The organism is Eubacterium sp. OM08-24 (genome assembly GCF_003438075.1).
GTDB lineage: Bacteria > Bacillota > Clostridia > Oscillospirales > Acutalibacteraceae > Ruminococcoides.
On sequence record NZ_QSTA01000004.1, the window covers coordinates 1 to 115,343 of the forward strand.

Consider the following 115,343-nt stretch of genomic DNA (forward strand, 5'->3'; position numbering starts at 1 on the left):
GGAATTGTAATTGATGGTGAAGGTTCAAAGGTTATTTGCAAAGACTAATTTGAAAATTCAAGTTTGCCAACTTGCCCTTTGAGAGAGAAAAAATCCTTTTCTCAAAGGGCTTTTTCTATTTATTGTCTTGAAAATAAAGGATATATTATCTGGAAATTAGATGAAAAAAGAAAGAACATACCTTGTTTTGACGAACAAGGCAATTGAATTAAGTAATTGTCAGAAAGAAAAAATGATAGAAGCTTATGAAAAAATAAAATAGTGATTAATACAACGGAGTAAGAAAAGCTCCTTCATATATTAGAATAAAAATAAATTTTGTTGAGGTTAAATTGAGATTGACTTTGTATTGTATAAGTATGAAATAAAAAGGAATCAGGTGATGTACAATGAAAAAGTATAAAATATGTAAAATCCTTCTTGTTATACTGGCAATTTTTTATGTGTGGCTTTTTATGAATTGCTCGGAATCTGCGTTGCATATAAAAAGCAGCCGGAAGTGTCCAATACAACCCAAAAAGAAACAAAAAATGGGTCATGGAACGAATGTAGTGAAAATACAGAACGGGCAGTAATCATAGAAAAGAATCCAGAAGCGCTTTTACAAAGAGTGCGTTTGATCAAGAATGCAAAAAAGGAAATTATTCTTTCTACTTTTGCATTTCAATCCGATGAAAGTGGAAAATTGATTTTAAGAGCACTGCATGATGCGGCAGACAGAGGTGTACATATTCGTCTGTTAGTAGATGGAATGAAGAGTTAAATTGATATGGAAGAGTGTCCCGACAGGTATTGGAAGATGGAACCTATCGTGATCCGTATCATGTAGAGCCAATTTAATTGACAAAGAAGCGTCAGAGAAACGTACTTTTGGTACAGCATCTGCTTGGATGGGCAAGATATCTGTTTTGATAAAGGAGGAAGAAGATCGTGTTTCAAATATTAATTGTAGAAGATGATAAAGAATTAAGCCAGCTATTCCAAAATGTGCTTGAGAAGAATGGATATCAGGTCAAAAGTGCATCGGATGGAGCACTGGCATTAGAAATATTGGATAAAGAGTATATTGATCTGATCATTTCCGATATTATGATGCCGGTTATGGATGGTTATGAACTGGTGTCGGAACTCCGTTCAGCAGGATATCAGATACCGGTACTTATGATCACTGCGAAAGGTTCCTTTGATGATATGCGCCAGGGATTTCTTTCGGGAAGTGACGATTATATGGTAAAACCGGTAAATGTGAATGAAATGGTTTTAAGAGTCGGAGCACTGCTTCGCCGTGCACAGATACTGAATGAACACAAAATTGTGATCGGTTCAACAGAGTTTGATTATGATGCAATGACGGTTACAACTGATACGGAAAGTCTTGTTTTGCCTAAAAAAGAATTCCTGCTTTTATATAAGCTTGCAGCTTCGCCAGGCAGAACATTTACAAAACAACAGTTGATGGATGAAGTATGGGGATACGAGACGGAGGCAGACCCACATACGATAGAGGTACATATAGGAAGAATCAGAGAGCGTTTTAAAGATAACCCTGATTTTGAAATCGTAACAATGCGTGGAATTGGATACAAGGTGGTGAAAAAATAATGGAACAAAAGAAAGAAAAAGGATTGCGGATCCGATCCTGTCTGACTGGTGCAATCTGGTTGGCACTTGTATTTTCAACAGTCATATCTGCTTTATTATTTGCTTTTTTGAATCATTTTTTTAATCTGCCGGGCAGCATACCTGTGCTTGGCTGGCTTTTGATTTTCAATACATTGATTGCAGGGCTGATCACTTCCTTTATTAATGCAAAGTTACTGGAACCAATTACCAGACTTAGTAAAGCAATGAAGGAAGTTTCTCAGGGAGATTTTGAACAGCATTTGGAAACGAACAGCCGTATAACAGAAGTTGGAGAATCTTATCAAAGTTTTAACGTTATGACAAAAGAACTTCGTGCAACAGAGGTGCTGCAGATGAATTTTGTATCTGATGTTTCTCATGAGTTTAAGACTCCGATTAATGCCATTGAAGGATATACAATGCTGCTTCAGGGAGAAGAACTGTCTCCGGATCAAGAGAAATATGTAGAAAAAATCTTATTTAACACTCAAAGACTTTCCGGATTGGTTGGTAATATTTTGCTGTTATCCAAGTTAGAGAATCAGAATATACCAATGAAAAAAACAGAATATCGTCTGGATGAACAGATCCGCCAGGCATTTCTTTCATTGGAAACAAAATGGACAGAAAAAGAAATTGGTTTTCAGGTAGAATTGGAGGAAATTAAATATACTGGGAATGAAGGACTTTTTATGCATATCTGGATAAATCTTTTGGATAATGCGATTAAGTTCAGTCCTTCAAAGGGGACAATTACGATGTTTCTGAAACAAGAACAGGATTCTGTTAAGTTCATTCTGGAAGATGAAGGACCAGGAATAGCGGATGATGTAAAATCCAGAATATTTGACAAGTTCTATCAGGTAGATGGATCTCATAAAGCAGAAGGAAATGGCCTAGGTCTTGCACTTGTAAAACGGATTGTAGATAGTGCCGGAGGAACAATCAAAGCAGAAAACCGTGAATATGGTGGATGCAGATTTGTTATAGAGCTGCCAAAGCAGAAAGATGAGATTATATAGTTTTAAGATAAATTAGAAGATTGGAGGATTTATATGACATTTTATCAGGAGTTGCAGTTAAATCAGGCAGGTTCTAAAAACCTGTTAAAAAAGAGTGAAACACTAAAAGAAAAATTATATCATATGTGGGTATATCTGGTGAAGATAGCTGTTACAATGGCATTTTGTTTTTTCTTTGTTAGTATTTTCAGCATCCTATTTGGAAATGAGAACAGCATTGTAGGTGTAGTAGTCTTATTATGTCTCATGGTGTTTAGAAATGCGGATCTGGGGATCCACACCGGACAATCTACGATGCTTTTGGCTTTGTTCTTTGTAATTATGACTGTATGTCCGCATTTAGCAAATCAGTTTTCACCGGTATTGGGAATGCTGTTAAATATTGCGGCACTGGCTGTGTTGATTCTGTTCGGATGCCATAATCCATTCATGTTTAATCAATCTACATTGGTTCTTGGGTATCTGCTGCTATATGGTTATGATGTTACGGGAAAAAGCTATCAGATGCGATTAGTCGGAATGGCTTTAGGTGCAGCACTTACCTGCTTCGTATTTTATCGAAATCATAAAAACAGAACTTATAAAAGAAATCTGAAGGATCTGATACAAGAATTTGATATCACTTCTTCCAGAACAAAATGGCAGATATGTCAGATTTTATGCGTACCGATTGTCCTTTGCATTGCAGAACTTTGTAATATGCCACGTGCAATGTGGGCTGGTATTGCGGCCATGTCCGTGATTTTGCCGTCTATGGAAGATATGCACTACAGAGTCCGTAAAAGGATTGTCGGAAATATTGCAGGTGTTATATGTTTTACAGTATTATATTTTCTGCTTCCTTCGTCAATCTATGCATATATAGGAATTCTTGGTGGAATCGGTGTAGGATTTTCAGCACAATATGGCTGGCAGGCAGTATTTAACACATTTGGTGCTTTAGCCATTGCTGCAGAGACTTATGGACTACAAGGAGCAGTTAGTCTTAGAGTGATTCAAAATGTTTTTGGTGTTGTGTTTGCTTTAGCATTTTGTGTTATATTTTATTGGTTTATGTCTAAAAAAAAGGAAAGTGATGTGACCGTACATACAGAGTGAAGTGAATCAGGAAGAAAATTTGAATAGAATTATTACGGTTCCTAGATAAGGTTTTTTATGATGAAAACAGTATATCATATGCGGTCATGCATTGAAAATACTGTTCAGTTAAGAAATGCTGTATTTTTTAGGTGCACTAATGCGTAGAAAGCAGGTGTATGATGAGTTCAAATCATTTTTTGTGTATGACAAAAAGACAGATTGCATACGGTGTGTGCTTTCTTTACTTTATGACGAAAAAGTGGTAGAATGAAGCACAGGACTGATAGCAATGCTATCAAACCCAAAACTAAATATGGCTATACACCATTTACACCAATTTTTACACCAAACCTTATTTTTACCTTCATGAAACAGATGGGAATGGTGTAAAGAGGTTGAATACAAGCCCATTTATAGGCGATAAAATTTATAAAATGGTTTTAAGTCGTGAGTGGACGATTTCGTCCCGACGATGAAATCTTTAGACAGCGACAATAAAAAGTCTGCTGAAAAAGCACCCGAGGTTAAGGAAGAAGTAAAAGAAGAGGTTATCGACTTCTCTAAGGTTGAAATCGAGCCTATGTTCAAAGACTTTGTAGATTTTGACTCATTCAGCAAGTGTGATTTCCGTGCGGTAAAGGTAAAGGCTTGCGAGGCTGTTAAAAAGTCAAAGAAACTCTTACAGTTTACTCTTGACGACGGAACAGGTACAGACAGAACCATTTTAAGCGGTATTCACGCTTATTATGAGCCTGAAGAGCTTGTTGGCAAGACACTTATCGCTATTACAAACCTCCCACCAAGAGCAATGATGGGCATTGATTCATGCGGCATGCTCCTTTCTGCCGTTCATACTGAAGAGGGCGAGGAAAAACTCCACCTATTAATGGTAGATAACCATATCCCGGCAGGTGCAAAGCTCTATTAAGAAGTACCGTTTTACCCTACAAAACAGGATATACTTCATTTGTGAAAAAGCTCTGAAAATACACAAATACACCAAATTTACACCAAATGGTGCTTGAAACGGTGCAGAGCCTAAAAAATCGCATAATTTTTAAGATGAATGGGCAGTTCCATTGTGGAATTGCCCATTTTCAGAAAGAAAAAGATAAATCGGAATTTGAAGGAGGAAAGTATAATGAGTATAGTTGTTAATATATATTATTCCGGCGAAAATGGTTCTGCGCGAAAATTTGCAAAGGAGATGATTTCAAGCGGTACTGTTGATGCAATTAGAAATGAAGCGGGAAACATTAGATATGATTATTTTTTCCCTCTGGGAGATGAAGAAACTGTGCTACTAATTGACAGCTGGGAAAATCAAGAGAGCATTGATTTTCACCATCAAACACCCATGATGAATAAGATTGCAGAGTTAAGAGATAAATATAATCTTCACATGAAAGTGGAGCGATATCAATCAGAAGATGCGATTCCTGACAAAGATCAAAAATATATAAGAAATTGACAACTTCCAGTTTGCCAAACCCTTTGAGAGAGGAGAAATCCTTTTCTCAAAGGCTTTTTATTTGAATTGACTTTAACATATCAAATGTTATAATATAAAAAACACTAAATTAAATAAGTGTATTGATATGAAGATATATGAAGCGGTTGAAAGAGGAAAAGGTATTGGCAAGCAACTTTTGAAATACGGTATTGAAAAATTCGGTATAAAAGAAGTTACCGCCAATGAACAAAATCCGCAGGCGGTAGGATTTTATAAACATATGGAATTTGTAACATATAAAAGAACCGATTATGATGAAGAGGGAAATCCGTATCCTCTTTTATATATGAAAATAGTTTAATAAATTCAAATTATATGAATGGGGATATGGAAATGAGTACATATTGTATGAAAAACAAAAAATATCGGAAACCGGTTTTGATTTTAACGGTTTTGTTTTGCGTAAGTCTTACGGGCTGTACAAAGATATATAACGGAACAGATGAGCTTACAGAAAAAGCCCGAAAGGAAATGCCTGTTTCGGATTTTGAAACAACGGATATACAATATGCTGGAATGAGTGTTGCCGATAATAAGGCTTTGGCTTGGTTTATTTCAGGCAATGAATATCAGGCACATTATTATCTCCCGATGGAAGTAGAAGTAAAAGGCGACGATAAATATTCGTTTGTCAGAACTTATAAACCTATGAATGGCGAAACGGATAATATCGCAATCCTTAATTGGAACGGCGGATATTCATTTGTAGTAAATAATTCCGATTGTGCGTCGGTTAAAATTACAGGGGAAAACGGTATTTATGAAGAAAAAGTAAAAGAAGTTCCTTATGTGTTTTATTATCCGTCAATTCCGTCACAGTATGTTTTTCTTGATTCCGACGGAAATGAATTAAGTTAATAATTTTACTAAAAACAGCTTTTTGAGATATGTATTATGTATTTCTCAAGAAGCTGTTTGTATTTGAAAGAAAATTTTTGCACAGTACTGTTTTTTGTATACCTTATATGTTATTATTAAAACATATAAATTACGAACGGCAGGTGACTTTTGATGTATTTAGATACTTTTACATTACCGATTGATTTTGAAGAACCGATGATTCAAAAACAATGTGAACGCAACGGCGGCATTTACGGTTATATAGATAACACATACCCGTGCAGAATGTTCGGAAATCGTGAACTTTATGAGATTTCGTTTAAAAATGTAACAATTTTTTACGGCGGCAACGGTTCTGGAAAAAGCACACTTTTAAATCTTATTGCTCAAAAAATTGAGCTAAACCGCATCGCTCCGTTTAATTCAAGCGAATTATTTGATGAATATGTAAAAAATTGTGAGTATTCTCTCGGCTACGATGATGAGGGGTTCAAGCACAAAATACCTGACGGCAGTCGTATTATAACAAGCGATGATATTTTTGATTATATGCTCACTATTCGTACAAATAATGACGAAATTTCCGAGAAAAAGGACATTGCCCGTGATGAGTACGGTGCTTTAAAGTATGGCAAAAGTATAAGGTTCAGCGGAATGGACGATTACGAGCAGTTTAAAATGCAGGTTATGTCACGCAGGAAATCGGTGTCACGCAGAAAGTTTATTGAAAAAACTGCGGGCAAGGAAACCGAACTTTTCAGCAACGGAGAAACTGCTCTGAAATACTTTAAAACAAAGCTGAAAAACGACAAGTTGTATTGTCTTGACGAACCCGAAAACAGTATGTCGGCAAAAATGCAGTTAAAACTTGTAAAAATGCTTGAAGAACTGACCCGATATTGCGGCTGTCAATTGATAATTGCCACACACTCGCCGTTTTTGCTTGCTATGGACAATGCAAAAATTTATGACCTCGACTCAAACCCGGTTGAAGTAAAAGATTGGTGGGAACTTGAAAATACAAAGATTTACTATGAATTTTTCAAAGAGCACAGAAATCTTTTTGAAAATGATATATAAATAAACAAATATAATCTTTTGTATATTCGTTTTCTAAATAATAAAAATTTTCCCATAAACCTCTTGATTTTTGCGGTCAAGAGGTTTATACTATGTAAAATTTATCTATGCGGAAAGGAATTTGTAAATGAGAATTGAAAAAATAAAATCTCCGTTTGACAATTTAATGCTCGAAGTTGCTGTTTCAGAAACGAAAACACAGCCAAAGGCTATAGTTCAGTTTTCACATGGAATGTGCGAGCATAAAGAACGATATTTTGAATTTATGAATTACCTTAATGATAACGGCTATGTATGCGTTATTCACGACCACAGAGGTCACGGCGCAAGTGTGATAAACGAGGGAGAATTCGGCAATTTTTATACAGAGGATATCAGTGCCGTTATAGATGATATGCACGCTGTAACCGAATATATAAAGAAAAATTATCCGAATCTGCCGTTATATATTTTCAGCCACAGTATGGGCACACTTGTTGCACGAAATTATATGAAAAAGTATGAAAAGGAAATTGACAAAATTGTTCTTTGCGGCCCGCCTACCCATAACGGCAATGCAAGTTTCGGGCTTTTTCTTTCAAAAATTTTAAAACCTTTTTACAAAGAGCAGGCGCCCAATAAATTGCTGAACAACGGAACTTTTATCGGATACAACGAAAAGAATGCCGAACCTAATTCTTGGATAACGGAAAATAAAGACAATGTCAGAGCGTATAACGAGGACGAGCTTTGCGGTTTTGTGTTTACCACAAACGGTTTTATAAATCTGTTTAAACTGCAATTAAGTGCATTTGATTCGGATGATTGGGAAGTTTATAATAAAAGATTACCGATTTTTGTAATAGCAGGTGAAAATGACCCTGTTATTCAGTCAAAAAAGAAATTTAACGCACTTATAGTTTTCTTAAAAGAACTCGGCTATGCAAACATCAGCCAAAAACTGTATAAAAACAATCGTCACGAAATTCTTAACGAGAAAAATAAATCGGATATTTACAAAGATATTTTGAATTTTTACGAAAAATGAAAAAATGTATTGACATATTATTTTTGCAATGTTAATATACTGATAATATTTAGACAAAAGCATTGATAAGGAGGAGTACTTACTTTTTGACTCTGCAGAGAGGGAATGGTCGGTGAAAATTCTCGTGACAAAAGTAAGGAAGGTAGCCTTTGAGCTTTGAACCGAACAAAGTTATTTTCAGTAGGCTTCAACGGCAGTTCCCACCGTTATAAGGGAGGCAATATCGGATATTTTATCCCGCATTGTTTGAGTGCAGAAATTTTATTTCTGAATTTAGGTGGTACCACGAATTTTATTCGCCCTAAGCGTTTTGCTTGGGGCATTTTCTTTTGTCTGAATGTTTAATATACTTTTGGAGGGAAAAAAGATATGCAGACAAAACTATGGTTAAGACCATACAAAAAATGTGACGCTAAATTTATTGTGAATTGGTGTAAGGACGAAATCAGTTTTAGAAAATGGTGTTCTGACAGGTGGCAATCATATCCAATCACTGCCGAAGATATGAACAGAAAATACTTTGCAGACAATGGTGATTGCGGCGATGAAGATAATTTTTATCCTATGACATTTATGGAGAATAACGATGTTGTAGGTCATCTTATATTAAGATTTACAGACGAAAAGCGAACAGCATTAAGGTTTGGCTTTGTGATTGTGGATGATACAAAACGAGGCTTAGGTTATGGAAAGAAAATGCTAAATCTTGCATTGAAGTATTCTTTTGAAATATTGAAAGCTGACAAGGTTACTCTTGGCGTTTTTGAAAATAATGCCTCTGCTTATAATTGCTATAACTCAGTAGGATTTAAAAATATTGAAAGTCAAAGTAAAAGTCAATTTAGTTTTTACGGTGAAGTATGGAATATTTTTGAATTAGAAATGACTGAAAAAGACTACCGCATTAAAAAGTAAATTTTATTGCATACCAATGAAAAAAGTAGTATAATTAATTTATATTTTATTGCCAAAATATTGATTTTTCGGAGGGAAAATTGTGAATATAAGAAGGGCAGAGGAAAAGGATATTGTGCAGATTGAAAACCTGCTTTATCAGGTGCATAAGGTACACTCTGACAAAAGACCTGATTTATTTATTCCCGGTGCAAAAAATATACGACCGAGGAACTAAAAGAGATTTTGGCAGATGATGAAAAGCCTGTTTATGTTGCCGATGATGACGGAGTTATTTTAGGTTATGCTTTTTGCGTTTATCAAAGACATTGCACAAAGTCGAGCAATTATGTGAGCTTTTATATTGATGATTTATGCGTTTCTGAAAAATCAAGGGGCCGGAAAGTCGGCACTAAGCTATATGATTTTGTGCTTGATGTTGCCAAGCATAACGGCTGTCATAACCTTACGCTGAATGTTTGGGAGTGCAACGAGTCGGCTAAAAAGTTCTATGATAAATGCGGTTTGAAAATTCAGAAATACGGTATGGAACAGGTTTTGGATTGAGGAATATTCTAAAATTTAATTAAACGGATTTATTTTTTATTAAAAGACTTGTATATAAATATAAACATACTGATATAAAATACAGGAAATATTACTTACTAACTTGATTTTATGCACCTATTGTGCTAAGATTATAGTTACTAAACAGTTTTCACACCTGTTGTTTAGAATAAAGTTTATAGAGGTAAATCGGTGCATTTGCATCGGTTTATTAACAATTATAAAGTGAGGATAATAAAATGAAAAGTGATGTAATTAAGGTTGGCGTTAATGCCGCACCGCAGCGCTCACTTCTGAACGCACTCGGTCTTACTGAAGAAGAAATGAAAAAACCTCTTATCGGTATTGTCAGCTCAAAGAACGATATCGTTCCGGGTCATATGAATATAGACAAGATTGTTGACGCTGTAAAGCAGGGTGTTGCTATTGCAGGCGGTGTTCCTATTGTTTTCCCTGCAATTGCTGTTTGTGACGGTATTGCTATGGGTCACGAGGGTATGAAGTATTCACTTGTTACTCGTGAGCTTATCGCAGACTCAACAGAGGCTATGGCTAAGGCTCATGCTTTTGACGCTCTTGTTATGGTTCCTAACTGCGACAAGAATGTTCCTGGCCTTTTAATGGCTGCCGCAAGAATTAATGTTCCTACTGTATTTGTCAGCGGCGGTCCAATGCTCGCAGGTCATGTTAAGGGCAAAAAAACAAGCCTTTCAAGTATGTTTGAGGCTGTTGGTGCTTACACTGCAAACAAGATTTCTGCCGAAGAGCTTTGCGAGTTTGAAAACAAGGCTTGTCCGTCTTGCGGTTCTTGCTCAGGTATGTATACAGCTAACAGTATGAACTGCCTTACTGAGGCTATCGGTATGGGTTTACAGGGCAATGGTACAATTCCTGCCGTATATTCAGAGAGAATCAAACTTGCTAAGCACGCAGGTATGAAAGTTATGGAGCTTCTCGAAAAGAATATTCGCCCACTCGACATTATGACAGAAAAGGCATTTATGAATGCTCTTACAGTTGATATGGCTCTCGGTTGTTCAACAAACACAATGCTTCACCTTCCTGCTATCGCTAAAGAGGCAGGAGTTAAGCTTAATCTTGATATTGCAAATGAAATCAGTGCAAAGACACCTAACCTTTGTCACCTTGCTCCTGCAGGTCATACATATATGGAAGACCTCAACGAGGCAGGCGGTGTTTATGCCGTAATGAACGAGCTTACAAAGCTCAATCTTCTTAATACAGACCTTATTACTGCAACAGGCAAGACAGTTGCCGAGAACATCGAGGGCTGCGAGATTAAGGATACAGATATTATTCGTCCAATCACAAATCCATACAGCACAACAGGCGGTATCGCTGTTCTTAAGGGTAATCTTGCTCCCGACGGCTGCGTAGTTAAGAGAAGTGCAGTTGCTCCCGAAATGTTACAGCACAAGGGCAATGCAAGAGTATTTGACTGTGAAGAGGACGCTATCGAGGCAATTCACGCAGGCAAGATTAACCCCGGCGATGTTGTTGTTATTCGTTACGAAGGCCCTAAGGGTGGCCCGGGTATGAGAGAAATGCTCAATCCTACCTCTGCTATCATGGGCAGCGGTCTTGGTCATTGCGTTGCACTTATTACAGACGGTCGTTTTTCTGGCGCTACAAGAGGCGCTGCTATCGGTCATATTTCACCTGAGGCAGCAGTAGGCGGCCCTATCGCACTTGTTGAAGAGGGCGATACAATTGAAATCGACATCAACGCAAATACTATCAATTTACTTATTTCTGACGAAGAAATGGCAAAGCGTAAGGCTGAGTGGAAACCTCGTCAGCCTAAGATTACAACAGGCTACCTTGCTCGTTACGCAAAGCTCGTAACTTCAGGCGCTCAGGGTGCTGTTCTTGAGTAATTAACGCTTGGTGTAATTGCACAAAAAACCTTTTGGAATTTTATATTTTAAACACTGAGATTTAATAAAATAAGCAATTTGCACAATTAACTCCTTGTCTTATTAGGCAAGGAGTTAATTTTTTGACTTATCGTCAAATTTCTATTGTAAGCTTTATATAAATATGCTATAATTGACAAGTAAGTTGATTACTAATTGTCGAAAACGCTTAAGATTTGAATATATATCCCGAAAGGAGTGTTTCTTTTGAAACAGTACAATGCTAAAAAAATATTAAACATTGCCCTTGCAGGTCACGGCGGATGCGGTAAAACATCTGTTGCCGAGAGTATGATATATCTTGCAAAGGCATCTGAAAGACTTGGTAATATTGCAGACGGTAATACCGTTCTTGATTATGACAGTGAGGAAATCAAGCGCCAGACTTCAATTTTAACCTCGGTTGCTCCTATTGAATGGAAAAATACCAAGATAAATATTATAGACACTCCGGGTCTGTTCGACTTTGAGGGCGGTGTAGCAGAGGGTATGCGTGCCGCTGATTCGGCTCTTATTGTTGTATCGGGCAAAGACGGTGTAAATGTCGGCACTGAAAAGGCTGTTAAGGCCGCCACCAAGGCAGGACTTACAAAGATTTTCTTTGTAAACGGTCTTTGTGACGAAAGTGCCAGATTCTACCGTGTATTCGAGAGTTTAAAGGCTACATTCGGCCCTACCGTTTGTCCTGTTGTTGTACCGTACATTGTAGACGGTCAGGCAAATACATATGTAAACCTTTTTGATTATAAGGCTTACAAGTATGATACAGACGGTTCTGTGGTTCAGACTCCGCTCCCTGATATGGGCGACAGACTTGAGGGCTTGCGTGAGGCTATTAAAGAGGCTGTTGCAGAAACAAGCGAGGAGCTGCTCGACAAATTTATTATGGGCGAGGAGTTTACTCCTGAAGAAATTATCCTCGGCGTAAGCAAGGGTGTTAAAGACGGTACAATTTGCCCTGTATTCTGCGGTGATGCGCACAATACCTTTGCTTTTGATCAGCTTTTGAACAGCCTTGTATGGCTTGCTCCTACTGCTGCCGATAAGGGCGAAGAAATTGCAGTTGATGTTGACGGAGAGCCTGTTGAAATCAGCGTTAATGAAAATGCAGCGGCAGCCGCTGTTGTATTTAAGACAGTTGTTGATCCGTTTGTAGGTAAGCTGTCATATGTAAAGGTGGTATCGGGCAAGGTAAGTGCAGATACTCCGCTTGTAAATATGAGAACAGGCACTCAGGAGAGAATCGGCAAGGTTCTTACAGTAAAAGGCAAAAAACAGGTTGAAACCGATTATATAGGCGCAGGCGACATTGGCGCTATTCCGAAGCTTGCGTCAGTAAAAACAGGCGACACACTTTGCTCGCCGCTCAGAAAGGTAGTGCTTGACGGCATTGACTATCCTGTATCTTCATACACAATGGCTATTTATCCTGCCACAAAGGGTGATGAAGACAAGGTTGCGCAGGGACTGGCAAAGCTCAGCGAGGAAGACCCTACTATTAAGTATGTAACAAATCACGAAACACATGAAATGCTTATTTCGGGACTTGGCGAACAGCACCTTGATGTTGTGATTTCAAAGTTGAAGTCAAAATTCAATGTAGACGCAGTTCTCAAAAAGCAGAAAATCGCATATCGTGAAACTATCAGGAAAAAGGTATCGGCTCAGGGCAGATATAAAAAGCAGTCGGGCGGTCATGGTCAGTTTGGCGATGTATGGATTGAGTTTGAGCCTTGCGAGAGCGAGGGGCTTGAATTTGCCGAGAGAGTAGTAGGCGGCGCTGTTCCTAAAAACTTCTTCCCGGCAGTAGAAAAAGGCTTGCGTGACTCAATTAAAAAGGGTGTGCTTGCAGGCTATCCAATGGTTGGTATCAGAGCAACTCTTTATGACGGCTCATATCACCCTGTTGATTCATCTGAAATGTCGTTTAAAACTGCCGCAAGTATGGCATATAAAAACGGTATTCCAAACGCATCTCCTACACTTCTTGAGCCTATCGGTTCGCTTAAGGTTACATTGCCGGATTCAAATATGGGTGATGTAATGGGTGAAGTAAACAAGCGCAGAGGCAGAGTTCTCGGTATGACACCTGCAGAGGACAGCGGTATGCAGATTGTAGAGGGCGAAGTTCCAATGGCAGAGATGGACGATTTTGCTACCTATCTTCGCCAGGTAACTCAGGGCAGAGGCAGTTACGAATTTGCATTTGCAAGATACGAGGACGCACCTGCCAATGTTGCTCAGAAAATAATAGAAAAAGCTAAGCCAGACGCTGAATAAATAAAAAATCTTAATCCCATTGCAGATTTTTCCTGCGATGGGATTTGTTTCTCTTGACTAACTTTGATGTGCTGTGCTAAATTATTGTTAATGCCAATTTGTGGTGTATTTTATTTGTTAAGTGGTGTTTTTATTTGTTGGATTTAGTGCTTTCAAAGTTTATAAAAAATTATGATGACATAAAAAATCCGCAGGTTCGTACGGCTTGCGGTAATTTTTCGGGTGTTGTCGGAATAATTTTTAACCTTGTTCTGTTTGGCGCAAAGCTTTTGTCGGGAATACTCACCGCCTCAATTTCGGTAACGGCAGACGCATTCAATAACTTGTCTGATGCAGGCAGTTCGGTTGTAACATTCTTGGGATTTAAACTTGCCAACAGACCTGCCGATGAAGAACATCCCTACGGTCACGGCAGATATGAATATGTGGCGGGTTTGGGAATATCGTGTGCAATTATCCTTGTGGGTGCAGAGCTTTTAAAATCCTCGATTAAAAAGATATTCACTCCTGATGAAACTACCGCTATAACCCTGCTGTCAATCTGTATTCTAATTGGCTCAATATGTGTAAAATTATGGATGTTTTTCTTTAACAGGGCAATGTCAAAGAAGATTTCATCAGCCACTCTGAAAGCTACGGCAATGGATTCACTCACCGACTGCATTGCAACCTCGGTTGTCCTCATCGGCTTGGGAATTTCTGCCGTAACAGGTGTGAATATTGACGGCTGGCTCGGCTGTGCCGTTGCAGGCTTTATTTTATATACAGGCATAAGCACCTTTAAAGAGAGCCTTTCACCGTTGCTCGGCAATACTCCCGATCCCGAATTTATTGATGAAATAAGAGAAACCGTACTTTCTACCGAGCTTATTACAGGTATTCACGATTTGCTTATTCACGATTACGGCCCCGGCAGATGTATAGTTTCGTTTCACGCAGAAGTTCCGTATGATGTGGATATTATGAAAGCTCACGATGTAATCGACAGGCTTGAAAGAAAAATTCAGTCAAAGTATAATTGCGTGGTAACAATTCATATGGACCCGATTGCCGTATCGGACGAATATACGATTGAATTAAAAGAAAAAATCAGCGAGTCGCTGGCAGATATTGACGGCGCACTAAGTCTGCACGATTTTAGAATTGTAAAAGGCGAGGAATATCAGCGAGTACTGTTTGACCTTGTAGTTCCGCCCGAGTGCAAGCTCAAAGAGGCTGAGGCACTGAGTGCGGTAAAGGAAAAAATAGCGCAGATTGATGCAAAAATTATCCCTATAATACATATAGATAAAATCTGCCTTGAGGGTGGCGGAAGTTTTAAGCTGTAAGCCATAGGGCGATTATAATTATTATTAAAGCAATCAAGTGAGTTTTGAAAATCGCTTGATTGCTTTTTATTTGGATTGATTGTCAGTATTTGATAACTAAGACAATATACAATATATTGTGGTGGCAACAGCAAACCGTCACATATTATAGAAAATTTTTGTAATATTCTAATTTGCAATTATTCCCGAAAAATTGCTCAAATTAAACAAATAATAAAATCTGTTTTTGTCAGTTTGACGGTTGAATTAAATGCCTGTTTATGATAGAATAAGACTTGTGTTCGGTAACACACATACCACAACATATAGTAAAACTTTTTAAATTAATACTAAATATAGTTAAATATATGAATGATGAATACGGGAGGAACAAAAATGATAACTACAATTATTAAGCGTGACGGACGAGAAGCGAATTTTGACACAGAAAAAATAACACAAGCCATTTATAAGGCTGCACAGGCAATCGGCGGCAATGATTATGACGCCGCAAAGGCTCTTTCGTTACAGGTAGCCGATTTACTTGAGAAAAAATGTGGAGATAAAGCTCCTACTGTTGAGCAGGTTCAGGACGCAGTAGAAAAGGTACTTATTGAAAACGGACACGCAAGAACAGCCAAGGAATATATCCTTTATCGTGCCGAGCGTACAAGAGTTCGTGAAATGAACACAAAGCTGATGAAGATTTATGAGGACCTTACTTTTAAATCAGCAAAAGATAACGATGTAAAGAGAGAGAATGCAAACATTGACGGCGACACCGCAATGGGCACAATGCTCAAATACGGCTCAGAGGGTGCTAAGCAGTTTAACGAGATGTATATTCTTGACCCTAAGTATTCTAAGGCTCATCGTGACGGCGACATTCATATTCATGACCTTGATTTCTTTACACTTACCACAACTTGTTGCCAGATTGACCTTGTAAGCCTTTTTAAGGGCGGTTTTTCAACAGGTCATGGCTATTTAAGAGAGCCTAATGACATTGCATCATATTCGGCACTTGCCTGCATTGCAATTCAGTCTAACCAGAATGACCAGCACGGCGGTCAGAGTGTGCCTAACTTTGATTACTCAATGGCTCCGGGCGTTAAGAAAACATACAGAAAGCGTTACAGAATCAATCTTGAAAGAGCAATTGAACTTTTGACAGATGCCGAAGATCCTGACGCTGTAGTAAAAGAAATCTGCGAAAAGGCAGAGGAGGCAAGCGGCGAATGGCCGACACTCGAAAATCAGACTCCTAATTATAAAAAGGAGGAGCTTGCACTTCTTAAAGAAAAGTTTGAAGACAGAGTTGCCGAGAAAATTCAGCGTTTTGCGTTTAAACATGCCGAGGCTGAAACAGATAAGGCTACTTTCCAGGCTATGGAGGCACTTATCCATAACCTTAACACAATGCATTCAAGAGCAGGCGCACAGATTCCGTTCAGCTCGCTTAACTACGGTACAGACACATCTCCTGAGGGCAGACTTGTTATGAAGAATCTTCTTTATGCTACCGAAAGAGGTCTTGGCAACGGTGAAACACCTATTTTCCCAATTCAGATTTTCAAGGTAAAAGAGGGTATAAACTACAATCCGGAGGATAAGAACTACGATTTGTACAAGCTCTCAATGAGAGTTTCTGCAAAAAGACTTTTCCCGAACTTCTCATTCATTGATGCACCTTACAATCTCCAGTACTATAAGCCGGGTCATCCTGAAACAGAGGTTGCATATATGGGCTGCCGTACAAGAGTTATGGGCAATGTTTACGATCCTGACAGAGAGATTACATACGGCAGAGGAAACCTTAGCTTTACTTCAATTAACCTTCCAAGACTTGCAATTCTTTCAAATAAAAATATTGACTTCTTCTTTGAACAGCTTGACAGAATGTGCGATCTCGTTGTCGGTCAGCTCCTTGAGCGTTTTGAAATTCAGTGTCAGAAGTTGGTAAGAAACTATCCTTTCCTTATGGGTCAGGGTATTTGGCTTGACAGCGACAAGCTTACTCCTAACGATTCTGTAAGAGATGTTTTAAAGCACGGCTCACTCACAATCGGATTTATCGGACTTGCCGAGTGTCTTGTGGTTCTTACAGGCAAACATCACGGCGAGAGCGAAACTTCACAAAAGCTCGGCCTTGAAATTGTCGGCTATATGAGAAAGAAGATGAACGAGGCTACCGAGAAGTACAAACTTAACTTCGGTGTTATCGGTACTCCTGCAGAGGGCTTGTCGGGCAGATTTGTAAGAATTGATAAAGAGCGTTTTGGAATTATTCCGGGTGTTACAGACAGAGAGTATTATACAAACTCATTCCATGTGCCTGTATATTACAATATTTCTGCTTTTGATAAGATTAAGATTGAGGCTCCGTACCACAACCTTACAAACGGCGGTCACATTTCATACATTGAGCTTGACGGTGACCCGTCACAGAACATTGACGCATTCGAGGCTGTTATCCGTTGTATGAAAGAGAGCGGAATCGGCTACGGTGCAATCAACCACCCCGTTGACCGTGACCCTGTTTGCGGACATACAGGTATTATCGGTGATTATTGCCCACAGTGCGGCAGAAAAGAAACTAAGAACGGTCAGGGATTTGAGCGTATCCGCAGAATTACAGGCTACCTTGTAGGTACAACAGAGCGTTTTAACAATGCAAAGGCAGCCGAGGTAAGAGATAGGGTAAAGCACTCTGTTTCTGAATGTTGCGGTATGGAAGATTTTTCAGATGATATTACAGCATAATTATGAGTAAAGATATTATAAGACTTTCAGGCGTTATAAAAAACAGCATAGTTGACGGCCCGGGCTTCAGACTTACAGTCTTTTGTCAGGGCTGCCCGCATCACTGCGAGGGTTGTCACAACGAAAAAACGTGGGACTTTGACGGCGGATTTGATGGCAAGGTTGAGAAGATAATCAATGTCGCAAAGTCACTTCCGCTCTTGCAGGGACTTACTTTTTCGGGCGGCGAACCGTTTTGTCAGGCAGAGGCATTTGCTGAGCTTGGCAGGCTTGCACACGAAAACGGATATAATGTGGTTACATATACAGGTTATACATACGAAAAATTGCTTGAGGGAGCAGATAAACACCCTGAGTGGCTTGATTTGCTCAAGCAGACAGATTACCTTATAGACGGCAGATTTATACTTGAAGAAAAGAGCCTGATGCTTAAGTTCAGAGGGAGCAGAAATCAGCGTATTATTGATGTGAAAAAGAGCCTTGAAAGTAATCAAATAGTTGAAAATTACGATATATAAACAAAACCTGCGTTGTTGAGTATAACGCAGGTTTTGTGTTTTGCTGATTTTTTCAAAAGTTAGAGCAGCAAAGTATTTTATAATTATTTGCTTTAAACTGTGCACTAAACCGTAATAAACAAAATACGGACTGCACATAAAATGCAGTCCGTAAATATTTGAATTATGTGATTTGATTATTTAATAGCCTCAAATGCTTCCTGTAAATCGAAGAGAATATCATCAATATGCTCAGTACCGATTGAAAGACGAATTGTATTTGGCTTAATGCCCTGCTCTGCAAGCTCCTGCTCGTTAAGCTGTGAGTGTGTTGTTGATGCAGGATGAATAGCAAGTGACTTAACATCTGCTACATTTGCAAGAAGTGAGAATACCTGAAGATTATCAATGAACTTCTTAGCGTCTTCTTCTGTACCCTTGATTTCAAAAGTAAAGATTGAACCGCCGCCGTTAGGGAAGTACTTATCATAAAGTGCCTTATACGGTGAGTTTGGAAGTGATGGGTGGTTTACGCTCTCAACCTGTGGGTGATTTACAAGGAAGTCAAGAACTTTCTTTGTGTTCTCAACATGGCGCTCAACACGAAGTGAAAGTGTTTCAAGACCCTGCAAGAAGATGAATGCGTGGAATGGAGAGATTGTAGCACCTGTGTCACGAAGAAGAATTGCTCTGATGTATGTTACAAATGCAGCGCCCGGAGCAGCCTGTGTGAATACAGCACCGTGGTATGATGGGTTTGGCTCAGCAAACTGTGGGAACTTGCCTGATGCAGCCCAGTCAAACTTACCGCTCTCAATAATTACACCGCCGATTGCCGTACCGTGACCGCCGATGAACTTTGTAGCTGAATGAACAACGATGTCTGCACCGTACTCAAATGGTCTTACAAGGTAAGGTGTAGCAAATGTGCTGTCAACAACAAGCGGAATATTGTGTGCGTGTGCAATCTTTGCGAGAGCCTCAATATCAATGAGGTTAGCGTTTGGATTGCCGAGTGTTTCAATGTAGAGAGCCTTTGTATTCTCGTCAATAGCGTTTTCAAAAGCGCCTTCCTCGTCTGGGTCTACAAATGTTGTTGTAATGCCGTAAGCAGGAAGTGTGTGCTCAAGAAGATTGTATGTGCCGCCGTAAATTGTCTTGGCTGCTACAATGTTTTCGCCTGCTTTAGCAAGAGCCTGAATTGTATATGCAATTGCTGCTGCACCTGATGCTACTGCAAGAGCGGCTGTACCACCCTCAAGAGCTGCAATTCTCTGCTCAAAAATATCTTCTGTTGGGTTTGTAAGTCTGCCGTAAATGTTGCCTGCATCTTTAAGTGCAAAACGATCGGCAGCGTGCTGGCTGTTGTGGAATACATAAGATGTTGTTGCGTAAATCGGAACAGCTCTTGCGTCTGTTACCGGGTCTGCTGATTCCTGTCCTACATGAAGCTGAAGTGTTTCAAAGTGTAATTTTCTATCTTTTAATGTGCTCATTTTAGTTACCTCTTTCAATAATTAATTTAGTTTGTTATAATGTTATAGTAAAAGTTAAAGTAGTAGTAATTGTTGCATCAGCAACAACATTCTGAGGTACTGCACATTCGTCCGTATCGGTAATTCTGTCTTAAAAGGTTTACAAATAATATAAGCATTAGAGTTCTCCTTTACTAAAACTTACTAATTACATAGGTTTAATGTGATTGTATATTATCATATAATTTTACTCTTGTCAATAGTATTTTTTAAATTTCTAAAAATATATTTGTTTAGTAGGTTTTAAGAGCAAAATTTATCAAATTCAAAGCATAAAATTTGCAAAAAATCTTATATGAAATATAAAATAGAAGAAATCGGATAAAAAACACCTTGAAAACCTACTAAATATATGTTATTATTGTGTTATAGATAAATGCTATAATTTTGCAAATACTTAGTAAAAGGTGGTGTTAATTTGAAAATTTCTACTAAGGGAAGATATGCACTGCGAATGCTTATAGATCTGGCTATGCACCAGAATGACGGCTACATTGCATTAAAGGATATTGCCGCTCGTCAGAATATTTCTAAAAAGTATCTTGAGCAGATTATGCCGATTTTAAATAAAGCTGATATTTTGCTTACTAATCGTGGCTTTCAGGGTGGATACCGCCTTGCAAGAAATCCTAACCAATATACGGTAGGTGAGATTCTCCGCATTACAGAGGGCAGCCTTGCTCCTGTTGCTTGTCTTGACCACACTCCGAATACTTGCCCTATGAGCGAGGAATGCATTACTTTACCTGTATGGCAGGGACTTAATGATGTTATTACAAAGTATCTTGACGGCATCACTATTCAAGACATTATTGACCGTCAGACTGAGAGCATCGGCAATGACTATGTAATATAATAGTATATAAGTTTATAGAAAAAATTATAAAGCCATCTTTGATTTTATCAGTCAAAGATGGCTTTGTTTGTTAATTAGTTTTTTATTGTTTAGGCAAATAATGTTTTAACACACAAAGTTTAGTTTTGAAAATTTAGCTTTTGCGTTACTTTGTTGCCCGAACGATAATCAGCTAAAGCATAAATTTCTCCCAAAACTTTTGATAAAAGCCCAAAATAACAGACCACAAAGCCGAAGTAAAATTCCGTCTTTGTGGTCTGTTAAAAAATTCCTAAATAATTTATTACAGGGGATAGATGTTAAATTATTTATCTGAGAACATCGGAGTTGAGAGGTAACGGTCGCCTGTATCAGGAAGAAGTGCTACAATTACCTTGCCCTTATTTTCAGGACGCTTAGCAAGCTCGGTTGCCGCATATACTGCCGCACCCGAAGAAATACCTACAAGCACACCCTCGGCACGAGCGATTGCCTTGCCTGTTGCAAATGCGTCATCGTTTTCTACTGCGAAAATTTCGTCATATACATTAGTATCAAGTGTTTCAGGAACAAAGCCTGCGCCGATACCCTGAATTTTGTGAGGACCTGCAACACCCTTTGAAAGAACAGGTGAGGTAGCCGGCTCAACAGCAACAATCTTTACATTAGGATTTTTTGATTTGAGGTATTTGCCAACGCCTGTTACAGTACCGCCTGTGCCAACCCCTGCAACAAAAATGTCTACCTTGCCGTCTGTATCTTCCCAAATCTCAGGGCCTGTTGTAGCAAAGTGAGCGGCAGGGTTTGCCTGATTTACAAACTGTCCGGGAATAAAGCTGTGCGGAATTTCCTTGGCAAGTTCGTCAGCCTTTGCAATAGCGCCTTTCATACCCTTTGCACCATCTGTAAGAACAAGCTCAGCACCGTAAGCCTTGAGGAGATTTCTGCGTTCAACGCTCATGGTTTCAGGCATTGTAAGGATAATTCTGTATCCTCTTGCGGCAGCAACAGCTGCAAGACCGATACCTGTGTTACCACTTGTAGGCTCAATAATTACAGAGTCAGAAGTAAGTAACCCTTTTTTCTCTGCGTCATCAATCATAGCCTTTGCTACTCTGTCCTTAACACTTCCTGCCGGATTAAAATATTCAAGCTTTGCAAGTACAGGTGTGTCAAGTCCCTGTGCAGCAGAGTAATTATTGAGTTTCATAATAGGTGTTCTGCCAATGAGGTCAGTGATTTTCTCATAAACTTTCATGGTGGTATCTCCTTTGTAATGTATTTATTTTATAGTGATTTTAGTAATTTTCGTAATTAAAATTTAATTCTTATTAAACCTACATAAATTATAGGTATTATTATAGCACCGCTATATACCGTTGTCAACACCCAAAATTAAAATAAATAAAAAATTGTAATAATGAATAATATACTGCTTATATGCAATATGTATAGAAATATATAAACATTTTCTATAATGAAAAATGTAAATGCAATTGCAATTTTTTACAATATATGTTAAAATTACTGCAAAAATAAGCAAATAACTTTGCTCACAATTCAGAAGAGGGTGTATAACTTTGAAAAAATGTTTTTCGATTGTGCTGACTGTTCTTATGGCAGTAATCGTGTTTACGGCTGTTCCTGCGGCTAATGCGGCGGTTATTGAAAACAGTCAGTCGGTACATACTAATCAATCGGCGGACTTAGGAATACCTCCGCTTGACTTTGGTGATTCTAACGATTATGACAGCGGCGGCGGTTCTGATTGGGGCGGCGGTTCTGATTGGGGCGGCAGCTCTGACTGGGGCGGCAGTTCCGATTGGGACAGTTCAGACAACAGCAGTTCCGAAAGCAGTGGAGAAGGTCTTGGATTTGGCGGAACGTTAGTTGTTTTCCTTGTAGTTATCGGTATAGTTGTTTACAGCATGATAAGGGGCAAAAAGGACAGCAAAAGAACAACTACTACTGTTGGCAGATCACAGACAATTCAGCAGTCGGCAGGCAGAAATGTTACACTTCCTGACCGTACGGCGGAGATTTCAGACCTTATCAAGCAGAAAGACCCGAACTTCTCGGCAGAGGATTTCCTTTCATTCTCAAGATATGTATATGTTACAATTCAGGATGCGTGGAGCAATCGTGATCTTTCGCCTGTTAGAATTTATCTTCACGATAACCTTTACAATCAGACCCAAAAGCAGATTGAGCGCAAGATTGCAAACGGTGTAATCAACAAGATAGAGAATGTAGCGGTAAGCACAGCCTATCTTACAGCATATCGCAGGGATAAGGAATTTGAGTATGTTACAGTTTACCTCAATGCCCGTCTTACAGACTACGAGATAAACGAAAAGACAGGTCAGGTTCTTCGTGGCGATCCAAATGCAAGATACGAACTTAGATATGCACTTCGTTTTGCCCGTAATTCAGGCATTAAGACCACAAGTGCAAATACTCAGACACTCAAGTCGCACAGCTGTCCAAACTGCGGTGCGCCGCTTGAAATGTCAAGCTCAGGCAAGTGTGAATACTGCGGAAGTACAATTACAACAGGTCAGTATTCATGGGTACTCAGCGAGTATTCTTCTATTCGTAATGATACTGTTGACCAGGGCATTTACATTGAAAAAGATAATAATGCTCAAAACAACACAAATAATAATCAGTAATTTTCTTATTGCTGTTCGGGACCGGGATTTTTCCCGGTCCCGATTTTTGCATTTAATCTGTAAATATTTTTTATATGATAGCAAAATAAAGCCATAAACAAAGTTGTTTTTTACATAATGTATCAAATACTTGCATTTTTAACGCTTGTGTGTTATATTGTAACTGATTTGTTAATCAATATTTCTAAAGTACAAGGTGATATTATGGAATACAAAATTATTGCACTTGACATTGACGGTACTCTGACAAATTCTCAAAAAGAGATTACACCACGCACACGATTTGCGATTATTGACGCTCAGAAAATGGGCAAAAAAGTTGTAATTGCCTCGGGCAGACATCCTATGGGTATTCAGAGCATTGCAAAGGATTTATTGCTTGACCGGTATGAGGGCTACATTATGGCTTTCAATGGCGGAAAAATTCTTGACTGCACAACAGGACAAACTATTGTAAGCAAAGATTTCCCTAGGGAATATCTTTCTGATATTCTCGGTGTGCTGAAGGAGTCAAATCTTTCTGTTCATACCTATGATGATAAAAAAATTATAACAGGCGGCACTCTCAACGATTACTCCAATGTTGAAAGAGATATTCTTAAAATGGATATGGTTGTTGTTGAAGATTTTGCGACAAATATTCCTGAAAAAATCAATAAACTTTTACTTTCGGGCGAACCTGCCGAGATTGATAAGTACAACGAAATTCTTGCAAAACGCTATGACGGCTTGCTTGATGTGTATAAGAGCGCACCGTACTTCCTCGAGATTATGCCTTTCGGTGTAACAAAGGGTTCTATGCTGCCTATGCTACTTGAAAAACTCGATTTTACAAACGAAGAGATGATTGCTTTTGGCGACAATTACAATGATATAACTATGATTGGTTATGCAGGTCTTGGCGTTGCTATGGGCAATGCAGAGGAAGATGTAAAAAAGATTGCAAATTATGTCTGCGAGTCAAACGATGATGACGGAGTTGCAAAAACACTTGAAAAATATGTTTTGAAAAATAATATATAATTTGTAGTTGTGATATATAAAAACTCTCTGAATTTAATCGGAGAGTTTTTTGTTTTGTCGAAAAATCTGTTTGCTTTTTAAAAAACGGCACTTTGTTCACTTTTTTGTATAAATTACATAAAACAAGGATTAAATGTTTGGAAGCACAGATTTCGAATAATTCTAAATCAGAAAAAAAATCATTGATAACTACTTTATAATTATATATAGATGTTAAATTTTGGTTTTAACGGAAAATGGAGGAAAAGCTATGACAAAGGTAAAAAAACTCATTGCTTTAATGCTCGTTGTCTGCATTGCGGCAACAGTGGGAATTGTGTCGGTTTCGGCTGCTACTGTTGACGATGCTGAGTCAGTTCAGGCTAAATACGACGGTATTAAAGTGCATGTGTATTCTGAGGACGGCGCACCTAACATCTACTATTGGAACAGCCTTCCGCAGAATATCGCAACAGACTACCCGGGTCCTAAAATGACCTCTGAGGGTAACAACAGCTACGGCTACACATTTGACAATGTAACAAAAATCAATATGATGTTTGTTACAAACGGCACTCAGTCTGCTGAAACAACAAGAAACAGCGGCGAGTGGTGGTACAAAAACGGAAGATGGTCTTCTAAGTCTTGGGACGATTTTGACGATTGGAAGAGAACGGATCTTCGTGAAGATTCAATTTACTTTGTAATCACAACTCGTTTCTATGATGGTGACACAGGCAACAATGTTCATTGTTGGGACGACCAGCAGGCTAACAACCCTGATTCAGACCCGGCTTGGAGAGGCGACTTTAAGGGCCTTATCGACAAGCTTGATTACATCAAGGCTTTAGGCTTCAGTGCAATTTGGATTACTCCTGTTGTATCTAATGCGTCAGGTTATGACTACCATGGCTATCACGCATTTGATTTCTCAACTGTTGATGTTCGTTATGAGAGTGACGATGTTAAGTATCAGGACCTTATCGATGCTGCACATGAAAAAGGTATGAAGATTGTTCAGGACATAGTTATCAATCATACAGGTAACTTTGGTGAGGCTACTCTCGCTCCTATGTTTACAAAAGAGTATAATACACTTAAGGATCTTGAATCTGTTAATTGTATGGTTCCGATTCCTGATTCGGATTTTGCAAAAACATTCCCTGACTATGACAGTCTTGCTCCGGGTTATCAGTATCAGGCAAGACTTAATATAATGAAGGATACTAAGGCTCTTGATTCAGGCTCACATGACACAGAAAATAACTATCATCATTATAAAGACCTTAGCTGGGAAAGCCCAACTGTACAGACAGGACAGATTGCCGGTGACTGCGTTGATGTAAACACAGAAAATCCAAAGGTTGCAGAGTATCTTAACACTGTTTACGGCGATTATATCAATATGGGTGTTGACGCATTCAGAATGGATACCGAAAAGCATATATCAAGACTTACTCTTAACCAGTTCTATTTCCCATCATGGCTTAAGACAGGCGGAGAGAATTTCTATGTATTCGGCGAGGTTTGTACTCGTGTAAGCGAGTTCTGGAACCATAATATCCCTGCAATTTCTGCTCCTTTCTATACTTGGGCAGAAACAGACAGCAAGTATATCAATGCTCTCGGCGATGATCAGCTTGAAAATGTAAACCTTACAAACGAACACTATGCAAGCAATTCAACTACAAGTGGTCAGCCAACTTCTGATAATGTTTATCTTGATGGTCTTACATATCATACTCCTGATTACAGTAAGGGCAATGGCACAGGCGTTATTGACTTCCCAATGCATTGGAACTTCTCTACTGCTAGCAACGCATTTACCCGTGCTCTTGAAGAGGATCCGTATTACAATGATTCAACATGGAATGTAACTTATGTTGACTCTCATGACTACGGTCCGGATATGGATACTCGTTATGATGGCGGTACTCAGGCTTGGGCAGAAAACCTTTCACTTCTCTTTACATTCCGTGGAATTCCTTGCTTGTACTATGGTTCAGAGGTTGAATTCCAAAAGGGCTTAAGCATAGATGTTGGTCCAAATGCTCCTCTTTCAACTGTAGGTCGTGCATATTTCGGTGATTACCTTGAGGGTGATGTTTCAGCTACTGATTTTGGTGAATATAGCGCATCGGGAACAGTTGCCGAAACTCTTAATTCTCCGCTTGCTGTTCACCTTAAGCAGCTGAATATGATTCGTAGAGCAGTACCTGCTCTCCAGAAGGGTCAGTATACAAAGGACAGCAGCTATGTAACTGGTAATATGGCATTTATCCGCCGTTATACAAATTCAAGCGAAGGCGTAGACAGCCTTGCACTTGTGACTATTTCAGGCGGTGCTACATTCAAGAACATTCCTAACGGCAAGTATATTGATGCTGTTACAGGTGATGTTAAGACTGTTACAAACGGCACACTTACAGTAGGCAGTATCGGTAAAGCCAACATGAGATGCTATGTAGCTTGCGGTTCAGGCTTCACAGGCATTGACGGTAAGATTGGTACAAACGGTACATATCTTAAGTAATTAAATAATTATAATTACAACTAAGAGGATGAAGTAAAATTCATCCTCTTTTTGTATATATTTGCAGATAAATGAATATTATTGCTAAAATGTATATAAATATGACATAATCGTAATTATAAATAAGACAGTTTAAAGCATTTTGTATCTTTTCTTTTGCTTTAAAATGTGATATAATGTTTTTTGATGGTAATTATAAATTTACTAATATTTATTGTAGGAAGTGATTTTGATGGGCAGTTATTCAGATAACACACCGGCTATCCACGATTTGGCACAAAAGATGATCTCAAATTCGATGATCGATACAAGTCTTTATTCAAAGTATAATGTTAAGAGAGGTCTTCGTGACCTTGATGGTAAGGGTGTATTAACAGGCCTTACAGATATTTCCACAATTCTTCAGAATAAAGAAGTTGACGGCAAGCTTGTTCCTTGTGACGGTGAGCTGTATTATCGTGGATACAACATAAACGATATTATCGGCGGTATTCTTGAGGATGACCGTTTTGGCTTTGAAGAGGTTGTTTATCTTCTCCTTTTTGGCGAAATGCCAAATGCCGCACAGCTTAAAGATTTTAAGGAATTGCTTGTAAAATACAGAACTTTACCGCAGAACTTTGTTCGTGATGTTATTCTTAAAGCACCGAGTGAAGATATGATGAACTCTATTGCCCGCAGTGTACTTACATTGTTCTGTTATGACGATAACCCTAACGATACATCTGTTGATAATGTACTTCGTCAGTGCATTCAGCTTATCTCTGTATTCCCAATGCTTTCCGTTTACGGTTATCATGCATATAACCATTATCTCCGTGACAAAAGCCTTTATATTCACCGTGCAGAGCCTACTATGTCAACAGCTGAGGTCATTTTGTCATTACTTCGTCCTGACAGAAAGTACACTCCGCTTGAGGCTAAGGTTCTTGATATGGCGCTTATTCTCCATATGGAGCATGGCGGCGGTAACAACTCAACATTTACAACTCATGTAGTAACATCTTCAGGTACAGACACCTATTCGGCAACTGCCGCCGCTTTGGCATCTCTTAAAGGCCCTAAGCACGGTGGTGCAAATGTTAAGGTATTCTATATGTTTGAAGATATTAAAGAGCATATAAAAGACTGGAAAGATGACGAGGAGATTGCAGATTATCTCGAAAAAATCCTCGAAAAGCAGACATTCGACAGAATGGGTCTTATTTACGGTATGGGACACGCAGTTTATACAATTTCTGACCCTCGTCAGATAATTCTTAAAGGTGCTGTTCAGAAACTCGCTAAGGCAGAGGGTTACGATGAGGACTTTGAGCTTTACGAGAGAGTCGAAAGACTCGCTCCGCAGGTAATCGGCAAAAAGCGTAAGATTTACAAGGGTGTTGCATCCAATGTCGATTTTTACAGCGGTTTGCTTTACAGTATGCTTGACATTCCTTGTGAGCTTTATACACCTATGTTTGCAACAGCCAGAATTGCAGGTTGGAGCGCACATAGACTTGAGGAAATCGTAAATGGCGGTAAGATTATCCGTCCTGCTTATATGAGTATTTCAACTATGAAAGACTATACTCCACTCGAAAAAAGATAAATTATAAAAATATAGCGGGTATCCTGTGTGGATATCCGCTTTTTGTATAGGCTATTGGATATTATGCTTTAGATTGCAAAGTTTAGTTAAATAAACATAAAATTTGCACAACCCTTTTTAAAGGGTTGTGGATTTGGCCTTGAAAAGCGGCAAATTAGTAGTTACAGTAGCGTGTTTTTTTCCTTTGTTGCTATCAAAAATTTGCGATAGCTTGAAGTTTTTTGTGGGCGTAGCCCACACCCAGAACCTTAGAAAAGTTTGACTAAACTTTTTTGACTTTTGAGTAGAAATTTTTGCTTTTATTTTTCCTTGCCACTCGACTGAAACAAAGTAAAAATAAAATTGATTACCAAAACTAAAAAACTCCTGCATTGCAGGAGTTTTTAACATTTTATTTATAAGATGTTGAAAGTGTTACGGTGCCGTCTGATTTTCCGTTGCCATCAATGTGAAGAACAATGTTGTTTTTATCATCAAGTGTACTTGCTGACTGCCATAACCAATCAACCTTTGATGAACCGTCGCTTGTAGCCTCAAAAGTAACTACAACAAGCTCGCCGCCCTTTGTGTAATCGTAGCCCGTGCTTATATCAGAGCCGTTGAAGTTGATTTGTCCGGCTATTTTTGCATTGATAATACCATTTGTTGTAGCTGGTTTCTGGAGCTGAGCGGATTTAACTTTTAATTTTGATGAATCATATGTGATTTGTGCCTGATAATTTGTGAGAACAACTGTACTTTTAACAGAGTAGGTTACGGTTACTGTCTGACCTTTCTTTAAGTCAAGAGTTACATCTTCGTTAGATTTTTCATCGGAGTTGTTTTTGTCAGATGAATTGTTATTTGATTTGTTGCCCGAATTATTGCCAGAATTATTGTTTGAATTGTTGTTTGCAGCCTTGCTTGATGAATTATTGTTAGAGTTGCTGTTTGCTTTTGATGAATCGGAAGAGCCGCTTGATTCTGACTTTTCAGAGCTTTGAGCAGACTCGGACTTTGATTCAGAACCCGAACTTTGTGAATTGCTGCTTTCAGAAGTTACTTCGCTTTCTGATTTGTCATTGGCAACTGTTGTGTTTTTGGCATTAGCGGCAGAGGTATCGGCTACTGTTGCAGATGCTGCCGAGCTTTCATTTTTACTGCCACAACCGGTCATTACACTTGCAAAAGATGTGGAAACCGCAAGTAAAGCCACTAAAAGAGCAACAGAAAATTTCTTTGCTTTGTGGTTTGAATTATTCATAAAATCATTCCTTATCTAATGTTATTGTTTCTATTATAGCAAAATATATTATAAAAATAAAGCGTAAATATTAAATAATAATTTGCAAAATTTGACATTGTAATTTGATTTTTACTATGATACAATTAATATGTGAAAACTGAATGAATTTTTAGGAGTGTTTGAAATGAAATTAGCAAAAATTATTGCAGTAGGACTTTCTGCTGTTATGCTTACAACAGGATTTTCACTTTCCGCATTTGCAGCTCAGACAAACGATTCTTCTGTATCTGCTCCGCAATTTAAGACATATGACGCTTTGTACGCTCACGCTGTTTTAAATTCAGAGGATACACAGGCTTGGCAGAGCTGGCAAAGTGAACATGACGAAGATTTTAACGAGAAAAACAGTGACAAAAAATACTTTTTCCTTCCGTCATCGGCAGACAGTGAAAAGGTAGATATTTACAATGCTTACTCATCGGCAATTACTGTCAACGGCGTTAAGATTGAGCCAAACAGCACTGCATCTGTTCATTACAAAACAAATGAGGAATATTCGGTAAGAGCAGGCGGTAAGAATTTTAAATTAGTTTTTATGAAGTCAACCGCAGAGTCAGCCGTATATATTAATAATGATAATGCAGACGGCAACGGCACAGAGCTTATGACTTACCTCAACAGCGATAAGAGCAATTCGGCAAGCGCAACAGCCGCAATTATCGATGCAGACGGCACAATTGAAACAGCCGATGTAAAGAAAATCAAGGGCAGAGGCAACTCAACATGGGGCAAGGCTAAAAAGCCTTACAACATTACTTTCAAGGATAATGTAACAATCGGTTCGATGGATAAGTGCAAGAAATTTTCTATGCTTGCAAACTATCAGGACGATTCTCTTTCAAGAAACAGATTTTTATATGACCTTTCTGATGCGGTAGATATGCCGTATGCCTCAGATTCCCGTTATGTTGATTTTTATTCAGACGGCTATTATTGGGGTTCATATCAGATGTGCCAGAAGATTGATACAGGTAAGACAAATCTTTTAAGCGACATTGATGATAAAGGATACCTTAACAAGGACGGCTCAATCAATGAAAACTTCCAATTTGTATGCGAGGTTGACGCAAGCGCAAACGATGACGATTACCACTTTAATTCATCAAGCGGTAATCCGATTACAATAAAAACTCCTGAGCTTGCACCAGGAGATACAGGCTACAATGAAGTTAAGAATTATGTAAAAGAAAAGTTTGACGCTTTTTATAACGCAATCAAAAGCTCAAGTGCAAATCTTGCCGATTATGCCGATGTTGATTCCGTAACAAAAATTTACCTTATAAACGAGCTCGGCAAAAACTGGGATTCCGGTGTTTCAAGCCTTTACTTTACATATAAGCAGGACGAAAACGGCGATTGGAAATTCTTTGGTTCACCTGTATGGGACTACGATAACTCACTTGGCAACGCAAAGGGCGTTGAGTGGGAACTCGGCAATATAGGTGTAAATGATTACGAACAGTACAGTGGCTGGTGGTGCAAGTATAAGGGAAAAGACAAAAACAGCCGAAACACTAATAATGTTATGAACCTTATTTCAAGAAATAAGGCTGTTCTTGCGGCAGCTCCGCAGGTTTGGTTTGAGGATTTTGTGCCTGCTATGCAGACATTTATGTCAAGCGGCGTAAGCGAGGGCGAGATTTACTCATCGGATGTTTATTACAGCTATATTAAGGGCAGTGCCGAGATGAACTATAAGAGCGGCTGGCTGCTTAATACAGGCAGTTGGATTGCAAACCATAGCAAACTCAATGTAGCTACCTTTGACTATTCCACAGGCAAATATACAGTAAGCAATACTGTTACAAAGTACAGCAACGATTTTGACGGAATGTACAATTATTGTGCCGATTGGCTTACAAGCCGTGCGGCTTGGCTTAGCAGTCAGATGTATGACGAGTACGAGCCGACAAATCCAAGACTTGAAAATGACCTTAACAATGACGGAATTGTAGATGTTCGTGATGCAACCGCACTTCAGCTTTACATTGCCAACAGCGGTACACTTGACGCTGAGGGAGTGAAAATGGCTGATAATAACAAAGACGGCATTATTGATGTAAGAGATGTCACAGCTTTACAGCTGATAATTGCACAATAAAATTTAAATTTTTATACCGCTTGATTTCGGAAGATTTCAAGCGGTATTTTGCTTTTTAAAAGTCATATTTCTATTATTTAATTATAAATTTACACAAAATTTATTGAAAAACTTACGGTAATGGTATATAATGTATTTGTGGAAATTTTGGGTATTATTGAGGATAGTATTTGATTTTATTATGGAGGTTATTATGAGAAAGACTAAAATTGTTTGTACCATTGGTCCTGCCTGCAACAATAAAGAAACCTTGCTTGAGATGATCAACGCAGGTATGAATGTTGCTCGTATCAATATGTCACACGGAGCATATGACGATTTGGAAAACACTTTTAATGTTCTCAAAGAAGCTATTGCCGAAAGCGGAAAAATTGTGTCAATTCTTCTTGATACAAAAGGTCCGGAAGTAAGAGTATGCACATTTGAAAACGGCAGTATAGAACTTGATGAAGGTCAGCTTTTCAGCCTTTGCAAGAATAAAGAAGTCGGTGACGAAACAGGCGTGGCAATTTCTTTCCCTAAGCTTGTTGATTTGTTCAATGCCGACGGCAAAGCGGCAATAGGCAGAGAATTATTATTAGATGACGGTCTTATCTCAATAGTTGTTGACAGTATGACTCCTAACGAAATCATTTGCAAAGTAGTTAAGGGCGGCACACTTAAAAACAGAAAGAGCATTAATATTCCGGGCTACCATATCAATATGCCTTATGTAAGCGCTCAGGACAGAAAAGACATTGAATTTGGTCTTTCTCACGGCGCAAATGTAGTTGCTGCATCGTTTGTGCGTACACACGAAGATGTTAAAACATTAAGAGATTTTATCGACAGCCTTGGATTTGAATATGTTGAAATCATCGCAAAGATTGAAAATCAGAGCGGTGTTGACGATATGGACGCCATTATAGATTGCGCTGACGGCATTATGGTTGCCAGAGGTGATATGGGCGTTGAAATTCCGTTTATTAAACTTCCTGAAATTCAGAAAACACTTATCAGAAAGTGCGTTGCAAGAGGTAAATATGTAATTACAGCAACTCAAATGCTTGAGAGTATGACTTCTTCACCTCGTCCTACAAGAGCTGAAATCAGCGATGTTGCCAATGCTGTATATGACGGTACAAGCGCAGTTATGCTTTCGGGTGAGTCTGCCGCAGGTAAGTACCCTGTTGAAAGTGTTGAGGCTCTTGACGCTATATGCTTTGAGGCAGAGCAGAACGGTGAGTTTACAGCTCTTAAAGACTATATCGAACATCACAGTATTCAGGACAGCAACCCAATCAGAGGCAGTATTTGCCGTGCGGCAAGAGATATTGCTCATCAGGTTGGTGCAAGAGCTATTATTGTTGAGAGTGCAACAGGTAAGGTTGCAAGAGCAATGGTACATTTCCGTCCGGATGTTCCGATAATTGCGGTTGTTACTTCTTCACTTGTATGTAAAAAGCTTTGCCTTAACTGGGGCATTACAGCGCTTATCGGCGAGGAGAAGAAAACCTCGGATGCGATTACAAAGCAGGCGATGGAAAAGGCACTCAGTACAGGTTACTTTAAGAAGGGCGATATTGTTGTTGTAATTTCATCAAACAGAACTGCACCGACTTCAAGCACAGACTCTCTCAATGTAAGGATTTTATAATATGAATAACAATAACATTATACTTATAGGAATGCCAGGTTCGGGTAAGAGTACGCTTGGTGTTCTGCTTGCAAAATACAGCGGATATTCTTTTGTGGATTTGGACTTGATTATTACTAAGAAAACAGGCAAAAAACTGCAAAAGATACTTGATCAGGACGGCTATAATGCTTTCTTGAAAATTGAAAATCAAGTAGGCAAAGAGCTTGACTGCGAGAAAACAGTTGTGGCAACAGGCGGCTCAATGGTACTTAGCGCAGAAGGTATGGAACATTTGAAGAAAATCGGTACGGTTGTGTATATTAATGTGCCGATTGATGAAATCATACGCAGGGTTACAAATGTAGCGACAAGGGGAATTGCTTTTAAAGACGGCGAAACTCTTAACGATGTTTTTAAAGAGAGAACACCTCTTTATGAAAAATATGCAGATGTAACAGTTGATTTTGAGAATGCGGCAAACCTTGAAGAAACCGTTGATAAAATTATGGAAAAATTAAATTTACATAAGTAAAAGCAAAAGCACCGAAAATCGGTGCTTTTGTTTTGTGATTATGAATAAATTGCGGTTTTACGCAAAGAAATGGCAGAAAACATAAAATTTAGGTCAACCCTTTAAAAAGGGTTGCGGGTTTGGGCGGAGCCCATAAAACAGTAAAAATAACTTATTTTCAATAAAAAATAAACGGTTGAATTTATATCATAGAATAACTAAATTTTAGATTACTCAAGACTTTAGTAGAAAACAAAAATTAAGACTAATGAGCGGCAGGGATTAAGAAAGTTGCATATTAGCAGTCTTAGAGAAAAGATATTCTAAAGGATACAAAAGTCTGCGTGTGTGGCTGATTTGCCCTTGAAAAGTGGCAAATTAGTTGTTTTAGTAGCGTGGCTTTTCCTTTGTTGCTGTCGCATTTTTTGGCTTTCGCCGTTATGTTCAAACCGCCAAACGGCAAGCCGTTTGGCTATCAAAGTTTACGATAGTAAAAAGCATTTGTGGGTGTTGCCCACACCCACAACCTTTTAAATTCGGGACGGATAGTCCGTTGCTTTTTAAAGGTTTGCTACCCGACTGAAAATAAGTGAAATCGCAATAAAAAGCAAAAGCCCGACCAAAGTCGGGCGTAATGCTTAATAAAAAAGAGAGAGGAAAATTTCTACGAAAATCAAGTTATTAGCTATTTAATGTAAGTTTTGTGTTTCTTTATCTTACACACATATAATAACATACAGACAATGACAAAACAAGGACAAATATTAGCTTTTCAAAAATAAAATAAAAATTTTTTATAAAAAGGCAATACCGCTCATTTGCAGTATTGCCTTAGCTGTTTATTAAAGAAATTCCATAGGGTCAAGGCGGTCTGTTTCACTTCTTCTTATCTCAAAGTGTAAGTGATCACCTGTTGAGTCGCCTGTTGAACCTACATATGCAATAGTTTGTCCCTTGTATACTTTATCGCCCTGACTTACCGCAACTGCACTGCAATGGCCGTAAAGTGAGTAGTAACCGTTGCCATGGTCAATTATTACATAGTTGCCATAGCCCGAATCGTCATATCCTGCCCATGTTACAGTACCGCCGTCAGATGCAACTATATCCTGACCGCCAATGCCGTCATCCGATATATCTATGCCTGAGTGAAGTCTGCCCCAACGATAGCCGTAGTAGCTTACAATGTTGTGGGTGTAGGGAACAGGCCACATAAACGAACCTGTTGCCTCGTATGACGGAGCTTCGCTTGTGCCCTGAACAATTATCTCGTTCTTAGGCTCTTTTGTAACATTTCTTGCTGTTTCAACAGAATTTGTCTGTTCTCCGTTTATATATGTTACCTTGTAGGTTACTTCAGCCTCGCCGTTTTCGCCTTCTTGCTTGGTTTCGCTGTAGGTGTTGCTCTTTGAATCGTCATAATCGTATTGAGTATCGTAATTAAGGCTGATTGTATCGGTAACATCAGTAGTAACAGCCACATAAAGGTAATCTTTAGCAAGCTCAATAACTTCATCTGCCGTAAGTACGGTTTCATTCGGGAATTTACCGTTGATAATTTTTACTGTATTTGCAAAATCAGCGGTAGTATTTTCGTCATAACCCTCTTTAGCGTCAGATAAAATTTTATTTAACGCATTGCCGAGGGCAGATGTTTCTCCTGTAACTCCGATTTTCTTGCCATTAATGTAAAGTGCTGAAAGCTCAGCGCCAATGTTATTGCTGAGAACGGCATTTGCAACAGTTTTTTCGGCTATATTGGTTGCCTCGTCTGCTGTTGCTATACTTGAAAATTTATCTGAAGTATAGTCAACATATGAATAGTTTGAAGATTTTGCGCTTTGTGCCGTTGCTTTAGTTTCCATAGGAACAGAAACTGCGCTTGCGCCCGATGCAAAACCAATCATTACCGCTGTAAAGCAGGCAACAGATGCAAGCATAGCTTTCTTTTTTAACGCCTCGTGTACCTTTGTTTTAGAAACAGGTGCTGCGTGTGCGTATTTTCTGTCGGTTACATTTCGTGTGGTTGTAACAAGTTTTAGCGGCCTGCTGTTATCATTAAAACCAATGCCCTGTCTTGCGGCACTGTATCGTTTGTCAAAATAGCAGATTTCTGCTCTTTTTGAACTTGTCTGCACAACAGGTCTTGCATTTGCAACAGATCTGCTCTGCTTTCTGATAACAGGCTTTGTAACTTTTCTTGTTACGGTAACCTTTCTTGTTGATTTAATTTTGAATTTCTTTGCTGCGAGTGCAGCCGCTCTCTTTATAAATCGAACAGTTTTCTGAGCGGTATTAAGCTGTTGAGGTTTGCGCCTTGTAAAAGGAAGGCTTTCGATTTCTTTGTAGCCGTCCTTGCCAATGAACTTTGTACTCAAAATAATTTCTCCTATCTCATTAACCGTTACATTTTTGTAACAAACTTAACACTATTATTATAACAAATAGTAACAAAATTGCAATAGAAGAATTAAAAACCGTAACCTTATCCAGTATTTAGCACAAATATAACAGTCGTAATTATGCAACAGACACAATAATTCTCATAATCAATTATACTTTAAGTTATCAACCGTTAAATCTTTTAACTTATCGTAATATTTATTTAATGCCTTTATAGCGCCCTCAAAGTTATGTTCCTTGTAATTCCCGCACTCTGCGGCAGTATTTCCGGGAATTTCGCCTGTATGGTTCTTGCACTTTAAAACAGTTTCTTTTATAAGTGCAAGTGCATCATCCTGCGACATATCCCTTACAAGAAAATAAAATCCTGTACGGCATCCCATAGGGCCAAAATAAATTACCTTATCCGCATATTTGCTGTTGCGCGCATAGGTAGCAAAAAGATGCTCAATAGTATGCATAACGGGATTTGGCAAAAACGGCGGAGTATTCGGCTTTATAAATCTCATATCATATGTTGTAATGTCGCCGTCAATTCGGGATACATAAACGCCCGGTTCAAGTGTATCGTGGTTTACCTGAAAACTTGCAATTTTTTCCATTATAAAAACCTCTTTCATTATATAGTAACTTTATACAGCAGTTTTATGCGTAATCGGCAATGTTTGTAAAGCAGATATTAAGGTCTACTTCACCGTCTATGCCGTCAACCTTGCCTGCGGTTGTGTACTGCCACATTGAGAATTGGTAGTAAAATTCCGGTGTATCGCTGTATTCGCAGTACCAAATGTCATAATCTTTCAATCTTGAAAGGTCATATTTAAAGTAAAGCTCTCGACTCGGCGAGTAGATAGATGCGGTATATCCGTATGATTCAACAGTCTGACAGAACGCTCTTGCACACTCTGTTGCCTCATATGCAGATACATTATCGGTTCTTGCGTCATCATCCTTAACAATTTCCCAGTCATAGGCGACAGGGTAGTCGAGCTTTATGTCACCGAGAATTTCCTTTACATAGTTAGCCTCCTCGATAGCCTCTTCTGTGTTAATTGCCTGAGAGAAGAAGTACACGCCAACTTTTATTCCGTTGTCTTTAGCTTCGGTAATGTTTTTGATTGCGCTTTCGTCTTGATATAAAGTGCCCTCAGTACCGTAGCCTCTGCCGCCAATTCGTATCATAGCAAAGTCAATTCCCGAGTCTTTAACCTTTTTCCAATCAATAGTGCCGTTGTAATCGGAAACATCAATGCCCTCGGTTGATGCGGCTTTGCCGTTTTCATTGTAATACTTAAAGTTAGCATCGGCAGAAAAATTATTTTTGTCAAGTGTGTTTTTTGTCACACCCTCAAGCTCTGTTATCCAAATTTCTCCGAGTGTTGAGTCATTAATTAAGATTTTTTCCCCTGTTGTTTTAACCGTTGTATCGGTAGGAGTGGGGGTATAAGAGCTTTGCTGAGTTTTACTCTCGCTGTTTCCGCCGCAACCCGACAATGCAGTAGTGCTGACGAGTAGAGCCGAAATAAGTATGTATTTGATTTTTTTCATTATAAAAACTCCTGTTTTGTATTTATTAATGACAGGATAACACAAAAATAAATTTCTGTAAATAAAATAAGTCAAAATTTATATTGAAAATATTGTGAAAATTAAGTATAATAGAACAGTATACTGCAACAATATAACTCACATTAAGGAAAGGAGTAGGGATTATGAATGCTGCAAAGGTTACCGGCTATGCCAAAAAGCCTAAAAAAGAGCTTATCAAAGCTATTGATGACTGTGTGTCGTTAAGTCAGCTTTTTGCGCTTATTCAGCACGAGAATATAACTTTGCAAATGCATTCGCAGCCCGGCGCATCTAACCTTGCTCCAAAGGTGCTTTCTGCAAGAGAGATTATAGATAAAAAGGACACCCCGCTTGAGCGGCTTAAAACTGAAATAAAAAAATCCGTTTTAAAAAATAAATAGCAGTTGTATCGGAATAATCGGTACAACTGCTATTTTTAGTTTGTAAAAATCAGAATACAACCATAAGGAGCATTTTAAAGCGTTCCTCGCCAAATACAGCGTGTGGGTGCCTGGCAGGCATAACTATTGACTTGCCCTCATTTAAAATATACTCAATGCCGTCAATTGTAATTTTACCAACGCCGTCAAGACAGGTTACAAATGCGTCACCGCCTGATTCGTGAGTGCTGATTTCCTCACCTTTGTCAAAAGCAAACAAGGTAACGCTGACTGCGTCATTTTGAACCAAGGTTTTGCTTACAACCATTCCGTCCTGATATGCAACTTCGTCTTTTAATGCAAGCACCTGGGATTTGCTGATATTTTTCATTTTCCCGTTTTTAAATAACATTTCCATTTAAAATGTCTCCTTTAAAACATAATTATTTTATACATTCATTATAGCATTGATACATAAAAAAACTCAATAAAGTGTTTGCCTCAAAAGCTAATGAATTTGATAAAATCACTATTTTTGCCTGCTAATATTGATATATATAATATTTTGATGTAAAATAGTAACATTATACTTTAAAAAATAAAAACTAAAGAAAGAAAATTTTGAGAGGAAAATTATGATTAAACTCAGAAGATTTTTAAAGGACTACAAAAAAGAATGTATCATCGGTCCTTTGTGCAAGCTTTTTGAGGCAATACTTGAGCTTATTGTTCCGCTTGTAATGGCGGACATAATTGACAACGGTGTTGCTAATGGCGATAAAAGCTATGTATTGAGAATGGGACTTGTAATGGTTGCACTTGCGGCAACAGGTTTGCTGAGTGCTCTTGTCTGTCAGTATTTTGCTTCAAAGGCATCGCAGGGCTTTGGCACAAAGGTGAGAAGAGCGTTGTTTTCACACATCAACTCACTTTCTCATGCGGAAATTGACAAAATAGGCACACCATCGCTCATTACAAGAATTACAAATGATGTAAACCAGTCACAACAGATGGTTGCAATGACAATCAGATTGCTGACAAGAGCGCCGTTTATTGTTATAGGCTCAATTATTATGGCAATGACAATCAGCGTGAGAATGTCAATCATTTTCATAATTGCCGCCGTTATTATCGGACTTATACTTTATTTTGTAATGACAAAAAGTATCCCGATTTTCAGCCTTATGCAGAAAAAGCTCGATAAAATCGGACTTATTTCAAGAGAAAATCTTTCGGGCAACCGAGTTATCAGAGCCTTTTCAAAGCAGAAAAGCGAAAAGGAAAGGATTGATAATTCAACCGAAGATCTTGCGGCAACCTCAATCCGCATCAGCAGACTTTCGGCTTTGCTTAACCCTGCAACCTATGTTGTAACAGACATTGCTATTATTGCAATCATTTGGTTTGGCGGTTTGAATGTAAACGCAGGCAATATGCAGACAGGCGACATTATCGCACTTGTAAGCTATATGACGCAAATTTTGCTTGCTATGATAGTTGTGGCAAACCTTGTGCTTTTAATGACAAAGGGCAGTGCATCGGCAGCAAGAATTAACGAAGTGCTTGAAACCGAGCCAAGCGTTAAAGAAAACACCAAGGAGCTTATTTCTGTAAGCACAGACGACAACACACCGAAGATTGCTTTTGACAATGTTTCTTTCAGCTATGGCGGCGGTGACGATGAGCTTAGCAAAATCAGCTTTGAAATTAAGCGTGGCTCAACTGTCGGCATAATCGGCGGTACAGGTTCGGGTAAAAGTACGCTTATTAACCTTATCCCTCGCTTTTATGATGTAACACAGGGCAGTGTAGAGGTTGACGGCAGAAATGTAAAGGACTATTCTTTTAAACAGCTTAGAAAGCAAATCGGCATAGTTCCTCAGCAGTCGATACTTTTTAAGGGAACTGTTCGTGACAATATGAAGTGGGAAAATCCCGACCTTACAGACGAAGAAATTATTACGGCGCTTAAAAACGCACAGGCTTATGAATTTGTTTCAAAGCTCCCTATGGGACTTGACAGCAATGTTGAGCAGGGAGGTAAGAATTTCAGCGGCGGTCAAAGACAGCGACTTTGCATTGCAAGAGCGATTGCCGCAAAGCCAAAGGTGCTTATTCTTGATGACAGCTTTTCCGCACTCGACTTTGCAACAGATGCGGCGCTCAGAAAAGCACTCAGTCAGTATACTCACGAGATGACGGTTATAATTGTTACACAGCGTTGCTCAACGATTATGAACTCGGATTTAATCCTTGTGCTTGACGACGGTATGCTTGTGGGAAAAGGCACACATAAGGAATTGCTTAAAAATTGTGAAACTTACAAGGAAATTTGCCTTTCACAGCTCAGCAAATCGGAGGTGGAAGTATGAAAAAATCTGTTGTAAGACGAGTTTTAAAATATATAAAACCATACAAGGGATTGCTTGCGCTTGCTATTTTAAGTGCGATAATCAGCGTTTCTCTTACTCTTTATATTCCTGTACTTACAGGTAATGCCATTGATAACATTATAGACAAGGGCAATGTTAATTTTGAAAATGTACTTCAAATAATTATTTATATAGCTGTCGGAGTTGCAGGCGTTGCGATTTTCCAATGGACTATGACTTATTTTACTAATGTAATCTCATACAAGACGGTAAGAGATTTAAGACGAGATGTTTTCTGCAAATTCAACGATGTGCCGCTATCGTACGTTGACACACACTCGCACGGTGACCTTATCAGCCGAGTAATCAATGATGTTGATGCAGTAGGCGACGGTCTTTCGCAGATGTTTTTGCAGTTGTTCTCGGGTATTGTTACAATTCTCGGAACAATGATATTTATGTTTATAATTGACTGGAGAATCGCCCTTGCGGTAATTATTCTTACTCCGCTTTCATTATTTGTGGCCGCTTTTATCGGTAAAATGACACACAACCGTTTTGCAAGACAACAGCAGCTGCAGGGTGATATTTCCTCATATGTTGAGGAATATGTGGGCAATCAGCGAATTGTAAAGGCTTTTTCATATGAAGACAGAGCTTTTGAAAATTTTGAAAAATACAACCAAGAACTTTACACGGTAGGCTTTAAGGCTCAGTTTGCAGGTGCGCTTGCTAACCCAAGTACAAGATTTGTAAATGCAATGGTATATGCGGCTGTCGGCATTTTCGGTGCAATCACAGCAATTTCAGGTACGCTTTCAGTCGGTCAGCTTTCGTGCTTCTTGACCTATGCAAACCAATATACAAAGCCTTTTAACGAGGTAACAGGTGTGCTTACACAGTTGCAGACAGCCATTGCAGCGGCAGGCAGAGTGTTTGATGTGCTTGACGCCGAGGACGAGCCTGAGGACAAGCCCGAGTCCGTTAAGATTGAAAATTGCAAGGGCAATGTAAAAATTGAGAATGTAAACTTCTCTTATGTAAAGGACAAACCGCTTATTACCGACTTTTCTCTTGATGTCAAAAGCGGCAGCCACATTGCCATTGTAGGCCCGACAGGCTGCGGCAAAACTACCTTTATCAATCTTCTTATGAGATTTTACGATATTGACAGCGGCAAGATTTCTATTGACGGTGTTGATATTAAGGATATGGAGCGTGACGAACTTAGAAAGCTGTACGGAATGGTATTGCAGGACAGCTGGCTTTTCTGCGGAACTATTATGGAAAACTTAAAGTACGGCAATCCCAACGCTACCGATGAACAGGTTATTGAGGCTGCAAAGGCGGCGTATGCCCACAGCTTTATAAGGAAAATGCCTGACGGCTACGATACAATGATTTCAGAGGGCGGCGGTAACCTTTCTCAGGGTCAAAAGCAGCTGCTTTGTATTGCAAGAGCAATGCTCTCAAATCCTACTATGCTTATCCTTGATGAGGCTACTTCGTCTATTGATACACTTACCGAAATTCGTGTTCAAAAGGCATTTGCAAAGATTATGCAGGGCAGAACAAGCTTTGTTGTTGCTCACAGACTTTCTACGATTAAGGAAAGCGATGCTATTCTTGTTATGCGTGACGGTAATATCATTGAGCAGGGTACTCACGAAGAATTGCTTGCAAAGGGCGGTTTCTATAAGAAACTTTACGAAAGCCAATTTGCAAAGTAAAACGGTGTCACTGAGTGACACAATTATAAAAAACTATATATTATCAGGTTAAAATACTTGGAACAAATGTTTTGAATTTGTAACCTTTTTGCTTATAAAGGTTACAACAAAGCTCTTAAGAGTCGCCAAAACCCCAGATTTTATGGAGGTTTTGCGGCTCTTTTTTGTATTATAATTTCGCTTGAGAATTATAAATTAAAATAAGGTAAAAATAATTTCAAATCTGAAAAATATTACTGCGGTTTGTAAATTTTATTTCATTTTGTGCTATATTTATCTTGATTTTTAAAGGCTAATGGGGTATAATGATAGCAAACGGTGGCATAAGGTGTCATTTAGTGACTGATTGATACTCAAAAAACCGAATTTCAGCTTAAATGGAGGTGGGCAAAATGTTTTCCGGAATGTCTAATCATTCTATTGATGCTAAGGGAAGAGTTGTTTTGCCTGCTAAGTTTAGAGATGAACTTGGAGATACCTTTTATGTTGCACAGGGCTTTGGCACCCCTTGCATTCAGGTTATGTCTAAAGAGGTTTTTGAACATTTCTGCTCACAGATTATGCAGCTGCCCGCTAACAAGGCTATGATTCTCCAATATACCTTTACCGCAACCGCTGTTGAGGTATCGCCCAATTCACAGGGCAGAGTTCAGCTTCCGCAGACTTTAAGAGAGAACGCAAAGCTTGACAGCGATGCACTTGTAATCGGTCTTAATAACCGTATTGAAATTTGGAGCAAGTCAGTATTTGAGGATTATGTAAATTCACAGAAAGATCAGCTTGCCGACGCAGTTGGCAGCCTTTCATTCGGATAAGGAGCAAGCTATGGAATTTAATCATATTCCCGTCCTGCTCAATGAAACCATCGAAGGGCTTAATATTAAAGAAAACGGCATTTACGCTGATGGTACCGCAGGCGGTGGAGGTCACAGCAGTGAAATTTTAAAGCACCTTACAACGGGTAAATTAATTTCTATTGATCGTGATCCGGACGCAATACAAACGCTTACAAAGCGATTTTGTAAAAATGAGAATTCGATAATCATAAAGGGCAACTTTGCAGACATTGCCGAGCTTTTAAGGCAAAGAGGCGTAGGCAGACTTGACGGAGTTATGCTCGACATCGGTGTTTCTTCTCATCAGCTTGACACAGCAGAGCGTGGTTTTTCGTTTCACGAGGACGCTCCTCTTGATATGAGAATGAGTCAGAGCGGCACAACAGCCGCCGACCTTGTAAACACACTTCCTTTTGAAGAATTGCGCAGAATTATTTACACCTATGGTGAAGAAAAATTTGCCGATTCAATAGCAAAGGGCATTGTAAAGGCAAGGGAAGAGCAGAGAATTGAAACAACTTTACAGCTTGCAGAAATTATTAAGCAGAATGTTCCACAGAAAGTAAGGCGAGAGGGACATCCTGCAAGAAAAACATTTCAGGCTATAAGGATTGCGGTTAACGATGAACTCGGTGCACTTAACAAGGGACTTGACGGAGCTTTTGAAATGCTCGGTTCGGGCGGAAGGCTGGCAGTTATTACTTTCCACTCCCTTGAGGACAGAATAGTCAAGCAAAAAATGGCGTCTTGGTGTAAGGGCTGTACCTGTCCAAAGGACTTTCCGGTGTGTGTTTGTGGAAATAAACCAAAGGCAAAGCTCATAACGAGAAAGCCTGTTTGTGCAAATGGGACAGAATTGGAATTAAATCCCAGAGCAAGAAGTGCAAAGTTGAGAATATGTGAAAAAATATAGTTTTTTTCTTTTGCAGCTATGGACAAATGCGCTAAATTGTAGTAAAATATAACAAAGCTGTAAATATGGTTACAAACGCTATCGGTTGTAGCGCTATGCACCGTAATTACTATATATACGCATAATATAAAGGTTTAAAGGCGATTTTTCGTACTTTAAATACATATAATTCTTTTAAATTATTAAAATCGTGAAATATTTTGCTCATTGCAAGTAATGAGTATATTGTGTGTTTTATTAAATGATATCGGAAAGGCACAGGGTGCAGAATATGGCATATGAAAACAGAAACGCAGCGTATGATTTGAATCTTTTTGACGAAGCTTCAGCCGCTCCTTTGCCACAGCATGACGAAGAAGTAGAAAAGGTTAAAGCACCTAAGAAAAAGACCGGCAAAAAGGTTATTTCCTTACCGGAAGAGGAAATACATAAAATCAGAAAACGCAGACATAACCCACTTAAGGTTGCGCTTGGCTCAATCGGCGGTGCAGCTGTTGCAATGATTATTGCAACAATTATTGTGGGACAGGTAAGAATCACAGAGTTAAATCAGCAGATTATTACCGCAAAGGAAACACTTTCAAATTCGCAGAGTGTTTACACACAAACAGAAATGAGCTTGCAGGGAAAGCTTAGCTCATCAGACATTGAAAAATATGCCGAAAATCAGCTTGGTTTGACCAAAGCATCAAATTCTCAGCAGGAATTTGTTTCACTATCAGGCGGAGATAAAGCAGAGGTTACTTCTCCGGAGAGTGAAAACCTCTTTACTCAGTTTATCAGCTCAATAGCAAATCTTTGGTCATAACATAACGGTAAACTTAATACAAATGTTATGGAGGAATAAGAGTTAAGACTGTGTCTTGGCTCTTTTTTCGGTATAGAACAGTTATTGTAAAATATTTACATTTTTATAAGGATATTGCGGTTGAAAGGAGAAATTTTGTTGGAGAAAAACGATTTTACTAAAAAAGAGAAGAAAAAGAAGGCCGCAAAAGGTCCTAACCAGCGACTAAGACACAGAACAGCGGTGCTTATTGTGCTTATCCTTGTTATAGGTTTTGGCGCAATTGTTGCAAGACTCGGCTATCTTACCACTATTCAAAGCGGTGAGCTTCAGCAGGCGGCGGTTGAGCAGCAGCTTATGGACAGAAAACTCCCCGCAAAGCGTGGTACTATTTATGATTCAAACGGCAAGGTGCTTGCAGAGAGCGCCTCGGTATGGCAGGTAGTTATGTCGCCTGCAAATATAGATACAGATGAGCAGAGGAATGCCATTGCATCGGGACTTTCCGAAATTCTCGGTCTTGACAAAGCTGATTTGCTCGAAAAGACAAAGCAGAACAGTTACTATGTAGTTGTAAAGCGTAAGATTGAATCAGACGCAAGAACAAAAATTCTTGAACTTATTGATACTCTTAAAGAAAAATACAGTTGCAGTGACTATGCGGTTCAGCTGCAGGACGATTACAAAAGATATTACCCAAATAATGACCTTGCGTCTAATGTTATCGGCTTTACAGGCAGTGACGAGCAGGGACTTGAGGGCATTGAGTATGAATACGATACCTATTTAAAAGGTACGGCAGGCAGAATTGTAACCGCCAAAAACTCAGTCGGTACAGAAATGCCTTTCCAATATGAGCAGAATGTTGAGGCTAAGAACGGCAACAACCTTTACCTTACTATTGACTCAACAATTCAGTCTATCTGCGAAAAATATATGGCACAGGGCATTATTGACAACGATGTTCTCAACAAGGGTGTTTGTATTCTTATGGATGTAAACACAGGTGCTATTCTCGCTATGGTAACAGCTAACGGCTATGACCTTAACAATCCTTACGAGCTTTCTGATAAGGATAAGCAGGAAATTGCCGCCCTCCCCGAAAATGAGCAGGATGCAGCAGAAAGTGCGGCGCTCTCGGCAATGTGGCGTAACAAGGCGGTTGCCGATACTTACGAACCGGGTTCGGTATTTAAAATGTGCACTGCATCAATGGTTCTTGAGGAAGGTCTTGTTGACCCCGACACAAGTACATTCTATTGTGCAGGTTCAATGACTATTGCAGATGCCGGTGCTATTCACTGTCATAACCTTGCAGGTCACGGAACACAGAGCTTTACCGAGGCAATAGTAAACTCTTGTAACCCTGCGTTTATGCAGATGGGACAGCTGCTCGGAATAAACAAATACACTCAGTATTATAAGGCTTTCGGCTTTGCCGACAAAACAGGCATTGACCTTCCGGGTGAGGCTGATGACCAGTTCTTTACAGATATGGACGAAGTTGACCTTGCGGTAGGTTCGTTTGGTCAGAACTTTAAAATTACACCTATTCAGATGATTACAGCTTGTGCGGCGGTTGCAAACGGCGGATATGTTCTTCAGCCGTATGTAGTTTCAAAAATTACCGATTCTGACGGCAATGTAGTTAAGAATGTGGAAAAAACAGTTAAGCGTCAGGCTATTTCAAAAGAAACATCTGATAAAATGAATGAGATTCTTGAGTACAATACATCAACCTCAGGCTCAACTTCAGGCTATGTTCCCGGCTATCGTGTAGCAGGTAAAACAGGTACTTCTGAGAAAAAGGGCGTTAAGATTGTAAGTAATTACAGTGAGGACTATATCGCATCTTTCTGCGGTTATGCTCCTGCCGATGATCCGCAGGTAGCAATGCTTGTATTCTTTGATACACCAAACGGCGGCTCTTACTACGGTTCTCAGGTTGCATCTCCTGTATTTATCAATATTATGACAGAGGTTCTTCCTTACCTTGACATTAAAACAAGCTACTCGGATGACGAGCTTGAGTATATTGATACAGTAGCCGGTTCTTATGTTGGACTTTCAGTATCCGAGGCTAGAACAAATGCAGAGAATGACGGCTTTACAGTTACTGTAAAGGGCGAGGGCAATAATGTTATTTCTCAGATCCCCGCTCCGTCATCACAGATACCTAACGGCGGCAACATTGTGCTTTACACAGATGAGGCAAGTACAGCCGAAAAGGTAACAGTACCGAAACTTGTGGGATATTCGGTTTCTGAGGTAAATGCCGTTGCAAGCTCATACGGACTTAATGTAAGCCTTGTGGGTGCGGCATCGGGCAGTGTAGTAAGTACATCACAGGATATAGCAGAGGGCACTATGGTAAGCGAAGGCTCACTTATTACCGTAACCTTCAGTTCGTCGGTGAGCGTGAACGATTAAAATTTGCGGTTCAGAGGGGACTGCAATGTTAAATAAACCATTGGGCAGGGCTTTGATTATTCAAGCCCTTTGCCCGTATGAAAGGAACGATAATTAATGGTATATGGAATTTGGACTTTTGCAGCGGCTATCGTTGCGTTTATAATTTCAGCAGTTGCGGGTGCTTTTTTGATTCCAATGCTGCGCAAACTTCACTTTGGTCAGACAATTCTTGAGGACGGTCCTAAGTGGCATAAGAAAAAGCAGGGCACTCCTATTATGGGCGGCTTTATGTTTATTATTGCAATAACAGTTGTTACAATAATCAGCACAATTATTTATCTTTGCATTGGCAAAAATTTCATAAACCTTTATTTTGCAGATATCAATAAGGAAACTGTAATGATTTTTGCAGGTCTTTTCCTTGCCCTTGCAAACGGAGCTATCGGATTTATTGATGACTACACAAAGGTAGTAAAAAAGCGCAACTTAGGTCTTACAGTAAAGCAAAAGCTGGTTTTACAGTTTGCGGCGGCTATCGCTTACATTATTATTCTTGCTGTTGCGGGCTGCGGTACAGAAACTACAATTCCGTTTGTAGGCAGAGTTGACCTCGGATTTTTCTATTACATTATTTCCGCTATCGTTATTGTGGGTATTGTAAATGCGGTTAATCTTACAGACGGTGTTGACGGTCTTGACGGTTCAATAACATTTTTTGTATGCATCAGCTTTATGGTAATTGCTTGTATGATGAGCGCACTTGGCGTTACCGCATGGTGTGCCGCATCGGCAGGCGCTTGCCTCGGTTTCCTTGTATGGAACTTCCACCCTGCAAAGGTATTTATGGGCGACACAGGCTCGCTTTTCCTCGGCGGTCTTGTGTGTGCAATAGCTTTCGCTGTTGATATGCCTATTCTTCTTCTTCCTATCGGCATTGTTTACCTTTGCGAGATGTTCTCGGTTATTTTGCAGGTAAGCTATTTTAAGGCTACACACGGTAAAAGATTATTTAAGATGAGTCCTATCCACCATCATTTTGAGATGTGCGGTTGGAGCGAAGTAAAAATAGTAAGCGTATTCAGCATTGTAACAGCAATTTTCGGTGCGATTTCCGCATTTATTGCTTACTTTGGTGTGGTTGCGTAATTTATTTTTTCAGACTGACGGGAGGTTTTGCGAATGGCTCCGTATCTGAATATGATACTCAAGGCTGACATAAACAGAATATATGACGAAAAGTACCTTGAAGCCGAACAGGCGAAAAAAGAAAGTTTTTTTGCCCGTCCTAAAAAGAGCGAAAACGGCAGTACAGGCAGAAAGCGCAGAAAAAAGCCTGGTTGGATTACAACAGGTATGGGCATAGATTTGCCGTTCTGCATTATTATTCTTGTTCTTCTTACAATAGGATTGATAATGATGTTTTCGGCAAGCTATCCTGTTGCATATTATAATAACGGCAACAGCTATTATTTTCTCATAAGACAGCTTGTCTTTGCCGCTATCGGTGTAGCGCTTATGTTCGGTATATCGTTTTTTAACTATAATAAGCTGCACAGATTTATTCCGCTGATTATGGGTATTTCGTACTTTGCACTCATCATCGTTCTTATCGTTCCTTCGGGTGAGGCAGGCGTACACCGTTGGATTCCGTTAGGTATATTTAATATTCAGCCGTCAGAGATTGCAAAGTTTTCTACAATACTTTTCTTTGCGCATTGGTGCAGTAAGCATTATGATAAAATGCAGCTGCCAAAGTTTAGCGTAATGCCGGGTATTATTGTTTTCGGAACAACAGCACTGCTGCTTTTTCTTGAACCGCATTACTCGGGTATTGTAATTATTGCAATGCTTACAGTTCTTATGCTTTACATTGGCGGAATGAAAACAAGATACCTCGCCATTGGCGCAATTATTCTTGGTGCAGTTGTAGTTGTGCTTGCTATGACAGGCGGACTTACATATGCTATGAGCCGTATGGACGGTTGGGGACAGTCGCTTGAATATACAACCGAAGATATGTGGCAGACTACATGGCAGACAAGAAACTCGCTTTATGCAATCGGTTCGGGCGGACTATGGGGACTCGGACTCGGACAGTCAAGACAAAAGTTTTTGTATTTGCCTGAGCCGCAGAATGACTTTATTTTTGCGATTGTAGTTGAGGAGCTCGGTCTTGTAGGTGCGGTGCTCATACTTCTCATTTTTGCTTTGCTTGTATGGAGAGGAATAACACTTTCACTTCGTTCAAAAGATAATTTTGGAAAACTTCTTGGCATTGGTCTTACTTCACAGATTGGCTTGCAGGTAATACTTAATATCCTTGTAATTACCGACTGGCTGCCAAATACGGGTATCAGTTTGCCTTTCTTCAGCTACGGCGGCAGTTCGCTTATTATGCTGCTTGCTCAGATGGGACTTGTGCTTTCGGTTTCAAGAACCGCAAATATTGAAAAACAGTAAGCGTTTGGAGGTATATCAATGAGAGTTTTACTTGCAGGAGGCGGCACAGCGGGACATATAAATCCTGCCCTTGCCATTGCAGGCTTTATAAAGCAGAAAAAACCTGATACAGAGTTCCTTTTTGTAGGCAACAAGGGCGGTATGGAAGAAACCCTCGTGCCACAGGCAGGATATGATATGAAGTTTATCGTTATCAGCGGATTTAGCCGCAAGCTATCTCCAAAGGGATTAATGGATAATGTAAAAACAGTAAAAAGAACAATTACCTCGTCTATTGATGCAAAGAAAATTATAAAAGAATTTAAGCCGGATATTTGCATTGGTACGGGCGGCTATGTTTCAGGCCCTGTTATAAGAGCGGCTGCAAAGCTCGGTGTTAAAACCGTTATTCACGAGCAGAACGCTTATCCGGGCATAACAAACAAAATGCTTGCAAAAGAGGTTGACAAGGTAATGCTCGCCGTTCCGGATGCAAAAAAGCATTTTGACAAAAAGGCTGATTTTGCCGTTACGGGCAACCCTGTAAGAGGTAAGATTCTTACAGCAAACAGGGAAGAGGCAAGAGCAAAGCTTGGTGTTGATGAAAGACCGGTAGTGCTTTCGTTCGGCGGAAGTCTTGGTGCAAGAAAAATCAACGAGGGAGTAGCCGACTTGATTGCAAGGAGCGGAATTGACGGAAGATACCAGCATATTCACGCTTACGGCAAATTTGGCAAATGGTTTCCGGACCTTTTGAAAGAAAAAGGCTGCGACCTTGAAAAAGCTGATAACCTCGACATAAGAGAGTTTATTAACGATATGGATGTTTGTATGGCGGCTGCTGACTTGGTAATCTGTCGTGCAGGCGCAATTACACTCAGCGAAATTCAGGCGCTTGGCAAACCTGCAATTCTTATTCCGTCACCGAATGTTGCGGAAAATCATCAGTATCACAATGCTATGGCACTTGTAAATGCAGGCGCTGCCGATATTATTGAAGAAAAGGATCTTACAGGCAGATTGCTTATGCAAAAGGCAGACAATATGCTTGCTAATCCCGAAAGACTTGCAGAATATGCAAAAAATGCAAGAAAAACAGCTATTACTGATGCAAATGAGAGAATTTACTCGGTTATAAAAGGTGTACTTGGACTTGTGTAACACATCAAGCCTTTAATACATAGAATGTAAAGGTATTTTATGTAGGAGGGTGTTAGTGTGTCACGACTTCTTGTTAAGGGACGGGAAAAGCTCAGCGGTGAAGTTAATGTTCAGGGCGCTAAAAACAGCGCCTTACCCATTATTGCGGCCTCGGTTCTGACAAAGGGCGAAAATGTGCTTTTTAATTGTCCTGCTCTCTCGGATATAGAGGCATCATCTCAGATATTACGGTATCTTGGCTGTAATGTAAAGCGCTTTCACACAACAATGCTCATTACGGCTGACGGATTGTGCAGAAATGATATTCCCGATGTTCTGATGAGGAAAACAAGAAGTTCAATAATTTTTTTGGGCGCTGTTCTCGCAAGAACAGGTGCGGTCAAATTGTCACTTCCGGGTGGATGTGAGCTTGGCCCTCGCCCTATTGATATGCACCTAAACGCACTACGACAAATGGGTGCGGAAATTGTTGAAAAGCATGGAGTTATAGATTGCACTGCGCCAAAGGGGCTTAAAGGCACAAAAATTGCTCTTTCCTTTCCAAGTGTGGGTGCCACAGAAGATATTATGATAGCCGCAAGTACAGCCTGCGGCACTACTACAATAATAAATGCCGCTTGCGAACCTGAAATTTGCGATCTTGCAGATTATTTAAACAGCTGCGGAGCAAAAATCAGCGGTGCAGGCGAGGGCGTTGTGGTAATTGACGGAGTTTCGGAATTAACCGCAGCTCAGCATACTATGATTCCCGACCGAATAGTTGCGGCAACGCTTTTGTCGGCTGCTGCGGTTACTCAGTCTAAAATTACACTGAAAGGCATTGTGCAGAGCCACCTCGGAGCGGTTATGCCCGTTTTGGAGGAGGCAGGGTGCAGACTGCGCTCAGTCGGAGGAAATCTTACAATTTCCGCTCCGCAAAGACTTTCAGCATTTAGAACAATACGAACAATGCCGTATCCGGGATTTCCCACCGATGCTCAAGCCCCGCTTATGGCGGTTGCAAGCGTAGCGGACGGAACTACGGTATTTGTAGAAAATATTTTTGAAAACCGTTACCGACACACAAGCGAACTTTCACGAATGGGAGCAAAAATAAAAACCGAGGGAAAGGTCGCAGTTGTGGAGGGTGTGCGGTCATTATACGGAGCTAAGGTAGAAGCTCCCGATTTGCGTGGAGGAGCGGCACTGGTAATTGCCGCACTTTCGGCAGATGGGGTTACAGATATAGGTAACTCGGAATATTTGGAAAGAGGATATGAAAATATAGAGCTTATGCTCGGTTCGCTGGGAGCGAGTATATCAAAGCTTTAGGATGGGTATATTTGTAAGGAGGATATTATGGCAGAAGATAAAAGGAAAGAGCTTTCGGCTGAAGAACGAAGAAAAATTCAAAAACAGAGAAAGCAGGCTGCCAAAGAGGCACAAAAGTACCATAAAAGCAAGGAAAAGGCAGCAAAATCCTCCTCAGGACAGAAAAAAAAGAGCGGTGCGAATAAGCAGAATGATGCTAAAAATCGTGATGAAATCAAAAAGCCGAACACTGCTCCGTCAAAGAAAAAAACAAGCGCACAAAAATCTAAGAGTACAAAAAGCGAAAAAAAGCCTGAGAAAAAATCTCATAGCCAAATTGAGCAAAAACTAAATGAGCAGATGAAAAAGCAGAGAGATGACCTCAGCAAAGAAGAAAGATATATAAGAAAAAGCGAAAAGAAAATCAAAAATCTAAAGCCAAAGGCCTATGATGACGGTTTTTATATAGATGAGTTCGGTGAGCGCCAAAAGCAGCAAAGAGTTGCCCAAAGTATTCACGAGCAGGAAAATGAAAAAGTTAAGCGCCTTAAAAAGCCTATGACTTCAAATCAAATTAAAAAACGCCGAATTATGGCGTCGGTTATCACTTGCGGCGTGGTTCTCGTTATAGGCATTATTTTGTCTTTAACCGTTCTCTTTAAAACAGAAAAAATTGAGATTGAGGGCGACAGCTTTTACAGCGAGGAGCAGATTCTTTCATTCGCAAATGTTGCTTTGCAGAGTAATATTTTTGTGGGTAAAATGACGGCAACTCCAGATAAGATTGCAGAAAAACTGCCGTATGTTGAGTCTGCAAAGGTTGACTTTGTTATTCCTGACACAATTAAAATTACAATACAGGATGCTGTACCGTCATATGTAATTGTAAATGACGGCAAGTTCTTGCTTATAAGCTCAAAGGGCAGAATACTTGATGTTATGACTGACAATTCATCAAATTATCCTGTACTTTCAAGCAGCGCACTTCAAACAACAACTATCGGCGACTATGTATCATACAGCGATGAAAATGTGCCTGTAATTCTTGAAGAAATTTCCGACTCGTTAAGCAAAAACGAATTTAAAGGAATAACGGGTATTGATGTTACAAATACAGCGAATATAAAGCTTGTTTATGACAACAGAATAGCTGTTATTATCGGTTTGCCGGAAGATATTGATTACAAAATCAGAACGGCAATGGCGATAATAACCGAAAAGCTTGACCCTAACAAAACAGGCGCAATTTACGGTACACTTGATGTTTCGTCTTGCAGTACAAACAAGACTTCAAGATTTAATCCGAACGAAACTATTGCGGTTACAACCGCTCCGACAGGCACTGTAAACCCAACTCAGGGTACAGCTGACGCATCTGAACCCGCAACAACGCAGGGAGCAACGCTTGCAACGAACAGTAATGGCGAGTATATCGGCGTATTCCCCGACACAGGTCTTGATATTGGCAACGGAATACTTGCTTTTGATACAAACGGCGATGGTATTGCCGATTGCTTTGATACCGATGGTGACGGATACGCAGATGTATTCGGCTCGCTGAACAGCTCGTCAGATTCGGGAAGTACCGATAATTCCGATAACGGTTCAAACAGCTATTCTGACGGCAGTGACGGATACAACAGCGGCGAACCGTCAGAAGATCATTCGACGCAGTACGATGACCCGAATAATTCGTATTTATAATTCTTATATGTAAATATTTGACATAATAAAAAGCATTTTAGAGAAAAATATATTTGTATAAACAAATAGACAGAAAATGGAATTTGGTAATTAAAAAAACACGCAAAAGCATTGATATTTTTACAAAAGTGTGTTAATATATGAATTATAATCGCCTTAAATGTGATATTATGATTTATAGACGGAATGAACATAGACAACAAGGAGGATGTTTAAATGGCTTTTGAACTTGAATTGGAAAATGAGTATATGCCTAAAATTAAAGTAATCGGTGTTGGTGGCGGCGGCGGTAACGCTGTAAACCGCATGGTTGATATGGGAGTTAAGAATGTTGAATTTATCGCTGTAAATACAGATGAGCACGTTCTCAGACTTTCAAAGGCTTCACAGAAGGTACAGATCGGTGAGAAACTTACAAAGGGTAAGGGTGCCGGTTCTAAGCCTGACATTGGTAAGAGCGCAGCTGAAGAAAGCAATGACGAAATTGCAGCTCTCCTTAAGGATACAGATATGGTATTTGTTACTGCCGGTATGGGCGGCGGCACAGGTACAGGTGCAGCTCCTGTTGTAGCTAAGATTGCCAAGGATATGGGTATTCTTACAGTAGGCGTTGTTACAAAGCCGTTCGCTTTTGAGGGCAAGAGAAGAATGACACAGGCAGAGCAGGGTATTGCTGAGCTTTCAGCTTGTGTTGATTCACTTATCATTGTTCCTAACGAAAGATTAAAATATGTTTCAGAAACAAGCATCACACTTCAGAACGCATTTGCTATTGCAGATGATGTTTTAAGACAGGGTGTTCAGAGTATTTCTGACCTTATTCTCCTTCCGGGTCTTGTAAACCTTGACTTTGCCGATGTTACTTCTGTAATGAAGGATGCCGGTTATGCTCATATGGGTATGGGCAGTGCAACAGGCAAAGATAAGGCTACTGTTGCTGCTGATATGGCTATTTCAAGCCCACTTCTCGAAACTTCAATTGACGGCGCTAAGGGTCTTATCATTAATATTACAGCTTCTGCAGATGTAAGCCTTGATGATATTGACGCTGCATCCACAATGATTAAAGATAAGGTATCTGAAGACGCTAACATCATTTGGGGTGCTGTTATTGACGATAAGATGGAAGATGCTATCAGCGTAACTGTTATTGCTACAGGTTTTAATGCCGACAGTCAGGTTGCTAAGAAAAAAGTTGAGGATAGTTTCCTTACAGAGGAGAAAAAACCAACTTCCGCACCTGCTGAAAAGTCAAAGAAAGATGTTACAGACGATGATGACGATACTTTCTATGACATTATGTCAATCTTCAATAAATAATTATACTTAAAATTTAAGGAGCTGTAAAAAAACAGCTCCGATTTTTTAAAATTATTTATGCAGAAACTGCATAGCATAATGCAAAAACATTACAATTCGCATTATGCGGAGTGTTGTATTTATTGGGGGAATTGTTTATAATAAAAACATAATAAAATATTCTTGCAGGTTGGTGACGATTGACCTGTTGTATGTACTGATTAGTAATAGTAGAAAATTTAATTTTATTAATTATGGCAATTTATCGCTGTAATTATTATCTTAGTATTAATATTTAGGAGATAATTATGCAGTTATTTAAGAATTTTTGTGACTATACACTTGATAAAAACGGTGTGCTTGAAAAATTTGAATTAAAGTATCCCGAAAATTACAATTTCGGTTATGATGTTGTAGATGAAATGGCAAAGTGCGCACCAAACGATATTGCTGTTCAGTGGACAAATGTTCATAATGAAAGAAAGACATTTACTTTTTCTGATATTGCAACTTTGAGCAATAAAGCGGCTAACGCATTAAGAAATAACGGAGTAAAAAAAGGTGATAAGGTACTTGTGATTTTAAAGAGAAATTACGAGTATTGGTACATTGTGCCTGCTTTGCATAAGCTCGGTGCGGTTGTTATTCCTGCAACAAATATGCTTACCCTTGATGATATTACCTACCGTATTGAAACTGCTGATATTAAATTCGCAGTTTCAACTCCTGATGATGTTACAGCCGAAACTTTGGTGCAGGCAAAGACAGTAAAATCTCAACTTGAAAAAGTATTTGTGGTTCGCAGAGATGTTGAGGGCAGCATTAACCTTACAAAGGAAATTGAAAATGCTGACGAAAACCTTGAAAGAGTACAGACGAAAGCAAAAGAGCCGATGCTGATTTATTTTACATCAGGCACAACGGGTTATCCAAAAGCAGTTATGCACGACCACACCTACACGCTTGCACACATTATCACCGCTAAGTTTTGGCAGAATGTCAAGGAAAACGGTCTTCACCTTACGGTAGCGGAAACAGGCTGGGGTAAAGCATCATGGGGTAAAATTTACGGTCAGTGGCTCTGCGGCTGCGGAGTTATGGTGTATGACTTTGATATTTTTTCACCTGATAAACTATTAAAGGTGATTGAAGATTTTAAGGTAACTTCTTTTTGTGCACCTCCTACGGTTTACAGATATTTTATCAAAAAAGATATGAAGAAATTCGATTTGTCACACCTTGAGCACATTACAACAGCAGGTGAGGCACTTAATCCGGAAGTGTTTGAGCAGGTACATAAGCAAACAGGATTGCAGATTATGGAGGGATTCGGACAGACCGAATCTGTATTAATGCTCGGTAATTTGGTCGGAAGTACGGCTAAAATCGGTTCACTCGGCAAGCCTACACCCCTTTATAATATTATGATTGCCGACAACGAGGGTAACAGACTGCCTGCAAATGAAGTTGGAGAAATCGTTGTAATTCCGTCAGAAAATCAACACGGCATATTTATGGGTTATTGCGGAAATGAAGATTTGTACGCAAATGTGTGGAAATACGGCATATATCATACAGGTGATACTGCTTATATGGATGATGACGGCTATTATTGGTATGTGGGCAGAATTGACGACCTTATTAAAACAAGAGGTTACAGAGTAGGCCCGTTTGAAATAGAGAATGTGCTTATGGAGCATCCTGCCGTTATGGAATGTGCGGTAACGGGCGTTCCCGATAAAGCAAGAGGTCAGGCGATTAAGGCGACAATCCACCTTGCCAAAGGATTTGATAAAAGCAAAGAGCTTATGCAGGATATAAAGCACTTTGTAAATTCAAAGGTTGCATCATATAAGCATATTCAGCATATTGAATTTATTGACGAAATGCCAAAGACTATCAGCGGTAAAATTAAGAGAATAGATATTAGAGATATTGACAGAACAAAAATCGATTGATGATTGTGATATGTAATTTCTATAAGCAAAAAAGCCTTGCTTTCAATCTGAGAAAGCAAGGCTTTGTCTGTGTAACTGTTAAGTTGTGGTTTAGAAAAATACTTTGCAGATATATTCTGATAAACTATAATTCTCCCAACTTTTTAATTGATAGCCTAAAAACTAAGCATAACACAACGAAAAATGCCGTTCTGATTGCAGAACGGCATTGATTTTCGACTGTCTGTATTAGTTTGCTCTGGTAACCTTACCTGAACGTAAGCAACGGGTGCAAGCATATACACGCTTTGGAGAGCCATCAACAATAGCCTTTACACGCTGTACATTAGGCTTCCAAGTTCTGTTGGAACGTCTGTGTGAGTGAGATACCTTGATGCCGAACTTTACATCCTTACCGCAGAAATCACATTTTGCCATGCGTCTGCACCTCCTTAAAAATCATTTTTCACATCTAACTTTGTTATAATAACAGAAAACGAACAAAAATGCAAGTGTTTTTTTAAAATTTCTTTTCTTGTTTTTTTATTTGCTTTATTATATAATAGTAATTATATATAGCTTAGGCGTGATTTTTATCTTTATGATAGATAAATTTCGCTCTGAGATATCGTTTAAATGGCTGCTTTTTTGTTTTTGCTTGTTTTGTGGAAAATTAATGCCTTTAAAAACAAAATCAATTGCTAAATAAAAATTTGGAGGATAATTATGTTACAACAGATTTTTTCAGGCTCGTTTAATTTTTACGATGTTGTAGCCTATCTGGTAGCAGTTTTACTTATTATATTTTTAATTTTGCCGTTTCACGAGTGGGCGCACGCTTTTGTTGCGTATTTACTTGGTGACAAAGAGGCAAAAAGCCGTGGCAGATTAACGCTCAATCCTATAAGCCATATTGACATAGTAGGTGCGCTTGCTATGATATTTGTCGGCTTTGGTTGGGCAAAGCCTGTACCTATCAATCCCAATAACTTTAAAAAGCCAAAGCTGGGTATGGCGCTTTGCGCTCTTGCAGGTCCTGTGGCAAATCTTCTTGCGGCATATGTAGGTTTGATTATTTATTATATTTTAGCTCTTGCGTTTCCGTCATTCTTTTATTTGAATGACATAGGACTTATGATAAGAAGTTTTTTTGCCTTTTATGCATCTTGTAATGTCAGTCTTGCGGTATTTAACTTTATTCCGATTCCACCGCTTGACGGTTCAAAGATTTTATTTGCATTCTTGCCTTATAAGGCAATTGCATTTATGACAAAGTATGAAACAATTTTCTCTTTGGCACTTATCTTTTTAATCTTTACGGGCGGTCTTAGTACGGTGCTTGGTTTTGCCACAAACGAAATTTTGAATTTCTTAAGCAATATGGCATTGAGCCCTGTCAGATTTTTTGCAGAATTATTTTAAGAGGTAGAGCTATGGATTCACAGCCGTTGCAATACAGGTTGGAGGCATTTGAAGGCCCGCTTGATTTATTGCTTACCCTGATTTCAAAAAACAAAATAGATATTTACGATATACCGATAGCCGAGCTTATTGAACAGTACCTTGAGCAAATTAAGGTTATGCAGGAAAATCAGCTTGACATTGAGTCGGAATTTCTTACAATGGCGTCAAGACTTGTTTATATAAAGTCAGTAATGTTGCTCCCTAAGTATGAAGAAGAGGTTGAAGAACTTAAGAAAGAACTCACGGGACAGCTTATCGAATATGCAATCTGCCGTCAGATAGCCAAGAAATTCAGTGAGATTTACGATTATGACAGCTTTTACAGAGAGGCGTCGCCTGTTGAATATGATCTCACATATAACCGTATTCATCCGAGCGAGGATATAGCAAAGGCATATGTAAGTGCAGTCGGAAGAGGAAAGCGTAAACTTCCGCCGCCGGAATCGGCATTCAGCGTAATTGTGGCACGAAAGTTTGTGTCTGTAAGCAGCCGAATTATTCATGTAATGCGTAAGCTGTGGAAAGGCAGAAGAATAGAGTATCAAGAACTTTTTGACGCCTGCGAAGAAAAGAGCGAACTTGTAGCAACTTTTCTTGCTACACTGGAACTTGTAAAAGGCAAGCGTGTTAGAGTTGACGGTGACGGCGACCACGCAATCGTTTATATGATAGATAACAAGGAGAACAAAAATGTATGATAAAAAAGCGGCAGTCGAGGCAATACTGTTTGCAAACGGTTCGCCTGTTGAGCCTGAAAAAATAGCACAGGCAATAGAAATGAAACCATCACAGGCCGAAAAATTAATTTTAGAGCTTATGGATGATTACGAAAAGCAGGAGAGGGGCATAAGAATAATTAAGCTGAATAAATCCTATCAGATGGTATCGGCTAAAAAATTTGCTCCCGAAATCCGTAAAGTTATGGACTTGCGCAGAAATACTCCGCTTTCGCAGGCGGCGCTTGAGGTGCTTGCCGTTGTTGCATACAATCAGCCTGTTACAAAGGCTTTTGTTGAGCAGGTCAGAGGTGTAGATTGCAGCGGTGTTCTCGGCAGTCTTACCACAAAGGGACTTGTCGAGGAAAAGGGCAGACTTGAACTTCCGGGCAGACCGTTGCTTTACGGAACAACCGAGAACTTTTTAAGATGTTTTAATCTTGAAAGCATAGAAAATCTCCCTCCGCTTCCCGAAAGTGACAAAAACGCAAATTCGGAAGAAGAATCCGAAAAGGAACAGCCTGAGAATAATTCTAATGAAATAGAACAAAGTGACAAATAACTAACTATAAACAGGGGAATATAAATGTTTGACTTTCCGGAACATGAAAATAATTATTTATTTTCAAAATCAGACGACTTTACATTTTTTATAACAAGCAACAAAGGCTTTACACGATGCGGAACATATGAGGAATTGCATAAATCATGGCCGTATAATGAATATACAGATAAAATTCCGCAGGGATATGATGTTATTCATTTGGAAGAAAAATTGGTTCAGCTTGAGTACGGCAAGGTTGTTTGGGTTAATAAAAAACCTAATGAAGATATTTTATTCAAGGGGTTTTTGCGTAGCTTAGAGCGTGAAGAATTTAAATTTAAAGACAGTAAACTGTATAGTGTTATTAATTCAAATGAAGAAAGAATTAATTGTGTTGTAAACTCAAATGGAGAGTGTATCCCTTTTGGTGATGATGGTTTGACAGAAAGTTACGATGAGGCTCTCAGAGTAGCTGTTGAATTATCTAAAAACGAAAATCTTAAGCCATGGTATAATCCGCATGATAAAAAGCCGGCTGACAACGGAAAACCAATACATTATATGGTTTGCAGAGTTTTGGATATGTTTAACTGGCATTAAATTGAGGTGTATGCAGGTTATGGCATCAAGCAAGGAATATTTGCAGTTTGTTTTAGGACAACTCTCCGATTTAGATGAAATTACTTATCGTGCTATGATGGGTGAATTTATTATTTACTATCGTGGTAAAATAATAGGCGGAATATATGATGACAGATTACTTGTAAAGCCTGTAAAATCCGCAATCCAATATATTCCGACAGCTGTATATGAGCTGCCGTATGAGGGAGCAAAGGAAATGCTTTTGGTGGATGAAGTTGATAATAAAGATTTTTTGATAGGTTTATTCAATGCAATGTATGACGAATTACCGATGCCAAAGGCGAAAAAGTAGGCAGTATTTATATTAAATCAGTAAGATTAAGTAAAATTGCTTTTAAAATGATAAACTAAACTCGGAGGAGGTTTTGCCTTGCTCTGGCTGTATATACTGCTGGGGATAGTCTTGTTTTTTGCAATAATTCTTGCTATTCCCATAAAGGTCTGCGTTCAATATAAAAAACAATTCTTTTGCAGACTTCGCATAGGCTTTGTAAAGATTATTCTTTATCCGCCTGTGCCAAAGAAAAAGAAACCCAAAAAGAAGAAAAAAACCGAACAACCGCAAAAGCCTGCTCCAAAGGAAGAGAAAAAGCCTGAAAGTAATTTCTTAAAAGAGCTTGGACTTTCGGGTATTGTGAATTTGTTTTCAAAGATTGCCGAGCTTGCAAAAGGCGTATTAAAAGACTTTTTTGCACACATAATAATCAAAAGCTTTGCGCTAAGCATAAAAGTCGGAGGAAAAGACGCTTCCGATACGGCTATAAATTACGGCAAGGTTTGCTCGGTTGTCTATCCGCTGACAAGTGCGGTTATAAGTTCAATGAAATATACGCATTACGGTGTGGATATTCTTCCCGACTTTACGGAGGGTGCGGAAACCAGGATTGAGTTTTTTGCGATATTTAAAACAAGAATAGCACATCTTGTTAAAATAGTATTAAAACACGGCTTTAAGGCATTAAAAATGCTTATGGAGCTTAAAAATATAAAAGACAATTAACGATATTTATCGCATACCTGTTTGTGCAGTTATGACGATTATTCAATACAAAGGAGAATTGCTATGGAACATCCTATTGGAAATCTTATGGACACTACTATGGATAAAATCAAGGAAATGGTAGATGTAAATACTATTGTCGGCGAGCCGATTACAGCTCCTGACGGCACACTTATTATTCCTGTTTCAAAGGTAACCTACGGCTTTGCGGCAGGCGGTTCTGACCTTCCTACCAAAAAGGAAAATAAGGATTGCTTTGGCGGCGGCAGCGGTGCAGGCGTTACAATTCAGCCGGTTGCGTTTTTAACCGTTTATCAGGGCGAGGTAAGACTTGTATCTGTTGAGAATAACGGTAGTGCTGCCGAGGGCATTATGGGTATGATTCCCGATGTTCTTCAGAAAGTAAAGGGAATGTTTGGCAAGAAAAAGGACGCTGACGATTTTTCTGAAATAACTCAGGACGATATAGATATGGTGTAATTTATGGCAAAGCCTTCGCATAAAATTAGTTCGGAGGCGAGCTTATGAAAAAAATACTTTCCGTTATAGTTGTAGTTGTGGTGACATTAACGCAAACCGCACAGATTACGGCATTTGCGCAGGAAACCGACAAGCCGACTGTAAATGCTCAGGCTTGCGTGCTTTATTGTGTTGACGATGGAAAGGTATATTTTTCAATAAATGGAAATAAAAAGATGAAACCTGCAAGCACCACAAAGCTGATGACTTCACTCATTACGCTTGAGTATGCCGACTCAGCCGACAAGGTTGTAACCTTTACAAAGGATATGACAGCCGAGGGCAGTTCAATGTATCTCAAGGTTGGAGAAAAGGTTAAACTGAGCGATTTAGCCGCAGGAATGATGATGGCATCGGGAAATGACGCAGCAAATGCGGCGGCAATTTCTATTGCGGGCAGTGCAGAAAAATTTTCCGAGCTTATGAACAATCGGGCGGCTGTAATAGGAATGAAAAACACACATTTTGTTACACCAAGCGGACTTGATGACGAAAATCATTATTCCACTGCATACGATATGGCTTTGCTTATGAGCTATGCGCTTGAAAACGAGAGCTTTGCAAAACTCACTTCGCAAAAAAGCGTAACCGTACAGTTTAGCGAACCGCAGTCAAAAAGAACCACCTATGTAAACCACAATCGACTGCTTTCGATGTATGAGTATTGTACGGGCGGAAAAACAGGATACACAATGGCGGCAGGCAGATGTTTGGTTTCTTCCGCAAAAAAGGACGGACTTACATTTGTTTGCGTTACACTCAATGACAGAAACGATTGGAATGACCACATAGCTCTTTATAATTACGGATTTTCTCAGCTTGCTTGCGTAGAATGTGATGATTCGGATTACTATCTTGAAATACCATGCGCAGGCGGTGACGATGAAAAAATCAGCGTTACGGGTACAAAGGGCAAAAATATTGTAGTGCCGTTTGCCAAGAAAGAAAATGTTGCAAGAACGGTGTATGCCGACAATTTCTTGTATGCACCTGTTAAAGACGGAGATATTGTAGGCAGAATAGAATACACGCTTGACGGCAAAACGCTTGCAAGTACAAATTTAACCGCTGTTGAATACAGCAATACGCAGAATAAAAACAAAAGTATTTGGACTAAGATAAAGGATTTTTTTACATATGGCAAAGAATGAACCAATAAGACTTCAAAAGTTATTATCACAATGCGGTATCGCATCAAGAAGAAAAGCAGAGCAGATGATTATTGACGGTCATGTAAAAGTGAACGGCAAAACCGCTCAACTCGGCGACAAGGTAAGGCCGACAGATAAGGTATTTGTAAACGGTAAGCGTGTGCTTGCCAACGCAAAGCCGTCTTACCGTTACATTATGCTCAATAAACCGAGAGGATTTATTACTACAATGAGCGATGACAGAGGCAGAAAATGCGTTGCTCAACTTGTGGAAAATGTGGGCACAAGAGTTTACCCTATCGGCAGACTTGACAAAGATTCGGAGGGAATGCTCATTCTCACAAATGACGGTGAGCTTGCAAACAAGATAATGCACCCGAAGAACAGCGTCTATAAAATTTACAGAGTAACAGTCCGTCCGTCTATTGACGAAGATCAGCTTGTCAAGCTCGAAACAGGCATTGAGCTTGACGGAGTAAAGACCGCCCCTGCAATGGTGCATGTACTTCATCAGGAGCCGGGCAGAGTTGTACTCGAAATGATACTTCATGAGGGCAAGAACCGAGAAATTCGCCGTATGTGCGAGGCTGTCGGACTTGAGGTTGCAAGACTTAAAAGAATACAGATCGGCGGCGTAAAAATGGGTATGCTCAAGCAGGGCGACTGGCGTGACCTTACGGAAGTTGAGGTAAAAAAACTGCTTTCAAACCCATTTGTAAACGGAAAACAGCTTATTTAATCTCAAAGCCGAAAAAAGAGAAATTTTTTACTAAAATCAAAGTAAAATCACAAGTGAAAATGCACAGTAAAACAAAATATTTGTGTAAAATCATTGTGGCAAATATTCAAATTTACAAATTTGCTTTGCTTTTTCCTTGTAGTTTGATAAATATTAGGATATAATGATATATGTGGTAAATTAGTATGCCGACATATGCTTTTTTGTCGGTATATTCAATACATTGTATTGGAGGATGTTTAAGATGAGTATTGAAAAAATCAATCAGGCAAAGGCTGAAATCGCATCTACTTCTGCTTATAAAACAATAACAGAATTTTTTGACGCTGACAGCTTTACTGAAATTGATGCTTTTGCAAAATCAGGCGAGGGTTTTGCAGAGGTAGTAGCAGGCTTTGGTACAGTTGAGGGTATGCCTGTTTATGCTTTCGCACAGAACAGTGATATTTGCGGCGGTGCTATGAGTAAGGCACAGGCTGCAAAGCTTAAAAAGGTTTATGATCTTGCACTTAAAACAGGCGCTCCTGTTGTAGGTTTCTATGACAGTGTAGGCGGCAGACTTATGCAGGGCAACGAGCTCCTCGCAGGTTGCGGTCAGGTTCTTAACAGTGCCGCTGCAATTTCAGGTGCTGTTCCGCAGATTTCTGTTGTACTTGGCACTTGCCTTGGTACAAACGCTCTTAACGCAGCAAGTGCGGATTTTGTTATTATGAGTGAAAAGGCACAGCTTTCTCTTGATGTTACAGGCGAAAACTCAAGTGCCGAATACAACGCAGAGCATGGTGTTGCATCTGTTGTTGCAAAAGATACAGCAGAGGCTGTTGCAAAGGCTAAGGAGCTTGTTCTTTACCTTCCGTCTAACAACCTCAACACTGCTCCTGAGTCATTTGAGGAAGAGCCGGCAGGTTGTGACTGCGTAGTAGGTTCTACTGTTGACGGCGGCAGCGTATATAAGATTTTTGATAATTACGGCAAAGACGCAAAGGTAAGACTTGCTCGTCTTGGCGGTTCGGTAGTAGGTATTGTAAAGACAAACGGCGGTGTGCTTTCATGCAGTGCTACAACAAAGATTGCTAAGTTTGTTAGTTTCTGCGATGCTTTCTCACTCCCTGTACTTACATTTGTTGATTGCAAGGGCTTTGAGTCAATTAAGTCAGCTGCAAAGGCTGCTTCGGCTTATGCAGAGGCTACAACAGTTAAGATTTCTGTTGTATATGGTCAGGCTATTGGTTCAGGCTACATTGCACTTGCAGGCACAGGCGCAAACGCAGATATGGTTTACGCACTTCCACAGGCTGTTATTTCTCCTGTAAATGTAGAGGCTGCGGCATTTATCCTTGCAGCTGATAAAATGAATGTTCCTGTTGCAGAGCAGAAGGTTGTTGCCGAGAAGTTTGCGGCAGAAAATCTCTCTGCTTTCAACGCAGCTCAGAACGGCTATGTTGACGGTATTGTTGAACAGCAGGATTTAAGAAAAGCTCTTATTTCTGCGCTTGATATGCTTTCAGGCAAGAGAGTTCCGACAGTTGCTAAGAAACATTCAACAATCTGATAAATATGTTTGTTTAAATAAAGGGGATATTTAAAATGAAAAATTTAAGAATTACAGTAAATGGTACAGCATACGATGTTCAGGTTGAAGAGCTCGGCGGTTCTTCAGCACCGGTTGCAGCAGCTCCTGCTCCGGCAGCAGCACCCGCACCTGCAGCAAAGCCGGCAGCTCCTGCAGGCGCAGCAGGTTCAGTAGTAGTTTCTGCTCCTATGCCGGGTACAGTTGTTAATGTTGTAGTTTCAGCCGGTCAGTCAGTTAAAGCCGGTGACGATCTCGTATTTATTGAGGCTATGAAGATGGAAACTCCTGTAAAGGCTCCTCAGGATGGTGTTGTAGCAACTGTTGATGTTGCTAAGGGTGAGTCTGTTGATTCAGGTAAAACACTTGTTACTCTTAACTAATAACTGACGAAAGGGATGTCCGAAATGGCAAAGAAAATTAGAGTTACCGAAACTGCCCTGCGTGACGCACATCAGTCACTTATTGCTACAAGAATGACAACAGAGGATATGCTCCCTATTCTTGATAAGCTCGACAAAATCGGTTATTATTCACTTGAGTGCTGGGGCGGCGCAACATATGACGCTTGTCTTCGTTTCTTAAATGAAGACCCATGGGCAAGACTTCGCACAATTCGTGAGCATTGTCCGAATACAAAGCTCCAGATGCTCTTCAGAGGTCAGAATATGCTCGGTTATCGTCACTATGCCGATGACTGCGTAGAGTACCTTGTTCAGCGCTCAGTTGCAAACGGTATTGATATTATCAGAATTTTTGACGCACTTAACGATATTAAGAACCTCAAAACAGCTATTAACGCTGCAAAGAGAGAAAACGGCAAGGCAGAGGCTCAGGTAGCAATCAGCTACACAACAGGCCCTGTATTTACTGATGAGTACTATGTAGAGTACGCAAAGAGAATTGCCGATGCAGGCGCAGATTCTATCTGCATTAAGGATATGGCTGCATTGCTCACACCAACAGCAACAGAGAGCCTTGTTAAGGCTATTAAAGAGGCTGTTGACCTTCCTGTTCAGCTCCATACACACTACACATCAGGTCTTGCATCAATGTGTCTTTTAAAGGGTGTTGAGGCAGGCGCAGACGGTATTGATACAGCTATCAGCCCACTTGCACTCGGTACTTCACACGCACCGACAGAGTCAATGGTTGCCGCTCTTGCAGGCACACCATACGATACAGGTCTTGACATTAAGCAACTTGCTGAAATTCGTGCTTACTTTATGACACTTCGTGAGAAGTACATCAAGAGCGGTCTTCTTGATCAGAAGATGCTTGCTACAGATGCTAAGGCTCTTATCTATCAGGTTCCGGGCGGTATGCTTTCTAACCTTCTTTCACAGCTTAAGCAGGCAGGCAAAGAAGACAAGCTTACAGAGGTACTTGAGGAAGTTCCAAGAGTTCGTAAGGATGCAGGTTACCCACCACTCGTTACTCCTACATCACAGATTGTTGGTACACAGGCTGTATTCAATGTAATTACAGGTGAGAGATACAAGATGTGTACAAACGAATTTAAGGGTCTTGTTGCAGGCGAGTACGGCACAACACCAATGCCGATTGATCCTGCATTCCAGAAGAAGATTTGCGGCGATAAGAAGATTATTACTTGCCGTCCTGCAGATTTACTTGAGCCGGAGCTTGATAAGCTCAGAGGTGAGATTTCTCAGTGGATTGAGCAGGAAGAGGATGTTCTTTCATACGCTCAGTTCCCGAAGGTTGCGCTCGACTTCTTTGAGAAGAGAAGAAATGCCGAAGTTGGCATTAACGGCGACAAGCTTGACAAGAAAAATATGGTTCACCCTGTTTGATGATTTAATCAAATTATTTACTCCCTTCGTATTTACGGAGGGAGTTTTTGTATACAATTTTGTTTAGGCAAAATAACTAACAATTTAATCAAAAGATTATACAATAATATACTTGCTTGATATTTAATGATATAGTACAATAATCGTAAGAAATATGACTTATGTTTTAAAGGAGGCTATATTATGAAAAAACTTATAAGCGGTATTATGGCAATAGCAATTTTGGCAAGTGCTGTTCTTTGCGGCACAACAACAGCATTTGCGGCTGATACGGGAAACTCAGCCGTTGGTGATGTAGATATGTGGAATCACGATTTTAAAAATAAGTTAACAGGAAAACTTATGTGGGCGATTGATGATATTGCGGATACAGATACGGTTGCGGTTAAAATTGATTTAACTTCATATTGTGAAGATATATATACATTTGCAGATAAAAACGATCGCTTAGATGAGATTACTGAAAATGAAGACGGCGAAAAGACTTATAGTGATGAATTATTGCGTGATTATGAGGAATATAAAAATAATATAAGAAGTCAGAAACCCGATGATAAAAAGAAAATTATTGATGAAAAATATTCAGTATCAGAAATAAAATATTTTTCCGCAAGTGAATGTTTGTTCTGCATTTCAACAAAAGAACAGATATTAAACCTTGGTGATGCCGATATAAAGGTATCTATTGATCTTGCAGATAAAGACTACTACAGTGTTGAGAACAAAATTACATGGGATGAATTTTTTAAGATTGAAAAACTGACAAGAGAATATATTGAACAAACTTTAGCTTACCCCTGCCCTGAAAGCGATTATGATATTTTATATTTGAAATTATCTGCATTAAGCGAAGAATATAAATTCGATTATATTTTAGTTGAGGATCATTATTCGTCAGACAATAATATTAAATCTTTAAAAACAGGAAATTTTGTATATCCCATTTATGAAGATTCACCTGCGGGCAATTATTATTATGCTGATAATAAAGTACAAAATGCTGTTGAATTATACACTAACGGTGTTATTGATATTAATACTTTATATGATCTTAATGCCAGATATTGCGGCGATCTTAATGCCGATAAGTCAACAAATGTAAATGATGTTACAAGTTTACAGATGTATCTTAATGGTTCTCTTTTTGTCGAAGAAGATTCAATATTTGATGAAAACAGATATAAAATTTATTGTGACTTAAACGATGACGGCAAAATTGATGTAAACGATGTTACTGTTCTTCAAAAGTATATTTCAATGAGAGTATAATGTTCTTTAAAAATTAGGGATTATGAATACTTAGTCAGGTAATTATAAAAGATTGGCAAAACAATTTACTAAGCCATAATTTATTCACACTATCTAAAAACAATAAAACTAAAGGTTGAAATAATTGGTAATACTCCAATTTTTTCAACCTTTTTAAGTCATACAATAGCCGCACAAAGAGTTGCACAGGAAATGCTTTTGCAACCTGCTTTTTTCAGGACCTTGCAACATTCGCCAAGTGTATTGCCTGTTGTGATAATATCATCAATAATCAGTATAGTTTTATCCGCCGCTAATTCAATATCGGCAACACGATACACACCATGCACATTGTTTTCTCTTTCCTTGCCCTTTAGGGTATGCTGAGCCTTGTTAGCTTTGTGCTTTTCGAGAAGTTCTGCATACGGAATCCCCATTATTTCAGAGCATTGCTTTGCAAGTAATTCCGATTGGTTGTATCCTCGTTCACGCTGATTTTTGTAATACATTGGTACGGCTGTAATAATATCAAAACTTCTTATATCATACTTGGCGAGTATTTCGTCAACAAGCGGAACTGCAAGTTGTCGGGCATATGACGGATTTTCGTGAAATTTAAAGTTCTTTACTCCGCTCGCAAAAATTCCGTCATATTTAAACGGAGATATAGTTTTGTAACCGCCGATTGCATAGGTTTCAAAGCCTTTGGGCGGAAATTTACTTTTGCATTTCTTGCAGGCATAATCATTTCTTTCAATTACTTTTTGACAGTACGGACACTTGACGGTGAAAATTATGTCCTGCAAAAATAGTATCGCACTCTTAATATAGCTGTTCATCACGCAGTAAAAATTCCTTTAGTCCGCTGTATCTTTTGGTACGGCGGTTATTTTGTACCATATATTCTACCGTTTTTGGATTTCCGACAAGCACAAGCGTTTTCTTTGCTCTTGTTACGGCTGTATAAAGCAGATTTCTGTAATAAAGCTGTGGCGGCCCTTGAAACATCGGTATTATCACGCAGTCAAACTCGTTGCCCTGACTTTTATGTACCGTAACCGCATAGGCAAAGTCAAGGTCAGTTGCGTATTCATAGGTGTATTTTGCGGTTTTGTCATCAAAAACAACTATAAGTGTTCGGCTTTTGCGGTCGATAGAATCAATAATTCCTATGTCGCCGTTAAAAATGCCCGAACCCTGTTCGCCGTCATCTCTTATCCATGTTATATCATAGTTGTTCTTTATCTGCATTACCTTGTCGCCAATCCTAAAGGTTTTAGATGCAATTTCAATCTCCGTTTTATCGTGAGATTTCGGATTAAGAGCCTTTTGAAGTTTGAAATTCATTTCGGCAGTGCCAAGCTCGCCCTTTTTGGATGGGCAAAGCACCTGAATATTGTCAAATGCCGAGTATCCGTAAGCCTTTGGCAATCTTTGAGCGCAAAGGTCAACGATTACTTGAGAAATTTCTGCTTTATTGTTTCTGAGTAGGAAGAAGAAGTCCTTGTCGGATGCGTTGAGTACAGGCATTTCGCCGTTGACTATTTTATGTGCGTTTGTAACAATAAGACTTTTCTGTGCCTGACGGAAAATTTCGTTTAGCCTTACAACGGGGACTATTCCGCTCTCGGTAAGGTCACCGAGAATATTTCCCGGCCCTACGGACGGCAACTGATTTGAGTCGCCAACAAGTATAAGCCTGCATCCGATTGGCAAGGCTTTCATAACGCTTTCAAAAATGAATGTGTCTACCATTGAAACCTCGTCCACAATGAGTGCGTCACATTTCAGCTGATTGCGTTCGTTTTTATTAAATATCGGTTTATCGTGCTTGTCCCAGCTTACTTCAAGCAGACGATGAATAGTTTTTGCCTCAACTCCCGTTAAAGCACTCATTCGCTGAGCGGCTCTGCCTGTTGGTGCGGCAAGCAAAACTTTTTTGCCGTTATTCTGTAAAATTTTGATAATTGCGTTCAATGTGGTTGTTTTACCTGTACCGGGGCCGCCTGTAAGAACAAGCATCCCCTTACTGAGCGCCTGAGTGATTGCCTCTTTTTGAAGTGCGGCATATTCTATGCCATCGTTTTGCTCGCATTTTTCAATTTCAGAGTCAATGTTTTTAATCTGTTCTGCCGCAAAGCCGAGCAGCATTTTTACTCTTGACGCTATGTAAAGCTCGCAAAGGTGGGTGTTAGGCGCAAAAATAAATTCTTTTTCGCTGACGGTATCTTTAATGAGGGAGCGGTCAAAAATCATTTCCTGCATAGTTGACGCAATGAGCGTGAGGTCAACCTTTAAAAATTCAGACGCTTTTTTGCAAAGCACTTCAAGCGGCAGGCAGGTGTGGCCGTTGCCCTCGTTGTGAATTAAAATATATGCAATGCCTGCACGAATACGCTCTGTACTCTGCTCGTCAAAATTTCGCTTTTTTGCAATGAAATCGGCGGTCTGAAAGCTGATGCCGAATTCGCCGTTACAGAGTATGTAGGGATTTTCTTTAATTTGCTCAATGGCGGTTGTGCCCATTTCTGTAAAGATTTTTACAGCCGCCGCATTGCCTATTCCGTATTCACCGAGGAATATTATTAGTGAGCGTATGCCCGTACTTTGCTTTAACTGCAAAGAAAAATCTTCTGCCTTTGATTTTGAAATTCCTTTGAGCATTGCAACTCGTTCGGGTTCATTTTCCATAACATCGAGCGTTTTTTCGCCAAACTCAGACACAAGCCTTTGGGCGGTTGTTGCGCCTATTCCTCGGATTGCGCCCGATGAAAGATAACGCAATATGCCTGCCGTACCGCTCGGTCGGCAAAGCTCACAGACCTGTGCCGAGAACTGTCTGCCGTAATTCGGGTGGTCTTTGTAGTTGCCTGTGAGCTTTAAAAGGTCGCCCTGATGTACTCTCGGCATTATGCCGACAGCTGTTATATAATCGTCATCGTCCGATATTTCTACAACGGTATAACCGTTTTCTTCGTTTCTGTAAACTACGCTTTCAACATAGCCTTCAAGCTGTAAAAGTGTATTGTTATCCATAAAAACATACCTGTTTCCTTAAAAAATACAGCGGTAATCTGCCACAATATTAATTATTATAGCACTGTTTTTTTGCATTAACAATACACTTTAAATTATTCGTTCAAAAGATGAATAAGCTCTTTCTTTTTTATCAGTTTTATAAATCCGTATTCCTTGCAAAGCGCCTTGCATATGTTTTCGGTTTCTTCGTCCATATCGCAGTCAAGGCAAAGTATGCAGTCCTTGCCACCACGACAAAACCATCTTAATCTTGACGCCGCACCACGCAAAATAAATTCGGCATTTTGTTTTTCACTGTCAAGCGGAGTTACAATGATGATTGAGCAATTATTTTTGCTTTTATACAGGAAATATGTAATTTCCCTTACGCAGTATATTATTCCCATTACGGCAAAAATAATAAGTATAGCGGTTGAAATCGCTGTCACAAAAATCACCTCGCTATATTTTATTAATAATAACCGAATTGGTGAGGTATATTTACAGCTATTTTGCAGACAATAAAAGAGCGGACAAAACTGCAATGGCGCAGGGTTCGCTAATAATGTATGAGGTGATTTATAATGATGAACAACTCCTATGTAAACCGCAGCATTAAATGCACCGTAAATAACTGTTCTCACAACAACGAGGCAGAGCATTACTGCTCACTTGAATCAATCAAGATTGGTACACATGAGTCAAACCCAACAGTATGTCAGTGCACTGACTGCCAGAGCTTTGAGTTAAAACAGGGTTGCGGTTGTAAGTAATCTTACACCAACAAAAAAGCTGTATCCCATAACGGGGTACAGCTTTTTTACTTATAATCCGAGAATTATGAGTGCGTATATTTTTTTGAGTATCGGCATTTTTCTTAAAGTACCTTTTCTGAATACAGGAACATAATTGAAAATCGTAATATACTCTTCCTTAGTAATATTATGATTTGAATACCTTGCCTTTGTGCCGATTTTTTCAATTCTGCTCGGCAGTTTCCAATTTGCAAGGGCAGAAATTTTACTTAAATATCTGTAAATACATATTGTCCTTGACTTATAGTTTTTGTGAGTAAAACTGCGCTTTCTTAAAATTCTTATTAGTATTATTCTTATGGCGGCAAGTGCGATGATAAGAATAATTATTATTAGCCAAACAACAGGTGCTGAAATTTTCACCTTTGTATTTGATTTTTCATTGGCAGTCGACTTTTGAGTGGTAGGCTGAGTTGTCGGGGAAGTGGTTTGCGCCTGCGTTGTTGTTTGCACTGATTCGGTAGCTTGCGGCACTTCAAAATCAGATGATGTAGCGTCGAGCGGAATCCAGCCGATTCGTTCGTCAAAGTATTCCACCCAAGCATGGGCATTGTCTGAGGTGACTGTCGCCTTGCCGTCAACTACATTTGCGCAGTAGCCTGTTACATATCTTGCAGGAATACCCAGCGCCCTGAGCATTACAGCCGCCGCATTTGCAAAGTGCATACAGTAGCCTGTTTGTGCATCATTCAAAAACCATTCGGCAACATCTCTGCCAGCGGGTACTTTTTGTGTATTGAGAGAATACGATGCGGAATGTGAAACAAAGTCCTTAACCGCCGCAACCGTTTGAGAAATATCACTCTTGGATAAATCTTTAATATTGTTGCGCTCGGCAATTTCAAGCATTGCCTGTTTGGTATCGTTTGGCAGAGATAAATAGCATTGTGCAAAATCATCGTATTTTGAGGTGCCACTTATTTCTATTCGTGAAAAGTCGTTAATATTTTCCTCGGAATACGGTATAACAAACATAGTGTAGTTTGTTGCCTTGTCGGTGTTTGCTATGAACACATCGCATACAGGCGAAAAATTGTTGTTGATATAATTAAGATAATAGGGTGTGTAAATAACATTTTCTTTGTTTACGGTGTCAATGGTTACGGTTTCTGCATCTCCGAAATACTGCGTCATAATAGTCATAATAAAGGATTGATAATCCTGCGGATAGTTGTCTGCCTGCTCATCGGTAAGCACAGACCATTTGTTGTTTTCGTAATTTGCATATGCCATACTCTTAAGGTAAATTCTGCCGTCTGTACTTGATGTGACAGTCATAACCTTTTTTCCTGTTTGAGTAAGTGCGCCTGCATTTGAAAAATCCACCTCAGGCTCAAGGCTGTTGCCCACCTCTGCGAGGGCGGACGAGATTTTACCGCTGCCGTTGTAGGTTTTCATTCCCGTTAGGCTTTGCACATCGCTCAGCAAATCATCCTGCCATTTAGGCCTTTTGTAGCTTTCAACAGGATTTAGTACGACGGTAAAGGCGATTAAAACTGATAAAATCACTGCCGAAACGGCGGTAACTACACCGCTGTGCGCATAGTTCAGCCGTCTTGTCTGCGATGAAAAATACAGGGCAAACAGCACCGCAAATATCATAAGCAAAGGCAAAAGATCGGGCAGAGTATTTACAAGGATAAAGCAAGGCACAAGCAATGCAATGCTGAGAAGTCCTGCGATTTTTATTGATTTAATTCTTGATATTAAACAGGAAAATAAACCGCTCAGCACAACCAAGGTCAGCACAAACAGACCTGTGGCATTGTTTGCAATATAGCTTGCAAATTTTATTTTGCCATAAACGGGCAGATACACAGAGTATTGCTCAAGCAGTTTGTTTATAAAGTAATTAGCCTGTGCAAAAATATGCTCGCTTGAAAAAACAAAGGCAAGAAAAGCTACAAAGGCAATTACCGTAACGCTCAGTGCATATTTCAATTTATCTTTTACAAAAGACGAAATCAAGCTGAATACAAAAGAAAATATTGTTGCCGAGATAATGACGGTTGAATATTCATAGCTGATACTAAATGCGCTTGCATAACAAAGCAGGGGGCAGACCGAAAGGAAAACTACACACACGCAGTCAATCAGAGCAGAAAGCAAGTCTTTTTTCACTTTGCCACCTCCTCAGGTTCGGCAAAAATACTGTATGGCTCTGCGTCTTGAACATCGGCATTTCCAAGGTTGCTCTGAGTATAAATTGCCCTGTATAATGAATATATATTTGTTTGAGAGCTCAGCGGATAAGCGCCGACTGCTTTTGTGGTGCTTATGGCGCATGGTATTTCATTCTTTTGCACATTCATACAAACGCCTGCAAATTTAGCCATAACAATGTTGTTGCTTTCGGCGTTGTCGGTCAGTATAAGCATAATTTTAAAATTTTTGTAAATCGGCAGGCTCGGCTCTTTTACCATTAAATTATCGTTTTTAGCCGATAATTTCCAATGCACATTTTTCATACTGTCGCCGTTGCGATATTCCCTGATTTCGTAATCATCGGAAAATCCGCCGCCCGATTTCTTTTTATATCCGATTATAGCCTGCTTGTCTGAAAAAATATCGTCCTTTATAAATTCGGCTTTCGGTACTATAAGTGTTTCTGTATTATATCTGAATTTTATCGGAATAAAGAAAATCCCGAGCATATCGTAAACCTTGAGCCACTTTGTTTTACATTCAATCAATCCGCAGTTTTTGCCAAGCTGAGCAAGCTCAATGTTTACAGGCTTGCCTGCAAGTCCGCTGTACTTAAAATTGATTTTCTTTGATTTACCGCTGAAGTGATTGTTTGTGTAAAGCCGGATTTTTAAAAGCGGACAGAAAAAGCCGTATTTACTTTTGGCAACAAGTTTGAGATATGGCAAGCTGTCGGTATTCATAACCTTTGGAGCGTAAAGCGAAAATCCCTTGACAGCCGAATATATCATAAACGGCAGACTGCATATCAGGGATAAAACAGGCAGGCATACCACAACTATAAGCAAAAAATTTGAAAACCACGCATAATAAAATACGGCAAATGAAAATGATATTGCAAGAACGGCAATATAAATCAGTATGTTCTTTATCATTTTTTCCTCACTAAATTTTGGGTTGTCTTGTAGTTCTTAATATTTCTTTGAGTGCCGAATCGGTATTAATTCTTTTTGCGGTTGATTCTGAACTTAAAATAACACGATGGCTTATTGTTCTTACAAAAATGTTTTGAATATCTCGTGGCACAATGTAATCCCTGCCGTCGGCAAAAGCCGCCGCCTTTGCCATATCTTTAAGCGAAAGCGTTGCTCTCGGACTTGCACCTCTTGAAAAAAGACTGCTTTGTCTTGTAGCCGTTACAAGCATCACTATATACTTTGCCATATCCTCGCTTACGAAAACCTCTTTTACTTTGCTTTGCATATCAATAAGCTCGTCAACGGTAATCACTTGTTTTACATTATCAAGCGGATTTTGTTTACTTCTGTTCAAAAGCATCTGACACTCGGCATCAAAATCGGGGTATCCCATAGAAATTCTGACTGTAAATCGGTCTGTCTGTGAATCGGGCAAAAGCTGTGTGCCAGACGCACCGACTGGGTTTTGTGTGGCAATTACCGAAAACGGCTTTTCAAGCGCATAACTGTGCCCGTCCACCGTAACCTGTCTTTCTTCCATTGCTTCAAGCAGAGCCGCCTGCGTACGGCTTGAAGTTCTGTTCAGCTCATCAGCGAGAAAAAGGTTGCAGAAGATTGCACCTTTGTTAAAGTGCATTTTTCCGCTTTCTTTATTAAATGACGAAAATCCCGTAATGTCTGACGGCAGGGTGTCGGGTGTAAACTGTATTCTGCCGTATTTTAGTCCGAGCGCCTTTGAAAAGGCAAGCACCAGAGTGGTTTTGCCAACTCCCGGTATGTCCTCAATCAAAATATTTCCGTTTGCAAGCAAAGCGAGCATAGTAATAATAATCTCTCGGTCTTTGCCGTTGATTACTTTTCTTATCTCATTTAAAACTTTTTTAAATTCATTCATATTATCACCTTGATTTCTATTAATTTATCAATAAAATATGTGGTTAGTGTGAATTCGATTATGTATAATTATATATTACATTAGTTTATAAAAATTCGCAATATAAAAGCCAAAATTTTACATTAAATTGCCCTGAAAATACCCGTCACCGTTTTGTTGATGACGGGTATTTGTAATTACTTATAATTTAAAACAGCTTTATGCCGAACAGACTTAAAATCCATAGAATAAACCCGTAGATTATAGACGCCGAAACACCATACACTATTACAGGGCCTGCAATTATGAACAGCTTTGCGCCAAGTCCTGCTATAAATCCCTCTGACTTAAATTCAATGGCAGGCGAGGACACCGCATTTGCAAAGCCTGTTATGGGCACAAGCGTGCCTGCTCCGCCATGCTTGGCGATTTTGTCATACACACCAATGGCGGTGAGCAAAATTCCTATAAAAATTAGTGTTACAGAGCATAGAGTTTTGCTGTCTTTTTCGCTTGCTCCGAGCATTGCGTATAAATCGGTAAAGGCTTGCCCTATTGTGCAGAAAGTGCCGCCTATCAAAAAAGCCTTTATGCTGTTCACAAAAAGTTTACTTTTCGGTGAATTTTTCATCACAATTTTATTGTACTCTTTTGGTGAAATCATATATACATTAACTCCGTTTCGTTTATAACTTGCTTATTAAATGTACTAATATTATGTGTTAAAATTTTATCCTTATGTAAGATTAGTTTATGTAAAATAACGGTTTATTTTTGATGAAATATGATGTATAATGATAAATGTATATTTATGTATTGTGAGGTGGAGTATCATGGAGCATTATCTTGACAACAGTGCAACAACCGTTGCGTCAAAGTCTGCGGCTGAAAAAGCGTTTGAGATGATGACAGAAAATTATGCAAATCCATCTTCACTTCATTACAGGGGAATGATTGCAGAGCAGGAGCTTGAAAAGGCGAGAAAAGCAGTTGCAAAACAGCTTTTTGCACAAACCGATGAAATTACCTTTACAAGCGGCGGAACAGAGGCAAATAACCTTGCACTATTTGGTACGGCATATGCAAAAAAACGCAGAGGCACAAAGATTGTTACAACCTCGGTTGAGCACAGCAGTATAATGGAGTCTTGCAAAAGACTTGAGCAAGAGGGATTTGAAATAGCTTATGTAAGTCCGAGAAAAGACGGAATTGTGCATACCGAGGATATTCTTGCAGAGGTTAATGATAATACGATTATGGTTTCTGTTATGTATGTAAACAACGAAACAGGTGCAATTATGCCTGTTGAAGAGATTTTTGATGCGGTTAAGCAGAAAAAATCAGATGTTGTGTGTCATACAGATGCGGTGCAGGCTTTCGGCAAAATTGCGGTAAATCCAAAAAAACTCGGAGCAGACCTTGTGAGCGTGTCGGCGCATAAGGTACACTCGCCAAAGGGATGCGGTGCAATTTATATTAAAAAGGGTGTTCGTCTTGTGCCGAGAGTTTACGGCGGCGAGCAGGAAAAGAAAATCCGACCCGGTACAGAGCCGTTGCCTTTGATTGCGGCATTCGGCGTTGCCTGTAATGAATTTGCAATAGAGAAAAATTACGAAAAGGTTGCCGAGCTTTGCGACTATGCAAAAAGCAGGCTTACACAAATAGACGGAGTGGTTATTAATTCACCGCAAAATGCCTTGCCCTATGTGCTGAATTTTTCGGCAGGCAGGGTAAGGAGTGAAACAATGCTCCATTTCCTTGAGGAATACGAGATATATGTTTCCTCGGGCAGTGCTTGCGCAAAGGGCGCACCGAGCTATGTGCTCAGCGCTATGGGATACGGCAGTGAAAGAGCAGACAGCGCATTGCGTGTCAGTTTTTCAAAGCTCAACACCACAGAAGATGTTGACGCACTTTGCACCGCACTTGAGCAGGGACTAAAGGTACTTGTTCACAGATAAACTGAAAGGTAAAAACCAATGAAAGAAATTATACTTTTAAAAGACGGCGAAATTGTGCTTAAGGGTCTTAATCGCCGCACATTTGAAGATGTTCTTAAAAAGAATATCAAACACGCACTTTCACCACTGGGCAGTTTTGAAATCAGATCGGCTCAGTCGATTATATATGTAAAGCCTCTTTCGGACGATATAGACCTTGACGAGGCTTGTCTGAAAATTTCAAGGGTATTCGGTATTGTATCGTATTCAAGAGCGGCTATTTGCGAAGAAAAGACCCTTGAATCAATTATGGCTACTGCACCTGTTTACCTTGAAAAGGAGCTTAAAGCAGCCAAAACCTTTAAGGTAGAGGCAAGGAGAAGTGACAAACGCTTTCCGTACAAGTCACCTGAAATTTGTGCCGAGCTTGGCGGAGTAATTCTTGATAAATTTCCGCATTTGAGTGTAGATGTTCATAATCCCGACCTTATTGTAAATGTTGAGGTTCGTGATTTTGGCGCATATGTTCACGGTGCGGCTCTCAAGGGCGCAGGCGGTATTCCTGTTGGCACAAGCGGCAACGCAGCCATTCTTATAAGCGGCGGCATTGACTCGCCTATTGCTGCATATATGATGGCGAAAAGAGGCCTAAAGCTGACAGCAATTCACTTTGCAAGTCCTCCGTACACAAGCAAAAGAGCGGAAGACAAGGTTGTAAGACTTTTAAGACGAGTAAGCCGTTATGCAGGCAAAATGACAATGTATACGGTTCCGTTTACAAAAATTCAGGAAACAATAAAAAATGAATGTCCCGAAGAGCTTTTTACAATCATTATGCGCAGACTTATGATGCAGATTTCCTCACGAATTGCCGAGGATAATAATTGTACGGCGCTTATTACGGGTGAGAGCCTCGGTCAGGTTGCAAGCCAGACAATCGGCGCTCTCAGCTGTACCGATGAGGCGGCGGATTTACTTGTGTTCAGACCGCTGATTGGTATGGATAAGCAGGAAATAATTGATATTTCTTACAAGATAGACACATACGATATTTCAATAGAGCCGTATGAGGATTGCTGTACGGTGTTTACCCCAAAGCATCCGAGAACACGCCCTGTTTTGAAGTATGTTAAAGAGGCACAGGAAAAGGCAGACTTTGCACCAATGATTGAAGAGGCACTCGCAAATCTTAAGGTTACAGAGATTTCTGCTCAAGATGAATAATATACCAAAATTACCATGACACGAAAGGATGAACCTGCGTGGATATTGAAATTTTATTGGTAAACCAAAACGATGATACAGCTGTTGACAACAGTGAGCTTTCGGGCAAACTTGCCGAAAACGGTTTTATGCTTACCTATGTAACACCCGTTGGATTTAAAAGCAAACAAATTATTGCGGCTTTGGATAAATGCGCAGATAACGAAGAAAAGCCCGCTGTTGTAATTGTTGCAAACGCCCTTTCGGATAAGGGAGCAGACAGCTTTAAAAGGCACTTTTCGGAAGTAGTGGAGCAGGCTGAAAGAGCCGAAAGAGTGAAAGTTCCTAAGGACTATTGGAAAAAGCACGATAAGGCACTTAAAAATGCCAAAAAGCTGAAACTTTCCGATGAAAAGGTGCAGGAGATTAAAGACGGCTTTAAGCTATACAGAAAGAAGTCGAAGATTTTTAATCTCGGTGACTTAGGCAACGGATGTAAAGGCTTTTGCTTTATGTATAAAGGTATGAGAATTGCCGTACTGCCGAGAACGAAGTATTCGCTTAATAATACCGAGGATATGATTGTTGCGGCGGCGCTGAAAGCTATTGAGGTTTTCGAGTACAACGAGGCTGAGTATCCCGGAGGATTCAGCAAGGTGGAGTATGTTCCGCCAAGAAAAGGCTTTAAGTACTGCTTTATTCCTATGCGTGGCGACAGCGGCAAAGATGTGGCGAGAAAATCGGTTGCACTTGTATCGCTTGCGGTATTTATCGGCGCTCTTTCAATGCTGTTTTACAATATGGTTTACTTAAGCTATCAGAATAAAGAAAAAATGAATGATATTCAGATGATTTACCATAATACCACTGACAACAGTTCCTCTCAGGAAGGTGATAAAAAGCCTACCGAGGAGGAAAAGGTGGATTGGGCAAAGCTCAGGGATATTAACAAAGAAATTGTGGGCTGGGTTGAAATTAACGATACCCAAATCGACTACCCTGTTTTGTATCACGAGGGCGACAGCCGTTCTTCTCAGTATTATCTTTACAGAGATTATAAAGGCAATCCCGATGATTGGGGCAGTGTGTTTATTGATTACCGCAGTACCAAGAGTACAAAGAGCAAAAATGTAATTATGCATGGTCATCATATGAATGACGGCACAATGTTTGCCGATATGCTTAAATACGGCAGATATTCAATAGATATGGATTTCTACAAAAAATCCCCTACAATTACATTTAACACTCCCGAAGAAAACGCAACATACAAGATTATTTCAGTGTTTAAGACAAATACATTGTCAAGCCATGGCGAATTTTTCAATTATATGATAGGCGAGTTCCAAAACGAAAAGGAATTTATGAACTATGTTTACAATGTAAGAGTTCGTTCAATGGTAAACTGTCCTGTTGATGTAAACGAAGATGACAGCCTTATTACACTTTCAACCTGTTCTTACGAATATACCGATTTCAGAACGGTAATTGTTGCAAGAAAGGTAAGAAAGGGAGAATCTGCAAAGGTTGATGTTTCTCAGGCATCGGCAAACAATAATGCAGTATGGCCGCAGGTTTACTATGACAGAAACGGCGGCACCCGTCCGACTGTAACAGATTTCTGCACAGCATATGACGCAGGTCAGATTGATTGGTACAGCGGCGATTATGACTTTAAGGATCAGAAAATTGTTGAGGCTACTACCGCTCCTGTTGCAACAGACGCACAGGGCAACACAGTAAAGCCTACTCAGCCAACAACTGCTGAGCCTACAACGCAGGCAAAGGTTTATGTGACTGTTAAGTTTATTAACTTTGACGGTTCTCTGATAAGCGAGCAAAAGGTTGAAGTAGGTAAGGCGGCAAAAGCACCGGCAGATCCGGTACAGCCGAGCGACGATTATTATGATTATATATTCAAAGGATGGCAGCTTGATTTCAGCAAGGTTTACAGCGATATGACAATCGCACCGAATTTTGAGCCTGTACTGAAACAACAGCCTACCGATGCGGTATCGGAGGAGGTAATGTCGGAGTGACGGGTGAACTGATTTTTTACGCCGCTCGCAAAACCTCACTTTGCGAAAGGTCTTTGAGAAAGAGCTTTTCTGAGCTTGATATGATTGCCGGAGAATCAAACTTTGCGGCAAACTGCAAGGCGCTTGGAGAGCTGGTTGTAAGTTCACTCCAAACAAATGACATTGTTTTTGTTACGGGTGGCTTAGATATAGGCGGAGATACCGACAGTCCGAGTGTTTTTGCAAGGGCGCTTGCGGATAATCCGCCAAAGGAAATGAAAAGGTTAAAAAATTCCTCAGGCAGCGACGGCTATGTGTTTGCAACGGAGAGTCAGGCAATAATTCTTTTGCCCGATGATCCGCAGCAGATTGAAAGCATAATGAACGGCGCTTTGCGAGGATTTCTAAAAAGGTATAGGGAAAACAAAATGATTGCTTAAATGCAGCAAAGAGGAAAGGAACAGCAATTTATGAAAACAGAAGCATTTGAAAAATACGAGTCATCGGTACGCTCTTATTGCCGACATTTTCCAACAGTTTTTAAAACTGCAAAGGGTTCAATTATCACTGACGAAGAGGGCAACGATTATATCGACTTTTTCTGTGGTGCAGGTGCCGTAAACTACGGTCATAATAACGAATATATCAAGGAAAAGACACTTGAGTATTTTTCAACAGACGGTATTATTCACGCACTTGATATGTATACAGTGCCAAAGCGTGAGTTTATTGAAACATTTGAAACTAAAATTCTTGAGCCAAGAGGCTATAATTACAGAATTCAGTTTCCGGGCCCGACAGGTACAAACGCTGTTGAGGCAGCATTGAAACTTGCAAGAAAGTACACCGGCAGAAGAAACATCTTTGCATTTATGGGTTGTTTCCATGGTATGACACTCGGCGCACTTTCTGCTACTTCTGAAATGTTTGCAAGAAACGGCGCTATTGCATCTCTTACAGACTGCACACATATTCCTGCTCCTTATATGGTAGAGGGACTTGATGTTGTTAAATATATGCAGATGCTCATTGACGATGACCACTCGGCAACAGAAAAGCCGGCAGCGGTTATTATGGAAACTGTTCAGGCAGAGGGCGGCATCAGAGTATTTGATGTTGAATTTTTAAAGGCTGTAAGAGAGTTCTGCACAAAGAACGATATTCTTATGATTGTTGATGATATTCAGATCGGCTGCTGCCGCAGCGGCTCATTCTTCTCGTTTGAGCGTGCAGGTATTCAGCCTGATATTGTTGTAATGTCAAAATCAATCGGCGGTATTGGTATGCCAATGTCGGTTGTACTCCACAAGCCTGAAATTGATGTTTGGAAACCGGGCGAGCACAACGGCACATTCAGAGGAAATCAGCTTTCATTTGTTGCAGGCAAGGCGGCTATCGAGTATCTTCTTGAAAATAATGTTGAGGCTGAAACAGTGCGCAAGGGTGAAATTGTAAAGAACTTTGTTGAAAAGGAAATTCTCCCACTCAACGATAAGCTTGAGCTCAGAGGTATAGGTCTTATGTGGGGTATTGACTGCTCTAAGGTAGACCCTGCACTTGCGTCTAAGCTTTCTGACCTTTGCTTTACAAAGAACCTTATTTGTGAGGTTGCAGGCAGAGAGGGCAGCGTATTCAAGATTATGCCGGCTCTTGTTATTGAGGACGAACTTCTCTTAAAGGGACTTAACATTGTTAAGGAATCATTTAAGGAACTCCTTGCTAATTATTAATCAAAATAAAACTAAGCCTGTTCAGCTTTGCGTGCTGAACAGGCTTTTGCTTTACTTTGTTGCCCGACCGATAATTTGCTAACCATAATTTGCCCACCCAAAATCTTGATAAAAAACCAAAAACAAAGGGAATCCGTTTATCGGATTCCCTTTTATAAAAGTTCAATTTCATGCTTTTGTTTTGAGTATTCTCGGTAGAGAGTTTCGCTGATTGCCATTTTGTGAATAATATTTTTTACCGTTGTATCAAGTCCGCTGTTCTCACTGTAATCGGCAGGATAAATATAGTCAACTCTGCCTCTCTGTAACAAATCCTCAACCTTTGCGTCTTTTTTCTGATACACTGCAATAGAATATCCGCCGTAGGCTTTCATCATTTTCATACATGGCACATCAGAAAGTCCGTCGCCAATATAAATCATATTGCAAAACGGAATACGCTTGCTGTCATCGGGCATTGATTTGTTTAAATCATTATCGTTGGCAACATCAAGCACACCCTTGTTTATGCGGTACACAAACTGAGTTTTGTTTGTGTAGTTTACATCGGTTTTCGGCCATACGCCGTTGCCGTTTTCGTCATAAAGAAATTCGCAGGCAAATATGCTTTTAAATTCATTTGCAATCTGTGTGCCCTCAATAATCTCTTTAAGTCCCGAAGAAATTACATAATGCTCCACGCATACGCCAAGGCTCTCTCCATAAGCGTTTATTCGTGAAAACCATTTTGTAACACCGTCAAAAAGTTCAACCTTTTTGCCCGTTTCAACAAGTTTTTCCCTGAGCAAAGGAATGTTCTTGTCCTTAGATATTTTTACCATTGCATACATATATGCAAGAATTGAGTCCATATGCTCCTTATGACCGATTTCGTTGGTATAGCTCCAAAATTCGTCCTCGGTTATGCCAAGACTCGGAATAAAGCCGTATCCCTGCATATCTTTTGTACAAAGCGTTTTATCAAAATCATACATTATTGCAATTATAGGCTTTTCGTTCATAATAACCTCTTACTGTGCCGAATAGGTTGTGATTTCAACAGAAGTTATAGTAATGTCTTCTGTCGGCTTATTTGTAGATGAGTCAACATTTACTGCGGCAATGGCATCTACCACATCCATTCCGTCAATTACCTGTGCAAATACTGTGTGTCCTCTGTCCACCGCATTGTATGCACCGTCAAGATACGGATTGCCGCCGTTATCGTTATACAGCTTTTTAATTTCATCACTGATTACATCTGTGTTGTAGCAAAATGTTCCGTTCTGCTGAACAAAAGCAGAGAAAAGCTCTGAATCCCTGTAGTTTTCAAGCTGTGCTTTTACATTTGTCCACTGATTTTCATAAGCGGCAAAACCGCCGTTCTTTTGGAATGCCTCCGGTGTTGTTTGGTTAATAAAGAACTGACTGCCGTTTGTATCAGGGCCGCTGTTCGCCATTGATACAGCTCCTCTTATGTTAAAGAGCTTGTCGCAGAATTCGTCCTCGAAGTTTTCACCGTATGAGCTTGTGCCGCCCGTACCGTTTGCGTTTTCGTAGTCACCGCCCTGAATCATAAAGTCATTGATTACACGATGAAAAATTGTATTGTTGTATTTGCCCTCGTTGGCAAGGTTAATGAAGTTTGTAACGGTCTTTGGTGCTTGGTCGGCAAAAAGGCGGAGCTTTATGTCGCCCTTTGATGTGTGCATAATTGCAATGGTGTCGCCGTCTTTTGGTGCTTCAAGCTGAAATCCGACGGGGTTGCTGTCATAATTGATAGAAGGGTTTATGCCCACTGTTGACGGCACTATGCCCATATCTTCAAGCGCAGATACCGCAGGCTTGCCTACCTTAGCCTCGTCGCTTGTAGCAACGGCAGTAGTGGTGGGTTCTTCGGCTTTTGAGCTTTCAGGCTTTTCTTTATTATCGGAACAGCCTGCCGCAAAGGCAGGAATAAGCGCAAGTGCCACTATAAGGCACAAAGTTTTTTTTATTTTGTTGTATTTCATATTGTATGAATTCCTTTCGGTACAAATTTATACATTTTTATCATAACATATTTTAATAAAAAATGCAACTTTTTAAGTGAATTAGCCAATTTTTCGAGTTTTTGAGTTTGCTCGAAAAAATAATTACTTGTATTGTTTTATTATGCTTAGTGTGTTACAATAATAAAGTATAGCTATGCAGTCGGTTTTAAGATGCTTTAACTTAAAACGGAGTGCATTGATATGTATAGGGGTTATACTATGATAAAATTAGAAAAGCTTAACAGAAACGAGGCAGTGCGCTATCTCGGTGGGGCAGGTATTCAGCTCAACTACCGAATGGATGTACTGATGAACGAATGTGAAAAGGCGGTGCTTGAAAAAGCCTCGCCAAAATATCTTTATACAGAAAAAGACTTGCCTTGCCCTCAGCTTATGGGCGGCAAAGATATAGAGTCGCACCTAAGCGGATGTGAAAAAGCTATTGTAATGTGCGCTACTATCGGCACTGAGGTTGATAAACTCATAAGAATTTCGCAGATTTCCGATATGGCTCGTGCTGTGGTAATGGACAGTCTTGCGAGTGTTGCCGTTGAGCAGGTATGCAATACCTTTGACAAAATAATTGCGGAAAAATACAGCGATTACAATATGACATTTCGATTTAGTCCGGGCTATGGCGACTATCCGATAGAAATGCAAAAGGTAGTATTGCAGATGCTCGATGCGCCAAAGAAAATAGGGCTTTGCACAAATGACAATTTTTTGCTTATGCCTGCAAAGTCGGTTACGGCTGTAATGGGACTTTCTAAAAATCCGATAGAACGAAAAAAGCGTGGCTGTGCCATCTGTAATATGAGAGAAACCTGTAAATTCAGAAGAAAGGGGCTTCATTGTGGGGTTTAGGGAATTATTAAAGGAAAAGGAATTTATAATACTTGACGGTGCAACCGGCACTATGATTCAGAAAAGCGGCGTTGAGTATGACGAAGTACCTGAAACGCTGAATATCACTCATCCCGAGTTAATTGCGTCTTTTCATAAGGCTTATGTAGACGCAGGTGCTGATGTTGTGTATGCCAACACCTTTGGTGCAAATGCATACAAACTTGAGGGCTGCGGTTACAGTGTAGAGGAAATAGTAGGCGCAGGTGTGAGCATTGCAAAAAATGCGGTTGGCGACAGAGCGCTGGTAGCACTTGACATAGGTTCTATCGGTCAGTTGCTTGAGCCGGCAGGTTCGCTTACTTTTGAAGAGGCCTACGAATACTACAAACAGCTTATTCTTGCAGGCAAAGATGCAGATGTTATTGCTTTTGAAACCATGACAGACCTCTACGAGCTGAAAGCCGCTGTACTTGCCGCAAAAGAAAACAGCGACAAACCTATATTTACAACAATGACATTTGAACGCAATATGCGTACATTTACAGGTGCATTGCCATCAGCCTTTGCGGTTACAATGGAGAACCTCGGTGTTGACGCCCTTGGTGTGAACTGTTCGCTTGGCCCTGATGAACTTGAGCCGATTGTAAGCGAAATTTCAAAATATACAAATCTTCCCATTGTAATCAAGCCAAATGCAGGCTTGCCTGACCCTAACACCAACGAATACAATGTTATGCCTGATGATTTTGCAAAGGCATCACTCTCACTTTTGAAGTACGGTGTAAAGGTTCTCGGCGGTTGCTGTGGTACAAATCCTGATTATATCAAGGCGCTTAAAGACGCTCTTAAAGACAAAAAATATCAGCCGTCCAAAAAAGAGGTAGACACAACAGTGTGCAGTGCAAGCTCTGTTGTTGAAGTAAACCACCCGAGAATTATCGGTGAAAGAATTAACCCTACCGGCAAAAAGCTCTTTAAGCAGGCGCTTGTTGATAATAATATTGACTATATTCTCACTCAGGCATTAAGTCAGACAGGCGCAGGCGCAGAAATTCTTGATGTCAATGTAGGTCACCCTGAAATTGACGAAAAGCAAATGATGGTGCGAGTGCTGAAGGCAATTCAGAGCGTATGTGACGCACCTTTGCAGATTGACTCAACTAAACCCGATGTGCTAGAGGCAGGACTTCGTGCATACAACGGCAGACCGATTGTAAACTCGGTAAACGGCGAAGAAAAAAGCCTGAGCACTGTATTGCCGCTTGTAAAAAAATACGGCGCTTGCGTGGTAGGCCTTACTCTTGACGAAAACGGTATTCCAAAGACTGCCGAGGGCAGATTTGAAATTGCAAAACGAATTGTTGAGAGGGCAGAGGAAATAGGCATTGACAGACGAGATATTTTCATAGACTGCCTTACAATGACGGTTTCGGCTGAGCAGTCTGCCTGCCGACAAACTCTTAATGCTTTGCACAAAGTGAAAACCGAGCTTGGCTGTAAAACTTGCCTCGGTGTTTCAAATATTTCATTCGGACTTCCAAATCGTGACCTTGTTACAAGAACATTCCTTACTATGGCGCTTGAAGAGGGACTTGACCTGCCAATTATCAACCCTAACATTGAGTCTATTACAGGCGCTGTAAGAGCATATCGTGTGCTTGACGGCATTGACAAAAACTCAATGGACTTTATTGCGGCTTACAATGACGCTGTTCAGGCTCCCGTTGCCAACAACAATGTTTCAACCGATATGGATATTATGACAGCTGTTTTCAACGGATTTAAAAGTGAGGGCGCATTACTTACAGAAAAAATGCTTGCCGAAACAGGCGACGCAATGAAAATTGTAAATGAAATGCTTATCCCTGCGCTTGATAAGGTTGGCGAGGGTTTTGAAAAGAACAAAATCTTTTTGCCTCAGCTTATTCAGAGCGCCAATGCCGCTCAGGCTTGCTTTGATGTAATTAAAAAGCATATTTCAAAGACAAGCGGAGAAACAGTGAGCAAGGGAAAAATTATTGTTGCAACTGTAAAGGGCGATATTCACGATATAGGCAAAAACATTGTAAAGGTATTGCTTGATAATTACGGCTATACAGTTGTTGACCTTGGCAAAGATGTTGACCCTCAGCTTGTTGTAGATACGGCTATTGAGCAGAATATAAAGATGATTGGTTTGTCGGCTCTTATGACCACAACTCTCAAGAGTATGGAAGATACCATTAAACTTGTAAGAGAAACAAAGGAGCTGCAAAATCCTGACGGCAGCAGCAAGTGTGTAATTTTTGTAGGCGGTGCTGTGCTTACTGAAGAGTATGCAATGAAAATCGGCGCTGACTATTATTGCAGAGATGCAAAGGAAAGTGTAGATACAGCTAAAAAGGTTTTAGGCTAACATAAAAGGGCAGTTCCGCTTAGGAATTGCCCTTAGTAATATTTATTACACATATTTCAGGTTGATTGTTAAATCTCGGAACAGGATTTGATACGCCAAGTCCTGCGGAAATAATCATTGTTGTATTGTCAAAAAGAAATTCGCCTTTATCGTATTGTGGAAAAAGTCCTTGATTTGGTACGATAACTCCGCCGACAAATGGAATTTGCACAAGACCGCCATGAGTATGACCGCACAATACGAGATCTATTTTTGATGTTCCTACAATATCCTTTATATACTCAGGCTGATGATGGAGAAGTACAGAGTAGCAGTTTTCTGAGTCGGTTTTGAATTTTTCCCAAAAGTGCGCCTCGGGTGTATCGTAATCGGGAGCATCATATTCATAAAACGGAAAGTCTGACATTCCGCCAATCAATATTTTATCTCCGCCCTTAGTCGTAAATATTGTGGACTCGTTGTCAAGCAAGGTTGCTCCGCAAGCTGTTATGTCTGATTTAAAATCAATTTTGTCGGCAATATCTCGTTCGTGGTTGCCAAGACAGCAGTAAACGGGAGCGATTTTTGATATTTTTGTCAACAGACTTTTCATAATGTCGTCATTTATATAATTGCGAGTTACCATATCTCCTGCAACGGCTATGAAATCAGGCTGCTGCTCTTTGATTTTATTTACAAGTTCGCTGTTATCCGTACCGTATTCTTTGTTGTGCAGATCCGAAATCAAAACGATTTTTATATTGTTTTCGATTCTGTCGGACTTTAGGTTATATTCCGTTGTTTTTAAAAATAAATTGCTATGCACCAGCTCCGAAACAAATAAAGCGGAGAGTGCAGAAAAAATTATCAGTGATAGTTTTCTTTTAGATTTTTTCATAAAAATGTCCTTTGCTTATAATAATGTGATATTTTTTATAATATTATATTACACCAAAAAATTACATTTTTCAAATATAGTGAATTGTTGTATTAAAATATTGTGTTTTACTTATAAAGCAAAATATAATAGATTTGACAAAATACTAATTTTGATGTATAATATTGTGTAATAAATTTGTATAATTTTTTTAATTTGAACTATGTGTTTGTATGAAAATTTATATAATTGGTTAAAAATGATGGGGTCTATCTAAAAATGAAAAAAATAAATTACCGCAAGCTCGTTCTTGCGTTAGCGGATGTTTTTATTATTGTGGTAAGCGGTATTGTGCTAAATTACGGATTATCGCTTGTTTTTCCCAAAATTTCTGAGGCAAACAGAGGTTTGCTTTACACTATAATTTTATCTCTTGCAATTTGTATGCTGATTTTGTTCGGAGTAGGCGCTTACAGAAGACTATGGAGATATTTTAATTTAAAGGATTACCTTGTTTGCGGTGTGGCTATGCTGGCGGGTTTTGCTTTGAGTGGTATTATTATGTTCGTTTTGCAGATAAGGCAGTCTTTCTTATTTATTGCTTTATATGCTTTGTTTGCAACAGGCGGCGTGCTTTTATTCAGGTTTATTTTTAAGCGCACTTTTCTTGATTTAACCGAATCTGGCAGAGCAGACAACTGTGAACGCACTCTTATTGTTGGCGCAGGCAATGCAGGCAGAATGGTTCTTACAGAAATTCAGAATGCCGTTTACGATGAAAACAGTCCGGCCCGTAATCTTATGGCAGTAGGCTTTGTTGATGACGACGAAACCAAGCTCAGCCACAGAATTAACGGTGTGCCTGTTCTCGGCATATGCAGAGAGATTCCTAAAATTTGTAATGATAACAAAATTACAAATATAATTGTAGCCATTCCGTCATGCGAGGAAGAGGAAAAGAGAAAAATTCTTAATTACTGCTCCGAAACTCAGTGTAAAATCAAGATTATTCCTTATTTAAGCGAGCTTTTGTTTGATGATAAGCACACAGAACTTATTTCTCAGGCAAAGGAAATTAAGATTGCGGATTTGCTCGGCAGAAAGCCGATTGAGTTTGATAAAAAAGAGATTAAAGAATTGGTTACAGGCAAAATCTGTATGGTTACAGGCGGCGGCGGTTCTATCGGCGGTGAGCTTGTAAGACAGATTGCAAAGTATTCGCCAAAGCAAATAATCATAGTAGATATATATGAAAACAATGCTTATGATATTCAGCAGGAGCTTGTGCTTGAGTACGGCTCAGAGCTTAACCTTGTAACATTGATTTCATCGGTGCGTGATTACGATAAAATGGAATTGATATTTAAAACATATCGTCCGCAGCTTGTATTTCACGCAGCTGCCCACAAGCATGTTCCTCTTATGGAAACAGTGCCTGAGGAGGCGGTTAAAAATAATATCTTCGGTACATATAATGTTGCAACACTTGCAGAAAAATACGGTGCCGACAAATTTGTTATGATTTCAACCGACAAGGCTGTAAATCCTACAAATGTAATGGGTGCAACAAAGAGGGCCTGCGAAATGATAATTCAGCACAAGGCTCAGCACAGCACTCATACAGAATTTGTAACCACCCGTTTTGGCAATGTACTTGGCTCAAACGGCTCGGTTATACCTTTGTTTAAGCGTCAGATTGAAAGCGGTTCACCTGTAACTGTTACTCATCCTGACATAATCAGATATTTTATGACAATTCCGGAGGCTGTTTCTCTTGTTCTTGAGGCAGGTGCAATGGCTCATGGCGGCGAGATTTTTGTGCTTGATATGGGTGCTCCCGTAAAAATCACGACTCTTGCCGAAAATCTCATTCGTATGTATGGCAAGATTCCGTACAAAGATGTTCCGATTATTTTTACAGGCTTAAGACCCGGTGAAAAACTTTTTGAGGAACTTTTGATGGACGAAGAAGGACTTAAATCTACTGCAAATGAAAAGATTTTTATCGGTAATCAGATTAATATTAATTCTGAAGAACTGCTTAAAAAACTTGAGGAGCTGAAAATTGTGGCAAATCACAATGACAGCGAAAAAACAGTAGAACTTCTTGCGGATCTTGTACCTACTTTTAACCATAAGACAAACTGATATATTACTCATCAGTAAAGGAGAGAATACATAATGTGTGGTATTGTTGGATATGTTGGCCCTAAAGACTGCAGTGATGTGCTTGTAAGTGCGCTTACAAAGCTCGAATATAGAGGGTATGATTCAGCGGGTATAGCTGTTTTTGGAAAAAACGGCATTGAAACAGTTAAAACAAAAGGTAAACTTAAAAATCTTGTTGATAAGATGGCAGTTGAGGGTAAACCGGAGGGTCATGTAGGTATAGGCCATACAAGATGGGCAACTCACGGTGAGCCGTCAGATGTAAACTCACATCCGCACAGCGGCGCAAGAGTTACCATTGTTCATAACGGAATTATTGAAAATTACATTGAATTAAAAGAATTTCTTACTTCAAAGGGCAGAACTTTCCTCAGTGATACAGACACCGAGGTTGTTGCACAGCTACTTGATTATAAATATAACGGAAATCCGCTTGAAACTATCGACAGCGTAATGGCTGAACTTAAGGGTTCTTTTGCTCTCGGTATTATGTTCAAAGATTTTCCGGACAGAATTTTTGCCGTAAGAAGAGAGAGTCCGCTTATTGTTGGCGTAGCTGACGGCGAAAGCTTTATTGCGTCCGATGTTCCTGCAATTCTTAAATACACAAAGAATTACTATCTTCTCGACCATGATGAGATTGCTACACTTACAGCTGACGGTGTTTCATTTGTTGATGAGCACCTCGATCCTATTGAAAAGGAATTAAAGGTTGCCGATTGGGATATGGAGGCTGCCGAAAAAGGCGGTTATCCGCACTTTATGATTAAAGAAATTAACGAACAGCCTGAGGCAATCAGAACAACCGTTGCTCCGAGAGTAAGAGATGGTTTGCCGTGTCTTGAGGAGTGCGGCATTACACTTGAAAAGTTAAGAGAATTTAGGTCTATTTCTGTTGTTGCCTGCGGTACTGCTATGCACGCAGGTTTGGTTGGCAAATATATTATCGAAAGCATTGCAAGAGTTCCTGTTACAGTTGATATTGCATCTGAATTCAGATACAGAAATCCGATAGTAGGCGAGGGCGACCTTGTAATTATTATTTCACAGTCGGGCGAAACAGCCGACAGCCTTGCAGCAATGCGCCTTGCAAAGCAGAAAGGTGCTACAACACTTGCCATTGTAAACGCAAAGGGCAGCTCTATTGCAAGAGAGGCAGATATGCTTATTTATACTCTTGCAGGCCCTGAAATCTCTGTTGCATCTACAAAGGCTTATATTACACAGCTTTCAGTTATGTATCTGTTTGCGTTTGAGCTTGCACTTGCTAAGGAAACTGTAAGCGAGGCAGAGTGCAAAAGACTTGTTTCGGCACTTCTTAAAATGCCTGATGCCGTTAAGTATGTTATTGAAACAACCGAGGAACAGTGTAAGTATGTAGCAACAAAGCTCATCACCACAGACAGCCTGCTCTACATTGGCAGAGGTCTTGACTATGCGCTTTCAATGGAAGGCTCACTTAAGCTCAAGGAAGTTTCTTACATTCATTCTGAGAGTTATGCGGCAGGCGAGTTAAAGCATGGCACAATTTCTCTTATTGAGGACGGTATGCCTGTAATCGCTGTTGCAACACAGAGCGACCTTATTGCCAAAACAATCAGCAATATTGTTGAGGTTAAGTCAAGAGGTGCGATGAATATTCTCGTTTGCTCAGAGGCTTGCGCAAGAACACTTGAGGACGGCATTGCAGATTATGTAATCAAAGTGCCGCAGACAAATGAACTTCTTATGCCTATCTCAGCGGTTGTACCACTTCAGATACTTGCTTATTACACAGCGGTAAATAAGGGCAATGACCCTGATAAGCCAAGAAACCTTGCAAAGTCGGTTACTGTTGAATAATTTAAAATTGAAACATTAGAAATTTTATTTATTATAAAAACAAGTGATGGTGTTGCCGTCACTTGTTTTTTGTTTTTAGATTCTTTGTTAATAGTTGAGATTAATAAAAAGGATTCTATATGTTGAGGGAACATTTAAAAATTATGGTTAAGAAGATTTTTCGTTCGGGCAAGAAGGTACGATAAAAGAAAATGTTTAATACTTTAACGCTTTAAATTCAAAAAAATACTTTGTAAAACACAGAATTTCACTTGTATTTTTTGTTCGTATTATGTATAATAAATGATGTATATGGATTTATTGACAGAATATTCTGTTTTTGGAGGATTTTAGTATGATTGCTAAAAATATAAAAAGGATTTTTACAACATTCGTTTGCGCAGCTCTTGTTGCGTGTACCGCTTTTGTCTGCAATGCCGCAGGCAGTAAAATTCAAATTGAAAAGCTCGACAATATGACTATTCAGCTGCCTGACGATATGCTTGGCATAACAAGGGACAGTAAAAGTACAGACAAGTATTTTTCTGTTTTTGGACTTGATTATGACAAAACAATGTCTGATTTTAAAAGCAGCGATATTTTTATGCAGGCTATGGATAACAAAGCCACCACAACGGTTACCGTAACTATGACAAGAAACGGCGACAGTGAGGGCATAAAAAATTATAAATTGCTTTCCGAAGAAAAGCTCTACGAGGTGAGAGATAATTTTATCTCTCAGGGTGAGTATATAAGCTGTACCCCGGACGAGGCAGCAGACCTTGTATGGCTTATGTTCGATTTGAATGTATCAAGCGGCAGCGATAAGATTAAAGCCTATCAGGCAAATACGGTTTATGACGGAATGAGCATTAATGTTACAATTCAGCATAACGGCGGCAATGTTACTTCTGCGGATTATCAAACATTAAAGTCTATTCTTTCGACTGTAACCTTTAACTCAAAGGCTGACCCGAACGGCGATTTTACAACCTATGTTTACATAGGAATAATTGCGTTGGTAATTATTCTGTTTATTATTGTTATGATAGCAAGCAAAAAGGCTAAGAAAAAGAATAAAAAGAGCAGAAACGAAAAGATACTTCGTGAGCTTACCGATAAATATAAGTCTGAAAATAAGCCTGCAAGAAAGCCGCAGAATGAAGATATTATGAGTATCTACAAGGCTTATGACGAGATGAAAAATTCTGATACAGAAATAAGCAGTGGCAGAAAAGATGACGATTTTGACGATTACAAGGATATTGACGAGGAAGAAGTAAAGGTAAGAATTTACGAGAAACCGACTGTATCCGATGCGGAGATTGATGCTATCGTAAACGAGAGCAAGGCAAGATTTAAAAACGAGGGCACAGGTGTTGAGATAATCGAAACAAAGGCAGAGAAACTTGAGCCTGAAGAAGTTATCGCAGATGAAATTGAAGAGGCTCAGGAGGATTTACAGACCGGGGAGGTTGTAGATACCGTAGCGGAAGACGAGCCTGAAAAAGCCGAGAATACCGAAGAAACAGTAACTTCAAACGAAAGCGAAGAGGACTTTGAATCTGATGACTATTCTGATGACGAAAAGTACGAAGATGCGGCACAGTCGGAAATTTCTGAGGCTGACAGCGAGGAAGATGAAACTCAGGCTGATGAAGTTACAGAAGTAAGTGCGGAAGAGGTTGACTCGGCAGACGATGATGAAACCGATGAAGATATTGAAAATGACGAGGAAGACGAGGAGGAACTCAGAAGAGAGGCAGAGAAGAACACCGCTGACGATTTTGACGAGGGATATGATTTCTTTGAAGAAAAGCCGAGGAGAATCGTTGGTATCATTGATGTAGACAGCTCAGACCTTAAAAATGCCGTTGATTATGATGTGCTTTCGGAAGAGGAAAAGCGAGCAGTAGAGGTTGAAACTGCCACAGATAACGATAAGACAGAAAACTTCGTTGAGATTGCCTCAAAGGCAGGCAACGGAATTAAGAATTTCTTTGTTCATTGCGGATATTTCTGCACAAATGTGTCAAGACTTGTAAAGCGTAAGTATGCTGCCAAAAAGCGTAAAAAAGCAGAGCTTGAGCGCAGAGAAAGAGAGCGTATGAGAAGACAGCAGGCGGCTCAGAGGCGTGACAGCAACGGACTTGTAAAGGTTCACAGTGCAACACAGAAAAGACCACAGTCGCAGTACAGAAATTCTCAGCCAAACCGCAAAGCACCAAGCAGAAGACCACAGCAGAATAACAGCAGAAGAAAGTAAATAGGGGTGATTATTATGGATACTTTATTAATTAAAAATGCGCACATAGTGTCACCGTCAGACGGACTTGACAATGTTGCCGATGTACTTGTCAAGGACGGAAAAATTGCGGAGATTGCGGAAAATATTTCATTTGACGGCAATGTAATTGACGCTGACGGCTTAACTCTGATTCCGGGACTTGTAGATATGCATGTGCATCTTCGTGATCCGGGTCAAACTCAAAAGGAAGATATTATTACAGGCTGCAAGGCGGCAGCTGCCGGCGGCGTTACAAGCCTGCTTGCAATGCCAAACACAATTCCTACTACCGACAATGCCGAAACAGTTAAATACATTCTTGACAAGGCAAAGAATGCAGACGCAAATGTTTATGTTGCGGCGAGCATTACAAAAGGACTCAAAAGTCTTGAGCCAACCGACCTTGACGAATTAAAGTCGGCAGGTGCGATTGCGCTTTCAGATGACGGCAGACCTGTTGAAAACACAAAATATTTAAGCGATGCAATGAAAAAAGCACCACAGCTCGGTATGACGGTTGTTGCCCATTGTGAGGATCTTTTCCTTGCGGACGGCGGTAAAATTAACGGCGGCGAAGTAAGCGAAAATCTTGGCGTAAAGGGTATTCCTGCCGCAGCTGAGGATTGCGGTACAGCAAGAGAAATTGCACTTGCGGCAGCACTTGATGTTCCGATACACATTTGTCATGTCAGCACAAAGACAAGCGTTGCGCTTGTACGAGATGCAAAGAAAAGAGGCGTTAAGGTTACAGCCGAAACCGCCCCACATTATTTCTCAATGACAGAAAAGGAATTGCTTGCAAAGGACGCAGATTTCAGAATGAATCCGCCACTTCGCACACACGAAGATGTGGTGGAGATTATAAGCGGTCTTAAAGACGGCACGCTTGATGCAATCGCAACTGACCATGCACCGCACACACCCGAGGAAAAGGCTGATTTTGTAAAAGCGCCGAACGGCTCAATCGGTATGGAAACCTCGTTTGCGGTATCATACACTTATCTTGTAAAAACAGGATTGCTTACACTTTCCGAGCTTGTAGAAAAGATGAGCACAAATCCTGCCGAAATTTTAAAAATAAACGCAGGACATATTAAAGTAGGAGCAACAGCCGACCTTGCGCTTGTTGATTTAAACCAAGAGTGGGTTGTTGATGTAAACAAACTGCATGGCAAAAGCAAAAATACTCCTTTCAAGGGCAAAACGCTCTGCGGAAAGGTGAAATATACAATTTTGGGTGGAAAAACCGTATTTGAAGATAAATAATCGGCAATGCCCAAGGATTAAAGGAGAATCAGTAAAATGGCACAAAAAGGTGATTTACTATCAGTAAGAGAAGATATACGAGTTGTTGACGCAACAATTCGTGACGGCGGACTTTGCAATAATTTTGAGTTTCCCGACGAATTTGTTAAGGCTTTATATAACGCAAATGTAAAAGCAGGCGTTGACTATATGGAGTTCGGCTACAAGGCATCTAAAGAGCTTTTTAACGAAAAAGAATTTGGCAAGTGGAAATTCTGCAACGATGACGACATAAGAGAAGTTGTTGGCGAAAACAATACAGACCTTAAGATTGCAGTTATGGCTGATGTTGGCAGAACAGATTTTAAGAATGACATTCTTCCAAAGAACGAAAGTCCGATTGACCTTGTAAGAATTGCAACATATATCAACACAATTCCTGCGGCAGTAGAAATGATTGAGGACTGCGCAAAGAAAGGCTATGAAACCACAATCAACATTATGGCTGTTTCAAAGGCGAGAACAGAGGATATTATTACAGCTCTTGATATTCTCGGCAAAAGCCCTGTAAACGCATTTTATATTGTAGACAGCTACGGCGCTCTTTACCCTGAGGAGGCAAGAAAGTTAGCTGAATTATATTGCTCATACGGTGAAAAGTACGGCAAGTCAGTCGGTATTCATGCACACAACAACCAGCAGCTTGCTTTCGCAAATACTATTGAGGCAATGACACAGGGCGTAAGCTACCTTGACGCAACAGTAGACGGTATGGGCAGAGGTGCAGGCAACTGCGCACTTGAGCTACTCTTAGGTTTCCTCAAAAATCCTAAGTACAAGGTTGACCCGATTCTCAAGATGCTTGAGTATACACAGCAGTTCAGAGAAAGCGGAGTTAAGTGGGGATACGATGTTCCTTATATGCTTACAGGTCAGTATAACACTCACCCCCGTCCGGCTATCTCATTTGTTAAGGATGACAGAAAAGATTACACAAACTTTGCTCACGAACTTTTTGACATTATCAACAGCTGATGACGCATATAATGAGATTAAATCCCTTGCCGTTCAAAATGATAGCAAGCGGAGAAAAAACCATTGAGTTAAGGCTTAATGATGAAAAACGCAGAAAACTAAACCGCAAGGATTTGATTACTTTTGTAAATACAGAAGACAGCCTTAAAACCATTACGACTGAGGTTATTGATATTTATAAATATAAATCTTTTAAGGAATTATACGCTGATCTTCCTTTACTTAAATGCGGATATACTAAGGAAGATATTTCAAATGCAAAACCCGAGGATATGATAGAGTATTATTCAGAGGAGCAGCAGAAGAAATACGGCGTATTGGGAATAGAAATAAGAGTAATATCGTTACAAAATAAAGGAGAGTAAAAAAATGGCATTCGACAGACTTATTGATAAAATTGTAGAAATGCAGAACCCGACAGTTGCAGGTCTTGACCCAAAGCTCGACTATGTACCACAGTACATTAAAGACGAGTGCTTTGCTAAGTACGGCAAAACTCTTGAGGGTGCGGCTGCCGCTTTGTTTGAGTTTAACAAGGCGCTTATTGACGCCCTTTATGAGGTAGTTCCTGCAATTAAGCCGCAGGCAGCTTACTATGAAATGTACGGCTGGCAGGGTGTAAAGGCACTTGCCGACACTATTGCATATGCAAAGTCAAAGGGTATGTTTGTTATCACAGACGGCAAGCGTAATGATATTGGCACAACTATGGAGGCTTATGCTGCCGCTCACCTCGGTTCAACCGCTGTTGCAGGCGAAGAACTTGAGGCTTTCGGCGCAGACGCACTTACAGTAAACGGCTACCTCGGCACAGATGGTATAAAGCCGCTTGTTAATATTTGCAAAAGCGGTGACAAGGGAATTTTTGTACTTGTAAAAACATCAAACCCAAGCTCAGGCGAATTACAGGATAAAAAGCTTGAGGACGGCACAACAGTTTATGAGCAGATGGGCAAAATGTGTGAAGAGTGGGGAACAGAGCTTGAGGGCAAGTATGGCTATTCGGGCGTCGGCGCAGTAGTAGGCGCAACATATCCTGAGCAGCTTGCTGAAATGAGAGCAAAATGCCCACACACATTTTTCCTCGTACCGGGTTACGGTGCTCAGGGTGGCGGAGCAAATGATGTTAAGAATGCTTTTGACGAAAACGGTCTTGGCGCAATCATCAATTCAAGCCGTGGCATTATGTGCGCATGGAAAAAACAGGGCCTTACCGAGAATGATTTTGCAAAGGCTGCTTACAACGAGGCGGTTCGTATGCGTGACGAAATTATCGGTTGCATAGGCAAAATTAAGAAATAATACAATAAATTGTTATTTTTATGTATTAAACACCAAATATTGTTGACTTTGCTAAAAGTTGGCGGTATAATTTAATAGTCAGTATTAGTTAAAACTATAAATAATATTTCAAGGGAGATTTTTAATATGGCAAGAGTATATAACTTTTCTGCCGGTCCTTCAATGCTTCCGGAGGCAGTATTAAAGACAGCAGCAGATGAAATGCTTGATTATCAGGGCAGCGGACAGAGCGTAATGGAAATGTCACACCGCAGCAAAACTTATGATAAGATCATTAAGGACGCTGAGGCTTTACTTCGTGAGATTATGAACATTCCTGACAACTACAAGGTTATGTTCCTCCAGGGCGGCGGTTCTACTCAGTTTGCAATGGTAGCGCTAAACTTTATGAACAAGAACAATAAGGCTGACTACATAATTACAGGTCAGTGGGCTAAAAAGGCTTACAAAGAGGCTGCTCGTTATGGCGATGCTAAGGCCGTTGCTTCTTCAGAGGATAAAACTTTCTCTTATATTCCTAAGACAGATAAGTCAATGTTCAGAGAGGACGCTGACTATGTATATATTTGTATGAACAATACTATTTACGGTACTGTTTATCATGAGCTTCCGGATACAGGCGATATTCCGCTTATTGCAGATATTTCATCTTGTATTCTTTCAGAGCCTATTGATGTAACAAAGTTTGGCGCACTCTTTGCAGGTGCTCAAAAGAATATGGCTCCTGCAGGTCTTACAATCGCAATTGTTCGTGAGGATCTTATCGGCAATGCTATGGACATCTGCCCGACAATGCTTAACTATAAGACTCACGCTGACGCAGATTCACTTTTCAACACACCTCCTTGCTACACAATTTATATTGCAAAGCTTGTTCTTGAGTGGATTAAGAATGAGGTTGGCGGTCTTGATAAGATGAAAGAGCTTAACGAGAAAAAGGCTAAACTTCTTTATGATTTCCTTGATAATTCAGAACTCTTTAAGGGTACTGTTGTTCCTGAGGATCGTTCACTTATGAATGTTCCGTTTGTAACAGGCAATGCAGATCTTGACGCTAAGTTTGTTAAAGAGGCAACAGAGGCAGGTCTTGTTAATATTAAGGGTCACCGTACAGTTGGCGGTATGAGAGCTTCTATCTACAATGCTATGCCATATGAGGGTGTAGTTGCTCTTGTTGACTTTATGAAGAAGTTTGAGGCAGAAAACAAGTAATTTTTGCTCAAACATCTGCTTTAAATAAAATAAAAGAGGATGAATACAATGTTTAATATACTTACTCTCAATAAAATTGCTGCCGTTGGCACAAGCCGCCTTGGCGACAATTACGCTTACGGTGACGATGTTCAGAATCCTGACGCAGTTCTCGTAAGAAGTGCCGCAATGCACGATATGCAGTTTGCCGACAACCTCCTTGCTATTGCAAGAGCAGGCGCAGGCACAAACAACATTCCTAAGGATGTTTGCTCTGAAAAGGGTATTGTAGTTTTCAATACTCCCGGTGCTAACGCAAATGCCGTTAAGGAGCTTGTTATTGCAGGTCTTTTACTCTCTTCAAGAAGAGTAATGGAGGGCGCTGACTGGGCAAAGACACTCAAGGGCAACGGTGACGCAGTAGGTAAGATGGTAGAAAAAGGCAAGAGCCAGTTTGTAGGTCCTGAAATCAAGGGCAAAACTCTCGGCGTAATCGGTCTTGGCGCTATCGGCATTCTTGTTGCTAACTGCGCTGTTGCACTCGGTATGGATGTAATCGGCTTTGATCCGTTTATGTCTGTAACAAACGCATTAAAGCTCAATCCTGCCGTTAAGCTTATGAAGAACGGCGAGGATGTAATGGTTAATTGTGATTACCTTACAATCCATGTTCCGCTTACAGCTGACACAAGAGATATGGTTGACGCTGATATGATTGCTAAGATGAAAGACGGCGTTCGTATTCTTAATTTCAGCCGTGACGGTCTTGTTAATTCAACAGCTGTTCTTGAGGCTGTTAAGAGCGGTAAGGTTGCTAAGTATGTAACAGACTTTGCAACTGATGATATTATTGGCGAAGAAAACATTATTTGTCTTCCACACCTCGGTGCATCTACTCCTGAGAGTGAAGACAACTGCGCTGTTATGGCTTGTGATGAGCTTAAAGAATACCTCGAAAACGGCAACATTATTAATTCTGTAAACTATCCTGCACTTTCACTTGCAAGATCAAGCACAGAGAATGTTCGTTTCTGCGTAATGCACAAGAATGTACCTGAACTTCTTAAAAAGGTACTTTCTGAGGTAAACGGCAATGTAGAAAATATGCTTTCAAAGAGCCGTGGCGACTACGCTTATGCAATTATTGATGTTGCAGGCGGTACTCCTGATAACGCTGCCGCTATTGCAGCTATTGAAGGTGTAATCCGTGTTCGTGCTATCTAAAAGCATAATATAATGAAGTCATAGGGCGGCAGAGATATTCTGTCGCCCTTTTAAAGTTTTGTTTTAATGTCCTATTTTAAATGTTGGGGTAACATTAATAGATTATGGTTTAACTCGTGCGCTAAACCATACTTTCCCACAATTGTTGATAAAGAATTTTTTTGAATTGAGGAATGAAAATGAGAGGTATAAAAAAATTATCTGCAATTACGCTGACTGCCATGCTTGCATTTTCTTCTACGTTTACTGCATTTGGCGCAGAAGTAACAGAATCGGTTTCTTACAGCAAATGGGGCAGTAAAACCGTATGCGAAGCATTGGGAATAGATACTGCCGAATACTACAAATGGATTGTAAATCACGATAATGATTCAAGCAATGATTATCATACTTACACTGTTTCTAAAAATTATGATTCATCTGTAGGTAGTGATTATTATCTCGGTACAAAATATACATCGGGCGACCATCGTACACCAAAAGGAGATACCAAAGGGTACTTTAATACAGATTTATATTCACCAAACAGCGGATATTACTGTGTAGGTTACGGTAGACAAGACGAGCTTAACGGTTCATCGTACAAGCCGCAGATGAACTGCACAGGATTTGTATGGCATATACTTTACAAGTCGCTTGCAAATACCAAGGCACAAAAGGGTCAGTCGGTAAGCTATGCATACGCAAACACTCATATTCCGAGTTATTCGTATGCGGCTTATGATACGGGTCAGGATACATGGATTAATTGGGCGAGCAATAACAATATCAGGACATATTATTTTGACGGTACAAGTGCCATTAATAATGCATTGAACAGCGGAGTGCTTGAAAAAGGCGATATTATTTTTATGCTCGGTACGGCTGACGCTCATGTCGGTATTTTTTACGGCAATAATTCAAAAAATAACAAGTTCTGGCATTCTCAATATAAAAATGTAAATACAATTACAAATATTGAACCGAGGGGTACTTGCTACGGATTGTATGTATTTAAAACAGGTTGTTCAAACGGTATAGATCTTAATATTCAGCTTAACAGCACACAAAGCGGATTAAAGGGTACTTCATACGATTATTCACAGTTTGAATACACGGTTTATGCTGACTCGGCTTGTAGAAAGCCTGTCGGAAAAATTGTACCGCAGTCTGACGGATTCGGTGCATTTGGTCTGACAAGCAGTCAACAATATTCATCATCAAGTGCAGTTGCGAGGGGTGTGCCTGTTGCAAATACTTCTTATTGGTGCAAAGAAACAAAAACACCGAACGGGTATGTTGCAGACAACACGGTATATAAATTTGAAAAGTCTACATTGACATGGGGCGGTACGGAAAGATACTATGCAGGTGTAGCTGTAAATGAAAATAACCATAAATTAAGCAAAATAAACAAGACGCCTAAAATAGCACTCCGTATTCAGAATGTGTCATCTTATTCCGAATTGACCGATAATAATGAAAATTATTCACTTAGCGGTGCGGTTTATGAAGTCTATAATTCAGATAACACTTTTTGCGGTTATATGAAAACAGGCGAAGACGGCTGGGTATGCGCAACTTCAAAAGAAAAGACCGACGATGTAAATAATATTAAATGGAATGAAAGTGCGTTCGATTCAGCTCTTTATATGCCGTACGGTAATTATTACGCAAAGCAGGTTGTTGCTCCGAAAGGTTTTGAATTATTTTCTGACAGAATAATTCTTGACAATGTTTATCAATATACATGGAGCGGTCTTACAGTTTATTATGCTCAAGCTGAAAATACACCGATAAAGTTGGATACTTCGACAGTAAGAGTAAATCTTACAAATGAGTTTAAAGTCCCGATAAACTGTGCGGAGTTTGAATTGTTTTCAGATGAGGAATGTCAAAATCTCATTGATACGGCAATAACGGACAATAACGGTATAGCCGAATTTGCTAAGCCGTTACAAGTCGGCGTTTATTATATTAAGCAGAAAAAATCCGCTGTCGGTTATTTTTACGATTCGGCGGTAACGGAAGTTGTTGTTAAAGAAGAAAATATCGGCAGTAATACTGACATATCGTTATTTGCAAAAAGCAAGGGCGATGTAAATAAAGACGACAATATTGATATTACAGACATCACGGTAATTCAGCTGTTTGTCGCAGGCAAAAAAGCAGAGGACGGTTCGGATTTTGTTGATATAAATGATACCGTCAGCTTTGATAATGCCGATATTGACGGCAACGGAATAATAAATATCAACGATATTACTAATCTTCAGATAATAATTTCAAAGAATGCAAAGCAAAAAGAGAATTGATGACAGCATAAAATACGGCACTGTTTACACAACCGTAATAATGTTTGTCGGATTGATTGCAATAGAAATCATAGCAAATCCGCTTTCGAGCGGATTCGGACTGTCGGGAGAAACTCAGTCGCTTTGTATAGGCGCAATGAGAATAGTATCGGCAAGTTTTGTGTTTGCAGGCATTAATATAGCTTTTCAAGGAATGTTTCAGGCTATTAACGGCGGAATGCAGTCGCTTATCGTTTCTGTTTGCCGTCAGCTTGTTTTTGTACTGCCGCTCACATGGGTGTTTACAATGCTTGTAAATCAGTCGATTTGCGGCGAATGGATAATTTGGCTCGCCGTACCTGTTGCAGAAATATTATCGGCTGTAATTTCTGTTGTACTTATGAAAAAACTTTATAAAAAACAAATAAACGGCTTAACGGCATAAAAATTCCCCTGCATATTTTCGTTATGCAGGGGATAAGTTTTATTATTGCTCTTTCATAAATGTAAATGAGGTTGTGTTATCGTATGAATAGGTGAGGGTTTGCCTTGCCGACTCGTAGCTCAGCTTTTCGCTGTTGCCGTTTAGTGTAGCGTCAACGCTTGTGCCGCTGAAAACATAGCTGCCTTTATATTCAATACCCGCAAGCGTTGCGGTACAACTGCCGTTTCCTTTAAAATTAAATTCAAAATATCCGTCCTTAAGCTCAAGCTCGCTGTATTGTACGGTTTCTCCGTCGATAACGGCAGATACAGGGACCCATTTACCCTTGAGCACTTCGTTTTCGCTTTTATCTCCGCAGCCGCTTAAAAGAAAAATTACAGCAAAAAGCGATAGGAAAACAAGTGAAGTGCGCTTTATAATACATTTCATTATAACACATCCCGATATTGATATAATATATATTATTTTATCATTTTTTGCGTTTTTAGTCAATTTGCGGAATGTAGAGTATTTCTAACATATTAATGATATGAATGTGCAAATTGTAAGAATTTATATGAATTACCGGTGACCTTTAAGTTTTGACACCGCTTTTTTCAGTTCCTGCGGTATATCGTCGGCACTTAGTGTATCGTGAATTTTGCAAGTGCCTGCTTTTTGCGCAGTTTCGTAATACCAGCATTTGTAGTCTAAAACCCCGAGGGTTTCGTTCAGCTTTTCCATTTGTGCAAGTACGGCATCTCTCTGCTTTCTTATTAGCTCAAGTCGCTTGTCGATTGATGCATCTCCCTCAAGAGTCCAATCTATAAAAACTTTGATGTCTTTAAGCGACATACCTGTTCTTTTAAGACATTCAATGAGAGTTAATAACTCATAATCGGAATCGTCAAAAATGCGGATACCGCCGTTTGTACGCTTTACATTCGGCATAAGTCCTTCTTTGTCATAATATCTAAGAGTTGACGGCTGCATATCAAGTCTTTTTGAAATTTCACCTATAGTATATTGCATAAGAACACCTCATTCAAGTTAAAGTAAGCTATAAGTATTGTAGCATTTCAAAATTTGACTGTCAACATAATTCTTATAATACAAAATGTTTTGAATATGATTAATTACTATGATTTTTTATCTCTGCATAATTGACAAATTGCAAGCAAAATGCGATAATATAAGGGTATATTTGTCGGGTAATCTGCCCGAATAAATTGTAAGGAGATATGATTATGGCAAAGGAGCTTGCTAAATCCTACAAACCGTCTGAGTTTGAGGACAGAATTTATGATTTCTGGATGAAGGGCAACTACTTCCATGCAGAAGTTGACAAAGATAAAAAACCATACACAATCGTTATGCCGCCGCCAAACATTACAGGTCAGCTGCATATCGGTCACGCACTTGACCTTACACTTCAGGATACTCTCATTCGTTGGAGAAGAATGCAGGGCTATGCTGCACTTTGGCTTCCGGGTACAGACCATGCTTCTATTGCGACAGAGGCTAAAATCGTTGAAGCTATGCGCAAAGAGGGCGTTACCAAAGATGATTTAGGCAGAGAGGGTTTCCTCAAGCGTGCATGGGAGTGGAAAAAGGAGTACGGCGGAAGAATTACCCGTCAGTTCCGTAAGCTCGGTTCAAGCTGTGACTGGCAGCGTGAGCGCTTTACAATGGACGAGGGTTGTTCTAAGGCGGTTAAGGAAGTTTTCGTAAAACTTTACAAGAAAGGACTTATTTATCGTGGCGAGCGTATTATCAACTGGTGCCCGCATTGCTGCACATCAATTTCAGACGCTGAGGTTGACTTTGCAGAGCAGGAGGGCTTTTTCTGGCATCTCCGCTATCCGTTAAAGGACGGCAGCGGTTATGTTGAGCTTGCTACAACAAGACCGGAAACACTCTTGGGCGATACTGCCGTAGCAGTAAACCCTGATGACGAAAGATATAAAGACATTGTAGGCAAAACACTTATTCTTCCGCTTGTAGGAAGAGAAATTCCTGTTGTTGCCGATTCATATGTAGAAAAGGATTTTGGTACAGGCGTAGTTAAAATTACTCCTGCACATGACCCTAATGACTTTGAGGTTGGTTTAAGACACAACCTTGAGGTTATCAATGTTATGGACGATACTGCCCATATGAATGAAAACGCAGGCAAATATCAGGGTATGGACAGATACGAGTGTCGAGAGGCTATCGTAAAGGATCTTGAAGAGGGCGGATTCCTTGTAAAGATTGAGCCGCATACTCATAATGTAGGTACTTGCTACCGTTGTAAGACAACTGTTGAGCCGAGAGTGTCAAAGCAGTGGTTCGTAAAAATGGAACCTCTTGCAAAGCCTGCAATCAAATGCGTAAAAGAAAAGCAGACTCAGATTATTCCTGAGAGATTTGAAAAAGTATATTATCACTGGATGGAGAACATCAAGGATTGGTGTATTTCCCGTCAGCTTTGGTGGGGACACAGAATTCCTGCTTGGTATTGCGATGACTGCGGTGAGGTTATCGTAGCAAAGGAAACTCCCGTAGCTTGCCCTAAGTGCGGTAAAAACCATTTGCATCAGGACGAGGATACTCTTGATACATGGTTCAGTTCGGCATTGTGGCCGTTCTCAACACTCGGCTGGCCTGACAAGACACCTGAGCTTGAGTATTTCTATCCTACAAATACACTTGTAACCGGTTATGATATTATTTTCTTCTGGGTTGCAAGAATGATATTCTCTGCTATTGAGCAGACAGGTCAAGCACCGTTCAAGACCGTATTTATGCACGGTATTGTAAGAGATGAGCTTGGCAGAAAGATGTCTAAGTCACTCGGTAACGGTCCTGACCCGATTGATGTTATCAACAGATACGGTGCCGATGCGCTAAGATTCTTGCTTGTAACAGGTAACTCACCGGGAAATGATATCAGATATTCAGAAAAGCGTATTGAGGCTTGTGCTAACTTTGCTAATAAGCTTTGGAACGCCGCTCGCTATGTTCATATGAATATTGACGATTACAATGTAGAAAACAAGCTCCCCGATACTCTTACAACAGAGGATAAGTGGATTGTTTCTAAATTCAATACAGTGGCTAAGGAAGTAAACGAAAACCTTGAAAAATTTGAGCTTGGCATTGCCGTTCAAAAGGTTTACGAGTTTATTTGGGATTGCTATTGCGACTGGTATATTGAACTTGCTAAGACAAGACTTTCGGGTGACGGCGAGGACGCTCAGAACGCAAGACAGGTACTCCTTTATGTACTTGATCAGATTTTAAGACTTCTTCACCCATTTATGCCATATGTAACAGAAGAAATTTGGCAGACAATTCCTCACGAGGGTGAAACCGTTATGCTCGCTAAGTACCCTGAGTACAAGGCAGAGCTTGACTTCCCGGATGCTGTTGCTGAAATGGAAAGAGTTATGGATGCTATTCGTGCTATCCGTAACCGCCGCAGTGAGATGAATGTTCCTCCGTCAAAGAAAGCTAAGGTTTATGTTGCAACTAAGTTTGCTGATACATTTACTAACGGCACACCGTTTATTCAGAAACTTGCATCTGCAAATGAGGTAGAGGTTGCCGAGCACTTTGACATTGAGGGCGCAGTAACGGTTGTTACCGCTGACGCAAAGATTTACATTCCGCTTAGCGAACTTGTTGACAAGGATGCAGAGCTTGCAAGACTTAACAAAGAGCTTGAGCAGGTTAAGAAAAGACTTGCACAGAGCGAGGGCAAGCTCAATAATGCAGGCTTTGTTGCAAAAGCACCTGAAGCCGTTATCGAAAAAGTAAAGGGTCAGGCTGCAAAGGAAAGAGAGCAGATTGCACTCATTACCGCAGCTATTGACGCATTAAAATAAAAATTAAGGGGCAGTCTTCGTGACTGCCCTTTGTTTAAGGTGAGTTTTTGTATGGAATGGATATTTAAAAGTTTTGATGAACTTACAAATGAAGAATTATATGCTGTTTTGAAATTGAGATTTGAAGTCTTTGTAATCGAGCAGGAATGCCTTGAAATAGACCCCGATGATAAAGACCAAAAATGTATGCATTTAATACTTGAAGATGACGGAAAAATTATAGGTTGTGCAAGAATTTTGCCTCCTAATCTTTCATACGATGAGCCGTCTATAGGCAGAATTGTGCTTGATAAGACATACAGAGGAAAAGGACTTGGCAGAGAGATTGTGCAAAAGTGCATTGACTTTATTCACAATATTATGAAGATACAAAAAATCAGGATTTCAGGTCAGGCGTATTTGCTTGATTTTTATAAAAGTTTTGGCTTTGTTGTTACCAAAGGCCCGTATTTTGAGGATAAAATACCGCATTATCAAATGCTTTTAAGCTGAAAAATGCCCTTGTCTTGCGACAGGGGCATTTTTTATGTGTAAATTAAAGTGTGTGATAGTAAATTACTATGTCTTCGTAATCTCCGCTTTTGAGCAAAAATCCGTTTGGAATTGTACCAAGCTCGACAAAGCCGAGTTTTTTGTAGAGATGTCGGGCAGAAATATTTGACTTTACAACTGCGTTGAATTGTAAAATTTTAAATCCGTTTTCCTTGCCTTGAACAAGGCAATCCGAAACAAGTTTTTCACCGATATGTAAATTTCTTGCACTGCTTTTTACAGCATAGCTTGCGTTGCAAATGTGACCGCATCTGCCTACATTGTTGGGATGAAGAATGTATAAGCCTAAAATTTCGTGACTTTCGGTATTTTCCGCAACCGCACAATATGTTTGTGAACCAAAAAACTCTGCGCCGCTGTTTTCGTCAAGTAAATCAAGCTGCGGAAAGGCTGTTCCGTCCTCTACAACTTCGTTCCAGATTTCAACCATGGCAGGGTAATCGCTTATGACTGCTTTGCGAATATTTATTTCCATAAAATCAACCTTTTGTGCGTAATCTACTAATATTTTAGCACTTAGTTTTTCTTTGTCAATATGGATTGATTTATCGGTGTAAAAGTATTATAATTAGTATCTAAGACAGTACAATTTGATTTGTAAAAAATACAGATGTTTACGGTATTAAATTAGATGCGAATAAAAATAAAAGAGGTAGTTTGATGGATTACTTAAAGAGAACCTGGGCAGAGGTATCGCTTGATGCAATTAAGCATAATTTTAATGAAATAAAAAGCAAGGTAAACGGCAGAGCAAAGATTTGTTGCGTTATAAAAGCAGACGGTTACGGTCACGGCGCCGTTGAACTTTCTAAACTCTATGAGCAGCTTGGCGCTGACTTTTTTGCCGTTTCAAATATTGACGAGGGTATAGAAATTCGTGAGGCAGGCGCAACACTTCCTATCGTAATTTTAGGATTTACTCCTGCAAATGAGGCTAAGCGACTTGCAGAATACAATATTTCTCAGGCGGTTTACAGCCTTGATTATGCAAAAATGCTTTCTAAGGCTTGTTGTGAGCAGAATGTGGTTTGTAAAATTCACATCAAAGTTGATACCGGTATGAGCAGAATAGGTTTTATGTGTCAGGAATTTCCGAGAGATGATTATTCTGTCGAAGAAATTAGAACAGCCTGCACTCTAAAAAATCTTGAGCTTGAGGGTATGTTTACTCATTTCTGTGTGTCGGATGAAGCCGAGGACGGCAAAGACTTTACAGAAAAGCAGTACAGTTGCTTTTCTTATGTAAGGGATAAACTTAAAGAATCGGGAATTAACATTAAGATTTGCCACTGTTCAAACAGCGGTGCTATTGAAGATTACGAGCATACATATTGCGATATGGTAAGAGCGGGTATTATACTTTACGGACTTGCTCCGTCATATAAAATTCAGAATAATTTAAATCTTATTCCCGCAATGACTTTAAAATCAACGGTTGCATATGTAAAAAATCTTAAAAAGGGTGCTGATATTTCATACGGAAGAACATTTACCGCTCCTAAAGATATGAAGATTGCAACTGTTCCGATTGGATATGCCGACGGTTTTATTCGTCAGAACGCAAAGGACGGATATATGCTTGTCAACGGTAAAAAAGCAAAAATTGTGGGCAGAATATGTATGGACCAGACTATGATTGATGTTACCGATATTGAAGATGTAAAAATCGGTGACGAGGTAGTGATTTTCGGAACAGGCGAAAACGGCGAAATGACAGCCGATGACCTTGCAAAAAATACTGATACTATTAACTATGAAGTAGTTTGCCTTGTAGGCAAGCGTGTACCGAGAATTTATATTAAAAACGGAAAAGTAATGGATGTGATGTATAAGCTATGAGAATGCTTGTTATTGACGGAAACAGTATAGTAAACCGTGCTTTTTACGGAATAAGACCGCTTACAACAAAAGACGGTCAGTTTACAAATGCGATTTACGGATTTCTTACAATGCTCACAAAAATAAAAAACGAAGAAAATCCCGATGCGGTAGCTATTGCTTTTGACCTTAAAGCTCCTACATTCCGCCACAAGGCATATGCAGGCTACAAGGCAACAAGAAAAGGTATGCCGGAAGAGCTTGCCTCACAGATTAAACCGCTAAAAGAGCTTTTACAGCTTTTGGGTTATACTCTTGTGACCTGCGAGGGATATGAGGCCGACGATATTTTGGGAACATTTGCAAAGGCTTGCGAGAAAAACGGCAACGAATGTGTGATTGCGACAGGTGACCGTGACAGCTTACAGCTTGTTTCCGATACAACAACAGTGCATCTCTGCACAAACAAGCAAGACATCAGTTATACACCTGCAAAAATTCTTGAGGATTACGGCGTTACACCAAAACAGCTTATAGAAATTAAGGCTATTCAAGGCGATTCGTCCGATAATATTCCCGGTGTTGCGGGAATCGGCCCTAAGGGCGCAGGCGATTTGATTTCACGCTTTGGCAGTGTTGATTACATTTACAGCCATATTGACGAGATAGATGTTAAGGACGGCATCAGAAATAAACTTAAAAATTCCGAGGAAAATGCGAAGTTAAGCCGTATACTCGGTGAGATTTTCTGCGAAGTTCCTATCAATACAAATGTTGAGGATTACAAAGTCGAATTAAAAGATCCCGAAGAATGTGCGAGGTTTATGGCAAAACTTGAGCTATTCTCGCTTATCGACAAACTCGGATTAAAAGAAATGCCGACAGCGGAGGAAAAGCCTACAGCTGTGCAGAACTTTGAAGTTGTAGAAAATGCAGATGCTAATATTCTGTATGAGAATATTAAAAAACAGGGTAAGGTATATTTTAAAACTGATTTTTCTGATATAGAAAATCCTGTTTGCAACATTCTTTTTGACGGTAAAGTTTATATTGTTAAGGATAACGAATTTTTCGACAAACTTCTTGAAAATGAAGAAATTTTGAAATTTACTCACGGCAGTAAGACAGTTTTTGCTTATGCCGATAAGAAGAATATTGAAGTAAAATCGCTTGCGTTTGATATTGAACTTGCGGCATATCTTATTGAGCCGTCATCAAAAGATTACAGTGACGAAAATTTATGCGGCGGTTACGGAATAACGCTTCCGAAAAACGAGAAGTTTTCGGAACTTTCCGCTCTTGCCGTATATGATGTGCTTTGCGAAAAACTTAAGAAAGATATAGATACAAACGAACAGGAAAAGCTGTTGACAGATATTGAAATTCCTCTTGCAAAGGTGCTTGCTAAAATGGAGAACCTCGGATTTGCCGTTGACAGGCAGGGGATAGAGGACTACGGCAAGATATTGCACGAACAGATAAAAAATCTTGAAAATGAGATATACACAAGCATCGGTTATGAATTTAATATAAATTCTCCGAAACAGCTTGGCAAGGCGCTTTTTGAAGATTTAGGACTTCCGTGTAAGAAGAAAACAAAAAGCGGTTACAGCACAAACGCAGAGGTGCTTGAAAGTCTGCGCTACGAACATCCTGCGGTTGAAATGGTGCTTTCGTACCGTACGCTTGCAAAACTTTATTCAACCTATTGCGAGGGGCTGTTAAAGGTTATTGCCGAGGACGGCAGAATACACTCAAGTTTTAATCAAACCGAAACCAGAACGGGAAGAATCAGCTCAACAGAGCCTAATTTACAAAATATCCCTGTCCGTACAGAAATCGGCAGAGAATTGAGAAGGTTTTTTGCCGCAAGAGAGGGTTGGGTGCTTGTTGATGCCGACTATTCTCAGATTGAATTAAGAGTGCTTGCTCATATTTCGGGCGATAAAAATATGATAGAGGCATTTAATACGAATGCCGATATTCACACTATTACAGCGTCACAGGTGTTTAATATGCCTGTTGAAATGGTTAATTCCACAATGCGCAGCCGTGCCAAGGCGGTAAACTTCGGTATAGTTTACGGAATCGGTGCTTACTCACTTGCTAAGGATATTAAAGTAACCAATAAAGAGGCATCTAAATATATTAAAGACTACCTCGCTCATTACAGCGGCGTTGACGAATATATGAAAAATGTCGTTGAAAAAGCAAAGCGTGACGGTTATGTTGAAACAATGTTCGGCAGAAGAAGATATTTACCTGAACTTAGCTCGGGCAAGCATATGATGAGAGCTTTCGGTGAGCGTGTGGCAAGAAATATGCCGATTCAGGGCACTGCCGCAGATATTATTAAAATCGCAATGATTAAGGTTGACGAAAGAATGAAAAAAGAGGGCTTGCAGGCAAGGCTTATTTTGCAGGTGCACGATGAGTTGATTGTCGAGGCTCCCGAAAACGAAAAGGAAACAGTGGCAAAGCTGTTGCAGGAGGAAATGGAAAACGCTGTAAAGCTGTCTGTTCCGCTCACTGCCGATGCCGCTGTCGGAAGGACTTGGTATGATGCCAAAAAATAAAATTATGTTTGTATGCACAGGCAATACTTGCCGCAGCCCTATGGCAGAGGCAATATTTAACCGTTTTGCAGAGGAAAAAGGACTTGCCGTAAGGGCAGAGAGTATGGGTACAACAACCGTAACAGGTATGCCTGTTTCTGAAAATTCGGTTGAAGTCTGCAAAGAAATCGGTATTGATATTTCAGATATGCATTCTACGGCTTATTCCGATAAAAAACTTGATGAATACGATAAGTTTTATTGTATGTCGGTAAGTCATAAGTTTTTCCTTATGACACAGTGCGCTGTCCCTGCCGATAAAATCGAGGTTATTAATGTTGCCGACCCGTATATGTGCGGCGTTGAGGTTTACAGACAGTGCCGAGATGAAATTTGCAGTGCCGTTAAGGAAATTTTAAAACAATATGAGAATTGAAGAAATGAAAGAAAGCCACCTTTTACAGGTGGCAGAGATTGAAAATAAATGCTTTTCTCATCCGTGGTCATTAAAAAGTCTTGAGTTTGAACTAAAAAACAACGGCTCGCATTTTTATGTAAGTGTTGAGGACGATAAGGTTCTCGGCTACATAGGAATGAATGTTGTTGTTGACGAAGGATATATTTTTAATGTGGCGGTTGATGAAAACGCACGAAAAAAGGGCATAGGTACGGCTTTGATAAATACTCTTGTTACCTTTGCCAAGAAAAACAGCCTGGCTTTTTTGACTCTTGAGGTAAGACAATCCAATGAAAATGCAATAAGACTGTATTCAAACGCAGGCTTTGTTAAGGTGGGTGAGAGAAAGAATTATTATTCTGAACCTGCCGAAAACGCAATACTGATGACAAAGTATTTTTGATAAAACGAAAGGATTATTTTTATGAAGATACTTGCAATAGAGTCCTCTTGTGACGAAACCGCAGCAGCGGTTGTTGAGGACGGAAGAAAAGTTATATCCTCTGTTGTTGCCTCTCAGGTTGAGGAGCATAAACTGTATGGCGGTGTTGTTCCCGAAATTGCATCCCGCCGACACGCCGAGGCAATAGTGCCTGTTGTAAAAAGTTCGCTTGAACAGGCAGAGCTTACTCTAAAAGAAATCGACGCCATTGCGGTTACATATGCTCCGGGTCTTATCGGTGCGTTGCTTGTGGGCGTTAATTTTGCAAAGGGACTTTCCCTCTCAACGGGACTTCCGCTTGTGCCTACTCATCATTTAAGATCGCATATTGCGTCTAATTATATTTCTAATCAAGAATTAAAACCGCCTTTTCTTTGTCTTGTTGTATCGGGCGGTCACAGTCATATTGTAATGGTTGAGGATTACACCAAAATGCGTATTATCGGCAAGACAAGAGATGATGCGGCAGGCGAGGCTTTTGACAAGGCGGCAAGAACTATGGGTATGCCGTATCCGGGCGGAATTGCTCTTGATAAGGTGGCAGAGAACGGAGATCCGTTTGCTTTTAAGCTGCCAAGACCAACGGTAAGCGGTTCACAGTATGATTTCAGCTTTTCGGGACTTAAAACGGCTGTAATTAATCTTATTCATAATTCTGCGCAAAAGGGCATAGAACTTAACAAAGCCGATGTTTGCGCATCTTTCAGATATGCGGTTGTAGACTGCTTAAAAACTAACTTTTTGAAAGCCGCCGAGGATTTAAAGGTCGAAAAATTGGTTATTGCAGGCGGTGTGTCTGCAAACAGACTTTTGCGTTCTTCTTTACAGGAAGAATGTAATAAGCGTGGACTTGCTTTTTATATGCCCGAAAAATCTCTTTGCGGTGACAATGCGGCAATGGTTGGCTCGCAGGGATATTATGAATATTTGAGCGGTAATATTGCAAGCACAGACCTTAACGCTTTTGCAACAATGAGTATAGAGCTGTAAGAAATGTGTATAAATTTGTGCCGTTTAGTATTTTATTGTTGACATTTTTTGCCCTGTAATTTATAATAGACATTAAAGCAATTATATGTATAATTTGTTTTAATGCTT

Annotated in this window: 98 protein-coding genes, 2 pseudogenes and 1 other annotated feature; of the genes and pseudogenes, 79 read left to right on the forward strand and 21 right to left on the reverse strand. The window is 39.8% G+C overall.

Annotated features, from left to right (window positions below):
- Positions 1 to 389: 389 nt before the first annotated feature.
- The 18 genes and pseudogenes from DXC23_RS07870 to nrdG all read left to right on the forward strand — a co-directional run.
- Positions 390 to 760 (forward strand): annotated as a pseudogene (locus tag DXC23_RS07870) (phospholipase D-like domain-containing protein); the annotation flags it as partial.
- Between the two features lie 170 nt (positions 761 to 930).
- Positions 931 to 1,602 (forward strand): response regulator transcription factor, encoded by a 672-nt coding sequence (locus DXC23_RS07875; protein ID WP_117705569.1) that lies wholly within the window; start codon positions 931 to 933, stop codon positions 1,600 to 1,602.
- Complete coding sequence (locus tag DXC23_RS07880) at positions 1,602 to 2,645, forward strand: HAMP domain-containing sensor histidine kinase (RefSeq protein WP_117705570.1); 1,044 nt, start codon at positions 1,602 to 1,604, stop codon at positions 2,643 to 2,645. Before DXC23_RS07875 ends, DXC23_RS07880 begins: the two co-directional genes overlap by 1 nt.
- A gap of 33 nt (positions 2,646 to 2,678) precedes the next feature.
- Positions 2,679 to 3,743: an FUSC family protein gene (locus DXC23_RS07885; protein ID WP_117705571.1), complete on the forward strand. Its 1,065-nt coding sequence runs from the start codon at positions 2,679 to 2,681 to the stop codon at positions 3,741 to 3,743.
- A gap of 454 nt (positions 3,744 to 4,197) precedes the next feature.
- On the forward strand, positions 4,198 to 4,653 hold the full coding sequence (locus DXC23_RS07890) for a methionine--tRNA ligase subunit beta (protein ID WP_117705572.1): 456 nt from the start codon (positions 4,198 to 4,200) through the stop codon (positions 4,651 to 4,653).
- Positions 4,654 to 4,866: 213 nt separating this feature from the next.
- The gene (locus DXC23_RS07895) at positions 4,867 to 5,196 is read left to right on the forward strand and encodes a putative quinol monooxygenase (protein ID WP_117705573.1); all 330 of its coding nucleotides are present in this window, start codon (positions 4,867 to 4,869) and stop codon (positions 5,194 to 5,196) included.
- Between the two features lie 148 nt (positions 5,197 to 5,344).
- Positions 5,345 to 5,539, forward strand: a pseudogene (locus tag DXC23_RS07900) (GNAT family N-acetyltransferase); the annotation flags it as partial.
- A gap of 47 nt (positions 5,540 to 5,586) precedes the next feature.
- Complete coding sequence (locus DXC23_RS07905) at positions 5,587 to 6,096, forward strand: hypothetical protein (RefSeq protein ID WP_147329132.1); 510 nt, start codon at positions 5,587 to 5,589, stop codon at positions 6,094 to 6,096.
- Positions 6,097 to 6,249: 153 nt separating this feature from the next.
- A complete protein-coding gene (locus tag DXC23_RS07910; RefSeq protein ID WP_117705576.1) occupies positions 6,250 to 7,158 on the forward strand; it encodes an AAA family ATPase in 909 nt (302 codons plus the stop codon).
- A gap of 127 nt (positions 7,159 to 7,285) precedes the next feature.
- A complete protein-coding gene (locus tag DXC23_RS07915) occupies positions 7,286 to 8,185 on the forward strand; it encodes an alpha/beta hydrolase (RefSeq protein ID WP_117705577.1) in 900 nt (299 codons plus the stop codon).
- A gap of 53 nt (positions 8,186 to 8,238) precedes the next feature.
- Positions 8,239 to 8,492 (forward strand) — a binding site (T-box leader).
- Positions 8,493 to 8,554: 62 nt separating this feature from the next.
- Positions 8,555 to 9,100 carry a GNAT family protein gene (locus DXC23_RS07920; RefSeq protein WP_117705578.1) on the forward strand — a complete coding sequence of 182 codons (546 nt, stop codon included), beginning with the start codon at positions 8,555 to 8,557 and terminating at the stop codon, positions 9,098 to 9,100.
- 82 nt (positions 9,101 to 9,182) lie between these two features.
- Entirely contained in the window at positions 9,183 to 9,317 is a 135-nt protein-coding gene (locus DXC23_RS12805) for a hypothetical protein (RefSeq protein ID WP_347474788.1), read from the forward strand.
- A gap of 8 nt (positions 9,318 to 9,325) precedes the next feature.
- On the forward strand, positions 9,326 to 9,646 hold the full coding sequence (locus DXC23_RS07925; protein WP_347474789.1) for a GNAT family N-acetyltransferase: 321 nt from the start codon (positions 9,326 to 9,328) through the stop codon (positions 9,644 to 9,646).
- A 239-nt stretch (positions 9,647 to 9,885) separates the two neighbouring features.
- Complete coding sequence (ilvD, locus tag DXC23_RS07930) at positions 9,886 to 11,544, forward strand: dihydroxy-acid dehydratase (RefSeq protein ID WP_117705579.1); 1,659 nt, start codon at positions 9,886 to 9,888, stop codon at positions 11,542 to 11,544.
- A gap of 246 nt (positions 11,545 to 11,790) precedes the next feature.
- The gene (locus tag DXC23_RS07935; RefSeq protein ID WP_117705580.1) at positions 11,791 to 13,863 is read left to right on the forward strand and encodes an elongation factor G; all 2,073 of its coding nucleotides are present in this window, start codon (positions 11,791 to 11,793) and stop codon (positions 13,861 to 13,863) included.
- Positions 13,864 to 13,997: 134 nt separating this feature from the next.
- Entirely contained in the window at positions 13,998 to 15,191 is a 1,194-nt protein-coding gene (locus DXC23_RS07940; RefSeq protein ID WP_117705581.1) for a cation diffusion facilitator family transporter, read from the forward strand.
- A gap of 375 nt (positions 15,192 to 15,566) precedes the next feature.
- Positions 15,567 to 17,933, forward strand: coding sequence for an anaerobic ribonucleoside triphosphate reductase (locus DXC23_RS07945; RefSeq protein ID WP_117705582.1), 2,367 nt, complete (start codon positions 15,567 to 15,569; stop codon positions 17,931 to 17,933).
- Between the two features lie 2 nt (positions 17,934 to 17,935).
- Positions 17,936 to 18,451, forward strand: a complete 516-nt coding sequence (nrdG, locus tag DXC23_RS07950) for an anaerobic ribonucleoside-triphosphate reductase activating protein (RefSeq protein WP_117705583.1) — start codon at positions 17,936 to 17,938, stop codon at positions 18,449 to 18,451.
- A 176-nt stretch (positions 18,452 to 18,627) separates the two neighbouring features.
- On the opposite strand, the gene DXC23_RS07955 is transcribed toward nrdG, so the two are convergent.
- Positions 18,628 to 19,926, reverse strand: coding sequence for an O-acetylhomoserine aminocarboxypropyltransferase/cysteine synthase family protein (locus tag DXC23_RS07955; RefSeq protein WP_117705584.1), 1,299 nt, complete (start codon positions 19,924 to 19,926; stop codon positions 18,628 to 18,630).
- A gap of 457 nt (positions 19,927 to 20,383) precedes the next feature.
- On the opposite strand from DXC23_RS07955, the gene DXC23_RS07960 reads away from it, so the two are divergent.
- Positions 20,384 to 20,821, forward strand: coding sequence for an Rrf2 family transcriptional regulator (locus DXC23_RS07960; RefSeq protein WP_117705585.1), 438 nt, complete (start codon positions 20,384 to 20,386; stop codon positions 20,819 to 20,821).
- A gap of 304 nt (positions 20,822 to 21,125) precedes the next feature.
- Here DXC23_RS07960 and cysK read toward each other — a convergent pair whose 3' ends face one another.
- Positions 21,126 to 22,058, reverse strand: coding sequence for a cysteine synthase A (gene cysK, locus DXC23_RS07965; protein WP_117705586.1), 933 nt, complete (start codon positions 22,056 to 22,058; stop codon positions 21,126 to 21,128).
- A 322-nt stretch (positions 22,059 to 22,380) separates the two neighbouring features.
- On the opposite strand from cysK, the gene DXC23_RS07970 reads away from it, so the two are divergent.
- The 4 genes from DXC23_RS07970 to DXC23_RS07985 all read left to right on the forward strand — a co-directional run bounded on the left by DXC23_RS07970 (position 22,381) and on the right by DXC23_RS07985 (position 28,598).
- A complete protein-coding gene (locus DXC23_RS07970) occupies positions 22,381 to 23,472 on the forward strand; it encodes a Tim44-like domain-containing protein (RefSeq protein ID WP_158552511.1) in 1,092 nt (363 codons plus the stop codon).
- Between the two features lie 204 nt (positions 23,473 to 23,676).
- Positions 23,677 to 24,495, forward strand: coding sequence for a Cof-type HAD-IIB family hydrolase (locus tag DXC23_RS07975; protein ID WP_158552513.1), 819 nt, complete (start codon positions 23,677 to 23,679; stop codon positions 24,493 to 24,495).
- Positions 24,496 to 24,745: 250 nt separating this feature from the next.
- Positions 24,746 to 27,007, forward strand: a complete 2,262-nt coding sequence (locus DXC23_RS07980) for an alpha-amylase family glycosyl hydrolase (protein ID WP_117705589.1) — start codon at positions 24,746 to 24,748, stop codon at positions 27,005 to 27,007.
- Between the two features lie 232 nt (positions 27,008 to 27,239).
- A complete protein-coding gene (locus tag DXC23_RS07985; protein WP_117705590.1) occupies positions 27,240 to 28,598 on the forward strand; it encodes a citrate/2-methylcitrate synthase in 1,359 nt (452 codons plus the stop codon).
- A 391-nt stretch (positions 28,599 to 28,989) separates the two neighbouring features.
- Here the strand turns inward: DXC23_RS07985 and DXC23_RS07995 are convergent, their stop codons facing one another.
- Positions 28,990 to 29,841 carry a cohesin domain-containing protein gene (locus tag DXC23_RS07995; protein WP_117705592.1) on the reverse strand — a complete coding sequence of 284 codons (852 nt, stop codon included), beginning with the start codon at positions 29,839 to 29,841 and terminating at the stop codon, positions 28,990 to 28,992.
- Between the two features lie 166 nt (positions 29,842 to 30,007).
- Between DXC23_RS07995 and DXC23_RS08000 the strand changes: the two genes are divergently transcribed.
- From DXC23_RS08000 to DXC23_RS08010, 3 genes are all read left to right on the forward strand, one after another.
- Positions 30,008 to 31,984, forward strand: coding sequence for a CotH kinase family protein (locus DXC23_RS08000; RefSeq protein WP_117705593.1), 1,977 nt, complete (start codon positions 30,008 to 30,010; stop codon positions 31,982 to 31,984).
- A gap of 193 nt (positions 31,985 to 32,177) precedes the next feature.
- Positions 32,178 to 33,620, forward strand: a complete 1,443-nt coding sequence (gene pyk / locus DXC23_RS08005; protein ID WP_158552516.1) for a pyruvate kinase — start codon at positions 32,178 to 32,180, stop codon at positions 33,618 to 33,620.
- Between the two features lies 1 nt (position 33,621).
- Positions 33,622 to 34,134: a shikimate kinase gene (locus tag DXC23_RS08010; protein WP_117705595.1), complete on the forward strand. Its 513-nt coding sequence runs from the start codon at positions 33,622 to 33,624 to the stop codon at positions 34,132 to 34,134.
- Between the two features lie 821 nt (positions 34,135 to 34,955).
- Here DXC23_RS08010 and DXC23_RS08015 read toward each other — a convergent pair.
- The 3 genes from DXC23_RS08015 to DXC23_RS08025 all read right to left on the reverse strand — a co-directional run bounded on the left by DXC23_RS08015 (position 34,956) and on the right by DXC23_RS08025 (position 38,064).
- The gene (locus DXC23_RS08015; RefSeq protein ID WP_117705596.1) at positions 34,956 to 36,491 is read right to left on the reverse strand and encodes a M23 family metallopeptidase; all 1,536 of its coding nucleotides are present in this window, start codon (positions 36,489 to 36,491) and stop codon (positions 34,956 to 34,958) included.
- A 171-nt stretch (positions 36,492 to 36,662) separates the two neighbouring features.
- Entirely contained in the window at positions 36,663 to 37,118 is a 456-nt protein-coding gene (locus tag DXC23_RS08020) for an S-ribosylhomocysteine lyase (protein ID WP_117705597.1), read from the reverse strand.
- Between the two features lie 43 nt (positions 37,119 to 37,161).
- Entirely contained in the window at positions 37,162 to 38,064 is a 903-nt protein-coding gene (locus DXC23_RS08025; protein WP_117705598.1) for a glycoside hydrolase family 25 protein, read from the reverse strand.
- Positions 38,065 to 38,228: 164 nt separating this feature from the next.
- On the opposite strand from DXC23_RS08025, the gene DXC23_RS08030 reads away from it, so the two are divergent.
- Positions 38,229 to 38,486: a hypothetical protein gene (locus DXC23_RS08030; RefSeq protein WP_117705599.1), complete on the forward strand. Its 258-nt coding sequence runs from the start codon at positions 38,229 to 38,231 to the stop codon at positions 38,484 to 38,486.
- Between the two features lie 49 nt (positions 38,487 to 38,535).
- On the opposite strand, the gene DXC23_RS08035 is transcribed toward DXC23_RS08030, so the two are convergent.
- Positions 38,536 to 38,883 carry a cupin domain-containing protein gene (locus DXC23_RS08035; RefSeq protein ID WP_242997451.1) on the reverse strand — a complete coding sequence of 116 codons (348 nt, stop codon included), beginning with the start codon at positions 38,881 to 38,883 and terminating at the stop codon, positions 38,536 to 38,538.
- Between the two features lie 217 nt (positions 38,884 to 39,100).
- Here DXC23_RS08035 and DXC23_RS08040 point away from each other — a divergent pair, with 217 nt between their 5' ends.
- The 13 genes from DXC23_RS08040 to DXC23_RS08100 all read left to right on the forward strand — a co-directional run bounded on the left by DXC23_RS08040 (position 39,101) and on the right by DXC23_RS08100 (position 57,366).
- A complete protein-coding gene (locus DXC23_RS08040; RefSeq protein ID WP_117705600.1) occupies positions 39,101 to 40,837 on the forward strand; it encodes an ABC transporter ATP-binding protein in 1,737 nt (578 codons plus the stop codon).
- On the forward strand, positions 40,834 to 42,567 hold the full coding sequence (locus DXC23_RS08045; protein ID WP_117705601.1) for an ABC transporter ATP-binding protein: 1,734 nt from the start codon (positions 40,834 to 40,836) through the stop codon (positions 42,565 to 42,567). The genes DXC23_RS08040 and DXC23_RS08045 overlap by 4 nt, the downstream gene beginning before the upstream one ends.
- A gap of 392 nt (positions 42,568 to 42,959) precedes the next feature.
- The gene (gene mraZ, locus DXC23_RS08050) at positions 42,960 to 43,382 is read left to right on the forward strand and encodes a division/cell wall cluster transcriptional repressor MraZ (protein ID WP_158552519.1); all 423 of its coding nucleotides are present in this window, start codon (positions 42,960 to 42,962) and stop codon (positions 43,380 to 43,382) included.
- Between the two features lie 10 nt (positions 43,383 to 43,392).
- Positions 43,393 to 44,316, forward strand: a complete 924-nt coding sequence (gene rsmH / locus DXC23_RS08055; RefSeq protein WP_117705603.1) for a 16S rRNA (cytosine(1402)-N(4))-methyltransferase RsmH — start codon at positions 43,393 to 43,395, stop codon at positions 44,314 to 44,316.
- A gap of 271 nt (positions 44,317 to 44,587) precedes the next feature.
- Positions 44,588 to 45,124, forward strand: a complete 537-nt coding sequence (locus DXC23_RS08060) for a hypothetical protein (RefSeq protein WP_117705604.1) — start codon at positions 44,588 to 44,590, stop codon at positions 45,122 to 45,124.
- A gap of 138 nt (positions 45,125 to 45,262) precedes the next feature.
- Complete coding sequence (locus DXC23_RS08065; RefSeq protein WP_117705605.1) at positions 45,263 to 47,533, forward strand: penicillin-binding transpeptidase domain-containing protein; 2,271 nt, start codon at positions 45,263 to 45,265, stop codon at positions 47,531 to 47,533.
- Between the two features lie 96 nt (positions 47,534 to 47,629).
- The gene (gene mraY, locus DXC23_RS08070) at positions 47,630 to 48,661 is read left to right on the forward strand and encodes a phospho-N-acetylmuramoyl-pentapeptide-transferase (protein ID WP_117705606.1); all 1,032 of its coding nucleotides are present in this window, start codon (positions 47,630 to 47,632) and stop codon (positions 48,659 to 48,661) included.
- Between the two features lie 33 nt (positions 48,662 to 48,694).
- The gene (locus tag DXC23_RS08075; protein ID WP_242997453.1) at positions 48,695 to 49,975 is read left to right on the forward strand and encodes a putative peptidoglycan glycosyltransferase FtsW; all 1,281 of its coding nucleotides are present in this window, start codon (positions 48,695 to 48,697) and stop codon (positions 49,973 to 49,975) included.
- Positions 49,976 to 49,993: 18 nt separating this feature from the next.
- Positions 49,994 to 51,115, forward strand: coding sequence for an undecaprenyldiphospho-muramoylpentapeptide beta-N-acetylglucosaminyltransferase (gene murG, locus DXC23_RS08080; RefSeq protein WP_117705607.1), 1,122 nt, complete (start codon positions 49,994 to 49,996; stop codon positions 51,113 to 51,115).
- A gap of 57 nt (positions 51,116 to 51,172) precedes the next feature.
- On the forward strand, positions 51,173 to 52,426 hold the full coding sequence (gene murA / locus DXC23_RS08085) for a UDP-N-acetylglucosamine 1-carboxyvinyltransferase (RefSeq protein WP_117705608.1): 1,254 nt from the start codon (positions 51,173 to 51,175) through the stop codon (positions 52,424 to 52,426).
- Between the two features lie 27 nt (positions 52,427 to 52,453).
- Positions 52,454 to 54,109, forward strand: a complete 1,656-nt coding sequence (locus DXC23_RS08090; RefSeq protein WP_117705609.1) for an FtsQ-type POTRA domain-containing protein — start codon at positions 52,454 to 52,456, stop codon at positions 54,107 to 54,109.
- A gap of 216 nt (positions 54,110 to 54,325) precedes the next feature.
- Entirely contained in the window at positions 54,326 to 55,429 is a 1,104-nt protein-coding gene (gene ftsZ / locus DXC23_RS08095; RefSeq protein WP_022234959.1) for a cell division protein FtsZ, read from the forward strand.
- Positions 55,430 to 55,716: 287 nt separating this feature from the next.
- Positions 55,717 to 57,366, forward strand: coding sequence for an AMP-binding protein (locus tag DXC23_RS08100; protein WP_117705610.1), 1,650 nt, complete (start codon positions 55,717 to 55,719; stop codon positions 57,364 to 57,366).
- Positions 57,367 to 57,594: 228 nt separating this feature from the next.
- Here the strand turns inward: DXC23_RS08100 and rpmB are convergent, their stop codons facing one another.
- On the reverse strand, positions 57,595 to 57,783 hold the full coding sequence (rpmB, locus tag DXC23_RS08105; protein ID WP_022234957.1) for a 50S ribosomal protein L28: 189 nt from the start codon (positions 57,781 to 57,783) through the stop codon (positions 57,595 to 57,597).
- Positions 57,784 to 58,071: 288 nt separating this feature from the next.
- Between rpmB and DXC23_RS08110 the strand changes: the two genes are divergently transcribed.
- The 13 genes from DXC23_RS08110 to DXC23_RS08170 all read left to right on the forward strand — a co-directional run bounded on the left by DXC23_RS08110 (position 58,072) and on the right by DXC23_RS08170 (position 68,773).
- The gene (locus DXC23_RS08110) at positions 58,072 to 58,767 is read left to right on the forward strand and encodes a site-2 protease family protein (RefSeq protein WP_117705611.1); all 696 of its coding nucleotides are present in this window, start codon (positions 58,072 to 58,074) and stop codon (positions 58,765 to 58,767) included.
- Between the two features lie 11 nt (positions 58,768 to 58,778).
- Positions 58,779 to 59,507: a segregation/condensation protein A gene (locus DXC23_RS08115; protein WP_117705612.1), complete on the forward strand. Its 729-nt coding sequence runs from the start codon at positions 58,779 to 58,781 to the stop codon at positions 59,505 to 59,507.
- Positions 59,500 to 60,087 carry an SMC-Scp complex subunit ScpB gene (gene scpB, locus DXC23_RS08120; RefSeq protein WP_117705613.1) on the forward strand — a complete coding sequence of 196 codons (588 nt, stop codon included), beginning with the start codon at positions 59,500 to 59,502 and terminating at the stop codon, positions 60,085 to 60,087. The genes DXC23_RS08115 and scpB overlap by 8 nt, the downstream gene beginning before the upstream one ends.
- Positions 60,088 to 60,111: 24 nt before the next feature.
- Positions 60,112 to 60,669, forward strand: a complete 558-nt coding sequence (locus DXC23_RS08125; protein WP_117705614.1) for a hypothetical protein — start codon at positions 60,112 to 60,114, stop codon at positions 60,667 to 60,669.
- Positions 60,670 to 60,688: 19 nt separating this feature from the next.
- Positions 60,689 to 61,003 (forward strand): TfoX/Sxy family protein, encoded by a 315-nt coding sequence (locus DXC23_RS08130; protein WP_117705615.1) that lies wholly within the window; start codon positions 60,689 to 60,691, stop codon positions 61,001 to 61,003.
- Between the two features lie 78 nt (positions 61,004 to 61,081).
- Positions 61,082 to 61,711 (forward strand): DUF2953 domain-containing protein, encoded by a 630-nt coding sequence (locus DXC23_RS08135; RefSeq protein WP_117705616.1) that lies wholly within the window; start codon positions 61,082 to 61,084, stop codon positions 61,709 to 61,711.
- A 63-nt stretch (positions 61,712 to 61,774) separates the two neighbouring features.
- The gene (gene ytfJ, locus DXC23_RS08140; RefSeq protein WP_117705617.1) at positions 61,775 to 62,191 is read left to right on the forward strand and encodes a GerW family sporulation protein; all 417 of its coding nucleotides are present in this window, start codon (positions 61,775 to 61,777) and stop codon (positions 62,189 to 62,191) included.
- A 44-nt stretch (positions 62,192 to 62,235) separates the two neighbouring features.
- Positions 62,236 to 63,381 (forward strand): D-alanyl-D-alanine carboxypeptidase family protein, encoded by a 1,146-nt coding sequence (locus DXC23_RS08145; protein WP_117705618.1) that lies wholly within the window; start codon positions 62,236 to 62,238, stop codon positions 63,379 to 63,381.
- Entirely contained in the window at positions 63,368 to 64,120 is a 753-nt protein-coding gene (locus tag DXC23_RS08150; protein WP_117705619.1) for a pseudouridine synthase, read from the forward strand. The genes DXC23_RS08145 and DXC23_RS08150 overlap by 14 nt, the downstream gene beginning before the upstream one ends.
- Positions 64,121 to 64,364: 244 nt before the next feature.
- Complete coding sequence (locus tag DXC23_RS08155) at positions 64,365 to 65,672, forward strand: carboxyl transferase domain-containing protein (RefSeq protein ID WP_158552521.1); 1,308 nt, start codon at positions 64,365 to 64,367, stop codon at positions 65,670 to 65,672.
- A 35-nt stretch (positions 65,673 to 65,707) separates the two neighbouring features.
- A complete protein-coding gene (locus DXC23_RS08160) occupies positions 65,708 to 66,073 on the forward strand; it encodes a DUF2118 domain-containing protein (RefSeq protein WP_022234946.1) in 366 nt (121 codons plus the stop codon).
- Between the two features lie 24 nt (positions 66,074 to 66,097).
- A complete protein-coding gene (locus DXC23_RS08165; RefSeq protein WP_117705621.1) occupies positions 66,098 to 67,504 on the forward strand; it encodes an oxaloacetate decarboxylase subunit alpha in 1,407 nt (468 codons plus the stop codon).
- Between the two features lie 183 nt (positions 67,505 to 67,687).
- The gene (locus tag DXC23_RS08170) at positions 67,688 to 68,773 is read left to right on the forward strand and encodes a dockerin type I repeat-containing protein (RefSeq protein ID WP_117705622.1); all 1,086 of its coding nucleotides are present in this window, start codon (positions 67,688 to 67,690) and stop codon (positions 68,771 to 68,773) included.
- 158 nt (positions 68,774 to 68,931) lie between these two features.
- Here DXC23_RS08170 and DXC23_RS08175 read toward each other — a convergent pair whose 3' ends face one another.
- The 3 genes from DXC23_RS08175 to DXC23_RS08185 all read right to left on the reverse strand — a co-directional run bounded on the left by DXC23_RS08175 (position 68,932) and on the right by DXC23_RS08185 (position 72,219).
- Positions 68,932 to 69,591: a phosphoribosyltransferase family protein gene (locus DXC23_RS08175; protein ID WP_117705623.1), complete on the reverse strand. Its 660-nt coding sequence runs from the start codon at positions 69,589 to 69,591 to the stop codon at positions 68,932 to 68,934.
- The gene (locus tag DXC23_RS08180) at positions 69,575 to 71,788 is read right to left on the reverse strand and encodes an ATP-dependent RecD-like DNA helicase (RefSeq protein ID WP_117705624.1); all 2,214 of its coding nucleotides are present in this window, start codon (positions 71,786 to 71,788) and stop codon (positions 69,575 to 69,577) included. Before DXC23_RS08180 ends, DXC23_RS08175 begins: the two co-directional genes overlap by 17 nt.
- 95 nt (positions 71,789 to 71,883) lie before the next feature.
- Positions 71,884 to 72,219 (reverse strand): hypothetical protein, encoded by a 336-nt coding sequence (locus tag DXC23_RS08185; protein WP_117705625.1) that lies wholly within the window; start codon positions 72,217 to 72,219, stop codon positions 71,884 to 71,886.
- Between the two features lie 135 nt (positions 72,220 to 72,354).
- On the opposite strand from DXC23_RS08185, the gene DXC23_RS08190 reads away from it, so the two are divergent.
- The gene (locus tag DXC23_RS08190) at positions 72,355 to 72,543 is read left to right on the forward strand and encodes a DUF1540 domain-containing protein (RefSeq protein WP_242997455.1); all 189 of its coding nucleotides are present in this window, start codon (positions 72,355 to 72,357) and stop codon (positions 72,541 to 72,543) included.
- A gap of 51 nt (positions 72,544 to 72,594) precedes the next feature.
- Here the strand turns inward: DXC23_RS08190 and DXC23_RS08195 are convergent, their stop codons facing one another.
- The 4 genes from DXC23_RS08195 to spoVAC all read right to left on the reverse strand — a co-directional run bounded on the left by DXC23_RS08195 (position 72,595) and on the right by spoVAC (position 77,245).
- Positions 72,595 to 74,706, reverse strand: a complete 2,112-nt coding sequence (locus DXC23_RS08195) for a transglutaminase domain-containing protein (RefSeq protein WP_117705626.1) — start codon at positions 74,704 to 74,706, stop codon at positions 72,595 to 72,597.
- Entirely contained in the window at positions 74,703 to 75,665 is a 963-nt protein-coding gene (locus tag DXC23_RS08200; RefSeq protein ID WP_117705627.1) for a DUF58 domain-containing protein, read from the reverse strand. The genes DXC23_RS08195 and DXC23_RS08200 overlap by 4 nt, the downstream gene beginning before the upstream one ends.
- A gap of 10 nt (positions 75,666 to 75,675) precedes the next feature.
- Positions 75,676 to 76,602 carry a MoxR family ATPase gene (locus DXC23_RS08205; RefSeq protein ID WP_117705628.1) on the reverse strand — a complete coding sequence of 309 codons (927 nt, stop codon included), beginning with the start codon at positions 76,600 to 76,602 and terminating at the stop codon, positions 75,676 to 75,678.
- Positions 76,603 to 76,789: 187 nt separating this feature from the next.
- Positions 76,790 to 77,245: a stage V sporulation protein AC gene (gene spoVAC / locus DXC23_RS08210; RefSeq protein WP_117705629.1), complete on the reverse strand. Its 456-nt coding sequence runs from the start codon at positions 77,243 to 77,245 to the stop codon at positions 76,790 to 76,792.
- A 169-nt stretch (positions 77,246 to 77,414) separates the two neighbouring features.
- On the opposite strand from spoVAC, the gene DXC23_RS08215 reads away from it, so the two are divergent.
- Genes DXC23_RS08215 through DXC23_RS08235 form a run of 5 tightly spaced genes read left to right on the forward strand, consistent with a single transcriptional unit; the run spans position 77,415 to position 83,472 of the window.
- Complete coding sequence (locus tag DXC23_RS08215; protein ID WP_117705630.1) at positions 77,415 to 78,542, forward strand: cysteine desulfurase family protein; 1,128 nt, start codon at positions 77,415 to 77,417, stop codon at positions 78,540 to 78,542.
- 18 nt (positions 78,543 to 78,560) lie between these two features.
- Positions 78,561 to 79,745: a tRNA uracil 4-sulfurtransferase ThiI gene (gene thiI, locus DXC23_RS08220; protein WP_117705631.1), complete on the forward strand. Its 1,185-nt coding sequence runs from the start codon at positions 78,561 to 78,563 to the stop codon at positions 79,743 to 79,745.
- A gap of 38 nt (positions 79,746 to 79,783) precedes the next feature.
- A complete protein-coding gene (gene srtB / locus DXC23_RS08225; protein WP_117705632.1) occupies positions 79,784 to 81,763 on the forward strand; it encodes a class B sortase in 1,980 nt (659 codons plus the stop codon).
- Positions 81,760 to 82,182, forward strand: coding sequence for a hypothetical protein (locus tag DXC23_RS08230; protein ID WP_117705633.1), 423 nt, complete (start codon positions 81,760 to 81,762; stop codon positions 82,180 to 82,182). The genes srtB and DXC23_RS08230 overlap by 4 nt, the downstream gene beginning before the upstream one ends.
- A 30-nt stretch (positions 82,183 to 82,212) precedes the next feature.
- Positions 82,213 to 83,472 (forward strand): aspartate aminotransferase family protein, encoded by a 1,260-nt coding sequence (locus DXC23_RS08235; RefSeq protein WP_117705686.1) that lies wholly within the window; start codon positions 82,213 to 82,215, stop codon positions 83,470 to 83,472.
- A 152-nt stretch (positions 83,473 to 83,624) separates the two neighbouring features.
- Here the strand turns inward: DXC23_RS08235 and DXC23_RS08245 are convergent, their stop codons facing one another.
- A complete protein-coding gene (locus DXC23_RS08245) occupies positions 83,625 to 84,473 on the reverse strand; it encodes an HAD family hydrolase (RefSeq protein WP_117705635.1) in 849 nt (282 codons plus the stop codon).
- 9 nt (positions 84,474 to 84,482) lie between these two features.
- Entirely contained in the window at positions 84,483 to 85,463 is a 981-nt protein-coding gene (locus DXC23_RS08250) for a peptidylprolyl isomerase (protein ID WP_242997457.1), read from the reverse strand.
- A gap of 240 nt (positions 85,464 to 85,703) precedes the next feature.
- Here DXC23_RS08250 and DXC23_RS08255 point away from each other — a divergent pair, with 240 nt between their 5' ends.
- Complete coding sequence (locus DXC23_RS08255; RefSeq protein ID WP_158552523.1) at positions 85,704 to 86,348, forward strand: vitamin B12 dependent-methionine synthase activation domain-containing protein; 645 nt, start codon at positions 85,704 to 85,706, stop codon at positions 86,346 to 86,348.
- A complete protein-coding gene (locus DXC23_RS08260) occupies positions 86,338 to 88,725 on the forward strand; it encodes a homocysteine S-methyltransferase family protein (RefSeq protein WP_117705637.1) in 2,388 nt (795 codons plus the stop codon). Before DXC23_RS08255 ends, DXC23_RS08260 begins: the two co-directional genes overlap by 11 nt.
- A gap of 19 nt (positions 88,726 to 88,744) precedes the next feature.
- On the opposite strand, the gene DXC23_RS08265 is transcribed toward DXC23_RS08260, so the two are convergent.
- Complete coding sequence (locus tag DXC23_RS08265; RefSeq protein ID WP_117705638.1) at positions 88,745 to 89,602, reverse strand: metallophosphoesterase; 858 nt, start codon at positions 89,600 to 89,602, stop codon at positions 88,745 to 88,747.
- 258 nt (positions 89,603 to 89,860) lie between these two features.
- Between DXC23_RS08265 and DXC23_RS08270 the strand changes: the two genes are divergently transcribed.
- The 11 genes from DXC23_RS08270 to DXC23_RS08320 all read left to right on the forward strand — a co-directional run bounded on the left by DXC23_RS08270 (position 89,861) and on the right by DXC23_RS08320 (position 104,573).
- Complete coding sequence (locus DXC23_RS08270; protein ID WP_117705639.1) at positions 89,861 to 91,729, forward strand: nucleoside-diphosphate sugar epimerase/dehydratase; 1,869 nt, start codon at positions 89,861 to 89,863, stop codon at positions 91,727 to 91,729.
- A 33-nt stretch (positions 91,730 to 91,762) separates the two neighbouring features.
- The gene (gene glmS, locus DXC23_RS08275) at positions 91,763 to 93,592 is read left to right on the forward strand and encodes a glutamine--fructose-6-phosphate transaminase (isomerizing) (protein WP_117705640.1); all 1,830 of its coding nucleotides are present in this window, start codon (positions 91,763 to 91,765) and stop codon (positions 93,590 to 93,592) included.
- A 334-nt stretch (positions 93,593 to 93,926) separates the two neighbouring features.
- Positions 93,927 to 95,837 (forward strand): hypothetical protein, encoded by a 1,911-nt coding sequence (locus tag DXC23_RS08280; protein WP_117705641.1) that lies wholly within the window; start codon positions 93,927 to 93,929, stop codon positions 95,835 to 95,837.
- Positions 95,838 to 95,852: 15 nt separating this feature from the next.
- Positions 95,853 to 97,124, forward strand: coding sequence for a dihydroorotase (locus tag DXC23_RS08285; protein ID WP_199523058.1), 1,272 nt, complete (start codon positions 95,853 to 95,855; stop codon positions 97,122 to 97,124).
- 36 nt (positions 97,125 to 97,160) lie between these two features.
- Positions 97,161 to 98,138: an aldolase catalytic domain-containing protein gene (locus DXC23_RS08290; RefSeq protein WP_117705642.1), complete on the forward strand. Its 978-nt coding sequence runs from the start codon at positions 97,161 to 97,163 to the stop codon at positions 98,136 to 98,138.
- An 11-nt stretch (positions 98,139 to 98,149) separates the two neighbouring features.
- A complete protein-coding gene (locus DXC23_RS08295) occupies positions 98,150 to 98,503 on the forward strand; it encodes an ASCH domain-containing protein (protein ID WP_242997460.1) in 354 nt (117 codons plus the stop codon).
- A 4-nt stretch (positions 98,504 to 98,507) separates the two neighbouring features.
- Complete coding sequence (pyrF, locus tag DXC23_RS08300; protein ID WP_117705644.1) at positions 98,508 to 99,440, forward strand: orotidine-5'-phosphate decarboxylase; 933 nt, start codon at positions 98,508 to 98,510, stop codon at positions 99,438 to 99,440.
- 126 nt (positions 99,441 to 99,566) lie between these two features.
- Entirely contained in the window at positions 99,567 to 100,652 is a 1,086-nt protein-coding gene (serC, locus tag DXC23_RS08305) for a 3-phosphoserine/phosphohydroxythreonine transaminase (protein ID WP_022234430.1), read from the forward strand.
- Positions 100,653 to 100,700: 48 nt separating this feature from the next.
- Positions 100,701 to 101,855 carry a 3-phosphoglycerate dehydrogenase family protein gene (locus tag DXC23_RS08310; RefSeq protein WP_117705645.1) on the forward strand — a complete coding sequence of 385 codons (1,155 nt, stop codon included), beginning with the start codon at positions 100,701 to 100,703 and terminating at the stop codon, positions 101,853 to 101,855.
- 179 nt (positions 101,856 to 102,034) lie between these two features.
- Positions 102,035 to 104,149: a SpaA isopeptide-forming pilin-related protein gene (locus DXC23_RS08315; protein WP_117705646.1), complete on the forward strand. Its 2,115-nt coding sequence runs from the start codon at positions 102,035 to 102,037 to the stop codon at positions 104,147 to 104,149.
- Positions 104,127 to 104,573 carry an MATE family efflux transporter gene (locus tag DXC23_RS08320; RefSeq protein ID WP_117705647.1) on the forward strand — a complete coding sequence of 149 codons (447 nt, stop codon included), beginning with the start codon at positions 104,127 to 104,129 and terminating at the stop codon, positions 104,571 to 104,573. The genes DXC23_RS08315 and DXC23_RS08320 overlap by 23 nt, the downstream gene beginning before the upstream one ends.
- Positions 104,574 to 104,615: 42 nt before the next feature.
- On the opposite strand, the gene DXC23_RS08325 is transcribed toward DXC23_RS08320, so the two are convergent.
- Together DXC23_RS08325 and DXC23_RS08330 are read right to left on the reverse strand one after the other, a co-directional pair.
- Positions 104,616 to 105,002 carry a hypothetical protein gene (locus tag DXC23_RS08325; RefSeq protein ID WP_117705648.1) on the reverse strand — a complete coding sequence of 129 codons (387 nt, stop codon included), beginning with the start codon at positions 105,000 to 105,002 and terminating at the stop codon, positions 104,616 to 104,618.
- A gap of 132 nt (positions 105,003 to 105,134) precedes the next feature.
- A complete protein-coding gene (locus DXC23_RS08330) occupies positions 105,135 to 105,584 on the reverse strand; it encodes a MerR family transcriptional regulator (RefSeq protein ID WP_117705649.1) in 450 nt (149 codons plus the stop codon).
- Positions 105,585 to 105,799: 215 nt separating this feature from the next.
- On the opposite strand from DXC23_RS08330, the gene DXC23_RS08335 reads away from it, so the two are divergent.
- Together DXC23_RS08335 and DXC23_RS08340 are read left to right on the forward strand one after the other, a co-directional pair.
- Positions 105,800 to 108,421 (forward strand): valine--tRNA ligase, encoded by a 2,622-nt coding sequence (locus DXC23_RS08335; RefSeq protein WP_117705650.1) that lies wholly within the window; start codon positions 105,800 to 105,802, stop codon positions 108,419 to 108,421.
- A gap of 51 nt (positions 108,422 to 108,472) precedes the next feature.
- A complete protein-coding gene (locus DXC23_RS08340) occupies positions 108,473 to 108,913 on the forward strand; it encodes a GNAT family N-acetyltransferase (RefSeq protein ID WP_117705651.1) in 441 nt (146 codons plus the stop codon).
- 43 nt (positions 108,914 to 108,956) lie between these two features.
- Here the strand turns inward: DXC23_RS08340 and DXC23_RS08345 are convergent, their stop codons facing one another.
- Positions 108,957 to 109,448, reverse strand: a complete 492-nt coding sequence (locus tag DXC23_RS08345; RefSeq protein WP_117705652.1) for an N-acetyltransferase — start codon at positions 109,446 to 109,448, stop codon at positions 108,957 to 108,959.
- Between the two features lie 185 nt (positions 109,449 to 109,633).
- On the opposite strand from DXC23_RS08345, the gene alr reads away from it, so the two are divergent.
- From alr to tsaD, 5 genes are read left to right on the forward strand one after another with little or no spacing between them, the layout of a single operon-like run.
- Entirely contained in the window at positions 109,634 to 110,812 is a 1,179-nt protein-coding gene (gene alr, locus DXC23_RS08350; RefSeq protein WP_117705653.1) for an alanine racemase, read from the forward strand.
- On the forward strand, positions 110,809 to 113,367 hold the full coding sequence (gene polA, locus DXC23_RS08355; protein ID WP_117705654.1) for a DNA polymerase I: 2,559 nt from the start codon (positions 110,809 to 110,811) through the stop codon (positions 113,365 to 113,367). The genes alr and polA overlap by 4 nt, the downstream gene beginning before the upstream one ends.
- Complete coding sequence (locus DXC23_RS08360) at positions 113,351 to 113,782, forward strand: low molecular weight protein arginine phosphatase (RefSeq protein WP_158552525.1); 432 nt, start codon at positions 113,351 to 113,353, stop codon at positions 113,780 to 113,782. Before polA ends, DXC23_RS08360 begins: the two co-directional genes overlap by 17 nt.
- Complete coding sequence (rimI, locus tag DXC23_RS08365; protein WP_117705656.1) at positions 113,772 to 114,206, forward strand: ribosomal protein S18-alanine N-acetyltransferase; 435 nt, start codon at positions 113,772 to 113,774, stop codon at positions 114,204 to 114,206. The genes DXC23_RS08360 and rimI overlap by 11 nt, the downstream gene beginning before the upstream one ends.
- A 21-nt stretch (positions 114,207 to 114,227) precedes the next feature.
- Positions 114,228 to 115,235 (forward strand): tRNA (adenosine(37)-N6)-threonylcarbamoyltransferase complex transferase subunit TsaD, encoded by a 1,008-nt coding sequence (tsaD, locus tag DXC23_RS08370; protein ID WP_117705657.1) that lies wholly within the window; start codon positions 114,228 to 114,230, stop codon positions 115,233 to 115,235.
- Positions 115,236 to 115,343 lie beyond the last annotated feature (108 nt).

Bases quoted from the DNA above. Each gene is read 5' to 3' on its own strand.
- DXC23_RS07880 (WP_117705570.1), top strand. From the start codon at position 1,602: ATGGAACAAAAGAAAGAAAAAGGATTGCGGATCCGATCCTGTCTGACT.
- DXC23_RS07885 (WP_117705571.1), top strand. From the start codon at position 2,679: ATGACATTTTATCAGGAGTTGCAGTTAAATCAGGCAGGTTCTAAAAAC.
- DXC23_RS07890 (WP_117705572.1), top strand. From the start codon at position 4,198: ATGAAATCTTTAGACAGCGACAATAAAAAGTCTGCTGAAAAAGCACCC.
- DXC23_RS07895 (WP_117705573.1), top strand. From the start codon at position 4,867: ATGAGTATAGTTGTTAATATATATTATTCCGGCGAAAATGGTTCTGCG.
- DXC23_RS07905 (WP_147329132.1), top strand. From the start codon at position 5,587: ATGAAAAACAAAAAATATCGGAAACCGGTTTTGATTTTAACGGTTTTG.
- DXC23_RS07910 (WP_117705576.1), top strand. From the start codon at position 6,250: ATGTATTTAGATACTTTTACATTACCGATTGATTTTGAAGAACCGATG.
- DXC23_RS07915 (WP_117705577.1), top strand. From the start codon at position 7,286: ATGAGAATTGAAAAAATAAAATCTCCGTTTGACAATTTAATGCTCGAA.
- DXC23_RS07920 (WP_117705578.1), top strand. From the start codon at position 8,555: ATGCAGACAAAACTATGGTTAAGACCATACAAAAAATGTGACGCTAAA.
- ilvD (WP_117705579.1), top strand. From the start codon at position 9,886: ATGAAAAGTGATGTAATTAAGGTTGGCGTTAATGCCGCACCGCAGCGC.
- DXC23_RS07945 (WP_117705582.1), top strand. From the start codon at position 15,567: ATGATAACTACAATTATTAAGCGTGACGGACGAGAAGCGAATTTTGAC.
- nrdG (WP_117705583.1), top strand. From the start codon at position 17,936: ATGAGTAAAGATATTATAAGACTTTCAGGCGTTATAAAAAACAGCATA.
- DXC23_RS07955 (WP_117705584.1), bottom strand. From the start codon at position 19,926: ATGAGCACATTAAAAGATAGAAAATTACACTTTGAAACACTTCAGCTT.
- cysK (WP_117705586.1), bottom strand. From the start codon at position 22,058: ATGAAAGTTTATGAGAAAATCACTGACCTCATTGGCAGAACACCTATT.
- DXC23_RS07975 (WP_158552513.1), top strand. From the start codon at position 23,677: ATGGAATACAAAATTATTGCACTTGACATTGACGGTACTCTGACAAAT.
- DXC23_RS07980 (WP_117705589.1), top strand. From the start codon at position 24,746: ATGACAAAGGTAAAAAAACTCATTGCTTTAATGCTCGTTGTCTGCATT.
- DXC23_RS07985 (WP_117705590.1), top strand. From the start codon at position 27,240: ATGGGCAGTTATTCAGATAACACACCGGCTATCCACGATTTGGCACAA.
- DXC23_RS07995 (WP_117705592.1), bottom strand. From the start codon at position 29,841: ATGAATAATTCAAACCACAAAGCAAAGAAATTTTCTGTTGCTCTTTTA.
- DXC23_RS08000 (WP_117705593.1), top strand. From the start codon at position 30,008: ATGAAATTAGCAAAAATTATTGCAGTAGGACTTTCTGCTGTTATGCTT.
- pyk (WP_158552516.1), top strand. From the start codon at position 32,178: ATGAGAAAGACTAAAATTGTTTGTACCATTGGTCCTGCCTGCAACAAT.
- DXC23_RS08010 (WP_117705595.1), top strand. From the start codon at position 33,622: ATGAATAACAATAACATTATACTTATAGGAATGCCAGGTTCGGGTAAG.
- DXC23_RS08020 (WP_117705597.1), bottom strand. From the start codon at position 37,118: ATGGAAAAAATTGCAAGTTTTCAGGTAAACCACGATACACTTGAACCG.
- DXC23_RS08025 (WP_117705598.1), bottom strand. From the start codon at position 38,064: ATGAAAAAAATCAAATACATACTTATTTCGGCTCTACTCGTCAGCACT.
- DXC23_RS08030 (WP_117705599.1), top strand. From the start codon at position 38,229: ATGAATGCTGCAAAGGTTACCGGCTATGCCAAAAAGCCTAAAAAAGAG.
- DXC23_RS08035 (WP_242997451.1), bottom strand. From the start codon at position 38,883: ATGGAAATGTTATTTAAAAACGGGAAAATGAAAAATATCAGCAAATCC.
- DXC23_RS08040 (WP_117705600.1), top strand. From the start codon at position 39,101: ATGATTAAACTCAGAAGATTTTTAAAGGACTACAAAAAAGAATGTATC.
- DXC23_RS08045 (WP_117705601.1), top strand. From the start codon at position 40,834: ATGAAAAAATCTGTTGTAAGACGAGTTTTAAAATATATAAAACCATAC.
- mraZ (WP_158552519.1), top strand. From the start codon at position 42,960: ATGTTTTCCGGAATGTCTAATCATTCTATTGATGCTAAGGGAAGAGTT.
- rsmH (WP_117705603.1), top strand. From the start codon at position 43,393: ATGGAATTTAATCATATTCCCGTCCTGCTCAATGAAACCATCGAAGGG.
- DXC23_RS08060 (WP_117705604.1), top strand. From the start codon at position 44,588: ATGGCATATGAAAACAGAAACGCAGCGTATGATTTGAATCTTTTTGAC.
- mraY (WP_117705606.1), top strand. From the start codon at position 47,630: ATGGTATATGGAATTTGGACTTTTGCAGCGGCTATCGTTGCGTTTATA.
- DXC23_RS08075 (WP_242997453.1), top strand. From the start codon at position 48,695: ATGGCTCCGTATCTGAATATGATACTCAAGGCTGACATAAACAGAATA.
- murG (WP_117705607.1), top strand. From the start codon at position 49,994: ATGAGAGTTTTACTTGCAGGAGGCGGCACAGCGGGACATATAAATCCT.
- DXC23_RS08090 (WP_117705609.1), top strand. From the start codon at position 52,454: ATGGCAGAAGATAAAAGGAAAGAGCTTTCGGCTGAAGAACGAAGAAAA.
- ftsZ (WP_022234959.1), top strand. From the start codon at position 54,326: ATGGCTTTTGAACTTGAATTGGAAAATGAGTATATGCCTAAAATTAAA.
- DXC23_RS08100 (WP_117705610.1), top strand. From the start codon at position 55,717: ATGCAGTTATTTAAGAATTTTTGTGACTATACACTTGATAAAAACGGT.
- rpmB (WP_022234957.1), bottom strand. From the start codon at position 57,783: ATGGCAAAATGTGATTTCTGCGGTAAGGATGTAAAGTTCGGCATCAAG.
- DXC23_RS08110 (WP_117705611.1), top strand. From the start codon at position 58,072: ATGTTACAACAGATTTTTTCAGGCTCGTTTAATTTTTACGATGTTGTA.
- DXC23_RS08115 (WP_117705612.1), top strand. From the start codon at position 58,779: ATGGATTCACAGCCGTTGCAATACAGGTTGGAGGCATTTGAAGGCCCG.
- scpB (WP_117705613.1), top strand. From the start codon at position 59,500: ATGTATGATAAAAAAGCGGCAGTCGAGGCAATACTGTTTGCAAACGGT.
- DXC23_RS08125 (WP_117705614.1), top strand. From the start codon at position 60,112: ATGTTTGACTTTCCGGAACATGAAAATAATTATTTATTTTCAAAATCA.
- DXC23_RS08130 (WP_117705615.1), top strand. From the start codon at position 60,689: ATGGCATCAAGCAAGGAATATTTGCAGTTTGTTTTAGGACAACTCTCC.
- ytfJ (WP_117705617.1), top strand. From the start codon at position 61,775: ATGGAACATCCTATTGGAAATCTTATGGACACTACTATGGATAAAATC.
- DXC23_RS08145 (WP_117705618.1), top strand. From the start codon at position 62,236: ATGAAAAAAATACTTTCCGTTATAGTTGTAGTTGTGGTGACATTAACG.
- DXC23_RS08150 (WP_117705619.1), top strand. From the start codon at position 63,368: ATGGCAAAGAATGAACCAATAAGACTTCAAAAGTTATTATCACAATGC.
- DXC23_RS08155 (WP_158552521.1), top strand. From the start codon at position 64,365: ATGAGTATTGAAAAAATCAATCAGGCAAAGGCTGAAATCGCATCTACT.
- DXC23_RS08160 (WP_022234946.1), top strand. From the start codon at position 65,708: ATGAAAAATTTAAGAATTACAGTAAATGGTACAGCATACGATGTTCAG.
- DXC23_RS08165 (WP_117705621.1), top strand. From the start codon at position 66,098: ATGGCAAAGAAAATTAGAGTTACCGAAACTGCCCTGCGTGACGCACAT.
- DXC23_RS08170 (WP_117705622.1), top strand. From the start codon at position 67,688: ATGAAAAAACTTATAAGCGGTATTATGGCAATAGCAATTTTGGCAAGT.
- DXC23_RS08175 (WP_117705623.1), bottom strand. From the start codon at position 69,591: ATGAACAGCTATATTAAGAGTGCGATACTATTTTTGCAGGACATAATT.
- DXC23_RS08180 (WP_117705624.1), bottom strand. From the start codon at position 71,788: ATGGATAACAATACACTTTTACAGCTTGAAGGCTATGTTGAAAGCGTA.
- DXC23_RS08190 (WP_242997455.1), top strand. From the start codon at position 72,355: ATGATGAACAACTCCTATGTAAACCGCAGCATTAAATGCACCGTAAAT.
- DXC23_RS08200 (WP_117705627.1), bottom strand. From the start codon at position 75,665: ATGATAAAGAACATACTGATTTATATTGCCGTTCTTGCAATATCATTT.
- DXC23_RS08205 (WP_117705628.1), bottom strand. From the start codon at position 76,602: ATGAATGAATTTAAAAAAGTTTTAAATGAGATAAGAAAAGTAATCAAC.
- spoVAC (WP_117705629.1), bottom strand. From the start codon at position 77,245: ATGATTTCACCAAAAGAGTACAATAAAATTGTGATGAAAAATTCACCG.
- DXC23_RS08215 (WP_117705630.1), top strand. From the start codon at position 77,415: ATGGAGCATTATCTTGACAACAGTGCAACAACCGTTGCGTCAAAGTCT.
- thiI (WP_117705631.1), top strand. From the start codon at position 78,561: ATGAAAGAAATTATACTTTTAAAAGACGGCGAAATTGTGCTTAAGGGT.
- DXC23_RS08235 (WP_117705686.1), top strand. From the start codon at position 82,213: ATGAAAACAGAAGCATTTGAAAAATACGAGTCATCGGTACGCTCTTAT.
- DXC23_RS08245 (WP_117705635.1), bottom strand. From the start codon at position 84,473: ATGAACGAAAAGCCTATAATTGCAATAATGTATGATTTTGATAAAACG.
- DXC23_RS08250 (WP_242997457.1), bottom strand. From the start codon at position 85,463: ATGAAATACAACAAAATAAAAAAAACTTTGTGCCTTATAGTGGCACTT.
- DXC23_RS08255 (WP_158552523.1), top strand. From the start codon at position 85,704: ATGATAAAATTAGAAAAGCTTAACAGAAACGAGGCAGTGCGCTATCTC.
- DXC23_RS08265 (WP_117705638.1), bottom strand. From the start codon at position 89,602: ATGAAAAAATCTAAAAGAAAACTATCACTGATAATTTTTTCTGCACTC.
- DXC23_RS08270 (WP_117705639.1), top strand. From the start codon at position 89,861: ATGAAAAAAATAAATTACCGCAAGCTCGTTCTTGCGTTAGCGGATGTT.
- glmS (WP_117705640.1), top strand. From the start codon at position 91,763: ATGTGTGGTATTGTTGGATATGTTGGCCCTAAAGACTGCAGTGATGTG.
- DXC23_RS08280 (WP_117705641.1), top strand. From the start codon at position 93,927: ATGATTGCTAAAAATATAAAAAGGATTTTTACAACATTCGTTTGCGCA.
- DXC23_RS08285 (WP_199523058.1), top strand. From the start codon at position 95,853: ATGGATACTTTATTAATTAAAAATGCGCACATAGTGTCACCGTCAGAC.
- DXC23_RS08290 (WP_117705642.1), top strand. From the start codon at position 97,161: ATGGCACAAAAAGGTGATTTACTATCAGTAAGAGAAGATATACGAGTT.
- DXC23_RS08295 (WP_242997460.1), top strand. From the start codon at position 98,150: ATGAGATTAAATCCCTTGCCGTTCAAAATGATAGCAAGCGGAGAAAAA.
- pyrF (WP_117705644.1), top strand. From the start codon at position 98,508: ATGGCATTCGACAGACTTATTGATAAAATTGTAGAAATGCAGAACCCG.
- serC (WP_022234430.1), top strand. From the start codon at position 99,567: ATGGCAAGAGTATATAACTTTTCTGCCGGTCCTTCAATGCTTCCGGAG.
- DXC23_RS08310 (WP_117705645.1), top strand. From the start codon at position 100,701: ATGTTTAATATACTTACTCTCAATAAAATTGCTGCCGTTGGCACAAGC.
- DXC23_RS08315 (WP_117705646.1), top strand. From the start codon at position 102,035: ATGAGAGGTATAAAAAAATTATCTGCAATTACGCTGACTGCCATGCTT.
- DXC23_RS08320 (WP_117705647.1), top strand. From the start codon at position 104,127: ATGCAAAGCAAAAAGAGAATTGATGACAGCATAAAATACGGCACTGTT.
- DXC23_RS08325 (WP_117705648.1), bottom strand. From the start codon at position 105,002: ATGAAATGTATTATAAAGCGCACTTCACTTGTTTTCCTATCGCTTTTT.
- DXC23_RS08330 (WP_117705649.1), bottom strand. From the start codon at position 105,584: ATGCAATATACTATAGGTGAAATTTCAAAAAGACTTGATATGCAGCCG.
- DXC23_RS08335 (WP_117705650.1), top strand. From the start codon at position 105,800: ATGGCAAAGGAGCTTGCTAAATCCTACAAACCGTCTGAGTTTGAGGAC.
- DXC23_RS08340 (WP_117705651.1), top strand. From the start codon at position 108,473: ATGGAATGGATATTTAAAAGTTTTGATGAACTTACAAATGAAGAATTA.
- DXC23_RS08345 (WP_117705652.1), bottom strand. From the start codon at position 109,448: ATGGAAATAAATATTCGCAAAGCAGTCATAAGCGATTACCCTGCCATG.
- alr (WP_117705653.1), top strand. From the start codon at position 109,634: ATGGATTACTTAAAGAGAACCTGGGCAGAGGTATCGCTTGATGCAATT.
- polA (WP_117705654.1), top strand. From the start codon at position 110,809: ATGAGAATGCTTGTTATTGACGGAAACAGTATAGTAAACCGTGCTTTT.
- DXC23_RS08360 (WP_158552525.1), top strand. From the start codon at position 113,351: ATGATGCCAAAAAATAAAATTATGTTTGTATGCACAGGCAATACTTGC.
- rimI (WP_117705656.1), top strand. From the start codon at position 113,772: ATGAGAATTGAAGAAATGAAAGAAAGCCACCTTTTACAGGTGGCAGAG.
- tsaD (WP_117705657.1), top strand. From the start codon at position 114,228: ATGAAGATACTTGCAATAGAGTCCTCTTGTGACGAAACCGCAGCAGCG.